At 39.9% G+C, this 98506-nt stretch carries 102 protein-coding genes; 37 read left to right on the top strand and 65 right to left on the bottom strand.

Annotated elements, in window-relative coordinates:
* Positions 1–458: 458 nt before the first annotated feature.
* The 8 genes from NXS00_RS25095 (at position 459) to NXS00_RS25060 (ending at position 8909) form a co-directional block, all read left to right on the top strand.
* Positions 459–1160: a glycosyltransferase family 2 protein gene (locus NXS00_RS25095; RefSeq protein WP_258102043.1), complete on the top strand. Its 702-nt coding sequence runs from the start codon at positions 459–461 to the stop codon at positions 1158–1160.
* 2 nt (positions 1161–1162) lie between these two features.
* On the top strand, positions 1163–2623 hold the full coding sequence (locus tag NXS00_RS25090) for a cellulose synthase family protein (protein WP_258102042.1): 1461 nt from the start codon (positions 1163–1165) through the stop codon (positions 2621–2623).
* On the top strand, positions 2607–3920 hold the full coding sequence (locus tag NXS00_RS25085) for an MptA/MptB family glycosyltransferase (protein ID WP_258102041.1): 1314 nt from the start codon (positions 2607–2609) through the stop codon (positions 3918–3920). The genes NXS00_RS25090 and NXS00_RS25085 overlap by 17 nt, the downstream gene beginning before the upstream one ends.
* Positions 3904–4407 (top strand): rhodanese-like domain-containing protein, encoded by a 504-nt coding sequence (locus NXS00_RS25080; protein WP_258102040.1) that lies wholly within the window; start codon positions 3904–3906, stop codon positions 4405–4407. The genes NXS00_RS25085 and NXS00_RS25080 overlap by 17 nt, the downstream gene beginning before the upstream one ends.
* Complete coding sequence (locus tag NXS00_RS25075; protein ID WP_258102039.1) at positions 4400–5029, top strand: TIGR04282 family arsenosugar biosynthesis glycosyltransferase; 630 nt, start codon at positions 4400–4402, stop codon at positions 5027–5029. Before NXS00_RS25080 ends, NXS00_RS25075 begins: the two co-directional genes overlap by 8 nt.
* A complete protein-coding gene (locus NXS00_RS25070; RefSeq protein WP_258102038.1) occupies positions 5016–5879 on the top strand; it encodes a hypothetical protein in 864 nt (287 codons plus the stop codon). The genes NXS00_RS25075 and NXS00_RS25070 overlap by 14 nt, the downstream gene beginning before the upstream one ends.
* Before the next feature lie 128 nt (positions 5880–6007).
* On the top strand, positions 6008–7426 hold the full coding sequence (locus NXS00_RS25065; protein WP_258102037.1) for an aminotransferase-like domain-containing protein: 1419 nt from the start codon (positions 6008–6010) through the stop codon (positions 7424–7426).
* Positions 7427–7505: 79 nt separating this feature from the next.
* A complete protein-coding gene (locus NXS00_RS25060; RefSeq protein WP_258102036.1) occupies positions 7506–8909 on the top strand; it encodes a pyridoxal phosphate-dependent decarboxylase family protein in 1404 nt (467 codons plus the stop codon).
* 325 nt (positions 8910–9234) lie between these two features.
* Here NXS00_RS25060 and NXS00_RS25055 read toward each other — a convergent pair whose 3' ends face one another.
* From NXS00_RS25055 to NXS00_RS25045, 3 genes are all read right to left on the bottom strand, one after another.
* Complete coding sequence (locus NXS00_RS25055) at positions 9235–10050, bottom strand: hypothetical protein (protein ID WP_258102035.1); 816 nt, start codon at positions 10048–10050, stop codon at positions 9235–9237.
* Positions 10051–10186: 136 nt separating this feature from the next.
* Positions 10187–11590, bottom strand: coding sequence for a sugar porter family MFS transporter (locus NXS00_RS25050; protein ID WP_258102034.1), 1404 nt, complete (start codon positions 11588–11590; stop codon positions 10187–10189).
* 119 nt (positions 11591–11709) lie between these two features.
* Positions 11710–12390 (bottom strand): Crp/Fnr family transcriptional regulator, encoded by a 681-nt coding sequence (locus NXS00_RS25045; RefSeq protein WP_258102033.1) that lies wholly within the window; start codon positions 12388–12390, stop codon positions 11710–11712.
* Positions 12391–12513: 123 nt separating this feature from the next.
* Between NXS00_RS25045 and NXS00_RS25040 the strand changes: the two genes are divergently transcribed.
* Genes NXS00_RS25040 through NXS00_RS25030 form a run of 3 tightly spaced genes read left to right on the top strand, consistent with a single transcriptional unit; the run spans position 12514 to position 14140 of the window.
* Positions 12514–13053: a CopD family protein gene (locus NXS00_RS25040; protein ID WP_258102032.1), complete on the top strand. Its 540-nt coding sequence runs from the start codon at positions 12514–12516 to the stop codon at positions 13051–13053.
* Positions 13053–13691 carry an SCO family protein gene (locus NXS00_RS25035; RefSeq protein WP_258102045.1) on the top strand — a complete coding sequence of 213 codons (639 nt, stop codon included), beginning with the start codon at positions 13053–13055 and terminating at the stop codon, positions 13689–13691. The genes NXS00_RS25040 and NXS00_RS25035 overlap by 1 nt, the downstream gene beginning before the upstream one ends.
* Positions 13688–14140, top strand: coding sequence for a c-type cytochrome (locus NXS00_RS25030; protein ID WP_258102031.1), 453 nt, complete (start codon positions 13688–13690; stop codon positions 14138–14140). Before NXS00_RS25035 ends, NXS00_RS25030 begins: the two co-directional genes overlap by 4 nt.
* A 1-nt stretch (position 14141) precedes the next feature.
* On the opposite strand, the gene NXS00_RS25025 is transcribed toward NXS00_RS25030, so the two are convergent.
* From NXS00_RS25025 to NXS00_RS25005, 5 genes are all read right to left on the bottom strand, one after another.
* Complete coding sequence (locus tag NXS00_RS25025) at positions 14142–14552, bottom strand: hypothetical protein (protein ID WP_258102030.1); 411 nt, start codon at positions 14550–14552, stop codon at positions 14142–14144.
* An 11-nt stretch (positions 14553–14563) separates the two neighbouring features.
* Positions 14564–14992 carry a hypothetical protein gene (locus NXS00_RS25020; RefSeq protein WP_258102029.1) on the bottom strand — a complete coding sequence of 143 codons (429 nt, stop codon included), beginning with the start codon at positions 14990–14992 and terminating at the stop codon, positions 14564–14566.
* Between the two features lie 3 nt (positions 14993–14995).
* Entirely contained in the window at positions 14996–16237 is a 1242-nt protein-coding gene (locus NXS00_RS25015; RefSeq protein ID WP_258102028.1) for an ABC transporter permease, read from the bottom strand.
* Positions 16234–16860 carry an ABC transporter ATP-binding protein gene (locus NXS00_RS25010; protein WP_258102027.1) on the bottom strand — a complete coding sequence of 209 codons (627 nt, stop codon included), beginning with the start codon at positions 16858–16860 and terminating at the stop codon, positions 16234–16236. The genes NXS00_RS25015 and NXS00_RS25010 overlap by 4 nt, the downstream gene beginning before the upstream one ends.
* A 134-nt stretch (positions 16861–16994) precedes the next feature.
* Positions 16995–17534, bottom strand: coding sequence for a DinB family protein (locus tag NXS00_RS25005; protein WP_258102026.1), 540 nt, complete (start codon positions 17532–17534; stop codon positions 16995–16997).
* Positions 17535–17777: 243 nt separating this feature from the next.
* On the opposite strand from NXS00_RS25005, the gene NXS00_RS25000 reads away from it, so the two are divergent.
* Positions 17778–19025 (top strand): cation:proton antiporter, encoded by a 1248-nt coding sequence (locus NXS00_RS25000; protein ID WP_258102025.1) that lies wholly within the window; start codon positions 17778–17780, stop codon positions 19023–19025.
* Here NXS00_RS25000 and NXS00_RS24995 read toward each other — a convergent pair.
* Positions 19015–19788, bottom strand: coding sequence for a universal stress protein (locus NXS00_RS24995; RefSeq protein WP_258102024.1), 774 nt, complete (start codon positions 19786–19788; stop codon positions 19015–19017). The genes NXS00_RS25000 and NXS00_RS24995 overlap by 11 nt on opposite strands.
* 67 nt (positions 19789–19855) lie before the next feature.
* On the opposite strand from NXS00_RS24995, the gene NXS00_RS24990 reads away from it, so the two are divergent.
* From NXS00_RS24990 to NXS00_RS24980, 3 genes are all read left to right on the top strand, one after another.
* The gene (locus NXS00_RS24990) at positions 19856–20914 is read left to right on the top strand and encodes a glutaminyl-peptide cyclotransferase (RefSeq protein WP_258102023.1); all 1059 of its coding nucleotides are present in this window, start codon (positions 19856–19858) and stop codon (positions 20912–20914) included.
* A 17-nt stretch (positions 20915–20931) separates the two neighbouring features.
* On the top strand, positions 20932–21228 hold the full coding sequence (locus NXS00_RS24985; RefSeq protein WP_258102022.1) for an SCP2 sterol-binding domain-containing protein: 297 nt from the start codon (positions 20932–20934) through the stop codon (positions 21226–21228).
* A gap of 248 nt (positions 21229–21476) precedes the next feature.
* Complete coding sequence (locus tag NXS00_RS24980; protein WP_258102021.1) at positions 21477–22577, top strand: DUF5686 family protein; 1101 nt, start codon at positions 21477–21479, stop codon at positions 22575–22577.
* Here NXS00_RS24980 and porU2 read toward each other — a convergent pair.
* Positions 22566–27587 (bottom strand): putative type IX secretion system sortase PorU2, encoded by a 5022-nt coding sequence (porU2, locus tag NXS00_RS24975; RefSeq protein ID WP_258102020.1) that lies wholly within the window; start codon positions 27585–27587, stop codon positions 22566–22568. The two genes, NXS00_RS24980 and porU2, sit on opposite strands and share 12 nt — an antisense overlap.
* Positions 27574–28650, bottom strand: coding sequence for a putative type IX sorting system protein PorV2 (locus tag NXS00_RS24970; protein WP_258102019.1), 1077 nt, complete (start codon positions 28648–28650; stop codon positions 27574–27576). Before NXS00_RS24970 ends, porU2 begins: the two co-directional genes overlap by 14 nt.
* 235 nt (positions 28651–28885) lie before the next feature.
* Between NXS00_RS24970 and NXS00_RS24965 the strand changes: the two genes are divergently transcribed.
* The 6 genes from NXS00_RS24965 to NXS00_RS24940 all read left to right on the top strand — a co-directional run bounded on the left by NXS00_RS24965 (position 28886) and on the right by NXS00_RS24940 (position 37464).
* Positions 28886–29236: a PadR family transcriptional regulator gene (locus tag NXS00_RS24965; RefSeq protein WP_258102018.1), complete on the top strand. Its 351-nt coding sequence runs from the start codon at positions 28886–28888 to the stop codon at positions 29234–29236.
* Positions 29233–31731: a PspC domain-containing protein gene (locus NXS00_RS24960; protein ID WP_258102017.1), complete on the top strand. Its 2499-nt coding sequence runs from the start codon at positions 29233–29235 to the stop codon at positions 31729–31731. Before NXS00_RS24965 ends, NXS00_RS24960 begins: the two co-directional genes overlap by 4 nt.
* A gap of 190 nt (positions 31732–31921) precedes the next feature.
* Entirely contained in the window at positions 31922–33745 is a 1824-nt protein-coding gene (locus NXS00_RS24955) for a DUF1800 domain-containing protein (protein ID WP_258102016.1), read from the top strand.
* A 1-nt stretch (position 33746) separates the two neighbouring features.
* Positions 33747–35444 carry a DUF1501 domain-containing protein gene (locus NXS00_RS24950; RefSeq protein ID WP_258102015.1) on the top strand — a complete coding sequence of 566 codons (1698 nt, stop codon included), beginning with the start codon at positions 33747–33749 and terminating at the stop codon, positions 35442–35444.
* Positions 35413–36285 (top strand): outer membrane beta-barrel protein, encoded by an 873-nt coding sequence (locus tag NXS00_RS24945; RefSeq protein ID WP_258102014.1) that lies wholly within the window; start codon positions 35413–35415, stop codon positions 36283–36285. Before NXS00_RS24950 ends, NXS00_RS24945 begins: the two co-directional genes overlap by 32 nt.
* Before the next feature lie 3 nt (positions 36286–36288).
* On the top strand, positions 36289–37464 hold the full coding sequence (locus tag NXS00_RS24940; RefSeq protein WP_258102013.1) for a hypothetical protein: 1176 nt from the start codon (positions 36289–36291) through the stop codon (positions 37462–37464).
* On the opposite strand, the gene NXS00_RS24935 is transcribed toward NXS00_RS24940, so the two are convergent.
* Positions 37461–38954 (bottom strand): ATP-binding protein, encoded by a 1494-nt coding sequence (locus NXS00_RS24935; RefSeq protein ID WP_258102012.1) that lies wholly within the window; start codon positions 38952–38954, stop codon positions 37461–37463. The genes NXS00_RS24940 and NXS00_RS24935 overlap by 4 nt on opposite strands.
* A gap of 167 nt (positions 38955–39121) precedes the next feature.
* On the opposite strand from NXS00_RS24935, the gene NXS00_RS24930 reads away from it, so the two are divergent.
* Positions 39122–39745: a hypothetical protein gene (locus tag NXS00_RS24930; protein ID WP_258102011.1), complete on the top strand. Its 624-nt coding sequence runs from the start codon at positions 39122–39124 to the stop codon at positions 39743–39745.
* Between the two features lie 35 nt (positions 39746–39780).
* The gene (locus tag NXS00_RS24925) at positions 39781–40176 is read left to right on the top strand and encodes a hypothetical protein (RefSeq protein ID WP_258102010.1); all 396 of its coding nucleotides are present in this window, start codon (positions 39781–39783) and stop codon (positions 40174–40176) included.
* Here the strand turns inward: NXS00_RS24925 and NXS00_RS24920 are convergent.
* Positions 40173–41060 carry a dienelactone hydrolase family protein gene (locus NXS00_RS24920; RefSeq protein WP_258102009.1) on the bottom strand — a complete coding sequence of 296 codons (888 nt, stop codon included), beginning with the start codon at positions 41058–41060 and terminating at the stop codon, positions 40173–40175. The genes NXS00_RS24925 and NXS00_RS24920 overlap by 4 nt on opposite strands.
* Before the next feature lie 187 nt (positions 41061–41247).
* Here NXS00_RS24920 and NXS00_RS24915 point away from each other — a divergent pair, with 187 nt between their 5' ends.
* Entirely contained in the window at positions 41248–42459 is a 1212-nt protein-coding gene (locus tag NXS00_RS24915) for a multidrug effflux MFS transporter (RefSeq protein ID WP_258102008.1), read from the top strand.
* A 3-nt stretch (positions 42460–42462) separates the two neighbouring features.
* Here the strand turns inward: NXS00_RS24915 and NXS00_RS24910 are convergent, their stop codons facing one another.
* Positions 42463–45090, bottom strand: a complete 2628-nt coding sequence (locus NXS00_RS24910; protein ID WP_258102007.1) for an ABC transporter permease — start codon at positions 45088–45090, stop codon at positions 42463–42465.
* A complete protein-coding gene (locus tag NXS00_RS24905; RefSeq protein ID WP_258102006.1) occupies positions 45087–45425 on the bottom strand; it encodes a PadR family transcriptional regulator in 339 nt (112 codons plus the stop codon). Before NXS00_RS24905 ends, NXS00_RS24910 begins: the two co-directional genes overlap by 4 nt.
* A 136-nt stretch (positions 45426–45561) precedes the next feature.
* On the opposite strand from NXS00_RS24905, the gene NXS00_RS24900 reads away from it, so the two are divergent.
* Complete coding sequence (locus NXS00_RS24900) at positions 45562–46320, top strand: phosphatidylinositol-specific phospholipase C/glycerophosphodiester phosphodiesterase family protein (RefSeq protein ID WP_258102005.1); 759 nt, start codon at positions 45562–45564, stop codon at positions 46318–46320.
* Positions 46321–46400: 80 nt separating this feature from the next.
* Here the strand turns inward: NXS00_RS24900 and NXS00_RS24895 are convergent, their stop codons facing one another.
* From NXS00_RS24895 to NXS00_RS24870, 6 genes are all read right to left on the bottom strand, one after another.
* Complete coding sequence (locus NXS00_RS24895) at positions 46401–47627, bottom strand: purple acid phosphatase family protein (protein WP_258102004.1); 1227 nt, start codon at positions 47625–47627, stop codon at positions 46401–46403.
* A 62-nt stretch (positions 47628–47689) separates the two neighbouring features.
* Positions 47690–48958 (bottom strand): beta/gamma crystallin family protein, encoded by a 1269-nt coding sequence (locus tag NXS00_RS24890; protein WP_258102003.1) that lies wholly within the window; start codon positions 48956–48958, stop codon positions 47690–47692.
* 79 nt (positions 48959–49037) lie between these two features.
* Positions 49038–50807, bottom strand: coding sequence for a RagB/SusD family nutrient uptake outer membrane protein (locus NXS00_RS24885; protein WP_258102002.1), 1770 nt, complete (start codon positions 50805–50807; stop codon positions 49038–49040).
* 36 nt (positions 50808–50843) lie between these two features.
* A complete protein-coding gene (locus tag NXS00_RS24880) occupies positions 50844–54158 on the bottom strand; it encodes a SusC/RagA family TonB-linked outer membrane protein (RefSeq protein WP_258102001.1) in 3315 nt (1104 codons plus the stop codon).
* A gap of 165 nt (positions 54159–54323) precedes the next feature.
* Entirely contained in the window at positions 54324–55358 is a 1035-nt protein-coding gene (locus NXS00_RS24875) for a FecR family protein (protein ID WP_258102000.1), read from the bottom strand.
* 77 nt (positions 55359–55435) lie between these two features.
* The gene (locus NXS00_RS24870) at positions 55436–56014 is read right to left on the bottom strand and encodes an RNA polymerase sigma factor (RefSeq protein ID WP_258101999.1); all 579 of its coding nucleotides are present in this window, start codon (positions 56012–56014) and stop codon (positions 55436–55438) included.
* Positions 56015–56212: 198 nt separating this feature from the next.
* Here NXS00_RS24870 and NXS00_RS24865 point away from each other — a divergent pair, with 198 nt between their 5' ends.
* Positions 56213–58432 carry a PAS domain-containing protein gene (locus NXS00_RS24865; protein WP_258101998.1) on the top strand — a complete coding sequence of 740 codons (2220 nt, stop codon included), beginning with the start codon at positions 56213–56215 and terminating at the stop codon, positions 58430–58432.
* Here the strand turns inward: NXS00_RS24865 and NXS00_RS24860 are convergent.
* Positions 58429–59196: a LytR/AlgR family response regulator transcription factor gene (locus NXS00_RS24860; protein WP_258101997.1), complete on the bottom strand. Its 768-nt coding sequence runs from the start codon at positions 59194–59196 to the stop codon at positions 58429–58431. The two genes, NXS00_RS24865 and NXS00_RS24860, sit on opposite strands and share 4 nt — an antisense overlap.
* A 5-nt stretch (positions 59197–59201) precedes the next feature.
* Positions 59202–60224, bottom strand: coding sequence for a sensor histidine kinase (locus NXS00_RS24855; protein WP_258101996.1), 1023 nt, complete (start codon positions 60222–60224; stop codon positions 59202–59204).
* A 240-nt stretch (positions 60225–60464) separates the two neighbouring features.
* Here NXS00_RS24855 and NXS00_RS24850 point away from each other — a divergent pair, with 240 nt between their 5' ends.
* Positions 60465–62888, top strand: coding sequence for a TonB-dependent receptor (locus tag NXS00_RS24850; RefSeq protein WP_258101995.1), 2424 nt, complete (start codon positions 60465–60467; stop codon positions 62886–62888).
* 8 nt (positions 62889–62896) lie between these two features.
* On the opposite strand, the gene NXS00_RS24845 is transcribed toward NXS00_RS24850, so the two are convergent.
* Positions 62897–63295 carry a response regulator gene (locus tag NXS00_RS24845; protein ID WP_258101994.1) on the bottom strand — a complete coding sequence of 133 codons (399 nt, stop codon included), beginning with the start codon at positions 63293–63295 and terminating at the stop codon, positions 62897–62899.
* 221 nt (positions 63296–63516) lie between these two features.
* On the opposite strand from NXS00_RS24845, the gene NXS00_RS24840 reads away from it, so the two are divergent.
* The 7 genes from NXS00_RS24840 to NXS00_RS24810 all read left to right on the top strand — a co-directional run bounded on the left by NXS00_RS24840 (position 63517) and on the right by NXS00_RS24810 (position 67925).
* Positions 63517–64098 carry a hypothetical protein gene (locus tag NXS00_RS24840; protein ID WP_258101993.1) on the top strand — a complete coding sequence of 194 codons (582 nt, stop codon included), beginning with the start codon at positions 63517–63519 and terminating at the stop codon, positions 64096–64098.
* A 153-nt stretch (positions 64099–64251) separates the two neighbouring features.
* A complete protein-coding gene (locus NXS00_RS24835) occupies positions 64252–64764 on the top strand; it encodes a GFO_1088 family ECF-type sigma factor (protein ID WP_258101992.1) in 513 nt (170 codons plus the stop codon).
* Positions 64748–65173 carry a PG0215 family putative anti-sigma factor gene (locus NXS00_RS24830; protein ID WP_258101991.1) on the top strand — a complete coding sequence of 142 codons (426 nt, stop codon included), beginning with the start codon at positions 64748–64750 and terminating at the stop codon, positions 65171–65173. The genes NXS00_RS24835 and NXS00_RS24830 overlap by 17 nt, the downstream gene beginning before the upstream one ends.
* Positions 65174–65193: 20 nt before the next feature.
* The gene (locus NXS00_RS24825) at positions 65194–65715 is read left to right on the top strand and encodes a DUF4252 domain-containing protein (protein WP_258101990.1); all 522 of its coding nucleotides are present in this window, start codon (positions 65194–65196) and stop codon (positions 65713–65715) included.
* Positions 65702–66208 (top strand): DUF4252 domain-containing protein, encoded by a 507-nt coding sequence (locus tag NXS00_RS24820; RefSeq protein ID WP_258101989.1) that lies wholly within the window; start codon positions 65702–65704, stop codon positions 66206–66208. The genes NXS00_RS24825 and NXS00_RS24820 overlap by 14 nt, the downstream gene beginning before the upstream one ends.
* Positions 66205–67098 (top strand): ABC transporter ATP-binding protein, encoded by an 894-nt coding sequence (locus NXS00_RS24815; RefSeq protein WP_258101988.1) that lies wholly within the window; start codon positions 66205–66207, stop codon positions 67096–67098. Before NXS00_RS24820 ends, NXS00_RS24815 begins: the two co-directional genes overlap by 4 nt.
* Complete coding sequence (locus NXS00_RS24810) at positions 67095–67925, top strand: ABC transporter permease subunit (RefSeq protein WP_258101987.1); 831 nt, start codon at positions 67095–67097, stop codon at positions 67923–67925. The genes NXS00_RS24815 and NXS00_RS24810 overlap by 4 nt, the downstream gene beginning before the upstream one ends.
* Positions 67926–68061: 136 nt before the next feature.
* On the opposite strand, the gene NXS00_RS24805 is transcribed toward NXS00_RS24810, so the two are convergent.
* From NXS00_RS24805 to NXS00_RS24795, 3 genes are read right to left on the bottom strand one after another with little or no spacing between them, the layout of a single operon-like run.
* Complete coding sequence (locus NXS00_RS24805) at positions 68062–68826, bottom strand: ABC transporter substrate-binding protein (protein ID WP_258101986.1); 765 nt, start codon at positions 68824–68826, stop codon at positions 68062–68064.
* Positions 68823–69893 (bottom strand): M42 family metallopeptidase, encoded by a 1071-nt coding sequence (locus NXS00_RS24800; RefSeq protein ID WP_258101985.1) that lies wholly within the window; start codon positions 69891–69893, stop codon positions 68823–68825. The genes NXS00_RS24805 and NXS00_RS24800 overlap by 4 nt, the downstream gene beginning before the upstream one ends.
* Before the next feature lie 22 nt (positions 69894–69915).
* Positions 69916–71430, bottom strand: a complete 1515-nt coding sequence (locus NXS00_RS24795; RefSeq protein ID WP_373418681.1) for an acyl-CoA carboxylase subunit beta — start codon at positions 71428–71430, stop codon at positions 69916–69918.
* 246 nt (positions 71431–71676) lie between these two features.
* Between NXS00_RS24795 and NXS00_RS24790 the strand changes: the two genes are divergently transcribed.
* The 3 genes from NXS00_RS24790 (at position 71677) to NXS00_RS24780 (ending at position 75537) form a co-directional block, all read left to right on the top strand.
* Positions 71677–72618 (top strand): Ppx/GppA phosphatase family protein, encoded by a 942-nt coding sequence (locus NXS00_RS24790; protein ID WP_258101983.1) that lies wholly within the window; start codon positions 71677–71679, stop codon positions 72616–72618.
* 114 nt (positions 72619–72732) lie between these two features.
* Entirely contained in the window at positions 72733–73809 is a 1077-nt protein-coding gene (locus NXS00_RS24785) for an Ldh family oxidoreductase (protein ID WP_258101982.1), read from the top strand.
* A gap of 9 nt (positions 73810–73818) precedes the next feature.
* Positions 73819–75537: a DEAD/DEAH box helicase gene (locus tag NXS00_RS24780; RefSeq protein WP_258101981.1), complete on the top strand. Its 1719-nt coding sequence runs from the start codon at positions 73819–73821 to the stop codon at positions 75535–75537.
* Here the strand turns inward: NXS00_RS24780 and NXS00_RS24775 are convergent.
* The 38 genes from NXS00_RS24775 to NXS00_RS24590 form a co-directional block, all read right to left on the bottom strand.
* Positions 75534–76088, bottom strand: a complete 555-nt coding sequence (locus NXS00_RS24775) for a hypothetical protein (RefSeq protein ID WP_258101980.1) — start codon at positions 76086–76088, stop codon at positions 75534–75536. The two genes, NXS00_RS24780 and NXS00_RS24775, sit on opposite strands and share 4 nt — an antisense overlap.
* Entirely contained in the window at positions 76085–76384 is a 300-nt protein-coding gene (locus tag NXS00_RS24770) for an FtsB family cell division protein (RefSeq protein ID WP_258101979.1), read from the bottom strand. The genes NXS00_RS24775 and NXS00_RS24770 overlap by 4 nt, the downstream gene beginning before the upstream one ends.
* A 111-nt stretch (positions 76385–76495) precedes the next feature.
* Positions 76496–77776 (bottom strand): phosphopyruvate hydratase, encoded by a 1281-nt coding sequence (gene eno, locus NXS00_RS24765; protein WP_258101978.1) that lies wholly within the window; start codon positions 77774–77776, stop codon positions 76496–76498.
* Complete coding sequence (gene carA, locus NXS00_RS24760) at positions 77773–78882, bottom strand: glutamine-hydrolyzing carbamoyl-phosphate synthase small subunit (RefSeq protein WP_258101977.1); 1110 nt, start codon at positions 78880–78882, stop codon at positions 77773–77775. Before carA ends, eno begins: the two co-directional genes overlap by 4 nt.
* Before the next feature lie 99 nt (positions 78883–78981).
* A complete protein-coding gene (gene rplQ, locus NXS00_RS24755) occupies positions 78982–79548 on the bottom strand; it encodes a 50S ribosomal protein L17 (protein WP_258101976.1) in 567 nt (188 codons plus the stop codon).
* Positions 79548–80537 carry a DNA-directed RNA polymerase subunit alpha gene (locus tag NXS00_RS24750; protein ID WP_258101975.1) on the bottom strand — a complete coding sequence of 330 codons (990 nt, stop codon included), beginning with the start codon at positions 80535–80537 and terminating at the stop codon, positions 79548–79550. The genes rplQ and NXS00_RS24750 overlap by 1 nt, the downstream gene beginning before the upstream one ends.
* A gap of 30 nt (positions 80538–80567) precedes the next feature.
* Positions 80568–81173 carry a 30S ribosomal protein S4 gene (gene rpsD, locus NXS00_RS24745; RefSeq protein WP_258101974.1) on the bottom strand — a complete coding sequence of 202 codons (606 nt, stop codon included), beginning with the start codon at positions 81171–81173 and terminating at the stop codon, positions 80568–80570.
* A gap of 21 nt (positions 81174–81194) precedes the next feature.
* On the bottom strand, positions 81195–81587 hold the full coding sequence (gene rpsK, locus NXS00_RS24740) for a 30S ribosomal protein S11 (protein WP_258101973.1): 393 nt from the start codon (positions 81585–81587) through the stop codon (positions 81195–81197).
* A gap of 9 nt (positions 81588–81596) precedes the next feature.
* Entirely contained in the window at positions 81597–81974 is a 378-nt protein-coding gene (gene rpsM, locus NXS00_RS24735; protein WP_258101972.1) for a 30S ribosomal protein S13, read from the bottom strand.
* A gap of 3 nt (positions 81975–81977) precedes the next feature.
* Positions 81978–82094 (bottom strand): type B 50S ribosomal protein L36, encoded by a 117-nt coding sequence (gene ykgO / locus NXS00_RS24730; RefSeq protein WP_009053196.1) that lies wholly within the window; start codon positions 82092–82094, stop codon positions 81978–81980.
* Positions 82095–82100: 6 nt separating this feature from the next.
* A complete protein-coding gene (gene infA / locus NXS00_RS24725) occupies positions 82101–82319 on the bottom strand; it encodes a translation initiation factor IF-1 (RefSeq protein WP_115868006.1) in 219 nt (72 codons plus the stop codon).
* Entirely contained in the window at positions 82319–83638 is a 1320-nt protein-coding gene (gene secY / locus NXS00_RS24720) for a preprotein translocase subunit SecY (RefSeq protein ID WP_258101971.1), read from the bottom strand. Before secY ends, infA begins: the two co-directional genes overlap by 1 nt.
* A 3-nt stretch (positions 83639–83641) precedes the next feature.
* Entirely contained in the window at positions 83642–84091 is a 450-nt protein-coding gene (gene rplO, locus NXS00_RS24715) for a 50S ribosomal protein L15 (RefSeq protein WP_258101970.1), read from the bottom strand.
* Between the two features lies 1 nt (position 84092).
* Positions 84093–84281, bottom strand: coding sequence for a 50S ribosomal protein L30 (rpmD, locus tag NXS00_RS24710; protein WP_258101969.1), 189 nt, complete (start codon positions 84279–84281; stop codon positions 84093–84095).
* Positions 84282–84285: 4 nt separating this feature from the next.
* A complete protein-coding gene (gene rpsE, locus NXS00_RS24705; protein WP_258101968.1) occupies positions 84286–84804 on the bottom strand; it encodes a 30S ribosomal protein S5 in 519 nt (172 codons plus the stop codon).
* Between the two features lie 9 nt (positions 84805–84813).
* Positions 84814–85161 (bottom strand): 50S ribosomal protein L18, encoded by a 348-nt coding sequence (gene rplR / locus NXS00_RS24700; protein WP_258101967.1) that lies wholly within the window; start codon positions 85159–85161, stop codon positions 84814–84816.
* Positions 85162–85168: 7 nt separating this feature from the next.
* Entirely contained in the window at positions 85169–85720 is a 552-nt protein-coding gene (gene rplF / locus NXS00_RS24695; protein WP_258101966.1) for a 50S ribosomal protein L6, read from the bottom strand.
* A gap of 15 nt (positions 85721–85735) precedes the next feature.
* Entirely contained in the window at positions 85736–86134 is a 399-nt protein-coding gene (gene rpsH / locus NXS00_RS24690; RefSeq protein WP_258101965.1) for a 30S ribosomal protein S8, read from the bottom strand.
* 84 nt (positions 86135–86218) lie between these two features.
* Entirely contained in the window at positions 86219–86488 is a 270-nt protein-coding gene (rpsN, locus tag NXS00_RS24685; protein WP_258101964.1) for a 30S ribosomal protein S14, read from the bottom strand.
* Positions 86489–86493: 5 nt separating this feature from the next.
* On the bottom strand, positions 86494–87048 hold the full coding sequence (rplE, locus tag NXS00_RS24680; protein ID WP_258101963.1) for a 50S ribosomal protein L5: 555 nt from the start codon (positions 87046–87048) through the stop codon (positions 86494–86496).
* Complete coding sequence (gene rplX, locus NXS00_RS24675) at positions 87041–87382, bottom strand: 50S ribosomal protein L24 (protein WP_258101962.1); 342 nt, start codon at positions 87380–87382, stop codon at positions 87041–87043. The genes rplE and rplX overlap by 8 nt, the downstream gene beginning before the upstream one ends.
* A gap of 4 nt (positions 87383–87386) precedes the next feature.
* Complete coding sequence (rplN, locus tag NXS00_RS24670) at positions 87387–87755, bottom strand: 50S ribosomal protein L14 (protein WP_258101961.1); 369 nt, start codon at positions 87753–87755, stop codon at positions 87387–87389.
* 1 nt (position 87756) lies between these two features.
* Positions 87757–88011: a 30S ribosomal protein S17 gene (gene rpsQ, locus NXS00_RS24665; RefSeq protein ID WP_258101960.1), complete on the bottom strand. Its 255-nt coding sequence runs from the start codon at positions 88009–88011 to the stop codon at positions 87757–87759.
* Positions 88012–88015: 4 nt separating this feature from the next.
* Positions 88016–88210: a 50S ribosomal protein L29 gene (rpmC, locus tag NXS00_RS24660; RefSeq protein ID WP_258101959.1), complete on the bottom strand. Its 195-nt coding sequence runs from the start codon at positions 88208–88210 to the stop codon at positions 88016–88018.
* Positions 88207–88629 carry a 50S ribosomal protein L16 gene (gene rplP, locus NXS00_RS24655; RefSeq protein ID WP_258101958.1) on the bottom strand — a complete coding sequence of 141 codons (423 nt, stop codon included), beginning with the start codon at positions 88627–88629 and terminating at the stop codon, positions 88207–88209. The genes rpmC and rplP overlap by 4 nt, the downstream gene beginning before the upstream one ends.
* Before the next feature lie 21 nt (positions 88630–88650).
* On the bottom strand, positions 88651–89403 hold the full coding sequence (rpsC, locus tag NXS00_RS24650) for a 30S ribosomal protein S3 (protein ID WP_258101957.1): 753 nt from the start codon (positions 89401–89403) through the stop codon (positions 88651–88653).
* Positions 89403–89879, bottom strand: a complete 477-nt coding sequence (gene rplV / locus NXS00_RS24645; RefSeq protein WP_308709819.1) for a 50S ribosomal protein L22 — start codon at positions 89877–89879, stop codon at positions 89403–89405. Before rplV ends, rpsC begins: the two co-directional genes overlap by 1 nt.
* 5 nt (positions 89880–89884) lie before the next feature.
* Positions 89885–90163: a 30S ribosomal protein S19 gene (gene rpsS, locus NXS00_RS24640; RefSeq protein ID WP_258101956.1), complete on the bottom strand. Its 279-nt coding sequence runs from the start codon at positions 90161–90163 to the stop codon at positions 89885–89887.
* Positions 90163–90984 carry a 50S ribosomal protein L2 gene (rplB, locus tag NXS00_RS24635; RefSeq protein ID WP_258101955.1) on the bottom strand — a complete coding sequence of 274 codons (822 nt, stop codon included), beginning with the start codon at positions 90982–90984 and terminating at the stop codon, positions 90163–90165. The genes rpsS and rplB overlap by 1 nt, the downstream gene beginning before the upstream one ends.
* 13 nt (positions 90985–90997) lie before the next feature.
* The gene (gene rplW / locus NXS00_RS24630) at positions 90998–91285 is read right to left on the bottom strand and encodes a 50S ribosomal protein L23 (protein ID WP_258101954.1); all 288 of its coding nucleotides are present in this window, start codon (positions 91283–91285) and stop codon (positions 90998–91000) included.
* A gap of 1 nt (position 91286) precedes the next feature.
* The gene (gene rplD / locus NXS00_RS24625; RefSeq protein WP_258101953.1) at positions 91287–91913 is read right to left on the bottom strand and encodes a 50S ribosomal protein L4; all 627 of its coding nucleotides are present in this window, start codon (positions 91911–91913) and stop codon (positions 91287–91289) included.
* A 2-nt stretch (positions 91914–91915) separates the two neighbouring features.
* On the bottom strand, positions 91916–92548 hold the full coding sequence (gene rplC, locus NXS00_RS24620; protein ID WP_258101952.1) for a 50S ribosomal protein L3: 633 nt from the start codon (positions 92546–92548) through the stop codon (positions 91916–91918).
* Between the two features lie 165 nt (positions 92549–92713).
* Positions 92714–93019 (bottom strand): 30S ribosomal protein S10, encoded by a 306-nt coding sequence (gene rpsJ / locus NXS00_RS24615; protein WP_115868028.1) that lies wholly within the window; start codon positions 93017–93019, stop codon positions 92714–92716.
* A gap of 9 nt (positions 93020–93028) precedes the next feature.
* Positions 93029–95137, bottom strand: coding sequence for an elongation factor G (gene fusA / locus NXS00_RS24610; RefSeq protein WP_258101951.1), 2109 nt, complete (start codon positions 95135–95137; stop codon positions 93029–93031).
* A gap of 12 nt (positions 95138–95149) precedes the next feature.
* The gene (rpsG, locus tag NXS00_RS24605) at positions 95150–95617 is read right to left on the bottom strand and encodes a 30S ribosomal protein S7 (protein ID WP_258101950.1); all 468 of its coding nucleotides are present in this window, start codon (positions 95615–95617) and stop codon (positions 95150–95152) included.
* Positions 95618–95625: 8 nt separating this feature from the next.
* Complete coding sequence (rpsL, locus tag NXS00_RS24600; RefSeq protein WP_068221218.1) at positions 95626–96006, bottom strand: 30S ribosomal protein S12; 381 nt, start codon at positions 96004–96006, stop codon at positions 95626–95628.
* Between the two features lie 111 nt (positions 96007–96117).
* Positions 96118–96450 (bottom strand): DUF3467 domain-containing protein, encoded by a 333-nt coding sequence (locus tag NXS00_RS24595; protein ID WP_258101949.1) that lies wholly within the window; start codon positions 96448–96450, stop codon positions 96118–96120.
* Between the two features lie 2 nt (positions 96451–96452).
* Positions 96453–98506, bottom strand: a 2054-nt coding sequence (locus tag NXS00_RS24590) for a DNA-directed RNA polymerase subunit beta' (protein WP_506530940.1), incomplete at its 5' end; no start/stop codon positions are given.

Below are 98506 nucleotides of genomic sequence, written 5' to 3'. Positions count from 1 at the left end.
CAAAACCACATGATGTTTGAAAGACGCTCGATAACCTGAGCCTGATTTGTATTTTACCAAGTCATTTGACTTTTCTTGTTTATCCATTTTTGACACTGTTTGTGTCAACCTATTTCAGGACCTGACCACCCCGAAGCTCTACCACTCCCCAATCTACTACAACTAGATGCGGAGGTGCGCCAGACCCGCCAGCGCCGGTCTGGTGCAATGGAGTTGAGCGGAGGGGCGTCCTAAATCCAAATGATGGCTAAAGGCATCATTACCTTTTCAAAGAGATTGCCTCAGCTTGCTTCCCTCTATCCGCCCTTAAGCTTCGCAATGACGATTTCCTTATCTAGGCAAATTCATCTTATAAACACGATCACCATAGAAGTTGCCAGGTAAATACAGCAAATGTCTGGTATGGGACAAGGGATTAGCACTTCGAAAAGGTAACTTTGCCCGCGAAATTAAAAGGTGTGGCGAACCAAAAGAGACCAGATGTACGTGTGATTATTCCGGCATTCAATGAGCAAAATGCTGTTGGGATGGTCATAGATGAGATTCCTCAGGATTGGGTCAGTGAGATCATCGTGGTGGACAATGGCTCGTTTGATGACACGTACCACAAAGCCCAATCGCACGGAGCTACGGCGCTCAAAGAAGAACGGCGAGGATATGGTCAGGCATGCTTGAAAGGCATGGATCATATAGCGCAATCTGCAACTCATCCGGACATTGTGGTGTTCTTAGATGGGGACCATTCGGACTATCCGGAGCAGTTACCAGAACTGGTCAAACCCATCCTGGAAGATGGAATGGACATGGTCATTGGCTCACGTGCTTTGGGGCGAAAAGAACGCGGTTCTATGACTCCACAGCAGGTTTTTGGCAACTGGCTGGCAACCAGTTTGATTAAGTGGTTCTACAAACATGAGTACACTGATTTGGGACCATTCAGAGCGGTAAAATATTCGTCGCTGCTTGCGATGAAAATGGCGGACACAAATTACGGCTGGACGGTAGAAATGCAACTCAAAGCTGCTAAATTGAAAATGAAAACCACGGAAGTTGCTGTAAACTATCGACAGAGAATTGGTGTTAGCAAAGTTTCAGGAACAGTGAAGGGAACCATCATGGCAGGCTACAAAATCATTCTAACCATTTTCAGATACCTCTAAACATGAGTTGGATTGTTGTCATCGGATACATCGTTGCGCTATTGGTCATCAGCATCTTTAGTTTGGAACAACTCTATCTGGCCATTCTGTATAAGAAAACCAAAAGAAAGGCCAATGCTACTCTGGAGCTTACCTCCTACCCGAAAGTGACCGTACAGCTGCCGGTATACAATGAAAAATATGTGGTAAAGCGCCTCATCGATGCGGTCTGCCGACTAGACTATCCCTTGGATCAACTGGAAATACAGATACTGGATGACTCCACAGACGAAACTGTGGAGATCATTGCTAACAAAACGGCTGAATGGCAACAAAAAGGCATCAATGTGCAGCACATCCAGCGACCAGAGCGTGTGGGATTTAAAGCCGGAGCATTGGCTTATGGAACTCAGAAAGCCACTGGTGAATTCATCGCCATCTTTGATGCGGACTTCTTACCGGAACCGGACTTTTTATTAAAAACTCTGGCACACTTCTCAGATGAAATCGGGATGGTGCAAACTCGCTGGGGCCACATCAATGAAGATTACAGCATCCTGACCAAAATGCAGGCCTTTGGGCTGAATGCACACTTCTCTGTGGAGCAATTGGGTCGAAATAGCTCTGGTAAGTTTATGAACTTCAATGGTACGGCTGGCGTATGGAGAAAGACATGCATCGAAGATGCTGGCGGTTGGCAACATGATACGCTTACTGAAGATTTGGATTTGAGTTACCGAGCTCAGCTGAAAGGTTGGAAGTTCAAATACCTGGAGGATGTCACTTCCCCGGCGGAGCTGCCAGTATTAGTGCCGGCCATCAAGTCACAGCAATACCGATGGAATAAAGGTGCGGCAGAAACTGCTCGCAAGAACCTGGGCAAAGTGATCCTATCCAAGCTAAGTGCACCCGTCAAATGGCATGCGGTTTTGCACTTGCTTAACAGTTCGGTTTTTCTTTTTCTAGTCATTGGAGCGGTATTGTCTATACCGATGCTCTACATCAAAAAAGGTAATCCAGATTTCAACTTACTATTCAATCTGGCGAGTGTCTTCATCATCGGTTTTGTAGGAATGACGGTCTTTTACTGGATCGCCACTAAAGCCACGGCGAAGAACTTTTCACTGACGTATTACATTAAGAATTTCCCGCTCTTCCTAACCTTTTCGATGGGAATGTCCTTGCATAACGCCATTGCGGTTACGGAAGGCTATTTGGGCATCAAAACGCCGTTTATCAGAACACCAAAGTTCAACATTGTGAACAAGTCCGACAGCTGGAAAGGAAATACTTACCTGAAACAAAAGATCTCCTTCCTGACGATTTTGGAAGGCTTCATGGCTGCTTATTTTGCTTTTGGGGTGATGTCCGCATTTGTGCTCAAAGATTTTGGATTGATCTTATTCCACCTGATGCTCTGCCTTGGGTTTGCATCCGTTTTTTACCTGTCTTTGAAAAAAGTCCCTAATGCAACAGCAGAATAATACTGCACAATACACAAGCATTTTTATTCTGATTGCTGGAATATCAACCGTGGGCTTGATTGTCCCCAGACATGAAACGTTGCCTTTAGGGTTGGCCTACTTTTCAGCTTTCTTTGGATATTTCTGGCTGTGCAAGTTTCCGCCTGCCCAATCCGCAACTTTCACCGTAGGCCTGGCTAGTCGACTGCTGTTATTCGTAGGTCTACCGATGCTATCAGATGACATCTATCGATTTATCTGGGATGGAGCGCTTATTCAAAATGGCATGAGCCCATTTGAAGAGCTTCCATCAACCATTGCAACTAAAGATGCTATGCCTGACGGGTTGAGTTATGAGCTGTATGAAAAACTCAACTCCAAGGAATACTTTGCCATTTATCCTCCGCTGAATCAATTCATCTTTTGGCTTAGTTCCTGGATAGGCAATGACAATTGGCTGGTTTCAGCCAATGTGATTCGCTTCTTTTTGCTGGCAGGTGATCTGACCACTTATTATTTCATCAGAAAAATACTAAAAAGCTCAGGCCATGACCTGGTCAGAGCCAACTGGTATTGGCTGAATCCTTTGGTGATTCTGGAAGGAGTTGGCAATCTGCACTTCGAACTACTGGTGGTCACTTTTATGGTGATCGGGATTTACTATTTCAAGCAATCCAGTTACTGGAAATCAGGAATTGGATTTGGATTGGCCATCGCCACCAAACTGCTTCCACTGATTTATTTGCCGGCACTACTTTTCCGAAAAGACTTCAAATCAGGCGTAACCACCACATTGATCGCAGGAATATTGGGAGTGGTTTCCTTCTTACCCATGATCGATGCAGCACTTATTGAGTCCATGTCATCGAGCTTAGGCTTGTATTTTCAGAAATTTGAATTCAACGCCAGCATCTATTACCTCATTCGAGAAATCGGATTTTGGGTAAAAGGATACAACATCATAGGCACTTTAGGACCAGCCTTATCTATAGTCACTTTATTAGCCATTCTTCTCATTGCCTGGATTGGGAAGAAAAGGCAGTGGAGCATTGAAGAGATCATGCTTTGGTCATTGACCATCTATTTGGCATTGGCCACCACCGTGCATCCATGGTACATCATTCCATTGATTATGCTCGGCGTGCTAACAAAATATTGGTTTCCTATCATCTGGTCATTGCTAATCTTCGTAACTTATTTTGGCTACACCAGCACCGGATTCGAACTATCTGCGGGTTGGTTGGTTTTGGAATATACCGTGGTACTTAGTGTTTTAATCATTGAAACTGTTAAAAAAAGCAATGCGAAAAATTCATAGCCTTTTGGCCTTCATCATCGGGATGATCTGGCTCCCCGCTTGCGGACAGCAGTCGTTTGATGAGAAAATGAAAAGCTTGTACAAAAACACCGTTCCCATTGTGAATTCGGATCAATTGGAAAACCTGAAAAAACAAGGTGATGTGTTCATTCTGGATGCAAGAGAGCCCGAAGAATTTCGTGTAAGCCATATACCTGGCGCTCGATTAATTGGCTATGATGATTTTGACAAAAATCTAATCGGTGATATTCCCAAAGACGCCAAAGTGGTGGTGTATTGCTCCGTTGGCTACAGAAGTGAACGCATCGGAGAAAAGATGCAAAAAATGGGTTTTGAAAACGTGAGCAACCTATATGGCGGTATCTTTGACTGGAAAAATCAAGGTAACACAGTATTCAACATCAATCAAGAACCCACTGATAGTGTACATACGTACAACAAGAACTGGTCTCAGTGGCTATATAAAGGCGTAAAAGTGTATGACTAAAAAAGATCTATTAATCGTATTTGTAAAGAACCTTATCCCAGGTCAGGTAAAAACCAGACTGGCTGCTGACATAGGTATTGACGGTGCGCTGGACGTGTACAAATACCTGGTAGAACATACGTATGAAGTTACTAAAGAGTTGGATTGCTCAAAAGTCGTTTTTTACTCGGAGTATGTAGAAATCGAAGACATCTGGGATACGGACGAATACAAATTGCAAGTTCAAAAAGGTCCAGATCTTGGAGACCGAATGCAAAATGCATTTGAATTTGCTTTTGACAAAGGATATGAGCGAGTAGTGATCATTGGTACAGACTGTTGGCAACTTAGTGAAGAAGTCATCGAAGAAGCATTTGACAAACTGGATGAAAACGATGTGGTAATCGGACCGGCAACAGATGGTGGTTATTACCTAATCGGAATGAACAAACTCTATCCAGCTCTTTTCCATGACAAGAAATACAGTCATGATAAGGTACTCAGTGACGTACTGACTGAAATTGGTCAAATGGATGCAGAATTCCATTTGCTTCCAGAACTGAGTGACATAGACACCTTCCAGGATTTGAAGGATTCGGATATTGAATTTGAATTTGTTGATCCAGACGATGACGGTAAATAAGAATTTAAGTTTAGGGCTGCTTTGTGCAGCCCTTTTTGCTTGTAGTCCAGCTACTCAGCCAGCTCCAGATTACATCAATGAGCAATGGGCCAAGGACCAACTTTGGGATGATGGCCAAGCTGAAGTAGCGATCTATGATGCCGAACGAGTGGTTTATGGCAAGACGAGAAAGTTTGAGTATGTCTACGTGCTGGTCAAAGAGGAATTCAATCAAGAGTTCCGCGTCAAAACAGACGATTACAATCGATCAGACTTGTATCCCGTCATGAAGGTGAACAAGTTTTGCCGAATTGAAACCCTGAAATATCCATATCATTACCTCACCTCGGTTTTCTACAAGCGAGAATCACCACATCAGGTACATAAGCTCACCAACACCAGTCAGGAGTGGTGTGGCAATACGGCCAAATCTTTCCTGGAAAATGGAAATCAATATGACTTCCAGTACATGAGTTACTGGGATGGTCAGGGCAACGGAACAACCACCATCGAGAAAGGTCCATGGTTTGAAGATCAGCTGAGCTACACTCTCAGAACATTGGATTTCGAAGAGGGGCTACAGTTTGAAGTTGATCTGTACCCTATGCAAGTTTCAAGTAAAGCAAGTGTTCCTGTTTCTGAAAAAGCTACCATTGCTATTGAAAAAGCATCTATGAACGAGCTTACCGAAATTGATAGCGACCTAATAAATGAACCCTGGAAAGTTTCCGTTACCAGAACCGAAGGATCCAATCTTACCTATTGGATCAATGATGTGTATCCCAATATCCTGTTGAAAATGGAAGCGACTGATGGCAGAAAACTTTCACTAAAATCTCTAACCAGAGATGCTTACTGGAATCATGAGTAGGCAAAACAGATTCAGTTTTCACTTTTTAGTGCATAGCAGATCAAGAATTTGATCATTGGTTTTTGTGATTCATAAATCTTTTCGTACTTCGATCTGAACTGCTTGATTTATTAAAAACCGAATCTGCTATGCAAGTACAATTCCGATACGAACAGATTGCTGACACTATTCGAACAGCTATTATTTCAGGAGCTATTAAGCCTGGTGATAAACTACGATCTGTCAGAGGTATGAGCAGCGATTTGGGAGTAAGTCAGGCCACGATCTTCCGTGCATATTTTGATTTAGAAGCTTCCGGCCTCATAGAATCAAAACCCAAATCGGGGTATTATGTGTGCTACCATCCCATAACACCAGACCTTCCTTCCAAAACGCCATTTGAAAACCAAGAAAAAACAGTAAAAAACGCCGATCTGGTCAAGGAGTTTTTGTCTTCACTAAATCATCCTGACGTACAATTAGATTTTGGTTTAGCAGTTCCTGCTCCGGAACTACTCCCTCTCGCCAAAATCAAAAAAAGCATTCAGAAGTGCTATTTGAATGACCCTGTTGCCGCCATTGGATATGAGTCAGTCGCTGGCAACAACCAACTCAGACGGCAATTGGCTCAGCTTTCACTTTCCTGGGACAAATCGTTCACCGAAGATGAAGTGATCATCACCAATGGATGCATGGAAGCTGTTGCTCTTACCCTTTCTGCCCTCACTCAGCCAGGAGACATCATCGCAGTAGAGAGCCCTGCTTTTTATGGTTTACTCCAGCTAATGGAATCGCTGAACTTGTCAGTTATTGAAATCCCAGGCGATCCTGTTGCTGGCATTTCTATTGAAGACCTGAAAGAAACACTGCAACAAAAACCAGTCAAGGCCATTTTACTCACGCCAAACTTCAATAACCCGAATGGCACCGCCATTCCTGATCAGCATAAAAAAGAACTAGCTGAGATGGCCGCAGCTTATCAGGTTCCCATCATAGAAGATGATATTAATGGAGAACTCTACTTTGGAGATAAACGACCTAAAACCATAAAAACCTTTGATCAGGAAGGATGGGTGATTTACTGTTCATCCCTCTCCAAAACACTCATGCCAGGCTATAGAATTGGGTGGTGCATACCCGGTCGATTTCATGCTGAAATTCTAAGAAAGAAAAGCATCACCAATATCAGCACGTCTTCGATTGTACAAGCGATCACCGCTCACTTTTTAGAATTTGGCAGGTATGAGTTTCACCTCAAAAAATTACGAAATGCTTTAAAAACTCAGCATCTACAATACAAACGTGCCATTTATGATTGCTTTCCAAACAAGATAGCCAGTTCCAATCCACAAGGAGGATTTGTGTTATGGCTGGAACTGACGAAATCCAAGGATGCCCTGACACTCTACAGAAATGCATTGCAAAAAGGAATCCGTATCGCCCCCGGTCAGGTGTTTTTCACTCACTCCAATTTCAAAAACTATTTCCGAATCAGTTTTGGAGCACCATTTACTTCAGAAATTGATGATGCAATCAAAACGCTGGGACAACTAGCGAAAAACCTATAATCATTTACAAAACGAACATTTCACTGATACTGAAAAGTACCAGTACAGGACTTTTATATCCATTAAATCCACGCTTCACATGAATCAAGCACTACACAACGATCTGCAAAACCTGGAGCAACTGCTACAGAATACTCTTTCGCAAGGCGTCGACTACCTTCAGCAACTAAATGAACTTCCCACTTCGGTCAACCAATCCATCACGGATCAACTACCTCTGCCCTTAACCGGTTCTGGGGGAACGTCAACACTAGCAGAATTCACATCGAGGTATGAAAAGCTGATGGTGGCATCCGCTGGCCCAAGGTATTGGGGATTTGTTACCGGAGGAACTACTCCGGCAGCTATTATGGGCGACATCCTCGCCACTATCTATGACCAAAACACACAAACAGCCAAAGGGCATGGTGACCTCTCTGGAGCGATAGAATTGGAAACCATCAACATGCTTCTGGAACTATTTGAGCTACCATCTAACACCTTTCTGGGAGGCTTTGTGACTGGAGCAACCATGTCCAATTTTACTTGTCTGGGTGTAGCCAGGCAGTGGATAGGAAAAGAGCTAGGATTTGATGCCGCAAAAGAAGGCATCCAACAACCTATAAAAGTATTGGCAGCAGTTCCGCATTCTTCATCCATCAAAGCCATCGCCATGCTGGGTCTGGGTAGTAGCAATATTTCATTCGTGAACACCATAGACCCTTCGCGAGAATCCATGGATGTAGCGGCTTTGGAAAGTCAAATTGAACAATTAAATGGTGCTCCATTTATCCTAATATCTAGTGGAGGTACGGTCAATACGGTAGATTATGATGATATGCAGGCTATTGCTCAACTGAAGAAAAAACACAACTTCTGGTGGCACATTGATGCTGCGTTTGGTGGATTTGCTGTACTTAGTGAGCAACACAAGCACCTATTGAAAGGCTGGGAGTTGGCTGACAGCATTACCATAGACGGACACAAATGGCTCAATGTACCTTATGAAAGCGCCTTCTTTTTTACTCGGAAAGAACATGCGAAGCTGCAGATAGAAACCTTTCAAAACTCCAATGCGCCATATCTCGGTGATCCATTAGAAAATTTCAACTTCCTGAATTTCCTTCCGGAGAATTCTCGCCGATTCAAAGCCCTGGCAACATGGTTCACCCTCAAAGCTTATGGTAAATCAGGATACGAAGAAATTGTTACTCGCAACATTGCACAGGCTCAGCGGCTTGGAAACTTCATTGACTCAACAGACGAATTTCGACTGTTAGCGCCAACCCGACTAAACACCGTCTGTTTTACATTGAATGAAACCTTATCTGACAAATTGGATACTTTTCTGGATGTGCTGAACGGTCGCGGCAAAGTGTTTATGACTCCTACGGTATTCAATAAAACCAAAGGAATCAGAGCTGCCTTGGTGAATTGGAGAACTACGGACGAGGATGTAGAGCTCGTAGAAAAAGAGCTTCTGGAGGTTATCAACTTGATATGAGGTAACTATTAGAAGCTGTCTTAAATCGTTTAGATTGTCATTCTTAGAAAATAAAAAATCCATCTTCAAAAGAAAGTATATCCTTCAAATGTGAAGATGGATTTCTCCCTACCTAACCGGTAGGCAGGCTACGTCGAAATGACAGCTTCTATTTACTTTTTAACCCAAATTATGCTTTAAAGCATAATTTGCCCTAAGGGCTGACGAAAGCTTTGCTTTGTCAGGGTTACCCTGACAAATAATTCTTGAGTAAAGAATTATTTCGTCAATATTCAATAGAATATTTGGATTGCCATCTTCTAATATTCTATTGAATAATCCGGGTTTAACAATCTGTATCTTCCAAAGTATCATCCCAACATCTCCAGTTGTCATCACCGAAATATGCATTGGATTTTACTTTACCAACTTTCGTTTCTTCATTAAAGTAGATGTATAGGTCATAATCATCATCTTCCGTATCAGTAATGGATACATCGTAGAAGTGTGTAAATCCCGCTTCAGTAGTCAAACCATATTCGATATAGCTACTTGATTTTGAGTTATCAGCATCCACCAAAGTGAAAAGCGAGTTTACTGCATCACCTTCTACTCGATCCCAGTCGATCGTCAAAACTTCAACAGGTCTATCTGGACTTGCATACAGCACCCATTCTCCACCTGAATTATCTACTCTTGATTCACCTGAGAACCATAGGAATCGATCAAATTGGCCATTAACAGAAAGATACATTTCCCAGATCACTGTTTCACCAGTAACCTCAGCCAACAGTTCTGCATCGATTGCCTGACCGCCAGCATTCACTGAGTATTCAGAGATCCACTTGCCTTCCGCTTCAGAATACTGAAACGATTGATCAGTAGCAGCTTCAAATGCCGCCGCAGGAATAATGATGCTCGCACCAATTATCGTTTGCCAGATGCCTACATTCAAAGCAGCAAAAGCGTAATTGCCGCTACCATCTGTAGCATCAACACGTCCCCCGCCATTTTGAGGAAAATTTCCCAAATTGACAGACATAGAAGAAGATGGTGGCAACTCCGGCGGTGTTCCATGATCTTCAGAATCGTCACTACAACTGCTCAAAATTGCTGTTAGCGCTATTATAGCACCTAAAAATATAGCTCCAGTACGTTTCATAAGTTTTTAATGTTTTTGATTCTGCTGTATCTAAGACAAAGGTTGTGCCGAAATGGTTGAAACTTCATCAACAAAAAAGGAGATACCTAAACAGGCATCTCCCTCTCATTAAAAAGCCATTTATCGAAAATGGATTTTATCCTTCCATTTCCTCCAATTCTTTACCTTTCGTTTCGTAGACATACTTCACCACGAAGAAGATGGAGATAAACGCGAATGCTGTATAAATACCATAGGCAAAAGCTAATCCTGCTCCTACCAATAAAATAGGGAATGTTAAAGTCACAAGGAAGTTGGAAATCCACTGTGCTAATCCAGAAATGGCCAACCCAGAACCTCTTAACTGATTCGGGAACATTTCTCCGAGCATCACCCACATCACAGGTCCCCAGGAGAAATTGAAGAACACTACGTAGGCATTGGCTGCAACAAGTGCCAATATTCCCATACTGTCAGACAAAGCCAAATTACCATCGGCTCCTAAGCTTCCTGAAGCAAAAGCAACGACCACAAGTGCCAGAGCAACTGCCATTCCAACAGAGCCTATCACCAGGATCGGTTTACGTCCCAACTTATCAACCAATAAAAGAGAAACAACCACCGCGAGAATACTCAATGCTCCAGACAGTACGTTGATCAATAATGCATCACTTTCACCAAAGCCAACTGCTTGCCAAAGCACCGCACCGTAGTAAAACACCACGTTGATACCAACCAACTGCTGAAAAGTGGCTAATCCTATTCCAATCCAAACGATTGGTCTGATTCTACCTTTTACCTTATCAAACAAGTCAGACATCTTGGGCTGATGATCAGTAGATAGAGATTTTTGTATCTCACCAATCTTTTTCTCAGCAGAAACGGCTCCATAGAGTCTTGTCAATACTTTCATTGCCTGGTCTTTCTTTTGACCCGCCATCAAATACCTTGGGCTATATGGTATGAAGAATAACGAAATCATGAACGTGAAAGCAGGAATCAATTCCATCCAAAACATCCATCTCCAGGTTTCATAACCCAGCCAAAGGACATTCTCAGCAGAACCAGAAACACCTGCCAAAAGGTAATTACTTAAAAAGGAGAAGAACAGACCTGAGATAATCGCAATCTGCTGTACCGTAGCCAAGGCACCACGATATTTTGCTGGAGCTATCTCACTGATATACGCCGGTGCCATTACTGAAGCCGCACCTACTGCAAGACCGCCCAAAATTCTGTAAATGATAAATTCGCCAGAAGAAGTGGCGATTCCTGATCCCCATGCCGATATGATGAATAAAATAGAGGCTACCAAAAGCATGGTCTTACGACCATATTTGTCTGCCAAGTTTCCAGCAAAAAAGGCACCTACTGCGCATCCAAGTAGCATACTCGCCACATTGAATCCACTGGCTACATCTTCCGAGTTGAAGGCTGCTTCCAGCCCCTTTACGGTGCCATTGATCACCCCACTGTCAAATCCGAACAAAAAGCCGCCAAGGGTAGCAACCAGGGAAATGAGAATGATATAAAAGTTGTTGGTTGTTTGTTGTGTTTCCAAATCATTTAAAGGTTAAAGACATCAATCTTTTGTTTCCCAAATAACGACGATACCACCGAAAAACAGGGGTATCTATTGTCTTTAATCAGGTATGATTTGGCAATATAGTCAATTTGACTTTAAGTCAATTTAGCCATATCTCTTATTAGAATTCTGCGTCTATCAAAGGTGATGACATTCTCTTCTCGTAGTTCATTCATCACAGTAGTAACCGTTTGACGAGAAGTACCAGTTAGGCTAGCAATATCTTTATGAGTCAAATGATTTTTGATCATCATTTCAAAGCCCACTTTCTGACCTTTCTCTTCCGCCATTTCTTTCAGAAACTCGACAATACGAGTCCTGGCATCTTTAAAAACCAGTGATTCTATTCTTCGCTCCATCTTACGCAGACGGAAACCTAGAATTTTGAAGATCTTCAGGTTGAGCGCCTGGTTATCTTTCATCAGGTCCTGAAGGTTGTCTACAGTCATCGGACAAACTCTGGTATTGGTATTCATCGCTTGTGCGAAATCGGTACGCTTCTCCTCTCCTGCTAAAGCCAGTTCTCCAAAAATTTCCCCTTTCGTCAAAATAGCCTTTACGATCTCCTTACCATCATCACTGTAAGTACCAATTTTCACACGACCATCAGCGATCATGTAAATATTCATGGATTGCTCATCCGGGAAATAAATGAACTCATCTTTGGCAAAAACATTCGGTTCATGCTTTTCTTCCAGACCAGGGGTCTTTCTAGGACATAGAATTTCGAACAGATCTACGTTTTCAAAGTACCATAGCTTAGTTGCTTCACTCATAATGACTAGCTTCAGTTTGGCTAATGACTAAAATGTTTGATTAATCCCCTTTTGAGATGCACTTTTGCATCGCCAAAAGGCGAATGTAAGTCTAACAAGATTTCTCCTTAAAATGTCTCACTCATGGACTATTTAAACGTCAAAGCACTTCATATCATCTTTGTAGTCACCTGGTTTGCGGGGCTTTTTTACATCGTTAGACTGTTTATCTATCAAACGGAAGCACTAGAAAAAGACGAGCCTGAACGTTCCATATTGAGTAATCAGCTGGCCATCATGTCCAAGCGCTTATGGTTCGCAATTACCTGGCCCTCAGCTATTTTGACATTGATTTTTGGCCCGTGGCTATTGATTATTCAACCGAGCTGGCTGAGCATGCCGTTCATGCACATAAAATTGGGATTTGTCGGGCTATTGGTCATATACCATATCATTTGTCATATTCTTTACAAAAAACTCCAAAAAGGAGAAACCAAATGGTCGTCGAATCAATTGAGACTATGGAATGAAGTGGCAACATTGATTTTAGTGGCAGTAGTATACCTCGTTGTTCTTAAAAACACCTTGAGTTGGGTTTGGGGAACAATCGGGATCTTTGCCTTTGCGATCTTGCTGATGTTAGCAATAAAAATTTACAAACGATTAAGAGAAAAAGCATCATGATGCGATTATCAACCCTAGCAGTAATTATCACACTATTTGCATTTGGTTGCAATGAAGTAAAGTCATCTTATGAACTACCCATCTATGGTCAAAAAGAATATGTAGACCGGGAAGTGAATGGCAAAACGGTGACTGACACCTTGTATCATACCATTGCTCCTTTCGAATTTGTAGATCAGGATAGCTCGATCATCACGAATGCAACATTCAATAACCAAGTCTATGTGGCTGATTTCTTCTTTACTTCCTGCCCAACAATTTGTCCTGTAATGAAACAGCAAATGCTCAGAGTATATGAAGAATATAAAAACGATCCTGAAGTAGCTATCCTAAGCCACTCGATAGATCCTACCCACGATACCGTAGCTGTACTTCATGATTTTGCAGAGAAGCTTGGTGTAGAGTCTTCCAAATGGCATTTCGTTACTGGTGACAAAGATGAAATTTATGATATCGGCGAGACCAGTTACATGGTGGTAGCAAATGAGGATGAAGAAGCTGCTGGAGGATACATCCACAGTGGAGCTTTCCTATTGGTTGACAAGAAAGGCCGTATCAGAGGAGTTTATGATGGAACAGTCCCAGAGCAAGTGGACGTATTGATTAACGACATCAAACGACTGACCAAGAGAAAATGAGGTATTTCTACATTCTGATAGTAGCCGGATTGCTTGCTGCATGTGGATCTGGGAAAGAGTCTACCGACGGTTCTGATCAGGAAATGGATCACAGAACAGAAGTACGTCTTCGTCAATACATGGTACAGGGAAAACGACTGTACCTCACGCATTGCGCGAATTGCCACCAAAAGAATGGAGAAGGGTTAGCTCAGTTATATCCGCCTTTAGCCAAGTCTGATTATTTGATGTCCGACTTAAAGCGTGCTGCATGTATCATCAAGAATGGAGTAGAAGGAGAAATTACGGTCAGTGGAAGAGTTTTTAGTCAGCCAATGCCTGGTTTAGAAACTTTAACACCTATCGAAGTAGCTGAAATTCTGACTTATGTGAGTAACTCCTGGGGAAATGAAGCAGGAATTTCTTCAACCAGAGACGTAAGCATCTGGCTGAAGAAATGCAATGATTGAATTATTCGGTAAGCGCCTTTTTACCTTCTTCCAGTGATTTCAGCATGTCTGATTTCACTGTTTCTATTTTTTCAAGTTCACCTTGTAGATATTCCTCTTCTTCTTCAGGAGTACCTGCAAAATCCGGCTCGAAGTTTCTCATCCAATTCATCATAGACTCATTGGCAACTTCAATCTCACGAGCAAGCTCCTGGTATTTGGCTGCAACTACAGAATCTGCAGCTGATGAATCCACCAAAACAAGTAACTCTTTCTGAGTCTTTCTCAACTCTCCCATTTTGGGCATTACTTCATCATGAACCATCATCACCTTTTCTTTCAAGGTTGGCTCCTGAGCTTCCTCAGTCTTTTTCTGAGGTGACGAACAGCTGATCATAACTGCTACTAAAGCGATAATTGATAAATATTTCATAGGTCAAAAAATTATTCTGATTCCAATTTTGCTTCCTTCAGGATGTACATCAATTGATCCACATCTGAGTCATTGAGAGTAAGCTTTCCAGTAAAAGTCACTTTTTTAGCAGTGTACTTCACTGGCTCATCCAAATAGATTTCAGCTACCGACTCTGGACCAGCTCCTCCACAGAAGAAACAAGAGGCTACCGGTACGGAAGACACGATCAAGTGATCCGGCTCGAACATCCCTTCGAAAGGAATGATGTAACCCGAAAGGGTAATTTCTTTACCTTCTAGTGCTTTGATGGTTGGACCAAATTTGGGCACAAATATCTCACCGTATTCATCTTTCGTCTTCTCATATTCCAGCCCACTGAGAGTCTTCCAGTTTTCAGCAGACGTCTGTGCCATCACCGAAAAACTCATTAATGTGAATACAAATGCTAATATCTTCATAGGTTATCCTTTTGATAATGTTTTTGAAATATCCGTTTTGAATGCCATGATCGCAGGGACTACTGAAGCCAACGCGCCAATCACAAAACACCCTAAAATCACAAACCATTCCTCATTTAGGAAATTAAATGCTTGTGGGTTTACACCTTCCAAGGATGATGCCAACACATAGACCAATCCATGTGAGATGATCAATCCAGAAATTCCGCCCACAAAGGTAATCAGAAGACCTTCTATCAGTATGTGATTAAATATTTGTGAACGAGTAGCTCCCATCGATCGCATGATGGCAATGTCATATTTCCTGTCTTTCAATGAATTTAGAAGCGCAATAAACACACTTATGGCAGAAATGGATATGATCAATATTCCCAATAGGTTAAGTATCTGCACCCCTACTCCAATAATATTGAACAGCCTGGCAGTTTCAAATGCTGGACTTGCCGCTTGAAAACTACTTTCCGAATTAATCGCTCGAGGCAACATCACAGCTCCCATCGGAGATCGATATTTGACGAGCATGGCGGTAATTTCTTCTTCATCAAATTGTTCCTGAGTAACAGCTATTTCCAAATGACTAATCTCTACCAATGAATCTGCTTCTTCATGATGATGCTCTTCTTCCTCTTCATGACCATGAACCTCCCAAATGCTTTGTATGCTGGTCAGAATGAGCTTGTCCAAAACCGTATTGGTTGTGGTTAGTACACCCACCACTTTAAATGGATGAGCATCGTGGCTATCTCCATCATCAGACAAGCCATGCTGACTTTGGAATTCATCTCCTATTTTTAATTGCAATTTCCTAGCGGCTTCCGCTCCTAAAACCACTTGCATTGGCCCTTCGAACCATACACCATCCGAAATTTCACCACCATATAGATCAGCATAGGCTTTGGTAGTTCCTACAATTCTTGCATTTTGATAACTATCACCCAACGACAAAGGAATAGCCGATTCGATGTATCTGCTTCTGGTAACTTTAGCTGCTTCCTTTAGCCCAATATTCCCAGTAGGAAAATCCACATGAAAGACATTCGCAAGAATCAACTGTAGCGGACTCCCCTTGGCTCCGATCACTAGATCAATCCCTTGAGAGTTCTTACTAATCTCATTTTTCAGTTGATTAGAAATCAACAAGATCAGTACCACTATTGTCACTCCAAAAGTGAGCAATAACCAACTCAATAAACTGCTAAGTGGCTTTGCTAATATGCTTCGATAGCTTAAGTAGATAATATTCATAAGGTCAGCTGGTTTTTAAATTCCGACTTTACTCTACTATCATGAGTAGCAATAATTAAGGTAGCATTGCATCGATTGGCTTGTTTCCGCAATAAGTCCACTACCGCATGACAACTTTCATCATCCAGACTCGCCGTAGGCTCATCTCCAAAGATTACGTCCGGTTCATTTATAACCGCTCTGGCGATAGCCACTCGTTGCGCCTGTCCCTGACTGATTTCGTTTATCTTTTTATTTCGGATTGCTTCAATGCCCAGCTCCTTTAAAACTTCATCAATCTTGCTTTTACGCTCAGGCTTCTTACCAAAAAAAGGAGCCAAAAGCACATTTTCATGGACCGACAACCCTTTCACCAGATGTGGCTTTTGGAAAACAAAGCCAATATGCTGACCTCTGAAATGATCTAATTCAGATGATTTCATTGCGGCGATATTCTCACCTTCTATCCGAATTTCTCCATCCTGAGACTTTAATAACCCTGATAGCAAATGAAGAAACGTGGTTTTTCCTCCTCCAGATGGACCAAGAATCAAGGAATGATCTCCTTTTTGGACTTGCCAGTCAGGAAAGGTAAGTTTCGTGCCATCAGAAAATGTATGTGAGAGGTTTTTTACTGATATCAACTATATAATTATTTAAATATTATTTTACATATTTATTATACCCAATTATTGACATTAACCCAATCAGCTTATGCCTTTCATTCTATTCAATCTCCTCATTGTCCTGTTCATTTATTGGCAATTTAAGTCACGAATTAAGAAGCCTTATCGAAGGAATCAATGGTCCGAGTGACCTGAAACTGGTGATGGATTATATGGGTGTTTAAAAATCTGAGCATCTCAGAAAGCATAATTCTACCCGCAAGTGGATGTCTAAAAACTGCTTTGTTCAAATATTTATCTGGATAACTATCCAGAAAACTAACATATGCTTCCCTTGTTTGATTCCAATACTGCCTCATTTCATCCAAAGACTTGTCATTATTGGGATTACTAATTGGTTTGGGCGCTTTGAATTTCAGTTTGGTCTGAAGAGCCCAAAAGTACAATCTGATTTTCAGCGTATTGAAAAGTGTTGCATTTGGCATGTCATCTCCCGCAAGCATTTTTTTCTGACAATAAGCTAAGGCACTCGCTTCTGAAAAAATCACATGATCCAGTATTTGTGCCAATGACCAGGTGTGTTCATCCTTCTTCCAATGAAACATGGCTTCATCCACATTGCCCAACATTTGCCAAGTGAGCGCCTTGTTTTTCTCTAGCTGATCAAAGTACGTTTGAAACTGTGAATTCATAAGCATCTTTTGATATGGTAAATTTGGGTATTGTTCGTTGACTTACCAAAACCTTTGCACATTGCAATAAATCATAAAAAAAGGTATATTGAGGTGACTTTCTTAGAATGTCGATAAACCACCAAAGCCGTAGCCTGATACAATTTCAGGTTGGGTCAAGCCATAGACAAGCTGATCCTATTTATTTAAGTTATTTTGAAATAATTTTGCGGTGAAAGCCACAACCAAAATCGGCAGATATTTATGCATGTTTTCGACATTATTGCCCTGTTTATTTTCCTAGCTGGGTTATTTATATTCGTCAATACCTATTTTCTAAAGCTTCCGTCTTCTATAGGACTGATGATCATGGCCATCGTGCTGTCTTTGATCTTGTATCTGGCTGGATTCCTATTTCCTGGATTACAGATTGGAGCCGCCGAATTAGAAGAATATGACTATGCAGAAGTGCTCTATCATGTAGTACTCTCCTTCATGCTCTTTGCCGGGGCATTGCAAATTGACTTTAAGAAACTCTCTAAACAACGTACTCCAGTACTGGTATTAGCGACTACAGGTGTGTTGATCTCAACATTCGTTATCGGAACGTTGATCTATTACATGCTGCATTGGATAGGAATAGACCTTCATTACCTGTACTGTTTGGTATTTGGAGCTTTGATCTCTCCTACTGATCCAATAGCAGTAACTAAAACAATCAAGCAGTTTAATCTGGCCAAAGAATTAGAAATCAAAATACAAGGAGAATCCCTCTTTAACGATGGAGTAGCTGTAGTATTAGCTCTTACGCTACTAGATATTGCTCATGCTGGAGAAGATCATCCTCTATCTGTATTTGAAACAGTATACATCATTGGTGCCGACATTGGTGGCGGGATTTTCATCGGTTTAATGCTTGGCTATCTGGGTTATCGTTTGTTGAAGTATGTGGACAATGATCAAGTGGAAGTAGAGATTCTCATTACACTCGCTGTAGTGATGGTAGGTTCTTTCCTTGCGGATTTTGTACACGTATCTGCGAAACAAGCCGCTGTAGTCATGGGACTGGTGATTGGAAATGAAGGTAAAGGCGAATACGTGAGTAGCGCTGCAGGTGACTATGTATTTAAGTTTTGGAACCTGATGGAAGAATCTCTGGCAGCTATGCTATTCGTATTGATAGGTTTGGAAATGTTGGTGATTCCGTGGCGACTTGACTATTTCTCAGCAGGATTCTTTGCTGTCATCATCGTCTTGTTCGGAAGATGGACGAGCGTTTTCGTACCAATCAAATTGATGTCTGTCAAGCGGAGTTTCAAACCGAATACGATCCCTATTTTAACATGGGGAGCACTCCGTGGAGGTCTTCCGATTGCGCTATCGCTATCACTTTCAGAGTTTCATGGTAAGGATATTATTATCACCATGACCTACATTGTAGTAGTTTGTTCCGTTTTGTATCAGGGATTAACCGTACCATTGCTTATGAGAAGCTTTGGCTCTAAAGACTAGGTAACTCAATAGATCGAGTCCAAATAGGGATATTTGATTCATTGATTACTTCACTGGAGATGTGTCCGGCAAATATCTTTTCCAAACCATGATGATGGTGAGTGGCTAATAGAATGATATCTGCCCCTTCTTTCTCTGCATAATCGATGATTACTTCACCCTCATCAATTCCAGGGATGGCGGTAACTACATAGTCCGGTATTTTATGAAACTCCGCAAAATCAGTTAGTCGTTTTTCTACCTCAAGTTGACTTGTGAGTGTATCATCAAAAGCTTTAACAATGTGCACTTTTGAGTCAAAATGCTGCTGAAGAAACTTGAGCTGATCAATCATGTCATCATCCTCTCGTTTCATATTTGTTGGAAAGACTATTTTCTTCAAATCTACTAACGTCGTATTTGCCTTAACTACTAAAACTGGACACTCCGCTCGCTTAGCTACCTTTTCCGCATTGGTGCCTACGAAGAAACTTTCTAACCCATGAGCTCCCTCAGAACCCATCACAATTAAATCTGAGGGCTGACTAACTATGGTTTCTATCAAATCACCTGTTATTTGTTGATAGTGATAATTCAGATTATGTAACTCTGCCATTTTCATGATAGTGTCGACCTTTTCCGCCAGTACATCACTTTTCTCGGGCTCATCCACCACATGAAGTAATAATAACTCTGAATGAAATTTCTCCACCAATTCAGCAGCGGTACGAATGGCAAAAATGGAGCAATCAGCAAAATCTGTTGGCACTAGAATTCGTTTCATTATATTCAGGTAATAGATCGGTAGATTAAGTTAGGCTTAATTCTACTAATTTTGTTGACATATGATCATGAATTACACATACAGGACAATAATCATACTTTCTCTGATTTTTCTCATCTCATGTAGTGGTGACAAGGAAACAACAGAAACTTCTGAATCTCCCAGAATCAAGAATTTCAGTAAAATCATCTTGCCTGAATCCAATCAGGAAGTGATTTATGGAGAAGCTATTTCTTTCGAAATTGGATCTTCTGAGACTGCAGATTCTATCGTTTTAGAATATGGTGATGAGCATATGGTTTATACTAACCTTACATTCGATTGGACTCCAAAAGCTTTCAAAACGGGAAAGCAAAAGGTGAGAATAAAGGTTTTCTCAGGTGATCAATCCGAAACTCACTATGCCAGGTTAGTAGTGCTTTCTGACATCACTCCTACTGCCATGTCTTACGAATTATTAGGAGAATATCCTCATGCGGAAGATGCGTACAGTCAAGGTTTATTCTTTATTGGCGACACCTTAGTAGAAAGTACCGGTCAACGTGGAGAGTCCAGAATATCGAAGCAAAATCTTAAAACTGGAGAAATCTATCAATCAGCAGCGCTCGAAAACAGCTACTTTGGAGAAGGAAGTACTTACTGGAACAACCATATTTATTACCTCACCTGGACCACAAACGTTGGGTTTATTTATGATCAAAACCTTCAACCAACTGGTCAGTTCAATTACACGCATGAAGGATGGGGAATGACCACTATGGGAGACACCTTAGTTGTGAGCGATGGGCAAGAAACTCTTCACCTGCTTGATCCAAGAGACATGTCAGAAATCGGCAAACTGGAAGTGTATGACAATGAAGGAAAAGTCGTTTACATCAATGAATTGGAATATTTCAATGGATTAATTTATGCCAATATTTGGCAAACAGAGTTGATTGTAACTATTGAGCCTTCCACAGGAAGAGTCTTGGATTTAATTGATCTATCTGGATTAAGACAAAACTTCCAATCAAGTGAAGCAGAAGTATTGAATGGAATTGCCTATAAGTCAAATTCGGATCAAATTTTTGTTACTGGCAAGAACTGGCCTAAATTGTTCGAAGTAAAATTTAAACAAACCAATTAAACATAAAACCCACAAAAATGACGCTAGAAGAAGCAACTCAGAAAGTGAGCAAGTTGGCAGAAAACAACGGCGGTAAAGTAAATGCTGTGATCAATTTCAAATTTGATGAAGGCATGATCCACCTTGACGACACTGTCTCACCAACTGTAGTCAGCAATGAAGACAAAAATGCTGCTTGTACCATCAAAATGTCTTTATCTAATTTTGAAAAACTAATGTCAGGAAGTCTGAATCCGATGATGGCATTTATGGCTGGAAAGATGAAGATAGACGGTGACAAAGGAGTGGCCATGAAATTAGCATCGCTTTTCTGATCTTCACCAAGTGCATCAATGAGGACAATATAACATTCGTAGAACTCTTGCTTTTAAAGTATTCGGAAAATAGACGTTCATCTAAAGTATTGTCCTCTAATAGTGCATCATTTGAAGCTAGCAACATCTACTAGCTCTGATAATTCTAATCACACCTTAACTATATCAACCTTTTTATTATTAGAAACTGCAAAGTTCAATTTTTGGATTGAAACGAGCATAACGTTTATTTACAACTATAGCATACCATGAAAAACGTGATTAGTATTTGGGCGCTAAGCTTACTAATTAGTCATTTTGTTTACAGCCAAAGCTCTATTGAGATTCGTGTATTGGATGAAGAAACAAACAATCCTATTGCATTTGCACATGTAGTGAGTGGTCGAACTACCACGATCTCCAATGCTGATGGGTATTTTGTCATTACTCCCAACTCCAGTACGATTCAAATTTCGCATGTAGGGTATGAGGTATATAAACTTAGAATGAGCCGAGATCTACCAGATCAGATTTTCTTAACCCCCAGCGTGATAGAACGAGATAATGAATCAATAAACACAGGAAACTCTATAATGAGAGAATTCTGGAATAGGAAAATCACCAATTATGATCTCAACGCCTACTGGACCACTAGCTACTACAAAGAAAAACTTTTGAATGAAGACAAACTGATTTACCTGGCAGAAGGAATACTTGACATTCTAAAACCTGCTAATGTGAATGAAGAAGGCGTAAAAATTTCACCCATCAAAACACGGAAAATGGTTGAAGGTAATTTCACGTTAGACCCTGTTTATATTCAAGGAAATGCTTTTGACATGGTAGTCTCTTCTATTTGGAGAGAGAATTCCTTTCTATCTCCAAAAGCAGTCAAGCACTATGAGTTCACTTATGAAGGCAAGCAATCATTTGGAGATAAAAAAGTCTTCATCATTAAGTTTGAACCAGCCACGGGAAAGGGGTATGTATCAGGCACACTATACATTAACGAAGGGGACTATGCCATTATAAAAATGGAATATTCTCCAGATTCTTCACTTAGTGAGTTTTGGGAATCCGTGAAATGGGAAGAAGAATATGAGCTCAATAATGGGTCATACGTATTATCCAGTGTAAGATACAATGGCACTTACCACGACCTTGGCGATGAGTGCCATTTTGAATCCATTTTATTGAACAATGAAATATCTACGAAGGACATTTCCCAATTCCCTGAATCAGAACTGCAAGAAAAGGACATATTTCTAAAAGAAGCATCATCGGATTTTAATGACTCTTTCTGGGGAGATTTCAATTACCTAAAGTTAACTAACAGCGAAACGCTCGAAGGGCATCAATTATCTAAGTAAATAAATTTTTCCAAACCCATTTTTGAACCCTCGATCTCCAGATGTTATACGGTGATCGATTGTTTGTCCGTTCTGCTGAATAAAAACTTTATACAAATAAACTCCATTAGCTAGCTGATCTCCATATTCATCTCTTCCGTCCCAAGCATATTTAGTGATATTATTACCAATCTTGATCGGGCCTATTTCATCTTGCGTAATCTCCCTGACCACTCGCCCACTTACCGTCATGATCTGAATTTTGATCTGCTCTGGAATTACACTTCCTGTCAGCGTAAATACAAATCTTGTTGAGGTAGAAAATGGGTTCGGATAAGGATAGAAATGTGTAATCGTGGATTCATTAATAACTTCGAATGAAACCTCATAAGGCTCCACTCCAGACTTGTTTCCTGACTCATCCGCTACCTGCACTCGGAGGGTATACACTCCATCTTCAAGGGAAGTAGGCTGATAGACAACTTCAAAATCTTGGTCATCCGATGCCATAGAATAAGTCACCTCTGCACTAGAAAGACTAATTCGCTCAAAAACACATTCTTCACAAGTACGTCGCATCTCAATACTAACTCCCGAGGTATCATCTTTCATCAGGTATTCGTTTTCATCCTTCATGGTAATTCGGATTTGTGGAGAAGGTGAAACGATATCTCCATCAAGTATGTAATTACCATCTATCGTCACATCCAATACCGGATTGACCAAATCCTCCTCTACAGTGAAAGCATCTGTAAGCAGTAAGGAATTATTAGAATAGTAGTTCTCCTTATCCGGAGTGGAAACCACTACTGAAAGATTATTCTCGCCTACTTTTCCTCTGGTGGTGGTCGTCAAACCAAAAGAGGTTGTATCTCCAGGCACCGGAGCGACTAACCGTAACTGTTGTGATTCTATGTCTCCAGAACCGATATTGGTCAGATTGATATTAACATCAATAGAATCTGTAAATGTAAGGTCGGAGATATTGGTAAAATAAAACTCTTTGGCAAACTCCTGCCCTTCTTTCAGCACTTCAGTTGCTATGGATGGTGTGGAAATAATGCCTTCAGGAACTCCTGTATAGCTAACTCCCCACGCATCTAAAGTTGGAGGTGTTTGATTAGCCGCATCAGTAAATAACAATTGAAACTGCAAGTACGGATAAGCATTTGCATCTACATTGTTCAGATCAATTTCTGAAGCTGCGGCAACACGACTTCCAGACTCCAGACCAGTTACATTTCCAGACTCATCTAAACCAAATACATTCACCAACCAATTATCGCCATCTCCAGCTTTCACATTGTAATGAAATGAATTCCAATTACTCGCAGGACCTACCCTAACAGATGACATGCTACCTGAACTGTACTTTCCAGTAACAGTATTAATCATCTCCAATGCCTGATCTTGAGGCGGAATTGTCGATCCATTTGAGGTCAATTCTATTGCTGAACCCGGAGCGTCACCTTTTCTACCAACAAATACCACTGGCTGCCCATCAACTAACGAGCTGATTGTCGAAGATTGTATTCCAATACTATTTAAAGAACTAACCAACTGTTCATCCCATTTGGAGTAAGCCACCGTTCCAAAACTAAAAAGCACTACCATATCTCGATCATCCATTATTTTGATCAGACTATCCAAATACCTGTTAGCACCCAATACATTATTTTCATTTAGGTTATGGATCATTTGAGGCAATCGCCCACAAACCAGATCGTTAAACACATCATCCACACCACTAATACCCAATGGCCTGAAAGGCTGTGCAGTTTCACGATCAAAGAAAACAGCATTGATCGCATCAAGGCGTTTGCATCTTGGGTCAGCGGCATTGTCTGTGAGTAATAGATTGAGCCCCTCTACTACAACTTGATAATCTTCGTATGTGAGTGTACTATTAGGCCCATGTGTATTGATTTGAATCTCAGTAGTTGTCTGTTCAAATTCTAATTCCTTAGTATCTGGATTCAATGTTACCCCATTGACTGAGTTACTAGTAAGTTGTCCTCCAGCAACTTGAGCCCACCCTGTAGGCTGATCTTGCACGAGCGTAAAGGACGAAACAACCCAATTGGTATCTTCATTTGCGATTGCTTCTGCAAATCGGGTACGCCAAAAGACTGTGGTGCTATCTTCCAGCGTGGACATATCCAGCGTATAGGCATTCAAAAGTTGCCCCGAATAATTTATTTCGCTGGCAAATGGACTGTTAAAAGATGTCGTGGTATCTATAGCCAGGGTATAATTTCGTTCCTGCTCTAGCATATTAGCAGATTGCCAAACCAAATCTACAGCCGAGGTACTGACTGTAGCAAAGGCTCTCGGATAAATAGAAATAGTATTACCTCGTGGAATAAACAGGTCGAAGTTCCCTGAATTGTTTGACTCATTCAACTCCTCTATGTCATTTTCATAATCCACGTTGATGACAAAATTATTCACTCCTTCTACCGCATCTCCCTGCTCATTAGTAATGGTAAAACCAATTGTATCCTGGCGCAATACACTTTCAAAATGTCTTACATATTCTCTTTGAGAACCATCAGCGAAGGTTCTGGTCAACCTAATTGCTAACGAATCATCTGTTGTTTTTCCATAATTTCTGATGACAAGATTCACCATAAATGAATCCACATTGGCAACTACACGCTCCAAATTGAACCCTTCAGCAAATGTTTGTTCAGGTAGTAAATGAAAGTCAGGTGATTTTGCTCCAAAAACTGTAATAGCAGGATCTCCTTGAAGGACCGTCTGATAAACCTGCGTTTGGCTAAGTTCGTTGGCCCCATACAAGCTGAAATAAGCATCAGCAACTCGTTTCATAATCTGACCAACTGATGCCCCAAAAAATTCATCCGAGCCAAAAGCGTTGGAATAAAACAAATCAGTGTAGCGCTTCAAGTTTGAAGACAATGCCAGATCTGAGCTTGCGATAAAACCCAAAGCTCCTGCATTTGGTGTACGAATCCAATCTTCTCCAAAAGTCAAACTAGAAGGCGGGTTATTTGGGTTAGAGCTACCAAAGATTCCTCCAGCATTACATCCATTGACGAGGATAATGGGATATTTACCTTGATTGACATATCCTACATCTGGATCAGATGCACGACCTATTTCCATATCTGTCACCACACCGCTTGAGTGACCAAAAAAAGTAATCAGACTAACTCCTGAATTTACTTCATCAGCGACATTGATCACTTTCACTTCATCTGTACTGTTCTTGTTGATCGTAGAAACCTGACCTCCCAAAAAATTGCCGGTTGCTACAGATCTGAAGTTGTTCACATAATTAGAAAAAGCACTCAATTCTGATGGTGACTGTCCTCCACTCAAATGAATAAGATTTTTTCTCCACAACTGATCATAACCTATCACCTCCATTTCTTGCACCTTCGATAAATAAACCTGAACATCCGAGGCTGTGAAGGCGTTGATTCGACCAATAGGCAAAGTATAGCCTGCCTGACCAGAACTTACAGAAAATAATGCGTCGCTTCCCGGGTATCCAAAGGTTGGTACGTGATGAATGAGGGTTGTTGATTCTTGCCGATGGTAATTCAAATTTGGAGATGTGGCCTTACCTATTAAGAAAACGTGCTGTGGATCACCAACACTCTGAGCATATCTTAGGTAATTACGGATGGCTATAGGAGAAGTGATACCATAACCAAATTGATCATATAGCTGATCCATATAGACTATCTGAACATTGTGCCCACCCCCAGCAGCACTTGCACGATAATTTCCGTATGCTGTCACTGGATTTACGCCATTCACGGGAGAATTCAATACGCGATTTGATATGATCAGATAATCAGCAGCACCTGTATTCAAAGAAGAAATTGTTGATTCTACAATATTCGCAACAGATTTCACTTCAGAGGTCACCAGAAATGAACGTTTGTTTGCAGTGCTATCTTGAAAGACGAATTCTAATCGGTCGGAATAAGTAATTCTAGCAACTCGAGCTACATTAGTTGGATTTGACACATCAAACACTCGGAACGACGTAGCATTAGCTGTTGATACGGTCACATACTGTCTGGCATTATCAGAATCTTCAATGTTAAATTTCTTTGACCCAGACTCGATAGTCATCTCCTGGGCATAGCTAACCTTGACATAAGCCATAGCTATGACATCAGTAACTCCTTCTACTCCCACTGAAGAAACTCTTACAACCAAATCCCCGGTTGCACTTAGGTCTGACCACTCAATATCACTACTAAAATATTGATGCCTACGCTCGGAAAAGCTTAACTCTCCAACAACTCTCAAGCTTGTTGTTGTTGGGCCTACGCTGACCTGAGTAACATGACTTAGATTACTGATCCCATGTACCACCATCTCCACCTTGGGCTTAGTACCATTGACATCAAAATCATCGAAATTAAATTCATAGGTACGATTATTCCCTTTGGAAATATTTCCGCTTACCCAACCTTCTCCATAGTCGTACACCCCTGACTGAATATCAAACCCAGATCCATAACGTAAGCCAGAGGTATAATTTCCAGTATTCAGCACAAGTTCTTCGTCCATATGATAGGTAGTCGGAGACACTCCCCCAGGATCATTAATAGAAGAAAAAGACATTCGTTTACCTGTAGAACTGGTCAAATGCCAGGTAAGGAAATAGCTAGAAGTATCGTTGAATAAACTATAATAGGTATGTGGTTGGGCTTCAGGTTCTTTGTACAAATCAGTATCTGCCTGACCATCATTTTTCTGACCATAAAAGTCAAAATAATCCAAACGACCATCACTATTATCATCAAATACCTGAATGGCCACTTCCTTACCTTTGTGAAATAGTTGATATCGCCCAGCAACTATATTGGCGACAGGGACACCTGCATTAGATAATTCCGTAGCTGTCACTCGATACAGACCATCCTCCACTACTTGTAGCTTGTAGTATGATTTATCTGACTCTACCCATTCATTCCCGAAAGACTGTGAATAGGCGAGATTTCCCAGCAAAATGAAAACGAGTATCTGAACTTTAATCTTCCACATTGAAATCAACTTTTACTGAGAACACATGAGAATACAAACCTGCTGACTGATCTGCGATATCTGTGAATGCATAATCAATGCTCACTTCCTGTATTTTAAAACCTACTCCCACATTGGGCTGAAACGACCAGGAGGTAGATCCATCAAAATCTTTGATCTGCTGAAACTGCCCAATTCCTCCTCTCAAAAATGCTAAATGTTTATAGCCAAACTCCAATCCAAAAACTGGATCTAACGACACTAAATCCGTTTTCACAAGGGTATTTCTTTTACCATCAGTGGTCGCTATCAAATCAAGAGACGTCAGCAATCCAAACTTCTCTCCAAAGGTAAATTCTCGGCTTGCTCCTATTATGACTCGTGGTAAAGTAATCTCAACAGATCTTGTATACAGCTCGTTTCCCGTTTGAGTAAAAATATCAGCTAGCTCCGCTTCATTCATCGACCAGCTATTAAACGTGCCAAAAATGTCTTTTCCCATAAATCCGAATTTCCAACCACTCAACTCTTTTTGAACACCAAAATCCAAACCAAACCCCCAGGAATCAGCAAAATCACCTACCACTCGGCGAATGATTTTCATATTTCCACCAATGCTGACTCCTCCTAAAACACTTAGATTTCTAGCATAAGAGAACAATACTGCGTAATCAGCAGCACTGAAGAATTGGATATTGTCATAATTGATTCCTCCATTGGCATCAAAAAGTAATCGGGTATCGGCAATATCATCCACGGCAAACCTCAAAACAGAAACGCCAAGCACTGACTCTTCATTGAGACGGGCGGCGAATGTTCCAAAATCATAATTAGCTACTCCACCAAAATAGGCTGAGTGCATCAACTCCAATTGATAATCTGATTGCAAATGATTGAGTCCGGCAGGATTCCAATAACCAGCAGAAACATCCTGCACATGAGAAGTCATACTCATGCCCATTCCAAAGGCTCGAGCATCCACCCCGAGATTCAAAAATTCATTGCTGTATTTAGGTGTATTATCCTGAGCATGTAACCCCGTTAGACAGAACACCCCAGCTATTACGAGTATTAATTTAGCCATCGACCGTGAATTGTAACTGTAATTTAGACCAGCAGAGCTCATCTAAAAAATCAAATTCGACCAAGACTTAAAGAAGGCTGATTACCATCTGTAAATATAATATAATTTATAAATCATATAACTATTTAAAGTATTTACACTGCATAGTAATATTTTTTGCTAGGTACTCGGCCATGCATAGTACCTTTCCGTATATACAAGCACTGACCAGATTAAACATTAAACTCATGGACTAATGAATATAGAGAACACACAAGTACAAATGCGGAAGGGCATCCTTGAGTTTTGCATCCTTCATATTATATCCAGAGGTGAAGTCTATGCTTCAGATATGATAGAAGAGTTGACAGCTGCCAGGATCATGGTAGTGGAAGGAACCCTTTACCCCCTACTGACTCGACTTAGAAAGGCGGGATTGGTAGATTATAAGTGGGTGGAATCCAGTTCAGGACCACCACGCAAGTATTACACACTCACCGAGGATGGAAAGGCCTTTCTATCCGGACTTGATGAAACATGGGACGAATTGGTCTCATCCACTCAGAAAATCATTTCTGTAAAAACCAACTCAAAATCAAAATCATGAAAAAGACTGTTAGCATAAATATCGGAGGCATCATCTTCCATATAGAAGAAGATGGCTATGATAAACTCAAAAATTACCTCGATTCAGTCAATAAGTATTTTTCCACTTTTGAAGATAGTGGCGAAATCATCGCTGACATTGAGAGCAGAATTGCAGAAATCTTTTTAGACAAGCTTTCTGATGGCAGGCAAACAGTGACCATAGAAGATGTAGAAAGTCTGATCGCTACCATGGGTACTACTCAAGACTTTGATGCAGCTATTGAAACCGAACCTGTAACTGAAGAAAAGAAATCTGAACCTAAAGAAGAAAAAGAAGAGCCAAGACCTGAGGCTGAGGCCGAACCAAGTACCGAGCAACCGAAGAAACTGGTTCGTGACATGAAGCGCAGAATCCTCGGTGGAGTTGCGGCCGGTGTTGCACATTACTTTAGCATTGATCCGCTTTGGGTTCGGTTATTGCTATTATTGATGTTCATCAACGTATTCTTTGGAGGCCTAAGTGCTGCAGTATTCTTAGCATATATCATTATGTGGATTGTATTACCACAAAGTGAAACACTAGAGGAAGACAAAAAAGTCAAAAAACTATTTAGAAATAGCGACGAACGTGTTTTAGGAGGCGTTGCCAGTGGTATTGCTGCGTATTTCGGTACGGACATTTCAGTCATCCGTTTACTATTTGTACTATCAATATTCCTTGGAGGTGCAGGCATAGTATTGTACATCATCCTTTGGATCATTACCCCTGAAGCTCGCACCATCACTGAAAAAATGCAGATGCAGGGGGAGCCAGTTACCCTCTCCAATATTGAAACAAATGTTAAGAAAGGCCTAAACGTTAGAGAGGGTGAAGAGAATGCTTTGGTCAAAATATTGCTATTCCCATTCAGACTGATAGCACTGATCATTACTGGGCTTGGCAAAGCTTTGGGACCAATCTTGAAGTTCTTAGTTCAGGCAATTAGAATTCTATTCGGACTAGTATTGGTAGCCATCGGATTCGGGATCATGGTGAGTTTGATCATCGCCACTTTTGCAACACTGGGTGTAGGTGCCTGGGAAGGATATGTACACTTTGGTGATTTCCCAATAGACATGATCAGAAGATCCATCAGCAGTTGGGCACTGTTCTCTACATTCCTTGTAGCATTTATCCCAGCTCTATCTATCGCGTTAGTTGGATTAGTGGTCATACTTAAAAGAAGAGTTGGAAATGCCTACATCGGCTGGTCTTTGTTTGGAGTTTGGATCATTGCATTGTTTATATCAATGTTCTCCATTCCAAGATTTGCAAGAGAATTTGCAACTGAAGACGATATCCGTATTGACAAGCAATTTGAGATGACTCAGGTGACTCCAACGCTCAGGTTGAATGATGAAGGATTCGACACGTTTGATGCAGTTGACTTAAGAATCAGAGGTCATGAGGATAGTACCTATCAGGTGATCATCAATGTAGAGAGCCGTGGAGCAACCAGAGATCAGGCAAAAGACAATGCCCGCAAAGTGATCTACGAAGTGACTGAGCGAAGTGGAGACTTCTATTTCGATTCGAAGCTGAGATTTGAAGATGATGCTGAGTACCGATTCCAAAATGTGAGCGTCACGTTCTATGTTCCATATGGCAAAACGTTCCGAATGGATCAGGATTTGGATGAAATCCTTGTGAACACCCTGCATATAAATGGATATCGTGGATACCAAATGGGTGGAAACGACTGGGTTTTTGATCAGGATGGAATCCAATGTGTAACCTGCGCGCCAAGATCAAGTAAGTCTTATGGACGAAGCTATCCATCAAGAGAAGATGATCGCGATGCTCTAGACAGAGATTCTAAAACACGAAGAAAATACGAAGACTCTGAAAGCATGACCTTCCCAATGGAGGACTTTGATGAAGTGGTTATTGCGTCATACTTCGATGTGGATATCAGAAAAGGAAACGAATACAGCATCTCAGTAAGAGGAAAAGATCGCTTCCTGGATGAAGTATACGTGAACCAGGTAGGTGATAAACTGGAAGTGAAATATCGTGAGGACAACTGGAGATGGTGGAAAGACAGAGAAGAAGAGAAAGTGGCTTTGATCATCACCATGCCAGAACTTGAATACCTGGAAATGGCAGGAGACTGTGACGGAGAAATAGTTGGATTTGACAATGACGAAATCACGATAAAAGTAACGGGAGAATCAGAGCTGTTTGTAGATGTTTATCCAAGAGAATTAGAAATGGAACTTACCGGAGCTGCGGAAGTAGAAGTGAGAGGGTCTGCAGATGAAGCAACCATCGAACTGCTAGGTGCATCTAATTTTAAAGGATTCGCATTTTTTTCTAAGCGTATCAGCCTGGATGCCGTTGGAGCTTCTAAAGCAGAAGTGTATGGCAAAGAGGAAATTGATATTGATGCTGCCGGAGTAAGTAAAGTACGTTATAGAGGAACGAATAATGTAAGAGTAAGCAAAGCTGGAGTGACATCAGTCTCTAGAGATTAAACAAACCACCATAATTTTTGTAACAGTCTTTCGGTTTGTTTTTTGAGCCCGACTTTCCCATAAAGTCGGGCTCTTTTGTTTTAAACAAACCCAAGTACAAGTACCTACATTTAATTATTCAAAGAATATGTATCACTATTTATCAGTAACTGATTAAATTAGCTAGACCAGCTTTAAAATACATAAGGGAATGCCACTAGGAAAACTCACCGAATCACTCGGTAAGAAACGTGCTGCTCATTTACTCAGACGAGCCTGCTTTGGAGCTTCCATTGCTGAAATAGATCAATTTTCAAACCTCACTCCGCAGGAGGCTTTTGAAAGATTGTATATAGAACTACCAGATCCAGCACCTCCTGTCGATCTTTCTGGTCAGGAATGGATATCAAGCGTTCCTAATGAGGATGAGGATGAAAATGAATTAATGAGTTATCTCCGTGCATGGATGGTAGATCAAGCAGTCGGAAGTACACTCACCGATCCTGCAATTAAGCCCTCTTATGCTTTCAGAGAAAGACTAATTTTCTTCTTTCATACTCTTTTCACTACTAAAATATCTGAAGTTAATAGTTCAAGAGCAATCTATTTTCAAAGGGAATTATTTAGGAAATATGCTTTTGACAGAGACAACAGAAGCAGGCCTGACATAGAAAGTACTTCTGATAATCCACTACCCGATGTAGAAATAGAGGTCAACATCAAGGAATTGACCAAAAAAGTCAGTGTAGACAATGCGATGTTAATATTTCTTGATGGCCGACAAAATGTAAAGGGAAGTCCTAATGAGAATTATGCCCGTGAGCTCCTAGAATTATACTCTATTGGAAGAGGATTGGAGGGCCATGTTCCTGAACCAGAGTTTGACGGAGATTATGTTTATTTCACGGAACAAGATGTACAAGCTGGTGCTAAAGTATTATCTGGATTTACCAATGATCCTTATTTTCTGTACAGACAAGAAGCTAGTGATCTAGTCAAATATGGAGACCCTGATACGGGTTTACCTCGTGGAATCTTAAAAGGTAATTCCACACAAGCTACACAACATGATAATAGCACCAAACAGTTTAGCTCGCGATTTGGAAATTCCACGATTACTCCAAACCCTGAATTATATTTGAATGGTTACCCTTCTGAAAAAAGCTTATTAGATGAAATCAGTCAATTAGTTGATCTGATTTATGCTCAAGATCAAACTCCAATCCATATATGTAGAAGATTGTACCGATATTTCGTTTATCATACTATTTCAGAGGAATTAGAGAATGATGTCATTAAAGAAATGGCTGATATACTTGTAGCTAATAACTATAAGATATATTATGTCCTTGAGGCACTATTTACAAGTTCACATTTCTACGATGGAGAACCCGGTTATGATAATGACAATTTTGGTGGAATTATCAAGTCTCCGTTTGATTTAGTAGTGGGTTTTCATAAGAACTTCAACCTTGCCCCTCCTATCTATTCTGATGCTGCTGAAGACTATTTTAAATATTATGGTGAAGTAATGATCCCTGAACTTGGCAAACAGGGAATGGATTTCTATGAACCGTATGAAGTGGCTGGTTATTCAGCATATCACCAATTTCCCATTTATAATAGAAGCTGGATTACTACAAACTACTTAACAAATCGATATAGCTTTATTTCAGATAGAATCGCAACAAATGACAATCCAAATGGAGGAGAAATTGACATCTTAAACTTCACTAGGAGTAATATTCCTAATTCAGTAGCTCGAGATGCGAAGGCTCTGATAAAGTACCTGGCTGAATATTTCCTGCCGATGCATGAAGAACTCTCTTTTGAAAGCACCGACACTTCCGAACTCACAGCTGCAAGATTAAATTATTTTTTGAATGCTTTTCTATTTGAGTATCAACTGAATACTGAGCCAGAAATCACCTGGACTACAGAGTGGGACAATGAACCAGACACTGAAAAACTCGCCAACTCGCTGATGAGCCTTTACAATGCAATGTTGCAATCACCCGAATATCAATTGATGTGATATGAAGCGAAGAAAATTCATCCATAAACTAGGATTTGCAGCGGGTGTACCGATTGCGTTTCAAGGTGTACCGATTCAGGTACTTGCTAATAATAAACCATTGCAGCGTTTGGCGGCACAGAGTACCAATGACAATGTACTCATCATCTTGCAAATGCATGGTGGCAATGATGGTTTGAACACTTTCATTCCACTAGGAAATTACGACGAATACTACAGTCGTCGTGCCAATATTGCCATTCCATATAAATCTGGTAACAGGACTCTGATCCCATTGGATAGCACAGTGGCTGATGCCGATCAGGTAGGACTTCACCCTGACATGCAAGCTTTTAAAGATTTATATGATGGTGGGAAAGCTGCCGTTTTCCAGGGAGTTTCTTATGAACGAAACAATGGATCGCATTTCCGTGGACGTGATATCTGGTTCATGGGAGGAGACTATGACGATTATTATTCTTCAGGATGGATTGGTAGATACCTGAATCAGGAATATGCACCTCTTCAATACCCTGAGGAATTTCCAACTGAAAATATGCCTGACCCATTGGCCTTGGAAATGGGACAAGATGTTTCATTACTGTTTCATCAAACGGGCAATATACCTACTTCTATTTCTTTACCGAGCGATCCTCAATCAATTCAAAATCTAATCAATGGACTTTCGGGGTTTTCCGATGAAGGTATAGACCCTAGAGGGTTCCCTCCTGAGTTTTTAAACAACAGTCCATATGGAAAAGAGATGGACTGGATATTAGGCCTAGAAGACAAATCAGAAGACTACATTGCACAGTTGGTAAAAGTTTACAATAAAGGAAATGAAACACAGGTAGATTACCCTGAAAAGTATCCATTTCAAAACCGTGCCTCATCAAATCCACTTAGTAACCAGTTAAGACTAATAGCCAGACTACTAGACGGTGGTCTCAAAACCAAGGTATTTTTAGTGAAGATTGGAGGGTTTGATACACATGCTGAACAAACAGAGTCCTACGATCCAACTTATGGAAGTCATGCAAAACTTCTTTATTATATCAGTGAGGCTATGAAAGCTTTCAATACTGACTTGATTAATCGTGGTTTACATACTCGTGTGTTGACGGTGTCTATGTCTGAATTTGGAAGACGAATAGCATCCAATGGCAGTTATGGTACAGACCATGGCACCGGTGGCCCTGTGATGATGTTTGGAGCGGGAGTAAATCCTGGAATCTATGGTACGAACCCTGATATGAGTCAGGGAAATGTGCAAATGCAATTTGACTATCGACAGCTCTACGCAGGAATTCTTAAGGACTGGTTGGGAGTAGATCAATCAGTCATCACCAATGACATTTTTTTCAGAGATTTTATCAGTGGACCTAATCCAAACGGAGGCAATTATGAGCCTTTGGATCTGATTAAGTCAACCATCACCGGAACCGATGAATTTTTAAAGTCTAAGTTCAACATACAATCCGTTTACCCGAATCCGGCAAGCAAATATGCTCAAGCTCAGATACTGGTAAACGACTATCAAAACGTGCGAGTAGAGTTGATTGACCTGAATGGTCGAGTGGTTCAACAAATCACTCGCTCAGTGAAACCTGGCAAACATTTATTCACCTTCCAACTAGACCAAACACCTCCTGGAATTTATTTTGTTAAAGCGAAATCAGAAAAACTGGATGATACCAAACGCCTTATCATTAGGAAGTAGAGTACTGGCAATGGCCGCTTTACTTCTTCTAACTCATTTATCAGTAGCTCAAAGGCGTCAACCACCGCCATCACCTGTCAAGAACTTTTTAAGTACACAATGGTGGCTTGGTTTACGTTTTGGAGTAAACTTCACTCAACCAGACGTACTAGAAGATTACTATGCTTTTAGTCCGATTAACTACAGTCCTGACAACCTGGAAAAGGAATATGGAATTTTCAACCTCCCTGGAGGGCAAGCTGGATTAGACATTTCCTTTTACCACAAAGGTTTCACTGTCGGGCTACAGCCAACCTTCAAGATCATGCGATATAACTACACCAACTACATGGAATGGGTAGGGTCTGGTGAAGCTGATCAGCTGGAATCTCAGATTGATGTAGAGCAGGTTTTACAAGTAGTAGAAGTACCTCTTATTTTCAAGTACGACCTAATTCAGCGCGGAAAAATCCGTCCATTTGCATTAATCGGTGGGCAATATTCGATGATTGTCAACACTCAGAAAAAGGTAGAAATAGAGTACACGGATTACCTTGGATCTGTACCTCAAACCTATTCTGGAGGGAGCTTCAATATTGGTAACACCGACAGAATGAGAAACTTTGCCGGAGTACTTGGAGGTATTGGCACAAGTCTGGACTATGCCAACATCAGAACAGTAGTTGAAATCACCTATCTCTATGGTCTAACTTCTTTCTCATCTAATGAAAGTCCTTATTCAGAAAATGAATTGGTCAGTATAGGAGATGTCAACGACAAGCTCAAAATCAATAATATCAACGCAGCTGTAAGTTTTATTTTTCCACTACGCTACATCGACAAAACTTTCCAGCCTTACTAAATCATGAAAAAACTCGCTTATATATTCATACTCTTCATATTGACCACTGCTTGTCAGCAGGAAGAGTTTGACCCAACCACCGCTTTCACTAAAATCTACGACTCTTATCGAGGTAGTGAAGGATACTACCCGATTGACTTTATGCAAACAAGTACTGGATACATTATCCTGACTGGCCAAACGCTAGATGAATCAGATTATTTAGGGGTGAAGTTGATTAGAGTAGATGAAGAAGGTAATTTTTTATCAGAAGATGATTTATCCGCTGATTATGTAGCTCCTGTTGGAGACATGGTCACGATTGATTCAGTAGGCTATTTCTTTGCTATGAACCCGACAACTCTGAATCCGGTACTTTTTAGCGTTACAGATGAGGGTTATGAAGCAACAGATATCGCTGGCCTGGATTACCCTTTGGCTGCCAATGTTACTTCAGCCAACGAACTCTTATTGTTAGGATGTGATTTATCTAGCTCTCAAATGACATTAGCTACAGTAGGAACAGATGGCAGTGCTAACATTTCTAGATATGAATTTGGTGCTGGAAGTGACATGGAGAGTCAAATAATAAACCACTTAGTAGATCCAGAAAAAGGCTCATTGCCATTCTTTTGTGGTGAATGGACTAATGGCTCTTATTATTTCAATGGTATTTACGATTACACTATGTCTTTAGTGTTTACCCAAGGAATTGGTGAGGTAACTGGAAGAATTATGGGACAAAACTTGAACGGGGGTATTACGTCTGCTCTGGTCAATCAAGGTAGTGAATTCGCTTTGTTTGGATTTCAGTTCAATGACAATTTTATTTTACCAAACGCCACGGTAAATACGAATAACCATATTTCTATTTCAAACTATATCGAGACTCCAATCTCCGAATTCAAATCAAGATCCAATGCTGATATTGTGAAGTGGGAAAACGCTGAGCAATCATACACCATCATCGCGGCTGAGACCGAAAGCAGACAGATTGCACTGTACATTTATCAATCCGCAACTGGTGAATTGGCAGGAATTCACAAAATTGGTTACATCAATCCTTATACACTTGGATCAATAAAAGTGGATGAAAATGGAGATGTATTGATTTTGGGAACTACTTACTTGTCAGGAAGATTTAAGCGCGTATTCTTTTCGAAGATCCCTGCAAGTGACCTTGAGAAGTCTCTTAACTAACTAACAAGTCGCATAATTTTCTGAAAGAGCTCTTCCGGTTGGTAGGGCTTTGGAATGTAATCATCCATGCCGGCTTCCATGCAAATGTCAATTTCTCGTTTGAGAACTGATGCCGTCATGGCCATGATTTTCACATTGCATTTTGGCTCCTCAAAATTAGAACGGATATAACGAGTAGCCTCCAAACCGTTCATTTCAGGCATCTGTACATCCATTAATATAATGTCGTAATCTTTGTCTTTTACTTTTTCAATCGCTTCTCTTCCATGATTGGCAATATCTAATTGGAAGCCATATTTGACTAATAAATTTTGAGCTACCATCTGATTGATTTGGTTATCCTCTACCAACAGAATCTTTACTTTGGATCGATTCTCAGGAGTCATAAACACCAAATCTCCTTCACTTCGTTTTGGCTCCTCAACAATTGGGCTATTCAGCTTTAACGTAAAACTAAAGGTACTTCCCTGGCCAATTTTGCTCTCCACCTTGATATCGCCGTGATGCAACTCTATCAGTTTTTTTGAAATTGGCAATCCGAGTCCTGTACCACCAAACTTGGCTGCTGAGTTATTTCCAGCCTGAGTGAAACTTTCGAATATTTTGTCAATATCTACCTGAGAGATACCTACCCCAGTGTCTTCTACCGTTACTTCTATCTGATATGAGGATGGCTCTTCTTTTTTCAATAAACAATTGGTAACCACCTTCCCTTTCTCTGTAAACTTTACGGCATTGCCAATGATGTTCAAAAGAATTTGACCAAATCGAACAGGATCACCAGCTACCGTAATTGGTAAATTTTGATCCATGTATATATCAAATCCAATTCCTTTTTCCTGTGCCTTAAAACGAAGCGTGTGCTCAACAGATTTAAATACATCATGAATCTTAAAATTGGTAAGATCTAGTTGAAGCTTTTCGGCATTAATTTTAGAGAGATCCAATATATCATTGATAATCACCAAAAGGTTCTTGGCTGAATAATCGATAGCTGCCAGATATTTAGACTGATTTTCTGAGAGTTCAGTATTAAGCAGAATATTGGTCATTCCCAGAATACCATTCATAGGCGTCCTGATTTCATGACTCATGTTACTCAGAAATTGATCTTTGATGCGAACACCTTCTTCAGCTGCCTCTCGAGCGTCAATGAGTTCTTGCTCTCGCCTGATTCTTTCAGCGATTTCTTCCTTCAAAATCAGGTTCGTTTCTGTAAGGTCTTTGGTTTGCTCCGCTACCAGTTCATGAAGTCCCTCATTGATTTCATTGATACTTTCTTGCTTCTTACCAACGAAAAAAGCGAAAACTCCCAAAAAGAATGGTGCCGTATCAATTACCCAAAGAAGTGAGTTTGCGGATTGTACTGAAATGAAACAAGAAATGGACAACTCACCAAAATCCTGTATACATAGCAGAATTGAAGAGAAAAATGGAAAGATCAATCCAAAGACTGCCCCGTATACTAAATACCTTATGGATAACTTCATTCTATAGCTGACTGATCTAAAGCTACTACAAAATAAGCCTATATTATTCAAAAATTAGACTTTTCGATGAATAAGTATGAATATCTAATACAACTGATTACTAAAAGAATTTCATATGGTTTATATTAGTTATTGATGTGAAACTCAACACTCCAAATTCCCAACTAATGAAACAACTAATATATTCTGTACTGATAGTCTTTCTTATAACTAAATGCACTCCCAAAAAGCCAATTGAAACTGAAGCCAAAATCAAAGGTTTAACAGAATCTGAAAAAAAAGCTAATATAGACGAGGCGGTTACCTATGACTTAATAAGTGTTGAAATTGGGGCAACACAAGAACAATTAAATGTGAGCCAACAGCATCTGTATGGCAAATTCTTTGATGATCGAGCAGAGTTTTACATAGTTGAGAACCCTGATCTGTATGTTTCTGAAGCACTGGTCAATCGTCTCACGCTATACTTTATCGACGGTACTCTTTGTAAAAAGAAATACGAATTGGACACTGATATCAGTCAGGAGCTAATGAAAGCCTATGGAGGCTTCCGCTTCAAAGCACTCAATGACACCACCTACAAACTCTCCCGAGAAGAAAACATTGTTGTAAAAAGCGATACGGGAAACTTCATCAATGATTCCTTTAACCGGTATCAAATGAAGTGGGAAGATGAAGGAGTAGCTATCAAATATCTTGTGTTTAAAGACACCACTGCAGGTCAGCTTGAACTTGTAGAAGAACTGATTTCTTATAAAGATCTGCTCAGAGCCGCTGAATTAGAAATATAAACCAACCTATTCTTTTCCTGGTGTGTCATAGGTATATGCAACGAATCACTTATACCTTATTTTTATTCGCACTATTGGCATCTTGTGATGAAAATAGCTGCAACGATGTGGAGTTCTGCACAGAACAGCTGGAAACAATTTTTGTCAATGTGCAGGATGAGAACGGAACCGTAATTGCCCTGGATAGTACAGGCACCTTCAAAAATGAGCAATTAATCTTCATAAGTTCTGAAACGGAGCCTAATTCTCCTTTGTATACTGTACTCACAGATCTAGATAAATCAGAAGTAGACCGTTCTGGTACCGAACTGACTTTCAAAGGATGGAAAGGTGGAGAGACATATGTCGAGGAATCTTACATCATAGGACACGACTGTTGTCACATCTTGAAGGTTGAAGGTCCAGAAACAATAACTGTAACGCTCGATTAACCTAAATTTTGCTTAAAGAACTCAATGGTTCTGCTCCAAGCTAACTTAGCATTCGTTTCGTCATAGCGCGAAGTGGAATCGTTATGAAAACCATGATTAGCGTTGGAATAGATATAAGCTTCATAGCTTTTATCATTAGCTTTCAGTGCTTCTTCATACGCTGGCCATCCTGCATTTACTCGCTCATCCAGCTCTCCAAAGTGTAATAACAATGGTGCACTGATCTGGGGCACATCTTCAGCAGATGGCTGCCCTCCATAAAACGGCACAGCTGCTTTCAACTCTGGAACCTGTACAGCCATCATGTTAGATACCCAGCCTCCAAAACAGAACCCGACAACACCTACATTTCCGGTACATTCTGGATGTGATTGGAGGTAATCAAATGCCGCAATAAAATCGTTGAGCATTTCACCTCGATCACGCTGACGCTGCAATACTCTCCCATCATCATCATTACCTGGATATCCACCCAATGGAGTTAATGCGTCTGGAGAAATGCTAATGAAGCCTTCTTTAGCCGCCCTTCTTCCTACATCTGCAATGTGGGGGTTCAATCCTCTATTTTCATGCACTACTACAATTCCAGGCAACTTGCCTTTTGCATCTTTTGGCCGAGAAAGTTGAGCTTTAATGATCCCACCTCCATCTGGGGAATTGTATTCGATCATTTCAGTAATTAACTCCTTATCATTCTGAGCAACTTTGATGGTATCCTGATAATTAGGCATAATGAAACTCATCAAAGAACTCAATGTCAAGCCCCCGACAGCATATACACTCAGCTTTTCCAAAAACTCTCTGCGCTCCATCCGATTGTGCGCATAATCATCATATAATTTGAATACTTCAGGATTTACAGAGTCTTTAGTAGGATTTTTCATAATGAATATAAGGTTTGAGTGCAATTAAAGATAAATGATAAAAAGCTGAATATTCTCGAACCACACCTTCATTATTCTTGTTTACTGATACTTAACACGGTAAGGATTCCCCAATTTGTACCTTTGCCTTACCCAATACAACTTTCCCACAGATGATCTTTAATTAGTTGAGAGATCAATAGCATTTATGCAAATTAAAAAAACACCACTTCTTTTTGTTTTAGGTTCGATTATGGCTCTGGGCCCATTCTCCATAGATATGTACTTACCAGCATTTCAAAGCATGGCGACAGATCTAGGAACTGACACAGCAAAAGTGGGATATTCATTAACCAGTTTCTTTGCTGGACTTTTCATTGGTCAAATGTTCTACGGCATTCTGATCGATCGATTTGGGCGAAAAAAACCGCTTATCGCTGGATACATCATCTACATATTAGCCAGCCTCGGGTGTGCATTTGCACCATCTCTTGATTCTCTTGTCACCATGAGGTTTTTAATGGCCTTAGGTGGATGTTCAGGAATGGTCATCAGCCGGGCAGTAGTTCGAGACGTCTTTTCTGGAAATGAAATTGCTAAAACCTTTTCACAATTAGTGTTGGTAATGGGCGTTGCGCCAATCATCGCTCCTACTATTGGTGGATTTGTCAATAGCTGGCTAGGTTGGAGATGGTTATTTGGAACCATGGTACTGATTGCGATAGCCAATCTTCTATTAATCATATTCGTGTTGCCAGAAACCAAAGGTCCAGACAACAGCATTTCTCTCAAACCAAAAAGTATCTGGTCTGAATACCACAAGGTACTTCGTCACAAAAGCTTCATTTTGTATGCAGTAGCAGGGAGTTTTGCTTATGCTGGACTTTTCGCATACCTCACAGCATCACCATCTGAATTTATGGAGCGCCTTGGCCTCACAGACACACAATATGGGTGGGCTTTCGCATTCAACGCATCCGGATTTATACTTGGCAGTCAGGTGAATCGCTTGATCCTAATGAGACATAGTGAATTATCTGCCTCACTCCGATCTCTATGGACACAACTTGGCGTTGCTATTGCGTTGATGGCATTCAGTTATTTCCACATGGCAGGAATTACTCTTACGCTCATCAGCACATTCCTTTACTTGTTTATGCTGGGTATTCTGAACCCAAACACACAAGCATTGGCATTACGTCCATTCATTAAAGAAGCTGGACGAAGTGCAGCTTTGATGGGCAGTATTCAGATGATAGCTGGAGTTTTGACTTCAGGACTTGTGAGTTTTCTTCATGGTGATGACACACCAACCATGGCTATTGCCATGCTGGTATGTACATCAATTTCATTAGTCCTTTTACTTATTAGCAGATTCGGGAACATTGCAGAAGCAAACCCAGAATTGCAGCAAGCATAAAATTTATTCGTATTTCAGAGTCTTTGCTGGGTTCAGTACAGCCACTCGCCATACTTGATATCCGACTGTTAAAAAGGCAGAGACAAGTAACACTACTATAGCCAGCACAAGAACGATCCATGGGAAATCTATGCGATAGGCATAGTTGGATAACCATCCGCTCATGGTGAAGAAGACTGTTGGCAAACCTATCAAGGCAGCTACTCCAATTAGAATCAAAAACTCTTTGTAGAAGATAGAAACAATGTGGGGAATAGAAGCTCCCAGTACTTTTCTGACTCCTACTTCCTTGGTTCGCTGTGATGCCATAAAAGAACTTAACCCAAACAAACCTAAGATAGCCACCAACAGCGCAAATCCTGAAAAAGCGCCGAACACGGCTCCAAATCGCTTATCATTGGCATACAATTGATCAAATCGATCATCCAGGAAAGCATAATCCAAAGCCGAATTTGGAAAGAATTCTTTCCATGTGTTCTCTACAAATGCTACCGTTTCCCTAACGTTATTCCCGGAAAGTTTGACCATTGACCTACTAAGAAAAGGTTGAAAGAAATACGCTGTAGGCTCTACACCCATTTGGAGACTGCTTCTATTCGCATCTTTTATGACACCTATAATGGTATATTTTTCATTCTCTGGATCATCACCAAACATGAGCTTCTGATTAATAATTTCGTCTCCTAACTTCAACCCTGCACGTTTCACAAAAGTCTCGTTCAATATGACAGCACTAGAGTCAGAAGCCATTTTGGCGTTGAAATTTCTACCTTCCAATATTTCAATATCTAGCAAGCTGAAATATGCATCATCTACATTATGAATATAGGTTGTTGATTGAACAGGCTCTGTCAATCCAACAATTCTCGAATCGCCACTAGTGGATCCAATTTCATTGCTTTTGCCTCCGGGTAAACTATTCGTTGTGGCAATTCCCAGGATGTTTGGGTTGGATCTTAACTGATTATGAAAAGATTTCAATCGATCTTGCACCACTTCAAAACTCACATTTCCGAAACGCGGATTTCTAAAGCCTACAACCTGTTCAGTATTCATTCCGATATCGGCAGTTCTCATGTAATCTACCTGCTGAATGACGATAAAGGTCCCTGCAATTAGTATTAGTGATGCTGCAAACTGACCGACAACCAAAGCCTTCCGTAAGAAGATGCCATTTTTTGAAGTTCTGAATTTGCCTTTCAGTACCGTAACGATACCGAAGTTTGATAGGAATAAGGCTGGATAAAATCCTGAAACCAAAGTACCAATCAGAGCGAAAATCCCAAGCTTGATCAGAAACGAATGATTCAATATTAGATTCCCTAATATTTCTTCGCCAATTAGCTGATTGAAAAACGGAACAGCCAATTCTGCAGCAATCAAAGCTAGCAACGCTCCCATAAAATTGATCAGGAAGGACTCTAATAAGAATTGACCTCTGATCTGTACTTTTCTGGCACCAATCACTTTTCTCAGACCAACTTCCTTGGCCCGATCTACCGCTTTCGCTGTAGATAAGTTCACATAGTTTACCCAGGCTATGGCCAAAATGAATATAGATATGATCTCAAGAAAGTTCACTGATTTGGCACTTCCAGGAGTCTCCGGTTCATAGGTCATTTCTGACTTTAGATGGATCTCCTGAATTGGTTGTAGATTAAAAAAAAGTGGGTTCTTACCCAAATGTGTTTCCTTGACTGGAATCATTCGTTCCTGCAAATCGGCAACATTCGTTCCTGGCTTCAAACGCAGATACGTATAGTAATTGAATGCTCTCCAACCTTCAGCATCCAACCGATCCTGAATAGATGAAATGGACATCAACACAGTAAACTTGTAATGCGTATTTCGAGGAATTTCATCGATGATTCCTGTCACTTTGAACGGTCTATCAAAGCCAGAAAAAACATGAATGGTTTTACCAATGGGATCTTCGTCTCCAAAATAGAACTTAGCCTTTTCCTTTGTCAGCACCAATGAAAATGGGTCTTTCAGCATGGTTTCAGAATGACCTGCCAACACATCAAAACCAAAGAAGTCAACGAAATGCTCATCCACCATTTTGACCTCAGTCTCACGAACTAGCTCTTCGTCTTTTCGGGTATTTAGTCCCCCATTGTTGTAGGTAAGCGTATATTCTTGTATCTCCTCAAAACCCTCTGTCAATACTTTTCCAGACGGATTGTATGACATAGCATCTCTTGTTCCTAACACTCCATCAACTATCATATCAGTTGTTAATCGATAGATCTGATCAGCATCTCTATGATGGCTATCATAACTCCGCTCATAAGTAACGTATTGATTGATTAGCAAAAAAGCCGCTAAACCTACAGCCAATCCGATCACGTTGATCGCCGTGTATGTTTTGTGGCGCATGAGATTGCGCACACTTATTTTAAAATAGTTTTTTAACATTCCAGTGTCCTTTAAAATTGAGTCTTGTCCAAAATCTTTGAGTAATGAAGGCCTGAAGAGAAGTATCACCTGAATAAAATGCCTCCAACCAGCATAACTGATTTCATCATCCAAATTCCTGAGATAAATTTCTTCCAGATCACCCGAGATGTCTGAGTAATAATCCGGGTGACAATACCACTTGAGCAGCCGATCTGCAAATCGCTTGATCATACGATTTTCATATCTAAAGCCACATCAGGAATAGCATTCCAAAGATCCGTACGTACATCTTTGGAGTATTCCAATGCTTTCTTTCCAAATGCGGTGATTCTAAAAAATCGCTTAGGCTTCCCTCCTCGTTGCTCGGTAGGGTCACCTTCTCGACTATCCAGAAAACCTTTCTTTTCCATTCTTCGGAGAGCTGACTGCAATGCACCTACACTCACCTTACGCTCGAGTCGCTTTTCTATTTCGTCCTTAATAGCAACTCCGTAAGCCTCATCATAGAGCACTCCCACCGTCAGCAAGACTATTTCTTCAAATTCTCCGAGTTGGAACTTCTTCATTTTCTCAATATCCTATTTGTAGTATTGACGAAGGTAAGCCAAAAAAAGTTACAATCTCCTATATGTAGTATTGAATTTAATTATTCGTTAACAGCGAAAACAGAGTGATGATCAATTTCAGAACGATTTTTACACTATGAAAAAATTGATCCTATTTCAGGTGGCAATACTGTTTCAAATTGCAGCGTTTGGTCAAAAACCATTACCCAATGCGCATGCCCACAATGACTATGAGCATGAAAGACCACTGCAAGATGCTTTGGACAATGGGTTTACTTCCGTAGAAGCGGATGTTTGGCTGATTGGTGCAGAACTCTATGTCTATCATGACAAACCAATAAACCCACAATCCGACAGAACACTTCAAAAGCTATATCTAGAGCCGCTAACTAAAATCATTGAAGAGAAAGGCAAGGTGTACCCCGAGTATGATCGTCCAGTCTACTTAATGATCGATTTCAAAAGTGATGCTGACCCTACCTACCAGAAACTCCGGTCAGTATTAATGAGCTATGAGAACCTGTTGAATGGTGGAGTGGTGATTTTCGTTTCTGGAAATCGACCAATAGGATTGATTACTAGAGATGAAGCCAAATGGGCAGCATTAGATGGACGACCAGATGATTTGGGTAAAGGGATTTCTCCGAAATTGATGCCTGTAGTTAGTACCAGTTTCAGAAAAGTATCTAAATGGAATGGAAAAGAGGAAATTTCTGAGTCCGATCAACAGGCAATTCTGGCTCTGGTAGAACAAACTCATGCTGAAGGAAAATTGGTAAGATTTTGGGCTACTCCCGACAATCCAAATGCCTGGAAACAATTGCAAGCACTTGGTGTAGACTTGATTAATACAGATGACTTGAAAGGGCTAAGTGAGTTCTTAAATGCTCAATAACCTGTTATAAACATCAATTTGGCACCCTTTAGGGATGGGGTTAACCAAATTGATGGTCTTTTGTAATCTAAAAAATGGGGTTACTTAACCACCTCAAACTCATCTAATACAGATTGATCTTCGGTGGCAATGGCTTTCCCTTTCAAAGTTTTGCCTTCTATTGCCACTTGAAGATAGGCCCAATCATGCACAGCATTAGCAACGAGATTCTCATGGCGACAATTCTCAGGATCTGGAGTATACACTTTTGGATCACTTCCTACTCCTCTCAGTTTTCCTCCACTACCAACAGTGATGCTAATGAATCCTTCTGGCGCGTTATAATGCACTTTGTCACCGATTTCAGATTCCAAAACAACACCTTCCGCACCCATTGGGTTTAGTCTCTCGTAAGTATGAGCGTGTCCGTTCAGCACCAAATCCACATCATACGTTTCAAATATTGGATACAAGGAAACAACTGCTTCATAATCCTCTTTGTAAGTACACGAATTGCCATTGTGATGCAGATAAACAATCTTCCAATCTTTGTCAGACACCGATTTAAGATCATTCTCCAACCAGGCCAACTGCTCGTCATAGAGATGCATTTCTCCATTTTTAGTATCGAGCGCTGTGAAATGCACATTGGCATAATCGAAACTATACCAATGCTCGTTGCCTGGCAATTTCCATTCTTGTGTATAATTACTATCTGGCTCATGCCAATCGTGATTTCCTAAAACCGGGTAAACGGGAATGAAAGGAAATACTTTATCAAAGTGCGTAAACAAATTCTTGTCGTAATCTTCACTCTTACCATCCGGATAAATGATATCTCCGAGTAGTAAACCAAAATCCATTTGATCCAACGCGGGCTTCAAGGCATGCGCTAATAAATCTGGAGTTCCTCCAGTTTCGATGGGCTCCCCGATATCGCCAACGGCAAAAAAGGTAAATACAGAATCAGATGAAGTTTTCTGAGATTGAAAAGTGTATTCATCTTTGAACTTCCATTCATGGTCTCCATTGAATATCTGGTAGGTAAATAATGAGTTATGAGGCAAATCTTTGAGAACTACTTCATGCTCCATATTTCCAACATTTGTAGATCGTGAGATTCCTTTTACTGTTTTCCAATCATGTTCGTTGCTCTTGTATTTCACATAAGCATCTTCCCCTTGATCCGTTCTCCAAAGGATGGTCAAACTGTCTCCGAAAGCACTTTGCTGATAAGGTTTGCGAATTAATGTTAATTCTGTCGTTTCAGGCTTGCTACAGGCTAAAGTCAAACCAATGAGTACGATCGCAAAAAGATGATTTTTCATAAGAACAAATTAAAAAAGGAGGCGGCACTGACACCACCTCCAAACGCAATTGATTGAGAGAATTATTGAATTTTTATTGAGCTAACCTCATCATTGAATCCATTCAGACAGCTTGTGCTTGATGTTTTCACCACAGAAGTACCTCCGAAATTGTCGTGCTGATAAAGTGTCACCGTATGACTTCCTTCTATTATCAACGAAGAAATATCATCGTTGCTAATTCCATAAGACTGTAATTGGCCTAAGGTATAACTACCCGGCTTTAAGCTTACGGCATAGCCCCCATAGCTACAATGCTGATAGAATGTTGCCACTCCTCCAGTTGAGCCGGAATAATCATTGTCTGTATAGATATGTGAGAAATTCCCTAATCCATCGAAGTAGTTATCCATAAGTTTGGCTGGATCTGTTGCCATTTCGCCACCTTGAACGATTCCATCATTTCCATCATTCCACGCCCATGGAGCATTGGCACCTCCGGTTTTGAAATCATCTCCTTTGAATCCACCATTCGCATCAAAAAATAAATCGGTGTTGAATCGCTGATCCCAAAGTCCACCAGCCTCGAAAATATCTACCAATTTGTATTCCACATAGGTGTCGTAATTATCTGCAGGCACTTCAGCATTTCCGGTCATCGATGGATAATAGATTACACCATCTCCATTGATATCGTTTTGTGGCCATGCCTTCAACCCATGTCCTTTTGCTTCCTGCGCTGTAACAGGTCTCATTAGGCCATTGAAATTTTGAAGCTGAAGTTTACCATCAATGTCTTGACTACCGTTAGACAAACCACTTCCAGAAACTGCATAAGAATAAAAATCAGAGTGACTTACCGTAACTGCTCCAAGTAATGAACCGTACTGCGAGCCATCTTTTTTAACAGTTAACAAAACACCTTCCAAATCATTTTCGTGTTGATCCAACGAATATAGGAATGGATTATCCGTCCAGTCTCTTGGATGGAAAAACGCATAGATGAGGAAGTAATGAGTACTGGTTTCTACAACTGAATAGAAAACATGCGCAGATAAAGCGTAATTATTGGTGTTATTCCAGTTATTAATTGCATTCCAGTCTCCATCATAATTGATAGCTGAAATGTAATCCGATTTACCACCTAACGCATAGGTACCTGTAGCATCTACATCCATGTAGTGAATTGGTGCCCATCGCTTAGCAATGTTTATTTGGGTGGAATTGGCAGCCATAGGCGCCGATGGTTCACTAGCCTCTAGCAATAGAGCCTCCTCACAAGAGAAAGTGGCCAATAGAGTCAAGACAATAAGCGTCCTACCCAAAAACGAGAGTTTTTTGAGATTTTTCATAAGTATAGTGAGTATAAAATTGGTTACTTAATGAGAGAGAAAGCCGCTCCCTGGAAGGAGCGGCTTAATTGTTGAACTATCAATTGTAATCTTTATTTTGAGTGAAGGCATCGCTCACATCCAACGTCTGCTGTGGAATCGGGAATACTCTTCTGTATGGCTCAGATGCTGGTTTAGCAGTATAAGCCAGATCAAATTTTCCAAAACGGATCATCTGAGGTCTTCTGTGCATTTCCCAGTACAACTCGTAACCTATTTCTTTGAAAAGAACCTCCTCGTCAAGAGAGGTAATAGCAGTACCTGGAACACTTCCGTAAAGTTCTTCACGAGTTCTGCTTGTCCTTAAGGTATTGATATCAGCCAAAGCCAAAGCTGTTTGTCCTTTTCTGAAATAAGCCTCAGCTCTCAAGGTATAAATACCGCCAAGTCTGTATAGCGGAATATCTACTTTAGAAGCACCATTTCCACTTTCTGGATCAAACTCGAATTTGAAAATTCTTACACCTTCATTGATCTGGTTTTGCTTGAAGATTGCTTCTGATGGATTGTCAAAATTCAACTCCGGAGTAAAATCCATCGGAGTGTCTGCGCTCTTTTCCATGAACAATGGCGATACTTCGATTCTGCCATCAGCTGTCATGATAAATCCTCCAGCTCCATCCAATATTGGACCGTACTGTTGTCCATGAAGGAATCCTCTATTGAAATGGAACCAAGCGTTTTCTGTACCTGGAACGAACTCATCTACAGGAACACTTCCAGTAGTACCATCATTCATGAACCATGTGCCGTCAGAATATTGATACTTTCTGCTGAAACGTGGATCATCCTGATTGCCGTCCCATGAGTGGAAAAACTCTGGAGTAGTACATGCTGCGTTAGTTCCTCTATTTCCTGGTGAAGGTCTTTGATTTCTAGCCTGACATACATACCCTAAATCATTGTCACCATTTCTGATTTGGTCTACCATTTGAACCACCGCAAAAATGTGCTCTGATCCACCTGCATTGCCAATGTTGAAATTTTGGAAATAGTTACTCTCCAAACTGAAAGTTCCCGAGTTGATCAACAAAGAGGTGTATTCAATTACCTTATCCATATCTGATTTACCAGCATCTAGAGAAGCTTCATTGAAATCAAATGCAGAAGAAGCATTGTAGCGATCTTTATATACTGCTCTGTTCAAGTACATTTCAGACAAGAGTGCATAAGCAGCTTCTTTCGTAAACCGCCCTGTATGTGTAGACTGTGTATTTAGGCTTGCCAAATCAGGAATCAATGACTCTACATTTGCAATGAGAATATCAATGGCCTCAGCAGCTTGTAAAACTTCCAATTCTGCATTCAAATCGAGTGGATCTCTATAAGGTGCCTGACCATACAGATCTAGCATTTGATACAAATAGAAATTTAATAAACCTCTTGATTCTGCTAAAAATAAAGCAGCTTCTGAATCATCACTATTTGAACTTGCATTGATTGCAGTTAAAGCCCTTGTCACTCCATTGGACAATCTATTCCAGTTATCCACAACTGCAGGTGTACTGGAAGTCCAGGTGAACTCATGCATAGCTCTCCATTTACCTCCATCACCCCAGTCACTTCCTCTTGTAGGCAAAAGCGCCACATCTGTAGTATATTCTTGCATCGCATGCATGCCACCATTATCTACAAAGGTGCCATCACCTAATCTGTCATAAGCAGCAGCCAACGTACTTGCAGGAGTCAAAGACTCTCCACCAAGTACTTCATCCAACACTTCTTCTTCCAGGTCAGTACACTGTGTGAAAACAAGTCCCGATACAAGCGTAAGCATCAGAACAATTCTATTTTTACTATTGAATTTCATATGAATAATGCTTTTATATCTTTTGAAGAGTTGTGATTATAATTTGATAGAAACACCCAACAAGAAAGTTCTTGACGTAGGATATCTTGGATAATCAATACCCAAAGACTGGTTTCCTCCAGAAGACTTAGGACTGTTGATCAAAGGATCGTAACCTGTGTAATCAGTGATGGTAAACAAATTTTGACCAGTCACATAAACACTTGCGCTACCTAACCAGGAGATTCCCTCAGTAGGAATGGTGTAACCCAACCTTGCACTGTTCAATCTTAAGAAGTTTGAGCTCTCCAGGTAATAAGTAGAAAGTTGTGGCGAGTTTGCTGCGTTAGCGCCAGACTCATAATAAGATGAAGCAACGTTTCTATCAGACTCAAGATTGTTGATGTTTAGTGCATTCAAACCAGTGTTGTTGATCAAATAACCACCACTCTGACCGATCAAAGAGAAAGTCAAATCAAAAGCACCATAAGTCATGCTACTATTGATACCATAAGAGAAAGTTGGCAAGGCACCTTCGATAATCACTCGGTCGTCATTAGAGATTACTCCATCGTCATTAGTGTCTTCAAATGTGTCAAACCCACTCTCATCAAAACCCGTATGCTTCAACAAGTAGAATGAACCTGCCGCATAACCACTCTTGTAAACGTTAGCCATTACACCAGACTGGCCTGGTCCTGAAATCACACCTGAGTAGATTTCTGATACCGGAAGGTTTTTGATTTCATTGTCCAGAGTAGCTCCGTTTACATCCAGATTCCACTTGAATTTGCCCTGGTTCACTACTTCAGAACCCAACATAAATTCGATACCCTGGTTTACGATTTCTCCATCAATATTCACCCACACATCCGCAGTAGGGCTCAATGGCTGAGAAGGAATATTCAGAATCGCATCGGTAGTCGTTTTGTTGTAATAATCTAACGTACCGTAAAGTTTTCCACTCCATAAGTTGAAGTCAATACCAAAGTCCAACTGAGTAGAAACTTCCCACTTCAAATCAGGGTTTGGAGTTCTGGTAACCGATAAACCATTGACCAATGCTAAATCATCGTACAAATAATAACCATCACCACCTGATAGTGAATAACTCGCCTGAGTAATTTTGTTCTGAACTTCCTGGTTACCAGTTTGTCCCCAGCTAGCACGCAATTTCAAGTTCTCCAAAGCAGGAATACTTTGCATAAATGCCTCATCAGAAATAGTCCATCCTGCCGCGAATGAAGGGAAATAACCGTATTTATTGTTTTCACCGAATCGTGTAGAACCATCAGCTCTCATAGAAGCTGTGAACAAGTAACGATCCTTAAATCCATAGTTCAAACGTCCGAAATAAGACTGCAACTCATTGACCTGAGCATAACCAGAAACACCTGACTGAAGACCTGCATAACCTGGATTGTACATTGGAGGAACGCCATCTTCCTGATCAGCGATATCCACTAATGCAAATGAAGTACCTGAACGGTCAAATTTCTGATAAGAGAATCCACCCAACAATGTGAAACCATGTCTTCCGAATAACTTATTGTAAGTCAAATAGTGCTCTAGCAAAGAGTTTTGAGACTCCAAATTGCTCTGAACGTATCTTCCAGTAGCATTCAAATCAGTTAGGTTCGGATAGATCGTTGTATTTCTCTCAGATACAGATCTGTCGATACCCACATTCAATTTGTATTCTAATCCTTCAATGATTCTAAAAGAGGCCTCCAGGTTGCTCAATACTCTGGTCGTACGTGTTTCATCTTCAAAAATGCTCAACAAATACGCTGGGTTGTAGTGAGCATTCATGTTGAAGTTAGTGTACTCCCCATCAGCATCTCGAAGCGGCCACGTTGGGTTGGCCATCAATGTATGGATGATCAACTGACCATTAGAACCTCCATCATCGCTGGTTGGCACACCTTTGTCCGTAATTTCACTAGCCGTTAAATGAAGCTTAACTTTCAATCTTTCATCATCCAGGAATGACTCAGATGCGTTAATACGACCTGTAGTTCTTGTCAGGCTACTGTTGTTCACAATACCTTCCTGATCCATTCTGCCTATCGAAACATAATAGCTTCCAGAGTTGGTACTCTTAGAGAATGACAAAGCATTGTTGTAAGTAATCGCTTGACGATAAATCTCATCTTGCCAATCAGTGTTTCCTCCATGGTCGTATACAGGATTATTGATCGCTTCTCTGTATTCGCTTGCAGATAACACATCAAGTTTCTTAGACAAGTTAGAAACACCCATGTAGCTATCCAGTGAAAGTGTTCCTTCACCTTTTTGTCCTTTTTTAGTGGTGATAATTACCACACCGTTTGAGCCTCTTGCTCCATAAATCGCTGTGGCAGAAGCATCTTTCAATACGTTGATCGACTCAATGTCACTTGTATTTAAGAAGTTCAATGGATTCTTAGCAGCAGACGAACCAAAACCAACATTGGATCCAGATGGACTGACGTCATCGTTAGTCAACGGCACACCATCCACTACGAAAAGAGGAGTACTTCCACTACGAATAGATCCAACACCTCTGATAGTCACATTCATTCCAGCACCTGGCTCTCCACTGGTAGCTACTACACGTACCCCGGCTACTTTACCTTGAATCAAGTTATCCGCAGATGTATTGATCCCTTGACGAAAATTCTCCTCAGATACCTGAGTCATGGAACCAGTCACATCCTCTACTGACTGATCACCATATCCGATTACAACCACCTCTTGAAGCGATTTAGTATCAGGCTTCATGGAAACAGAAACAGATGTTTGGCCAGCAGAAACAGATACTTCTTGTCTTTCATAGCCTACGAATGAGAAAACTAATGACTTAGCTCCATCAGGCATAACCAGTTTAAAACCTCCATCATAGTCGGTAATAGTTCCGTAAGATGTTCCTGGAACTACTACGGTTACTCCAATTAGAGCCTCTCCAGTTTCAGCATCCACTACTTTACCTGAGATTGGTTGCTCCTCTTCATCTTTCACCTCATCAATTACCTGGGGCTGAGCTGGAGCCTTTTTCACAACTATCAATCCATTGATTCTTCTGAATTCGAGACGTTGTGAATTAGCTATTTCCTGAAGAACTTCTTTCAAGTTTTCCGAGCTCTGGATTCTAACTCTTGCTTTTTCGTTTACCTCGCCTTTCACATAGAAAAACTTAAGCTCAGTTTGTGATTCAATAAGCGTAAATGCTTCTTTAACTGTTACTGCGCTGGACATTTCGTCCATTTTAATTTCTTCGAGTCCTTGACTCTTTAGCGTAGTGCTGGCAAACACCATGGTGATGCAGCAAAACTGAAGTATAATTCCGTACAACGCTTTTAATATTATTGAGTTGTATTGATTCTTTTTCATATATTTAAAAGTGTGTTTTAACATTTTTCGAGATTGTTGAGACATAAACTTATGACCTGAGACAAGTACCAGTTGTCTTTGGTCAAAACCTATTGGAAGCGCCTATATCCGGGCGCTTTCTTTTTTAAAAGCACTTTTGCATATCTGTCAGTTAGTTTGGTTCAATCAATTGCATCCTTTTCCGATTAGCTGTACTACTCGTCCATCGCCAAGTTGGTAGCTTAGTCCGGTAGCATAATTAATAGCTTCCAGTATGGTCCAGACAGATTCGTCATCAAACGAAGCAGTCAATACACACTTAGAAACCTGTTCTTTCTTATAGTCAAAAGCCACCCCGTATCTGCGTTCCAGTTTCTGCAATACGGAAGTCAATGGCTCCTCTTCAAATACATACAGTTTATCCTTCCAGCCCATGACTTCTGCTGGATCAAATGGCTCTATCACCACTCGTTTATTAATTCGATCAAATGCTGCCTGTTCTCCAGGGTTGAGAGCGACTTTATCCTCTGCCGTATCTTCTCCTACTAACACCTTACCTTCTAGCAAGGCCACCTCAAAAGCATTGGGATCTGAGTGATTGATATTGAATACCGTCCCAACCACTTTTACTGCATAACCGTCCATGTGAACAATAAATGGATGCTGTGGATCAGTAGATATATCAAAGTACCCTTCCCCGTTGAAGTATACTTCACGGTATTGCTCGTCAAATTTTTCTGGATACCTGATGGAAGAATTACCATTTAATACAATGGTGCTTCCTTCATGAAATGTGATCGTAGATGTTTGTCCAGGCTGTGTAGTTTTCTCTGTCCATACTACAGCCACAGCTTCATCTGTTTGTTGCTGGGAACTAAAGTTCAGCAACACTATTCCTGAAAGAATCAATAAAGTAATGACCGCTGCTATTCTGAGAAATTGACGTGGTTGAAAAGTATTTGATGATTTGGTAGATACACCCATATCAAAATCAGGTTCTACTTCTTGAATACCTGATATGATTTTTTGCCTGACCGAATGAATATTATATGTACTAGCTCCTACTTCGGATAACTGCTCGTCCCAATTATCTTTAATACTCTGATATTCCTGCTGCAAATTAGAATTGGCGACTATTTTCCATAGCTGCTCCAGCTCTTGATCAGTTGCAACTCCACACAGCTCCTTAGTTACCAGTTCGTAAAATTCTTTCTTCTTCATGATGCCTTCTAGCCTCCACTACTAAGACATCATTGGATGGGCCCGATTCCCAGTCGAACCTGTTACGGGTTTGTTATTTATATATTAACCAGTATAATCAGGAGGTAGGAAATATCTCGAATGTGAGAATTAATGAATTTCGAAGCTTGAGTTAAGTGATTACTGACCGTTTTAGAACTAATATTCAAGATGTCTGAAATTTCCTCCAAACTATAACCATGAATTCGCCTCATCCTAAACACATCTCTTTGCTGATCAGGCAGTTGATCCACTAGTTTATTTAATTCTTTCTCAGTTTCAGAATAGGAGATTTCAAGATCAGCATCCCATTGCTTATCAGATATCTCTTCACTCAAATCATCAATAGGAAAATGAGGTTGATAAGATTTCTTGATGAAATTCAGAGCTGTATTTCTAGTTGATTGAAACAAATAAGGCTTAATGTGTTGAATTTTGAGTTCTTTTCTTTTTAACCAAAGATTAACAAATACATCAGCCACTACTTCTTCCACCATACTACTGGACAAATTATACTTCCCAGCATATTGGCAAAGCCCTTGAAAATAGCGAGTAAATAATAGATCGAAAGCCCTCTGATCATCGTCTACACAAGATTGCCATAGCGATTCATCACTGGATAGGTTGATAGGATTCATAGTCATAGTAAGGTCTACCCGAATGTATCTCCAACTAGTATCCAGACCAACCAATTAGTATTAATCCTCTGTTATGATAACTTAACTATTAATTAGTACCGTTAAACGCTGTATTCCGGCAACTAGCAGGAATTCCCAGTTTTTGTCAATTTGTTCGGTAATATTTACTATTTTAATATTTAACTCTGAACGCAAGCTATGCCGTCAAGAAAATCTAGTTTGATTGATTCCAGCAGGTCTATGTCTCTTAGTATAGAGGCGCTTGCAAATATTGGAAGTTTTCAATGGGATGCTGAAACCGATCAATTAGAATGGTCTGAGCACCTCTATGAGATTTATGGATATGAGCCTTATTCAGTTCCATTATCATTTGATTTCTTCCTTAGTCATTTAGAAGGAGAAAATAGACAACAGTTCTTGAATGCACTTTATGCCAATACTGCAACAGGAACCGAATATCAATTTGAAGAATACATCACTAGAAAAGATGGAAGTAAGGCAATCCTACTTAGTTCAATCAAACCTGTATTAAACACACAAAACAAATTAATAAAGGTTTTAGGTGTTTGCAGAGATGTTACTGAGCTTAGAAAAAAAGACCAACAATTAATCAATCAAAAGGCTTTCTTTAGAAAGATTCTTGATGAATTGCCCGTTCATGTAACAGTAAAAGACCCAAACTTTAAATTCAAACTTCTAAATAAATCCTTCATCAAATCGTTGATCTCACCGGATATTGAGCTAAATGGTGATCAAGAATTGGATGGCCATAATATCCTTAGTGCTCCAATGGAAATTCAGGATCAAATGGAGCTGAAGGATCAAGAGGCGTTGAAGTCAGGAACAGAAGTCAAGTTTAATGCCTGGATACCTAATACCGATGGTGAAGACCGATTATATACCATTATAAAAAAAACGCTCGTTGATGAAAACAACGATGGACGGGATTTATTAACCGTAGGTTGGGACAGAACTGATGAATACAAACTAGAACAAGCTCTACGAGACAATGAAGAACGCTTATCTGTAGCCACAAATGGTGGTAAACTAGCCATTATAGATTGGGAATTAAAATCTGGAAAAGTTAAGGCCAATGATATCTATTTTGATATGATAGGAAAAAATAGAGCCAACTATGTTCCAAGTTTTGATGCTTTCAGTAATACCATTGTTTACCCAGATGATCGTGACTTGGTCATTGAAACAATGCAATGTATTTTCAAGGACAAACCAGAAACATACGAAGTAGAATATAGAGTCAACCACCCTGAGAAAGACTTTATTTGGCTATCTCATAAAGGGACTTTGATTCTAAAAGATGATGAGCCCTATCGCATAGTGGCTGTCCTGCAAGACATTACCTACCGAAAAAAGTACGAAGATGAAATAACCCGTTCTAATGAACGCTTAAACAATATCATCCAAACTGCACCTGGAGTGGTGTTTAGGTTCACTCCAGAAATCGGTATGCCTGCTCTCAGTTTAAGTCATCAAATCACCAAATTGACTGAATATACATCGGAAGACTTTTACCCTCATGGTGCGATAAAATTTGAAGAGTTAATCAATGAACATGATCGGTACATGAACCGTGAAATCATGATGAAGTCTATCAATCAAGACAAATCTGAATTCCAAAATAGTTTTAGAATTAAGACTAAATCCGGCACGGAAAAATGGATTTGGATGAAAGCTCAAATCACTAAAAGAGAAATTGATAATTTAGTTCTTGAAGGATTTCTTGTAGATATCACTGATCAGGTAAATGCAGAGGATCGAGTGATCTCCGCTGCACTGCAAGCAGAAGACAATCAGCGTCAACGCATTTCAGAAGAAATTCATGACGGTGTTCAACAAACACTTATATCTGCTTTGATGGGACTACAGCACCTGAGTGAAACAATCAAAGAAAAAGCGCCAGAAATAATGGGTCAATACCAAATGGCATTGAATACCCTAAAATCAGGTGTTGAAGAAACTCGTGGCATAGCACACTCTATTATGCCAAAGTCTATTGAGGACTTTGGACTTATCGAAACCATTGAGCAGGTAATAGATCAGTTGAACACCAATACCATTACCAACTTTACTTTTTATGAAAATTTAGGTGAAGAACGACTGAGCAGAAGCATTGAAATTTCATTATATCGAATATTTCAAGAAGCTATCACCAACATCAATAAACATGCAAATGCTAGTGAAGTAATAGTTCAAATCTCAAAATCTAAACATGTCATTCAAATGAACATCGAGGATAATGGAGACGGCTTTGATTATGGAAATATTGATCAGTTAAAAGTAGGTTTTGGTCTCGCTAGTATGAAAAGTAGAGCTGGTTCACTTTCAGGAATTGTAGAAATCTCATCTTCTCCAAATCAGGGTACTACCATTTGGGTAGAAGTACCTGTAAGCAATTAACTATCTAGCCACTGTTTGAATTTGGTGGCTTTTTCCGCGGATACCACTACCTCATCTTTACTTTTTGGTGTTACCTCGACCAGAAGTTTCCCTTTGTGGTACTTATGCACTGTATGAATCGCATCAAATGACACAATGAATTGGCGGTTAGCTCTATAAAATTTTGATGGATTCAGAACCGTCTCTAATTCATCCAAAGTCTGATCCATAAAATAGTTCCTACTCCCTTTGGTAGTCATGTGCACTACGCCGTTTCTGGTTTGAAAATAACTGATCTGATTCGTTTCAACAGCAATCATTTTATCTCCCAACTTAATAAGAAACCTACTTTTATACTCAACTGTATCCATGCGAATTTGCTTGACTACTTCATGCAAATCGGTAGAAGAACTAGTGAAGTGAGTTTTAAGGCCATTTAGTTTGACAAGGCTGTTTTTCAGGTCTTCAGATTTGATAGGCTTTAATAAATAATCCACAGAATTGACCTTAAAAGCCTTCAGCATATACTCATCAAATGCTGTAGTGAATATAACTGGACTCATTATTCTGACTTTTTCGAAAATCTCGAAACTGATGCCATCACTCAATTGGATATCCATAAAATAGAGATCCGGAGCTTCATGTTTACTAATCCAATTAACAGCCTCCTCAACACTGTCGAGGACCTCTACAATTTCTACATCGGGCTCCGCCTCTTCCAATATCTTCTGGAGTCGCCTGAATGCTGGTGCCTCATCTTCTATAATGACTACTTTTAGACCCATCTCAATTAATTCTCTTCGTTTTTCACGACTATTAAAGGCACAGAAACAATGAAGCTATTTGATGTCTCTATTACCTCAATGGTGGAATCACTGAGGTACTCGTACCGCTTCCTTATATTATCCAGACCTGTTTTGGTCGACTTATCCAGAACTTGCTTCAGCTTAAGGTTATTTCTTACCACTATACAGCCATCAGTAATATACACATCTACACTCAAGGGATGCGCCTTAGAAATGACATTATGCTTAATACTGTTCTCTATTAACATTTGTAAAGTCAGTGGAGCGATATGCATTTTCAAACATTTTTCTGGAATACTAAAATCCACATTTAAGTTTTCCGGAAAGCGGATTTTCAATAAATAGAGATAATCTTTAACAAATTGAAGTTCTTCATTAAGTGTTACCAACTCCCGCTGCTTGTTCTGTAAAATGTATCTGTATACATCCGAAAGCTTCTCAGTAAATTCCAGAGCTAAGTCTTGATTTTCTGCAATTAGAGTCGTCAACGTATTCAGGCTGTTAAACAGAAAGTGAGGGCTCATTTGATTCTGTAATACTTCAAACTGTGTTCGTATCTGCTGATTTTTCAACTCTTCATTTTGCCTTATTGCATCTTTCCACTTTTCAAAAAAGAACACAGTCTCATACATGGTCCCAACCATAATGGCAATGACCAGATTCAAGACCAAATATTCTGTATAAATACCCAAGGTGCATACTGCCTTCAGATCAATAACACCCAGTAGAAGTTTAATGGGCACACCACCTACTGTCATCCAAATAAACAAAACGACATAAGTAATTATCAACCGGAGAAAGGTTTTTGAGATCTCAGGATAAAGCTTTCTGAACATCATGAAAATCAAGTAGGCTCCATTCCAATAGACAGCAGTAAACAACCACGAAACTCCATACCTATACCAATACGGAATATCTCCCTCGTGGCCCTCATCAAAAAATGTAACGATAAAAGCAACTATGAAAATACCTACCCAACGAACGTATCGCTCCTTTAAAAATCTCATTGAGATAAAACTAATCGAATTTTTTATGCTGTATGATGAAAGTATAGTCAAACCCATAATTCGAAGCCTGAAGTAGGAAAATCACTCCTCGAAACCCATAATCTCGCATTAAAGTGGATTCATCCGCTTCAAGCATTAAGATTCAACTTTGAACTCGACTATTACTCAGTTCACCTTTTTAAGTATTTCGGCTCGCTCACACTCCTCGTAATTTCATTGCAGTAATCAATCTCAATGACCATGACTAAACATTCTAAGAACCAAACATTGAAAATTTTATTAGGAATATTTCTGGCATTCATTTCACTAATTAGCAGTGCACAAACCCAGGTAATAAAAGGACGGATAATTGATGCTCAATCAGAATATCCGCTCATTGGAGCCACCATTCTTATTATTGATAGCGACCCTGTAATTGGAGCTGTTACTGATTTAGAAGGAAGGTTCAGAATAGAAAATGTACCCGTTGGAAGACAAAACTTTGGAGCGCAATACATTGGTTACAAAAGCATTTCGTTACCCAACATTCTAGTAACCTCAGGGAAGGAAGTAGTTCTTGAGGTCAAACTGGAAGAATCAGTTGAAAATCTGGAAGCTGTGGTCATAACGGCCGACGCTAATAAAGATATGCCTATCAACGAAATGGCCAAAGTGAGCGCTCGAACCTTCAGTTTAGAAGAAACAACCAGATTCTCAGGAGGCAGAAATGATGTTGCTCGACTAGCAACTTCTTTCGCTGGAGTAAGTGCACCTAATGATAGCAGAAATGATATTGTTGTGCGGGGCAATAGTCCAACCGGCTTATTATGGAGAATTGAAGGCATTCCTGTGGCAACTACCAATCACTTCGCTACACTTGGAGTGACAGGCGGACCGGTCAATGCGCTAAACACAAATCTGCTACGCACTTCTGATTTTCTAACTGGCGCATTTCCTGCTGAATATGGCAATGCGAATGCCGCAGTTTTCGACATCAATTTCAGAAATGGTAATACGGATAAATATGAATTTACCGGGCAAATGAGCGCCTACTCTGGAGTGGAATTTTTAGCTGAAGGACCTATTAGTAGAAAGAACAACTCTTCTTTTGTAGCCTCTTACAGATACGGCATTGCAAGTCTTGCCGCTACCGGAACAAGTGCTATCCCCTATTATCAAGACTTTTCATTCAAAGTCAACCTTGGAAACTCCAAAATCGGAAAGTTCGAATTATTCGGATTGGCTGGATTAAGTAGCATCAATTTTAAAGGTGAAGATGTTGATGAAGGAGACTTATTCGCCAACCCAGCAACAGACTCCTATATAGACAACAGATTGGGTGTTCTCGGCCTGACACATCTAGTTAGAATCAATCCATCCACATTCATTAAGTCATCCATTGGGTGGTCCACAACTCAAAACGATTACCAACAAGACAACTTAATAAGAGATGAAAACGAAGTAATCATCAATAAATACCTGGCAACAAGTGTAGATAATAAGGAGTTTCGATACACACTCAACTCAGCCGTCACTAAAAAATTCAATGCTAAATGGAATATGAAAGCTGGATATTTAGGAGAACTGTACAATGCTAAATTCAACACAGAGGATCGTAACAACCGAACTGACATTCCTGACGCCAACCAAGACAGCATTCCAGATTATTTCCTAACTGTTACAGACGTCAATGACACCTACATGTTACACCAGCTATATGGTCAGGTGGAAAACAACATCACAGACAAACTAAGCATGACTGCCGGGTTACACGGCCAATATTTTGACCTAAATGATCATGCAAGCATTGAGCCAAGAGCTGGTATTAGCTACCAAATCACTTCAAATCAAAGAATAAGCTTTGCTTACGGTCTCCATTCTCAAATGATCCCTGCTCCAATTCTCTTTTTAGAAACTCCATTAGATAATGGGAGTTACCGTCGAACCAATGAAAATCTTGATTTCATGAAAAGCCATCACTTTATTGCTGGGTATGACAAAAGCTTCGGAACAGACTGGAGAATAAAAGCTGAGGTGTATTACCAAAGCCTATTCAACTTACCTGTAGAAAACACATCAAGTTCCTATTCCATAATCAACGAGGGTGCAGATTTTGTCTACAACGAACGCTCTAACCTTGTCAATGAAGGTACTGGAACCAATTACGGAATAGAATTAACCCTGGAAAAATTCTTTAGCCACGACTATTATCTGTTGTTTACCTCCTCAATTTATAATTCAAAATATGAAGGAAGTGATGGAGTAACTAGAAGTACTGCTTTTGACAACAATTATGTGATCAATGTATTGGCGGGTAAAGAATGGAAATTTGGAAAAGACTCTCAGCATGCCTGGACCTTTGATACCAAATTCACTACAAGTGGAGGAAAACCGTACACACCTGTTGATATTGCCGCAACCAGGGCCAATGGAGGTAGAGAAGTTAGGTTTGAAGAAATAGCTTTCAGCGAAAACTACGAGGACTATATACGATGGGATCTTAAATTTGGAATTCGATTGAACAGTTCTAGGAAGAACATTTCGCATCAATTCTTTGTAGATCTACAAAATGTAACTAACCGTAAAAACGAATTTGTAAGAAGGTACAATGAAGTCACCGATGAAATCAATTCTGTAAAACAAATCGGTTTTTTTCCAGACGTGATGTACAGAATACAGTTTTAAAAATGTTCCTATAGTGCCTCTCCAGTAGGCACTATACCATTCCACCACTTATTTAGGAGTTCAGCAAGTTGATCTTTAGATATAGGCTTAGACATAAAATCATTCATTCCTGCCTGAATACATTCATCTTGATCTTGCTGCATTACACTAGCAGTAAGAGCAATGATTACTGGTTTATCTCCATGCGCAGCGCGAATATCCCTAGTGACCTCCAGACCATCTTTACCAGGCATATTCACATCCATCAGTACTAAGTCAAAAGCAGTCTCCTGGCCCTTAAGCGAGGCTTCAGCTCCATCCTTGGCCAATGCTATCTCAAAACCAAGCTTTTTAAATATTTTGCCCATGACCATTTGGTTCACCAAATTGTCTTCAGCAACTAAAATCTTTAATTCTGATGGAGTCATTCTCTAAGGTTGTGGCACATAAAATCGGTGGAAGTGCCTGCGTTGATGTGACACAAAGGTACTACATGAATACAGAATTCAAAACCCGCTCATCAAACTCTCTGTATTCCAGATCATTACAAATTATTCCCGTTCATGGAGTTATTTAAATATTAAGGGTACATTGTTTTAATAAAAACATTCTATTTATTTCTTTTGCAAGTCCATCAGCCTATGACATCATGAAAAAAATAATAGTTGCAGCATTTTTAATGTTTGTAACAGGATTTTCAGTTAGTGCACAAGAGGACAATAGTCCAGTATTACGAGTATATAGTAACGATCTCGAAAAAATCTACACCGTGTTTTTCGGTGATGTAATCGACAGAGAAGTCACAGTTACCCTTGAAGACAAAAGAGGAACCAAACTAATTAAAGAGACTATTTCTGGCAAAGGATTCTCTAAACCTTACGGCTTATCAAGCTTGGCTCTAGGAGATTATGTATTCACTGTCAAATATGATAATGAAGAATATGAATTTCCAATCACGCTGAAATCTGAAAAAGAAATTTTAGCGGGAAATGTAACCATAGAAGCAGATTATCCTACACTACGGGTAAATGTGACCAAATACAACATGGTTCCTACCAACATTATGATATTTGATATGAAAGACATTCTATTGAAAATCTTTTATTGGGAACCAAGTGAATCTATGATGACCAGAGAAGTAGATCTTGCTCAATTTGATGGATACGAGGTACGGGTTCACATCGAACAGAACAAAGAAACAATGCTGGAACAACTAGTTCCTCTATATTAAGATCAGTGGGAAAAACATCAGTAACCCCAATCAGCAAGCCGCTTCCATCAGGGAAGTGGCTTTTTTTATATCCCAGACCAACAAGAGAATTTTTTTCAACTATTTTTAATACCGGTTGTAACTTTTGAATAACCCGGTCGTCTCCCTGTTGAAATGTCATCAAACAACCTATTTGAATCACACATCATACCGGTGTCGGATAAAATGTACCGGTTTGCACTCTCCATCTTGAAAGAGACGGAAAGCGCGCATGATGTAGTACAAGAGTGTTTGGTGAAAATCTGGAAAAACAGAGGTAAACTCTCTGAGATCCAGAGTCCAGAAGCATGGGCTATGCGCATAACCCGAAACCAGTGTTATGACTGGGTGAAAACGAACCGGTTTACGGTTTTATCAGAGTACGAAAGCGATACACCTAATAATGATCAAACAGATTACGAGTTAATTTTATCAGATCATACCAGGTGGCTGGAAAAGGTTTTGAAAACACTTCCCGAAAAGCAAAGGGAGGTGTATCACCTTCGAGAAGTGGAAGAACTACCTTACCAGGATATTGCAGATGTACTTTCCTTAAGTTTAAGTGAAGTGAAGGTCTACCTTCATCGAGCAAGAACAAAAATTAGATCCTCTATTGAGCAAATTGAAGCTTATGGAATCGCGAATTAAAGAGCTACAGGAGAAATATTGGGCTGGAGAAACTTCTCTGGCAGAGGAAGCAGAGCTCAAAGCTTATTTCAAAAAGAACCCATCCTTAACTATGGAAGGGCGCTATTGGAATGCATTGAAAGCAAAGCAAACCCAAACTCCTCCAAAGGCCTTTAAGCATCCATCTGCCAACTGGAGATCCAGATGGTCAGTGGCTGCGGCTATCACCGTAGGACTAATCGCAGCGGTGCTAGTCATTCAGGATGCGAGATCCCAGAGAGAGTTTGTAGTAGAAGACCCTAAGGAAGCATACGAGATCACCCGCAAAGCACTTTTGATGGTTTCTTCTGGCTTAAATGAAGGTAAAACCTACTCCAAGGAGATAGGTAATATCAACAAAGCAAAAGAGATTATTTCAGAAGAAAAGTAAAGAGTTAAGATTTAAAGATCATGAAAAAGTTATTCGTTACAATCACCATATTGGTGGCTTCAGTAGTCACATATGCCCAAGGAACTGTAGTTAACAAATACTTCAACCAACTGGCTGGAGATGATAAGTTCACCAAAGTTTCCATCAGCAGCAAAATGTTTTCTCTTTTCACCGAGCTAGAAGCTGGAAGTGAGGCCGAAGAAGAATTCCTAAAAGCAATTAGTAAATTGAAAGGCTTGAAAATCATTGCTTCAGACTCAATTGGCAACGCTGCCAAGATGTATACGCAAGCACTGAAAGATGTAGACGCTGCTGGATATGATGAGTTGATGTCCGTTCAGGATGCAGAGGAAAACATGAGATTTTCTATTAAAGAGTCAGGAGGCAAAATAGAAGAACTACTTATGGTAGTAGGTGGTAAGAAAAGATTCGTATTGCTAAGCCTATACGGAGAAATTGATCTGAAAAATATTTCTAAAATCGCCAAAGGAATGAACGTTGGTGGATTGGAGAACTTAAGTAAGATCGATGCAGGCAACTAAGTATCTAACCATACTAATCCTTTTCATGGGGCTGAGCTATCAGCCCCTTTTTGCGCAGGAATCCATCTTAAAAGAACATGTAGAACATAAAAGAGACAAAAAGTACTGCTTTTATCCTTCTACTCTTCGCATGGTCAATCTAAAGCAAAACCAGGATTACAACGCACTGGTAAATGGAGTAGACAAACTCTTGATTTACACATTAGACAGTGCAACCAGAGCAGATAAATCCTATCGCTTACTCACCGATAGTTATCTCGCTGAGGGATTTGATGAATACGCTACCATCTTCGGAGGCTCAATGAATTTGAGCATTCTGGGCAAAGAGGGCAAAACCCAACAATATGTGGGTTACTTCGACCAGGATGGTGAAGTTGTTGTCGCTTTTTATCTCAAGGGTGATATTCCCTGGCAGAAAATCCCTACACTCCTCCAAAACATGAACGATATGGACATGTTGGATTTGTTTGACTTTAAGGACTTATCATTTTGACGAACATACTCGAAATAAAAGGACTCTCTAAAAACTACGGCAAACTCAAAGCCGTTCAGAACCTGAACCTAACCATCCAAAAAGGTCAGGTTTATGGTATTTTAGGTCCAAATGGCAGTGGCAAAACCACTACGCTAGGAATGATTTTAGATGTGGTGGCTCCTTCTGGAGGCACTTACAGTTGGTTTGAAGGAATGGCTCCAATAGCTGCAAGAAAACAGATTGGTGCCATTTTGGAAACTCCGTGTTTCTACCCATACCTCACAGCTGTCCAAAACCTACGCATTACTGCTCATATTAAAGAAACGCCGTTTTCACGAATTGACACGGTAATCGAGCAAGTAGGACTAACGGAGCGTAAGAATGACAAATTCAAAACCTATAGTTTGGGGATGAAGCAACGTCTTTCTATCGCAGCTGCATTGTTAGCAGATCCTCCCGTATTGATTTTAGATGAACCCACGAATGGCTTAGATCCGCAGGGAATTGCAGAAATCAGAACACTTATTCGAGAAATCGCTGCCAATGGTAAAACCATTTTACTGGCCAGTCATCTTCTGGATGAAGTTCAAAAAGTATGCAACTACTTCTGCGTCCTTCGAAAAGGAGTAAAACTTCATGAAGGCTCTGTTGATGATATCCTTGGAGATACAAACGAGATCGAAATCAGCGCTTCTAACATGGATGAATTAAAGGAGCACCTTTCTGCTTTTGAAGGCATCGACAGCATACAGACTGAGGTGAACCAATTGGTGTTGAAAGCTAAAGATGGCGTGACCAGTGAGCAAGTCAACAAGTATTGCTTCGACAAAGGGATCACGCTCAAAAAAGTAGTGACAAGAACAAAATCATTAGAACAGGAATTCCTAAAAATACTAGAAGAGAAATGATCAGAGCACTCAAACTAGAATGGCTTAAAATAAGAAACTACCGAACTTTTTGGATCCTGGTAGGCATGTATTCCATCGCATTGATCATTATATGCTTTGGAGGTACATTTTTTCTGGAATACCTCAAAAACCAGGGAGCAGACTTTGATGGAATTGACCCAACTATCTTACCGATTTACGATTTTCCAGATATCTGGCAAAATATTACATATCTAGCCACCTTCCTAAAGGTTCTAATAGCTTTCATTGTGATCATATCAATTACCAATGATCAGACCTACAATACCCTCCGTCAAAATATCATTGATGGGATCAGCAAGCGAGAGTTTATACTAGGAAAATTATTATTGATTGGTAGTTTGGCACTAATTAGCACCTTTTTCTTGTTCGTATCAGGACTAATCAATGGTGCACTTTATTCACATGTATGGGGAGCATCCTTCATATTTGACGAATTGGAATTCATTTTTGCTTATTGGTATGATATTGTGGTTTTCTGCACATTAGCAATGTTGCTTTCGCTCATTATCAAAAAAGCAGGCTTTGTCATTATTGCATTAACACTGTATACATTGATGTTTGAACCAATTGCGAGTGTGACGATGACAGAGGCTCCTTTCATGAAAGAGGGAATCTGGCCTCATATAGTCCCATTCCTACCTATTCATGCTTTGAATGACTTAATCCCTGTGCCTTTTCCAAAGTACATTTTCAGAGAAATCGAAGACAATATTCCTGTTAGTTCTTTGATAATCAGTACCGCTTGGCTAGGAATATACCTCATTGGCATCCAATTTATACTCACTCGTCGAGATTTGAAGGCCTAATTTCTAAGGTTATATATCTTTACTCAAAACAATTACCACCAACTATATGAGCAAGAGAACTTTACGTCTGATAACAGCCTTAACTTTGACAGCAGTAGCAGCAGTAGTTGCGGCATTTTTGGCAAGTGGAGAACACTTAGAAATTATAGCCAATCTGTAAATCACAGTTTAACAAACGCGTACCATACCAGCTGTAGATTTCACCATCTACAAGCCTAATAGTGGCGTTCGGCAATAGTTGCTGCAGTTCTTCTACATGCTCTTTCTTAAACGGAAAGGGCTCTGAACTTAGCAGCACATGCTGAGGATTCAAAATCTGCAATTTCTTAGGAGTAGCCAGCGTTGGATAACGCTCATCCAGAATGACATTCTTGTATCCAAGATGTGTCATAAAATCATGGATATAGGTATTAGTTCCTGCAGCCATCCAAGGATTTTTCCAAATAAGATAGATCGCTCTGCCTTCATAGGCATCTTTCAATCCATGCAATCTCATTCTAAGTCTGGTGATAAAGTGCTCGGATCTATGTGCCTCACCAAATAAGTGCCCAAGCATTTTCATCATGCGCTCCGCATCAGCCAGGCTGTTGATATCCGACATCCAAACAGGGTAGTCTTTTTCAAGTTGAAGAATACCTTCTTCGTAGTTTTCTTCTTTGTTTCCAATGATGAGATCCGGCTTAAGAGCTTCGATATCCTCAAAACGAAAATTTTTCGTTCCACCAATCACAGCTGCACGACCAATATGTTCTTTAGGATGAACACAAAACTTGGTTCGTCCTACAACATTTACTCCTAAATCAATAAGAAACTCGGTAATGGAAGGAACTAATGAAATAACCCGATCGACAGGAAAGTCTATTTCAACTTTCCTGCCCATCTGATCTATAAACTTTTTCATTTAATGTATCTGAAATCCTGCCCGTCTTGAACTTGAACAACAGTCTCATAAATCAACTGTATGGTCTTTTCCAGGTCATCTTTTGCACACATCTCTACGGTAGTATGCATGTATTTTAATGGAATAGAAATCAATGCGGATGCTACACCTTCGTTACTGTAAGCAAAAGCATCAGTATCGGTACCTGTAGATCTGGATGCTGCTCGTCTTTGGAATGGAATTCCTTTAGCTTCAGCAACACCTAAAATCATTTCTAATACATTGTTTTGAACTGCTGGGCCGTAGCAAACTGCTGGACCATCACCTAAACTGATATCACCACTAGTGATTTTGTCATACATAGGTGAGTTGGTATCGTGAGTTACATCCGTTACAATAGCTAAATCAGGTTTAATTCGATGAGCTATCATTTCTGCCCCCCTCAAACCGATTTCCTCTTGTACAGCATTCACCACATAGAGACCAAATGGCAACTTGATATTATTCTCCTTGATTCTTCTTGCAACTTCAGCAATCATGAATCCTCCAATTCTGTTATCAAGAGCTCTACCAACAAGATATTTCTCGTTAAGCTCCATCAACTCATCGTCGAAAGTAATCACGGTTCCAACATGGATCCCCATCTCCTCTACTTCCTTTCTTGAGCTTGCTCCCACATCAATAAAGATGTTTTTCAATGTTGGAGTTTCTTCCTTGCTTTTATCACGTACGTGAATAGCTGGCCATCCAAAGATTCCTTTCACCACACCTTTTTTAGTGTGAATGTTCACACGCTTCGATGGTGCAATCTGATGATCTGACCCTCCATTTCTGATTACATAGATGTACCCTTGTTCAGAAACATAGTTCACAAACCAGCTAATTTCATCAGCATGTGCTTCGATCACCACCTTGTATTTTGCTTCAGGGTTAATGACAGCTACTGCAGAACCATAGGTATCTGTAAAATAGGTATCCGTATAAGGCTTTATGTAATCAAGCCATATCTGCTGACCACTGGATTCAAATCCAGTTGGAGAAGCATTGTTCAAATATTTAAAAAGAAAATCTCTACTCTTCGTATCCATATATCTATCTCAATTCTTTTTGTTACAATGGAATATTGCCATGCTTACGTCTCGGCATTTTATCCACTTTATTCTCTAGCATTTTAAATGCTCTAATCAGTTTTGCTCTCGTATTATGTGGCAGCATTACCTCGTCAATAAATCCTCTTTCTGCTGCTTTGTAAGGATTTGCAAACTTAACGGTGTATTCATCAATTTTCTCCTGCAGCTTTTGATTTGGATCCTCTGCTTTCGAGATTTCTTTCTTAAAGATAATCTCAGAAGCACCTTGAGCCCCCATTACCGCAATTTCCGCTGTTGGCCAGGCAAAATTCATATCCGAACCAATATGCTTGGAGTTCATCACATCATATGCTCCACCATAAGCCTTTCTGGTAATGACGGAAATTCTTGGAACCGTAGCCTCACTAAATGCATAAAGAAGCTTAGCACCATTAGAAATAATCCCATGCCACTCCTGGTCGGTACCTGGTAAGAATCCCGGCACATCCACTAGTACTAAAAGCGGGATATTGTATGCATCACAGAAACGAACAAATCGTGCTCCTTTCTTACTGCTTTCATTATCTAAACATCCTGCAAGGCTCATTGGCTGATTTGCTACCACCCCAACAGGTCGGCCGGCAATTCTACTGAACCCAACAACAATGTTGTCCGCATAGTTTTCATGAACTTCAAAGAATGATCCTTTGTCAACAATTCCATTGATCACATCCTTAATGTCATATGGCTGGTTAGGATTATCCGGAAGAATTTTGTCCAATTCCATTCGAATCTCATCACCGTTGATTTCATATGGCAACATTGGTGGCTCTTCCTCGCAATTACTTGGTAGGTAACTAAGCAATCTCTTAATATCAAGAATGCATGCCGCCTCATTCTTTGAGGTAAAGTGAGTAACACCACTCTTGGTGCTATGCGCACTTGCACCACCAAGTTCTTCAGCAGTAACTTCCTCTTGTGTCACTGTTTTCACCACATTTGGACCAGTTACAAACATGTAGCTGGTCTTTTCAACCATAAAGATGAAATCGGTAATTGCCGGAGAATAAACTGCTCCACCAGCACATGGTCCCATGATTGCAGAAATTTGGGGTACTACACCAGACGCTCTGGTATTTCTGTAGAATATATCTGCATATCCACCTAGTGACACTACGCCTTCTTGAATTCGGGCACCTCCTGAATCATTCAATCCAATAATTGGAGCTCCATTTTTCATGGCCATATCCATAATCTTGACAATCTTTTCAGCCATTGTTTCAGACAATGATCCGCCATACACGGTAAAATCCTGACTGAATACATAAACCAGACGTCCGTCTACGGTCCCATATCCAGTTACTACTCCATCTCCTAGTATCCGTTGTTTGTCAAGTCCAAAGTCTTTACCTCGCTGCACCACAAACTTTCCAATCTCTTGGAAAGATCCTGGATCCACTAAAAGATCTACTCTTTCTCGTGCAGTGAGTTTTCCTTTTTCATGTTGTTTATCTATTCGAGCTTGGCCACCTCCTACAAGTGCTTCCGCATTCATTTGCTCCAGTTCCTGAATTTTTTCTTGGGTTGTCTTCACAAACGAAGCAGTTTTTGGCTTTTCTGAACTCATAATTTTGGGTATTTCGGGTCGATTTTTGAACAGGTCGGTAAGTTAAAAAGGGCCGGCTGCATTAAAAAATGTTTTTAATCATGAGATGATATTGACTCTCACGGTGTTATATCATAAATAACACCGTGAGTATTTGGACTTTATGTTATCTTGCGCCCTGAAATTTGATACGCCATGAAGGTTGCAGTTATTGATATGGGAACGAATACCTTCCACCTAATCATTGTGGAGGTAGAAAAGGACGATTTCAAAATCGTTTACAGGGAAAAGACTGCCGTAAAAATCGGTGAAAAAGGCATCAATCATGGCATGATTACAGATGATGCTATTGACCGTGCCTTAAAAACGCTATCAAAATTCAAAGAAGTAATTGACGAGGAAGAGGTAGAACAAGTCTTTGCAACAGCTACCAGTGCCATTCGAAATGCTAAAAACGGTAAAGGATTAGTTGCCCTAATTAAGGAAGAAACTGGAATTGAAACCCGCATCATTTCAGGCATTCAAGAAGCAGAGTACATTTATTATGGCGTAAACAAGGCAGTGGAGATAGGTGATAAAGCTTCTCTAATTATGGACATTGGTGGTGGTAGTATTGAATTCATCATCGGTACCTCTAAAGAAATCATCTGGAGACAAAGCTTCGAAATAGGTGGTCAGCGAATGGTAGAAAAATTCCAGAAGCACGACCCAATGTTACCAACGGACAAGGAAGCATTGATTGAGTACTTAGATTCAAATCTTGAGGAGCTGTTTGATGCTTGTGCCGAACATCAACCAAAAACACTTATTGGTTCATCCGGAACATTCGACACCTTGAGTGATATCTACTCCCTCACATCAAATGTTGAGCGAGCAAAAGACGCCACAGAATACCCGTTGACTTTAGAGTCGTTTAACGAAATATATCAAGAGCTCATCGTTAAAAATAGAGAAGAGCGACTTGCAATTCCAGGAATGATTCCTTTACGTGTAGACATGATCGTTGTGGCTTGTGAACTAGTCAACTTCATCATCAACAAATTAGAATTGATAGACATTAGAGTTTCAGGATATGCTTTAAAAGAAGGTGTCCTATTAAACACTCTTCACTCGTTGGAGAAGGAAGAAACTTTATAAGCTCTTATCAAAAAACTTTAAAAAAGGAAGACCCTCAAAGTCATAATTTCTTTACTTATTTGCCGTAGTAGACTTTGAGGCTAAAAAATAGCTTTGGACTAAATCATAGGCAGAATGACAGTAGCGCACGATCAACTATTCCAATTCACTAAATCAATTTTACAGGCAGCCGGATGTTCTGAAAAGGATGCAAGATTAGCAGCCGAAGTACTAATTAGTGCTGACTTGAGAGGCGTTGACTCTCATGGCGTGGCTAGATTAGTTGGATATGTGAGATTGATTGATAAGGAACGTGTCAACACCAAACCTGAAACCAAAATCATTCACGAAACTCCAAGCACAGCAGTAATGGATGGTGATAGCGGGTTGGGTCTGGTCGTAGGTCCACAAGCTATGAAATTAGCCATTGATAAAGCGAAAAAAGTTGGGTCTGGATGGGTTTCGGTTAGAAACTCTAATCACTTTGGTATAGCTGGCTACCACTCCATGTTAGCTTTACAAGATGACTGTATTGGTATCTCCATGACAAACGCCAGCCCATTAGTTGCTCCAACATTTAGTAAAGAGCGTTTATTGGGCACAAACCCAATAGCTGTTGCAATCCCTGCAGATAAAGAGCCTCCATTTGTATTAGACATGGCTACAACAACTGCAGCAAATGGTAAACTTGAAATTCTTCAAAGAAAAAATGCCACTGCACCAACTGGCTGGGTTCAGGATAAAGATGGTGAAGGAACTACCGATCCTAATGGAGTTAAAAATGGTGGCGCACTACTTCCTCTAGGTGGTGATAGAGAACATGGCTCACATAAGGGTTATGGTTTATCATCAGTCGTAGATATTTTCTCTGCAGTGCTTTCAGGTGCAAATTATGGACCTTGGGTACCTCCATTCGTTGCTTTCATGGAACCAGCTGCTGATCCTGTAGGAAAAGGAATAGGCCACTTCTTTGGAGCAATGAGAATTGATGCTTTCCGACCAGCTGGAGAATTTAAATCGCACATGGATAACTGGATAGGCAGGTTTAGAAATGCTGAGCCTGTAATGGAAGGTCATGATGTTTTAATTCCTGGAGATCCGGAAAGAAAATTGGAATTGCAACGCAAAAAAGATGGCATTCCACTTCTTGATCCTGTAGTTGAGGACTTAAAATCGCTAGCAGATCGCTATCAAGTAGAGTTTCCTTCTTAATTTTCTTGTATGGATCAAGAAACGGCACTTTCTATACTGAAGGCTGGTCAGAACATATATCTGACCGGATCTGCCGGTACAGGTAAAACTTATCTACTTAATCAATACATAGAATACCTCCGGCAGCGTGAAGTTCCAGTAGCCATTACGGCTTCTACAGGTATTGCTGCAACACACATTGGTGGTCAAACCATACATTCCTGGTCTGGCATTGGCATTCGAGAACATATCGGTCCTAAGGAATTAGAGCAGATTGGCAACAATCGTCAGACAGTTTCGCGAATTAGAAATACCCATGTACTGATTATTGATGAGGTTTCTATGCTTTCAGGCAAAGTGTTAATGGGTATTAATGCCATCATGAAGCACTTCCGCAATAGCCAGGAAGCTTTTGGTGGTGCTCAAGTAATCTTTTCAGGAGATTTCTATCAGTTGCCGCCAGTGTCTAAGGAGGCCATGTCAAACCGAGAAAAGTTTGCGTTCATGGCACCGGTATGGGTGGAAGCTAAACTTAAAATATGCTACCTCACACAGCAATTCCGTCAAGGTAGAGATACACTAAGCTTTATTCTATCAGAAATTCGTTCACAGGATGTTTCTGATGATAGTTTGGAACGAATTCGTGAAAAACTGGAAGAAGATGAGAAGCATGATGATGCTATCAAACTCTACACGCACAATGCCGATGTAGATCAAATGAACAGCAAAAAGCTAAAAGAAAACACCTATCCTCTTCGAACCTTCTACGCTGAAACCAAAGGAAAAACCAACATTCTGGAAGGACTTAAATCATCAGTTCTTGCTTCTCCTGCATTAGAATTGAAAAAAGAAGCTCGAGTAATGTTTGTCAAAAACAATCCTGAGAAAGGATTCTTCAATGGCTCACTCGGAACGGTGGTCAGTTTTGATGACAATGAGAATTTTCCAATAGTTGAGTTGGATGAAGGTAAAAAAGTAATAGCCAAACCGGAAGAATGGACAGTTACAGATGAGAAAGAAACCATCCTTGCCTCATACAAACAAATTCCACTTCGATTAGCCTGGGCAATCACAGTTCACAAAAGCCAGGGTATGACCCTGGATGCGGCAGAAATGGACCTCTCAAAGACTTTTGAAGCTGGGCAGGGTTATGTGGCATTATCTCGATTAAAGAGCTGGGAAGGCCTTAATTTGACCGGAATTAACAGAGTATCATTGATGCTCGATCCATTAGCTGTAAAAGCTGACAAAAGATTTCAGGAATTATCGGAAGAAAGTGAAGATTGGATCAACATCCATCAAGGTAAAGATTTAACAAATCTCTTTGAGAAGTTCATCGTACGATGTGGTGGAACGAATGACCCAGTAATTATTGAGGGCAACAAAGAACGCATTCAAGAATATTACGAGAAACCCAAAAAGGCCAGTACCTATCAAAAGACTCTTGAAATGGTTAAGGCAGGCAAAGGGCTTGATGAAATTGCTTTTGATCGTGATTTAGGACTAGGAACGATTGTCAACCATCTCGAAGAGTTGAAAAAACAAGATCCTGACCTTGACTTAAGTAAATATGAGCCAGACCGCAAAAGCCTTGAAAAGGTTAGCAAAGTCATTGCTCGACTCAAAGCACAAGCTAATGAAGAGTTCTATGACAAAGACGGTAATATAAAATTAGGATTTATACACGGAGCACTTAATGGTCAGGTCGATTACGAAACTATTCGACTAGCCAGACTATTCGCAGATTAAAATCCAGCAACAATACCCATTCTGAACTGCCATGGTTGGCTATATGGGGAATTCTCCCCTGTCCCGTAGATTAAATCATAAAGTGCCAGTACTTGAAAAGACACGTGATCATTAAGTGGCGAATTCCATCCTATACCTGCAAACCAGCTTCGTCCATTGAATCTAAACTTCTCTCCGAATCCATTGTAGAGTTCATAGCTCATGTACTCATACTGTGAGTAAATCATAAACTTCTTTGCGATAACATAATTAGCAAAAGGACCTCCACCAAAATTGTTTGCTGAAGCATTTGCAAACTTCACGTATTGATAGGTTAACTGAAGCCCAGAAGAGAATGATTCTGTAAACTTGTATCCAACAAGTGGAGAAACAGATACATTGAGGTATTGATTTCCACCACTCAATCCACCTCCACCACCAAAATACAATCGGTCGGCAAAACTGGAATTTTGCTTACTATAGCTATTGTTTTTAGGAGCTCTGTATTGAGCTTGAACTGCGGTTACACCTACTATAAGAAGTAGGCCCATGATCACAGATCTGATTTTCATTCTTCTTCAATTATGTAAATATCCTCTGATTCTTTTTTCATTAGATACTTCTCACGAGCCACCTTCTCCAACAACTGATCATTGTTAAGAAGTGCCTCACGATCATTTTTCACTTCGATGATTTTACTTTCATAAAACTCTTTAGCACTTTCAAGTTCTTCCTGCTTATTGCTCAGTCGAACCTGTGAAATCAAATCATTGGAGTCAAAAAATAGCATCCAAACCAAAAAGAATAACGAAGACAAGAAATAGAAGTTCTTGAAAATAGGAGGTACTTTTTGAAAGAATTGCTTCATAATGGACTTAAAGATACAAAATATAATTATTCAAAGATCGAAGACCTTCTATAAAACAAAAACCATCCGTCAGTTGACGGATGGTTTTTAAACGTTGACTATTCGTCAATATTATTTTGCTGATGGGTAAACAGCTGACTCACCTAGTTCCTCTTCGATTCTAAGTAACTGGTTGTATTTAGCCATTCTATCAGATCTTGACATAGAACCTGTCTTGATTTGACCAGTATTCAATGCTACAGCGATATCAGCGATAGTGCTATCTTCTGTCTCTCCAGATCTGTGTGAAACTACAGCAGTCCATCCTGCTTTATGAGCCATTTCAATAGCAGCAAATGTCTCAGACAATGAACCAATTTGGTTTACTTTGATCAAAATAGAGTTAGCAGATTTTTCTTTGATACCACGCTCCAAGAATTTCACGTTAGTTACCAAAAGATCATCACCTACTAATTGACACTTATCTCCGATTTTCTCGGTAAGCATTTTCCAGCCTTCCCAGTCGTTTTCATCACATCCATCCTCGATACTATCGATAGGATATTTCTCTACTAAAGATGCTAAGTAATCAACTTGCTCTTCTCTTGTTCTTACTTGACCACCTTCGCCTTCAAATTTCGCGTAGTTGTATTTACCGTTTTCGTAGAACTCAGATGAAGCACAATCCATAGCGATAGTAATCTCAGAACCAGCTTTGTAACCAGCTTTATCAATTGCTTTCAATACGCTATCTAACGCCTCTTCAGTACCACCAGAGAAGTTAGGAGCAAACCCTCCTTCATCTCCAACTGCTGTACTCAAACCTTTCTCTTTGATGATGCTTTTTAGGTTATGGAAAACCTCAGCACCCATTCTCAATGCTTCGCTAAATGTAGGAGCCCCTACTGGACGAATCATAAATTCCTGGAATGCGATAGGAGCATCAGAGTGAGAACCACCATTGATGATATTCATCATTGGAACTGGCAATACGTGAGCGTTAACTCCGCCTAAGTATCTAAATAGAGATTGTCCTGACTCCTGAGCAGCTGCTTTAGCTACTGCTAGAGAAACACCAAGAATTGCGTTTGCACCAAGCTTAGCTTTCGTTGGAGTTCCATCAAGATCAATCATGATTTCGTCAATCATTTTCTGCTCAAATACAGAAGCTCCTACGATTTCTGGAGCAATAATGTCATTTACGTTAGCAACCGCCTTTAGTACACCTTTACCCAGGTATTTAGACTTATCTCCATCTCTAAGCTCTACAGCTTCGTTTTCTCCTGTTGAAGCTCCGGAAGGAACTGCCGCACGACCAACAAAGCCGTTTTCAGTTACTACATCTACTTCAATAGTAGGGTTACCTCTTGAGTCTAAAATTTGTCTTGCGTGTACGCTTTCAATAATACTCATGATTTCTGATCATTAATTAGTTGTATAAAATCGTCAAATAGATAGGTGGAATCATGGGGTCCAGGAGATGATTCCGGGTGATACTGAACAGAAAAAGCTGGCTTCTTTGTTAATCGTAAGCCCTCAACAGTATCATCATTTAAATCGAGATGGGTTAATTCAGCAGATTCAGATGATTTCAGAGAATCCATCTTTACTGCAAATCCATGATTTTGAGAAGTTACTTCACTTCTTCCAGTGTTCAAATTTTTCACTGGGTGATTAAGTCCTCTATGCCCATGGTGCATTTTAAACGTATCAATATCCACTGCTCTAGCCAATAATTGGTTTCCTAGACAGATACCAAACAAAGGCTTATCTTTTGCAAGGATTTCCTTTACAGTACCAACTGCGTAATCCATTGCTGCAGGATCACCAGGTCCATTGGATAGGAAATATCCATCAGGTGACCATTTTTCCATTTCTTCAAAAGAAGTCTTCGCTGGAAAAACCTTACAGTGACAGTTACGCTTTTCAAAATTCTTTAGAATAGAGCGTTTGATTCCGAAATCAAGAACAGCGATCTTAACACCGTCATTGTCAGCACCTACTTCGTAAACTTCCTTTGTAGTTACTACACTAGACAGCTCCAGTGATTCCATACTTGGAACCTTCGCTAGTTCTTTCTTAAGTTCATCAACATCGAAAATCTCTGAAGAGATAATCGCATTCATTGCACCAGCTTTACGAATATATCGCACTAGTTTACGAGTATCTAAACCAGCAATACCTACTGTATTGTACCTGTCCAAATATTCATGTAAACCTTCAGTTGCTGTATTGCGACTGTACTGATGGGTAAAATCATTAACAACCAATCCTTTGATCATTGGATGCCCTGATTCATCTTCATCAGTATGCACACCATAGTTACCAATGTGAGCTGTGGTATTTACGATGATCTGACCATAGTACGAAGGATCCGTATAAATCTCCTGATATCCAGTCATACCAGTGTTAAAACAAATCTCTCCGCCAGAGGTACCAGATTTACCAATTGAGTACCCTTCGTATACGGTACCATCCTCTAGTAATAAAATTGCTTTTGTTCTTTCAGGTTGCTTCATTGAAGGCAAAAATAAGAAATTATCTATCAGAATTAAGACATAAAAAAAGGGATTGAGTCGTCACTCAATCCCTTTTTCAAATAATATTATATTAATTGGTTATTCACCTTTTTTAGAATCGTCTTCAGTTTCACCAGTTTCCTCTGCTTTTGGAGCTTCTTCCTTAGCAGACTCTTCTACAACTTTAGCTTCTTCAACAGCAGCCTCTGCTTTAGGAGCAGCTTCAGCAGTTACTTCTTGCTTCTTACCACCTCTTCTAGATCTTCTAGTTTTAGCTTTAGAAGCATCAGAATCTTGAAGTAATAATTCGTTGAAATCAACTAGCTCAACCATACACATTTCTGCGTTATCACCTAATCTGATTCCAGTTTTGATAATTCTAGTGTATCCACCTGGTCTTGCAGCTACTTTCTCTGCGATTGGACCGAATAACTCAGTCACAGATTCTTTATCTTGAAGATAAGAGAATGCCATTCTTCTAGAATGAGTAGTGTCGTCTTTTGCTCTAGTGATCAAAGGCTCAACATACTTTCTCAATGCTTTTGCTTTAGCTACTGTAGTATTGATTCTTTTGTGAAGAATCAAAGAAGAAGCCATATTTGAAAGCATCGCGTTTCTGTGAGATGCCGTTCTTCCAAGATGATTAAATTTCTTTCCGTGTCTCATTATTCTTCCTCCAATTTATATTTTGAAAGATCCATTCCAAATGTCAAACCTTTATCAGCAACAAGTTGCTCTAACTCAGCAAGTGATTTCTTACCGAAGTTTCTGAATTTCATCATATCTGAAATCTCAAGAGTTACTAGATCACCTAGCGTTCTCACGTCAGCAGCTTTAAGACAGTTGTAAGCTCTCACTGAAAGATCTAGATCGTTCAATGATGTCTTAAGAAGCTTTCTCATGTGAAGTAGCTCTTCGTCTACCTGCTCTGGCTCACCTTGCTCTTGTGACTCAAGAATCATATTTTGATCAGAGAACAACATGAAGTGCTTAATCAAAATATTAGCAGCACCTTTCAAAGCGTTCTCAGGGTGGATAGATCCGTCAGTCTCGATATCAATGATCAACTGCTCATAGTCAGTCTTTTGCTCTACCCTTGTGTTTTCTACACTGTATTTCACGTTTTTGATTGGCGTGAAAATAGAGTCAATAGCAATGTATCCGAAACTTTGGTCTGCTGGCTTATTCTCCTCAGCAGTAACATATCCTCTACCTTTTTCAACGTTCAATTCAATTTCGAATTGAGCATTGTCATCAAGGTTACAGATTACTAGATCTGGATTAAGAACCTCGAATGAATTAGTAGCTTTACCAATATCACCAGCAGTGAATACTTTACTGTTAGAAACTGAAACAGTAATTGTATTGTCCACTACATCTGCTATCTTCTTGAATCTAACCATTTTCAGGTTAAGGATGATTTCGCTAACATCCTCAAGTACTCCTTCAATAGTAGAGAACTCATGTAATACCCCTGGTATTTTGATAGCGGTGATAGCATATCCTTCTAGCGAAGAAAGTAAGATTCTTCTTAAAGCGTTACCTACAGTAACTCCGTAGCCTTTTTCAAGCGGTTTGAATGTAAACAGACCGTGAAAATCGTCTGCCTTCTCCATCACCACTTTCTCAGGCATCTGAAATGCTAGAATTGACATATTATATTCTTTAAAAGTTAATTTAAACTATTACTTAGAGTACAATTCGACGATAAGTTGCTCCTTGATGTTTTCAGGAATCTCCTCTCTTGAAGGGGAATTAAGGAACTTACCTACCATGTCAGTTGAATCCCACTCTAACCATGAGAATTTCTTAGAAGCATTAGCACCTAGGCTATCAGTAATAGCTTCTAAGGATTTTGATTTTTCTCTTACTCCAACAACATCGTTTTCTTTCAAAGTGAATGAAGGAATGTTAACGATTTCGCCGTTTACAGTGATATGCTTGTGACCTACCAACTGTCTAGCAGCTCTTCTTGTTGGGGCAATACCTAATCTAAATACTGTATTGTCCAATCTAGCTTCCAACAATTGTAAAAGGATCTCACCTGTGATACCACTCTTACGAGAAGCTTTATCGAAGATGTTAGCGAATTGCTTTTCCAAAACACCATAGGTGTATTTTGCTTTTTGCTTTTCAGCAAGCTGGATAGCGTATTCAGACTGCTTTCTTCTTCTACCTCTACCATGTTGACCAGGAGGGTAGTTTTTCTTTTGCAGTGCTTTACTAGCCCCGAAGATAGGTTCTCCGAACTTTCTAGATATCTTAGTTTTAGGCCCTGTATATCTTGCCATCTTATTCTACAGTATTATGTATTAAACTCTTCTTCTTTTTGGAGGACGACATCCGTTGTGTGGTAGTGGAGTCACGTCTTTGATAACAGTAACTTCGATACCAGAATTCTGGATAGTTCTGATAGCAGATTCTCTACCAGCTCCAGGTCCTTTTACGAATACTTCGACCTTTCTTAATCCTTGCTCGTAAGCTTTGCCTGCACAATCTTGTGCTGCAACCTGAGCCGCATATGGAGTGTTCTTTTTAGAACCTTTGAAGCCCATTTTACCAGCAGATGCCCAAGAGATCACCTGACCTTGACCATTAGTCAAAGAAATGATGATATTGTTGAAAGTAGCCTGGATGTGAGCTTGTCCGTTAGCATCTACAGCTACAACTCTCTTTTTTGCTTTATCTTTTCTCTTCTGCGCCATCTCTATTTATTACTTAGTCGCTTTCTTCTTATTTGCTACAGTCTTACGCTTACCTTTACGAGTTCTAGCGTTGTTTTTAGTCTTTTGACCTCTAACTGGAAGACCTTTTCTATGTCTTAGTCCTCTATAACATCCGATATCCAACAAACGCTTGATACTAAGCTGAATCTCTGATTTAAGAACACCCTCTACTTTAAACTGTTCGCTGATGATCGCTCTGATTGTACCAGACTGATCTTCTGTCCAATCCTGAACTTTTGTGTTTACATCTACACCAGCTTCAGCCAAAATCTTCTGTGCTGAACTTTTACCAATTCCAAAAATGTAAGTAAGAGCTATTTCACCTCTCTTATTGTCTGGAATATCAACTCCTGCAATTCTAGCCATTTCTTATCCTTGTCTTTGTTTAAACTTAGGGTTCTTCTTGTTGATCACATAAAGCTTTCCTTTTCTTCGGATTACTTTACAGTCAGCACTTCGCTTTTTTATGGATGCTTTAACTTTCATAATTTCTTATTTGTAGCGATATACTATTCTTCCTTTTGTTAGATCGTATGGAGACATCTCCAACTTCACTTTGTCTCCAGGTAAGATTTTGATGTAGTTCATTCTCATCTTTCCTGAAATATGTGCAACTACTTGATGTCCATTTTCTAATTCTACTCTGAACATCGCATTAGATAATGCTTCTACAATTGTTCCGTCTTGTTCTATGGATGATTGCTTCGCCATTATGCTACTGCTGTATTTTGAGTTCTACCTTTTACTCTACCTGATTTCATCATACCTTCATAATGTCTCATTAATAGGTAGCTTTCAATTTGTTGTAGAGTATCTAGAATTACACCAACCATAATTAAAAGTGATGTACCACCGTAGAATTGTGCGAATCCAGAACTAACACCAGCCATCATTGCAAAAGCAGGTAAGATTGCTATAAGTGCTAGGAAGAAAGATCCAGGTAATGTAATTCTTGTTAAAACACTGTCTATGAATTCAGATGTTTGCTTACCTGGCTTGATACCTGGTACGAAACCTCCGTTTCTCTTCATATCATCAGCAATCTGATTAGGGTTAATCGTAATCGCTGTATAAAAGAATGTGAATAAGATAATCAACACTGCAAATACAAGGTTGTATTGCCACGATTGAATATCTGAGAATGTAGTAGAAATGTATTGAGCCGTATCGCTCTGATCTACCCATATTCCAGCGATAAGAGCTGGCAAAAACATAAGTGACTGAGCGAAGATGATCGGCATTACTCCTGAAGAATTAACCTTCAAAGGAATGTATTGACGCTGACCGCCATATACTTTATTACCTACTACTTGTTTTGCATATTGTACTGGTATTCTTCTTACTGCCTGAACAAGAGCTACAGTAGCCATAACTACCAAGAACAAAGCAACTAATTCAAGGATGAAGATAAGTGCCTGACTCATTCCTCTAGAAAGAGCTTCAGCGACAATGCTACCAGGGAATCTAGAAATGATTCCAATCATGATTAGCATTGAAATACCGTTACCAATACCTTTATCAGTAATCTTCTCACCTAACCACATACAGAAGATTGTACCAGCTGTCAGGATTACGATAGAAGATGTTTGGAACAAAAATTGATTTTGCAATAAAATCGCTTCTGAAGGAATGGTTGCGTTTATATACCCTATTGATTGGGCTAAACATATAAAGATGGTAAGTACTCTTGTGATTTGGTTAATCTTCTTTCTTCCACTGTCTCCTTCTTTTTGAAGTTTCTGGAAGTAAGGAACCGCCACTGTCATCAACTGCAACACGATCGAAGCAGAGATATATGGCATAATACCTAAACCAAACACAGAAGCCCTACTAAAAGCACCTCCTAAGAAAGTGTTTAGTAGACCAAAAATTCCCGATGCATCACCAGTTAGCTGATTTGCATCAACTCCTGGTAAAACGATGTATGAGCCCAATCTGAAAATGATAAGAAATCCTATGGTGTTTAGGATTCTTGTTCTAAGCTCCTCAATCGAGAAAATATTCTTTATAGTTTCAATAAACTTTTTCATGGATTATTCCTCTACAGATGCAGTACCACCAGCCTTTTCAATGGCCTCTTGAGCGGTCTTTGAAAATTTATGAGCCTTTACAGTCAATTTAGCTTTTAGCTCTCCTCGACCCAAAACTTTGATAGTATCTCCTTTTCCAGCTAAACCGTTCTCTCTTAGAACCTCTGGAGTAATCTCTGTAAGATTTTTAGCCTCACTCAATTTTTGAAGATCATCTAGGTTGATTGGCTTAGAAACAATTTTATTATTGTTCTTAAATCCGAATTTAGGAATTCGTCTTTGAAGAGGCATTTGTCCACCTTCAAAACCTATCTTTCTTGAATAACCAGATCTAGATTGAGCACCTTTATGTCCTCTTGTCGCTGTTCCGCCTTTACCAGAACCAGCACCTCTAGCTATTCTTTTCTTATTTTTAGTAGAACCGGAAGCCGGTCTTAATGATTCTAATTTCATCTTAAAGCTCTTTTACGTCAATTAAATGTTGAACTTTATTGATCATACCAGCAACTTGAGGAGTAAGCTCCTTCTCTACGCTTCTGTTGATCTTACCAAGACCCAAAGCCTCAATAGTCTTCTTTTGTCTTTGAGTACGTTTAATAGTACTTCTGGTCTGTGTAATTAAAACTTTTGCTGTCTTAGCCATTTTCTTAACCGTTAAAAACTTTATCTAACGCTACTCCTCTTTGTTTTGCTACCGCAAATGGATCTCTCATTCTGTGTAGAGCATCAAATGTTGCTTTCACCACGTTGTGAGGGTTTGATGATCCTTTAGATTTAGCAAGTACATCATGAATACCAGCACTTTCCAATACAGCACGCATTGCACCACCAGCGATTACACCAGTACCAGGAGCTGCAGGCTTTAGTAGTACCAATCCTCCACCGAATTTTCCGATAGATTCGTGTGGTACAGTAGTTTTGAAAAGAGGAACTCTTACAAGATTCTTCTTAGCATCATCTACTCCTTTAGTGATAGCGTCAGTTACCTCGTTAGCTTTACCTAGACCGTAACCTACAACACCATTACCATCACCAACTACTACGATTGCCGAGAAACTAAATCTACGACCACCTTTTACAACCTTAGCAACACGCTTGATCGCAACAACCTTTTCTTTAAGGTCAATTTCGCTGGCTTTTACTGCTTTAATATTGCTTTGTGACATGATATTCTTTTAAAATTTTAAGCCTCCTTCACGTGCTCCTTCAGCAAAAGCTTTCACTTTACCGTGGTAAGGATATCCGTTTCTGTCGAAAACTACTGATTCAATTCCTGCAGACTTTGCCTTCTCAGCGAGTTTAGCACCGGTCTCTTTAGAAACTTCAATGTTGTTACGCTCTTTACCTAACTCTCTTGAAGAAACAGCAGCCAAAGTTACACCTTTCTCATCATCGATAAGTTGAGCATAAATCGCTTTATTGCTTCTAAAAACTGAAACTCTTGGTCTTGCTCCAGTACCTGTGATCTTTCTTCTGATCCCAAGTTTTATTCTCTTTCTTCTCTGTAATTTAGTAACAGCCATCTCTTAATTATTTAGCAGCAGTTTTACCAGCTTTTCTTCTTACTATCTCACCAACGAATCTGATACCTTTTCCTTTATAAGGCTCTACTTTTCTTAGTGATTTGATTTTTGCAGCCACTTGACCGATCAATTGTTTGTCAGTGCTCTCCAAAGTAATCTTTGGGTTTTGTCCTTTAGCTGTTTCGGTTACAACCTTAACATCTTCAGGTACTGCAAAGAAAATACTATGTGAGTATCCAAGGTTAAGCTCTAGCACATTACCCTGGTTAGCGGCCTTATATCCAACCCCTACCAACTCTAGCTCTTTTTTGAACCCTTCACTAACTCCAACTACAGCATTGTTTACAAGAGATCTATACAAACCATGCATAGCTTTGTGTCTCTTTTGCTCAGTTGGTCGCTCAAGAGTTACAGTCTCACCCTCTACCTTTACAGTAATATCTGGGTGGATCTCCTGAACTAATTCACCTTTTGGTCCTTTTACAGCTACGCTAGACTTTTCTACTTTTAGCGTAACGCCAGAAGGTAATGTAATTGGTGCTTTGCCTATCCTTGACATTTCTCAATCAATATTTTAATATACGTAACACAGCACTTCGCCTCCGACATGCTCTTTTCTTGCTTCCTTATCAGAGATAACTCCTTTGGAAGTTGACAAAATAGCAATACCGAGTCCGTTCAATACTCTTGGAAGATTTTCAGCATCAGCGTACTTTCTCAAACCTGGCTTACTAACCCTTTCCAAACTAGTAATAGCAGACTGCTTAGTTTGAGGGTTGTATTTCAAAGCTATTTTGATAATACCCTGCTTGTCATCATCCACAAATTTGTAATTCTGGATGAATCCTTTATCATGCAACACTTTGGTCATTGCCTTCTTCAAATTAGAAGCAGGTACCTCTAAAATACGATGATTTGCTTTTATCGCATTTCTAACCCTAGTCAAGTAATCTGCAATCGGATCTGTTACCATTCTATTATACAATTAAATACCCCGAAAACGGGGTGCAAAATTAATTAAAATTTTTAAATATCAAATGCTTAGATGAAAGAAAGATTACCAGCTAGCCTTTGTTACTCCTGGGATCTTGCCCTCGTTCGCCATTTCTCGGAATGTAACCCTTGAAATACCAAACTTTCTCATGTAACCTTTAGGTCTACCTGTAAGCTTACATCTGTTGTGTAATCTTACTTTTGAAGAGTTTCTTGGAAGTTTGTCAAGCGCCTCGTAATCACCAGCTTCTTTCAAAGCAGCTCTTTTCTCAGCGTAACGTGCTACCATTTTTTCTCTTTTTCTTTCTCTAGCTTTTATCGATTCTCTAGCCATGATTCTTATTTTTTACCTGAAACAAACGGCATACCGAATGCTTTCAATAGTGCTAAACTTTCTTCGTCTGTTTTTGCTGTAGTAACGAAAGTGATATCCATACCGGTTATCTTATTAATCTTATCGATACTGATTTCAGGGAAAATGATTTGCTCTTCGATACCTAAGCTATAGTTACCTCTTCCGTCAAATCCTTTTTCTTTGATTCCTCTAAAGTCTCTAACTCGTGGAAGAGCTACAGTCATTAATCTATCAAGGAATTCGTACATTCTATCACCTCTAAGAGTTACTCTAGCTCCGATTGGCATGTCTTCTCTCAATTTGAAGTTTGAGATAGATACTCTTGCCTTAGTAGCTACAGCTTTTTGACCTGTAATAGTAGTCAATTCGTCTACTCCTACATCAATCAATTTCTTATCTGCAACAGCCGCTCCAATACCTTTATTGATACTGATCTTAACCAACTTAGGTACTTCCATCACCGACTTGTACTGAAATTTCTCTCTTAAAGCCGGAGCGATCTCCTTGATGTACGTTTCTTTTAATCTAGGTCTAGCCATTAGTGATAAATTCTCCAGTTTTTTTAGAATATCTCTGTAGTTTACCGTCATCATTGAGTTTTCTACCTACTCTAGTTGGGTTTCCAGATGCTGGATCAACCAATGCAAGGTTACTCATATGAATAGGAGCTTCTGTTTCTTCACGGCCTCCTTCTGGATTAGCAGCAGAAGGTTTAACGTGCTTAGTTACGATATTAGCACCTTCTACAATTGCTCTGTATTTTTCTGGAATAATTTCCAGAACTTTTCCAGTTTTACCTTTATCATTACCAGCAGCTACTAATACAGTATCGCCTTTTCTGATATGGAATTTATTTGTCTTGTGATTGCTCATTGTCTTAAAGAACTTCTGGTGCTAATGAAACAATTTTCATGAACTGCTTTTCTCTTAGCTCTCTAGCAACAGGACCGAAGATACGAGTACCTCTAGGTTCGCCATTGGTGTTCAAAAGAACAGCAGCATTATCTTCAAAACGAATATAAGATCCGTCTTTTCTTCTTACTTCTTTCTTAGTACGAACGATAACAGCCTTTGAAACCGTACCTTTCTTCAAGTTGCTAGAAGATAGAGCTGACTTTACAGTCACAACGATCTGATCTCCAACTGAAGCGTAACGCTTTTTCGTACCGCCCAAAACTCTGATACAAAGTACTTCCTTTGCACCGCTATTGTCTGCTACATTTAGCCTTGATTCCTGCTGTATCATCTTACTTAGCTCGTTCGATTATTTCAACTAATCTCCATCTTTTGTTTTTACTCAGCGGACGAGTTTCCATGATTCTAACAGTGTCGCCAATGTTACAATCGTTGTTTTCATCATGAGCTGTAAACTTTGTCGTTTTTCGGATAAACTTACCGTACATAGCGTGCTTCATTCTTCGATCCACAGCTACGGTAATGGTTTTTTGCATTTTATTGCTAACCACCTGTCCGATACGCTCTTTTCGCAAATTTCTTTCCATCGCGTTATTTACTTAATTCTTTTGCTCTAATTTCAGTTTGAATCCTAGCTATCAGTCTTCTTGATTCTCTGATTTTCATAGGATTCTCGATAGGAGTAATGCTATGAGCAGACTTAAGCTTACTGTAATTATCTTGCTCTGCAGACAACTTACCTTTCAGTTCGTCTGCACTTAGGCCTCTTAGTTCTGAATTTTTCATTCTCCTGTATAATCTCTTCTTACAACGAATTTAGTTTTGATCGGAAGCTTTTGTGCCGCAAGTCTCAATGCCTCTTTAGCAGTTTCGCTAGATACACCAGATGCTTCGAATAAGATAGTTCCAGGCTTAACAACTGCTACCCAATACTCAGGAGCACCTTTACCTTTACCCATCCTTACCTCTGCAGGCTTCTTCGTTACAGGCTTATCAGGGAATATTCTGATCCAAACCTGACCTTCTCTCTTCATCGCTCTTGTTACAGCGATACGAGAAGCTTCGATTTGTCTAGAAGTGATCCATCCTGGTTCCATGGCTTTGATTCCAAAGTTCCCGAATGCTAATCTATGTCCTCTCTGAGCTAAACCTTTAACTCTTCCTTTTTGTCTCTTTCTAAATTTTGTTCTCTTTGGCTGTAACATCTTTACTAAGCGTTAATGAGATTATTTTCTATCACGTCTTCTTTTTGGAGCACCTTCGCCGCCTCTGCGTCTTCTTGGTCCACCACCTTGGTTAGAATTGTTTCCACCAGAGTTACTAGTCAATCCAACGTTTGGAGACAAATCTCTCTTACCGAAAACTTCACCTTTAAAGATCCACACTTTAATACCGATCTTACCGTAAACAGTGTTCGCCTCAGAAATAGCGTAATCTATATCAGCTCTAAGTGTGTGCAAAGGAATTCTTCCTTCTTTATATTGTTCAGAACGAGCCATTTCAGCTCCTCCAAGTCTTCCTGAAACTTTAACCTTGATACCTTGAGCTCCTACTCTCATAGCAGATGCAATTGCTTGCTTCATTGCTCTTCTGTAAGAGATTCGTGCTTGTAACTGCTGAGCGATAGACTCACCAACCAATTTCGCATCTAGCTCAGGTCTTTTGATTTCAAAAATGTTAATCTGAAGATCCTTTCCAGTAAGTTTCTTCAACTCTTCTTTGATCTTATCAACCTCGGAACCACCTTTTCCAATTACCACTCCTGGGCGAGCAGTATGGACTGTAAGAGTAATTCTTTTAAGTGTTCTCTCAATGATAACCTTAGAGATACCACCTTTAGGGATACGAGCCTGGATGTATTTTCTGATTTTGTGATCTTCTACGATCTTGTCAGAAAAATCCTTTCCTCCGAACCATGCAGAATCCCATCCTTTAACGATTCCTAGTCTAAGACCAACTGGATTTACCTTCTGTCCCATTACTTATTATCTTTTTCTTCAGACTGTACATTGTTTTCATTGGCATCAGCCACAGTGATCGTAACGTGGTTAGATCTTTTTCTAATTCTGTGAGCTCTACCTTGAGGAGCAGGTCTTAATCTCTTAAGTTGTCTACCACCATCAACGAACACCTCTTTTACCACAAGATCAGCATCTTCGATGTTCACATCTTCGTTTTGAGCTTGCCAATCAGCGATAGCTGTCATCAACAATTTCTCAAGTGTGTTAGAAGCATGTTTCGCATCAAATTTCAAAACATTCAATGCCAAGTTTACTCTTTGTCCACGGATCATATCAGCTACAAGCCTCATTTTACGTGGAGCAGTAGGGATATTTCTCAAAGAAGCAGTCACAGCGCCAAGCTTACCAGCATTGTCTTCTTTATGCTTTTTGATCGCTTCTTTTTGAAGACGAATCCTGACTGATTTTTTTAATTTCTTTTCTGCAGTTTCCATCTTTATTATCTCTTACCTTTATCTTTTTTAGCAATATGGCCTCTGAAGTTTCTAGTAGGAGCAAATTCACCAAGCTTGTGGCCTACCATATTTTCAGTTACAAAAACAGGGATGAATTTATTTCCATTGTGCACAGCGAATGTGTGTCCTACGAAATCCGGAGAGATCATTGATCTTCTAGACCACGTTTTAATTACAGACTTCTTACCAGACTCGTTCATTACGTCTACCTTGTTCTCAAGTCTGAAGTCAATGTAAGGTCCTTTTTTAAGTGATCTTGCCATTATTTTCTCTTAGTTATAATCAGCTTATCAGAATATTTATTAGGCTTTCTGGTTTTCTCGCCTTTAGCGTATCTACCATTTCTAGATCGTGGATGGCCTCCAGAGGATCTACCTTCACCACCACCCATTGGGTGATCAACAGGGTTCATTACAACACCTCTTACTCTTGGTCTTCTACCCTTCCATCTGTTACGTCCAGCCTTACCAAGTCTCACGTTCATGTGATCATTGTTAGACACTGTTCCGATAGTTGCGTAGCAAGTATTCAATACCAATCTCATTTCGCCAGATGGCAATTTGATTGTAGAGTACTTTCCTTCTCTTGCTACAAGCTGAGCATAAGATCCAGCACTTCTTGTCATAGCGCCACCTTTACCAGGCTTAAGCTCTATGTTATGAATAATAGTACCTAGTGGAATATCAGATAGTGGCAATGCGTTTCCTACTTCTGGTGCTATACCCGGTCCTGAAACAATTACAGTTCCTACCTCAAGGTTAGCTGGAGCGATGATATATCTCTTTTCTCCATCAGCGTAGTGAAGCAATGCAATACGAGCAGTTCTTCCTGGATCGTATTCGATAGCAGCAACTGTAGCAGGAACTACATGCTTATCTCTTTTGAAGTCAATGATTCTTAACTTCTGCTTGTGACCACCACCAACATTTCTGATCGTCATACGACCCTGGTTGTTCCTACCTCCTCTTTTACCCTTTGAAGTAAGTAGAGATTTCTCAGGAGTATCCTTCGTAATCTTGTCGAATACAGGAGCTACTCTAAATCTCTGTCCTGGGGTAACGGGTCTAAGTTTTTTAACAGCCATCTATCTGTTTATTTTATATTCCGCTATAAAAATCAATGATATCACCATCCGCTACTTTAACAATAGCTTTCTTGTATGATGGTGTTCTTCCTTCAATAATTCCAGATTTTGTATATCTAGACTTTGACTTACCAGGCTGAACCATAGTGTTGATACTCTCAACTGTCACACCGTAAGTCTTTTCAACTTCTTTCTTAATCTGAACCTTGTTAGCTTTTTTGCTAACAATGAATCCATATTTACCATGCTCATTAAGAGCAGAAGCTTTCTCAGTTACTAATGGTTTTACTATTACTCCCATCTTAGTTTAATCTTTTTTGGATTAGATCTACAGAACTTTCAACTAAGATCAACTGATCAGCATTTACTAGATCGTAAGTACTCAATTCGTCAGCTGTAGAAACCTTAGTATTCTTGATATTTCTAGAAGACAAGTAAACGTTATCGTTATAAGAAGCAAGGATTACTAAAGACTTCTTATCGTTTACTGAAAGACTTGAAAGCATGCTAGTGAAGTCCTTCGTTTTTGGAGCCTCGAAATTGAAATCTTCCAAAACTTTGATTTGCTTCTCTGCAGCCATTGATGACAATGCAGACTTCTTAGCAAGCTTCTTAACTTTCTTATTAAGCTTGAAGCTGTAGTCTCTTGGAGAAGGACCGAATACTGTTCCTCCACCCCTGAACACAGGAGACTTGATACTACCAGCTCTCGCCGTACCAGTACCCTTCTGCTTCTTTATTTTTTTAGTCGAGCCAGAAACCTCATTTCTGGTTTTAACCTTGTGAGTACCTTGTCTCTGATTAGCCAAGTATTGCTTCACCTCAAGATAAACCGCATGCTCGTTTGGCTCGATACCGAAAACTTTCTCGTCAAGGCTTACCTCTCTACCGGTTTCTTCTCCTTTAATATTGAAAACTGAAAGTTTCATTTTTATTTCTCTAGAATTACGTAAGAATTTTTAGCACCTGGTACTGGTCCACTTACCAATACTAGATTCTTCTCAGGATACATTTTCACAACCTTAAGGTTGATTACTTTAACTCTATCACCACCCATTCTTCCAGCCATTTTCAGACCTTTGAATACTCTTGATGGGAAAGAACAAGCACCGATAGAACCAGGAGCTCTTAACCTGTTATGTTGACCGTGAGTAGACTGACCTACTCCACCAAATCCATGTCTTTTAACAACACCCTGGAAACCTTTACCTTTAGATTGACCGATTACATCCACGAAATCTTTTTCAGTGAATACATCTTCTAAAGTGATTGTATTTCCAAGCTTTATTTTGTCCTCAAACTCAGCTCTGAAATCTCTGAATTCAACAACTTTTTTCTTAGGTGTAGTCTTAGCCTTCGCAAAATGTCCTTTCAAGGCTTTAGGCGTATTTTTATCTTTACGCTCACCGTAAGCCAACTGGACTGCACGATATCCATCAGACTCTTTGTCCTTAACTTGTGTAACTACACAAGGACCGGCTTCAATGAGTGTACAGGCCATACTTTTGCCGTTCTCATTATATACGCTGGTCATCCCTATTTTTCTACCAATTATTCCAGGCATTTTGCTTAATATTTATTCTTTCACCGTTTCCGGATAAACTTTTCGTAAAAAGGACTGCAAAGATAGCAATTCCTTGATTCGAACAAAAGATTTGATTCAATTTTTGACATAAAAAAAGAACCAATAAGCCATTTATTGGTTCTTTTTAATCAATATGTGTTTTTACTATACTTTAATCTCTACATCAACTCCACTAGGAAGCTCAAGTTTCATCAAAGCATCAACCGTTTTTGCACTATTAGAATAGATATCTACTAGTCTTTTGTAAGTACAAAGTTGGAATTGTTCTCTTGACTTCTTGTTTACGTGCGGAGATCTCAACACAGTAAATTTTTCTTTAACAGTAGGTAGCGGAATTGGACCACTAACCACAGCACCGGTAGTTTTTACCGCTCTCACGATCTTCTCAGAAGACTTGTCAACCAAGTTATGATCGTATGACTTTAATTTGATTCTTATTTTTTGGTTCATGATCTATGATTATTTAACCGCTTCACCTTTAGTCTTAGCAATTACTGTTTCAGCAATGTTCTGAGGAACCTGATCATAATGAGAGAACGTCAATGAAGCAGTTGCTCTACCGGAAGACATAGTTCTTAAGTCAGTAACATAACCAAATAGCTCAGAAAGGGGCACATTAGCTTTAATAACTGATGATGTACCTTTCGTATCCATTCCTTTCATGATACCTCTTCTTCTATTAAGGTCACCAGTGATAGATCCTGTGTACTCGTCAGGAGTAACTACGTCTACTGACATTACAGGCTCTAGAAGAACTGGCTTCGCTTTAGAAGCAGCGGTCTTGAATCCCATTTTAGCAGCCAATTCGAAAGATAGTGCATCGGAATCCACATCGTGGAAAGAACCGTGGTACAATCTTACTTTCATTGTATCTACTGGGAATCCTGCTAGAGGACCATTTTTCATAGCCTCTTTGAAACCTTTCTCAATTGCAGGGATGAATTCTTTAGGAATAACACCACCTACAATCTGATTTACGAATTGTAAACCTTCTCCTTCAAAGTCTTCATCTACCGGGCTAAGCTCGAATACAATGTCCGCAAACTTACCACGACCACCTGATTGCTTTTTGTAAACCTCTTTGCACTCGTAAGCGCCATTGATAGCTTCTTTGTAAGCAACCTGAGGAGCACCCTGGTTGATTTCAACTTTAAATTCTCTCTTTAATCGATCGATGATGATATCTAAGTGAAGCTCACCCATACCACGAAGGATCGTTTGTCCTGTATCGTGATCAGTCTCCACTTGTAGAGTTGGATCCTCTTCAACAAGTTTAGAGATAGCCATACCTAATTTATCAACGTCAGCTTGAGCTTTAGGCTCGATAGCGTAACCGATAACTGGATCTGGGAATACCATTGACTCTAGAACGATTTGACCGTTCTCATCACAAAGTGTATCTCCAGTTTTAATATCTTTAAATCCTACTACCGCTCCAATATCTCCACAGTGCAGTGAATCAATTTGGTTTTGTTTGTTAGCGTGCATTTGGAAGATTCTAGAGATACGCTCTTTCTTCTCTGTTCTCATGTTGTACACATAAGAACCTGATTCAAGCATACCTGAGTATGATCTTACGAAACACAATCTACCTACAAATGGGTCAGTAGCAATTTTGAAAGCTAATGCAGAAAATGGTTCATCAGCAGAAGGCTTTCTTGTAATTTTTTCTTCAGTATTAGGATCAGTACCTACAATATTATCTCTATCTAGAGGTGAAGGAAGAAGCTCCATCACGTAGTTAAGCATTGTTTGTACTCCCTTGTTTTTGAAAGCAGTACCACAAGTCATTGGAACGAACGCCAAATCAATTGTAGCAGCTCTCAAAGCTTTAATTATTTCTTCTTCAGTAATGGACTCTGGATCTTCGAAATATTTCTCCATTAGAGACTCATCGTATTCAGCGACTGCCTCTAACAACTCTTCTCTATACTGAGTAACCTCTTCCTGCATGTCTTCAGGAATTGGAATCTCTTCCCATGTCATTCCGAAATCTTCATCATTCCATGTCATCCCTATGTTAGAAACAAGGTCAACAACACCTCTGAAGTTTTCTTCAGCACCAATCGGCAATTGAAGAGGTACTGCCTTGGTACCTAACATTTCTTTCACCTGCTTACACACGTTTAAGAAATCAGCACCTTGACGGTCCATTTTATTTACGAACCCGATTCTTGCTACTTTGTAGTTGTCAGCAAGTCTCCAGTTAGTTTCAGATTGAGGCTCAACACCATCAACAGCACTAAATAGGAACACAAGTCCATCAAGAACACGCAATGATCTATTTACCTCTACAGTAAAGTCAACGTGACCTGGAGTATCAATAATGTTGATGTGATACTTTTCTTCTTTGTAATTCCAGAATACAGTTGTAGCAGCTGATGTGATAGTAATACCACGCTCTTGCTCCTGCTCCATCCAGTCCATGGTAGCTCCACCATCGTGAACCTCACCAATCTTATGGTTTACTCCAGAATAAAATAGAATACGCTCAGTTGTTGTTGTTTTACCAGCATCAATGTGAGCAGCAATTCCAATATTACGAGTAAGTCTTAAATCTCTAGCCATTACAGGTTATTTTTAGAATCTAAAGTGAGAAAATGCTTTGTTAGCTTCAGCCATTCTGTGAGTATCATCCTTCTTCTTAATAGAAGCTCCCTCACCTTTGGATGCAGCAATAATCTCAGCAGCTAGACGTTCCATCATCGTCTTCTCTCCTCTTAGTCTAGCGTATTTGATCATCCATTTCATACCAAGAGCTAGCTTTCTTTCCGGTCTAACCTCTACTGGTACCTGGAAAGTCGCTCCACCTACTCTTCTACTTTTCACCTCTACCGCAGGACAAACATTACTAATAGCAGTTTTCCATGTTTCAAGACCGTTTTCCTTAGTCTTACTTTCGACTAATTTAACAGCATCATAGAAGATACCGTAGGCAACACTTTTCTTACCACTTAACATCAAGTTGTTAACGAACTTGGTTACCATAGTATCCTGATAAATAGGATCAGGAAGAATGTATCTCTTCTTTGGCTTAGCTTTTCTCATTTTTCAGATTACTTTTTATCTTTTGGCCTTTTAGCGCCGTACTTAGATCTTCTCTGTAGTCTACCATTAACACCAGCTGTATCCAAGGCACCACGAATAATGTGATATCTTACACCCGGTAAATCTTTCACTCTACCACCCCTGATCAATACGATAGAGTGTTCTTGTAGATTGTGACCTTCACCAGGAATATAGGCATTCACCTCTTTACCATTTGTCAATCTTACCCTGGCTACTTTTCTCATGGCAGAGTTAGGCTTCTTAGGAGTAGTAGTATACACCCTTGTACATACACCACGTCTCTGTGGACATGAGTCCAAAGCCGGTGACTTTGACTTAGAAGTCAACTTCTTTCTGCCTTTTCTTACTAATTGCTGAATAGTTGGCATTATATATTAATTCTTATTGTCCAAATATATTGGTCCCTAAATTATGGGGACGCAAAGATAGGAATATTGATTTTATATCACAATGATATAAACAAAATAAAATGGGAGAATTTATGCTTCCCCCATTGTACCTCCGAAATTCATAGGAAATTTTGGCGCTTCTTCTACACTTTTTATATCTCCATAAGTTTTTTCAAACTTGTTAACATTGTCTTCAAGAGCCTTTAAAAGCCTCTTTGCATGTTCAGGAGTTATAACAATTCTTGATTTTACCTTAGCTTTTGGAACACCTGGCATCAATCTGATAAAGTCGATTACAAACTCACTACTAGAGTGTGCAATCATCGCCAAATTAGAATAGATGCCCTCGGCAGTTTCCTCCGAGAGCTCTATGTTTAATTGATTTCCTTGCTTGTTAGCTTTCTTATCGTCTTTAGGATCCATGATTAAGATTCGTATTCTTTGGATCTTGCGAACTCTTCCTTAGCTGCCACTAGATTATCCAAATCTTCGTTTGAAGTAACGATGTGATTTTGGAAGTTTCTATTTCCAGTACCAGCAGGAATTAAGTGACCAACAATTACATTTTCTTTAAGACCCATTAGGTAATCCGCTTTACCTCTGATAGAAGCCTCAGAAAGTACTTTCGTAGTTTCCTGGAATGAAGCAGCTGAGATGAAACTTTCTGTACCTAGGGAAGCCTGAGTAATACCTTGAAGAATTGGCTTAGAAACTGCAGCCTCAGCACTACGTACCTCAACAAGTTTCATATCTCTTCTCTTCAAGTTACTGTTCTCGTCTCTTAGTCTACGACTAGTGATGATCTGACCAGCTTTTAACGACTCAGAGTCTCCTGGATCAGTTACAACTTTCTTATCTAGGATATTATCGTTTTCTTCCATGAAAGCGAATCTATCAACAGATTGATTCGTCAAGAAGCTAGTATCACCAGCATCGATGATAATAACCTTCTGCATCATCTGTCTTACGATTACTTCGATGTGCTTATCATTGATTTTCACACCTTGAAGACGATATACTTCCTGAATTTCATTTACCAAGTACTCTTGTACTGCTGTAGGACCTTTGATCGCAAGAATATCTGCTGGAGTAATAGCTCCATCAGACAATGGATTACCAGCTCTTACGAAATCATTATCCTGTACAAGGATGTGTTTAGAAAGAGGAACCAGGTATCTCTTCTTCACTCCGTCTTTGGACTCGATGAAGATCTCTCTGTTACCTCTCTTAATTCCACCGTAAGTAACTACACCATCAATTTCACTAACCACTGCAGGGTTAGATGGGTTACGAGCTTCAAATAGCTCAGTTACTCTTGGAAGACCCCCTGTAATATCTCTCGACTTACCAGCAGATCTTGGAATCTTAGCAAGTACTTGTCCTGCTTTAATGTCATCACCTTCATCAACTGCAAGGTGAGCTCCTACCGGAATGTTATAGCCTTTAGAATCTTCTTTACCAGCTACAACTACTGCAGGGTTTTTCGTTTTATCTTTTGTATCGATGATTACCTTTTCTCTGTGACCAGTTTGCTCATCTGACTCCTCTTTGTAAGTAATACCTTCAATGATTGAGTCAAATTCTGCTTTACCATCAAACTCGGCCATGATAACCGCGTTGTATGGATCCCAGTTACAGATCTCATCTCCTTTAGAGATCTTGTCACCATCGCTAAATTTCAATATTGCACCGTAAGGGATATGGTTTGTAATTAAAACTCTTTCCTTTTTAGCGTCAAGAATTCTAAGTTCCCCAGATCTACCCATTACTTTCTTGATCTTGTTGCCTTCTTCGTCAACAGTATCAAGCGTTCTTAGCTCATCAAATTCAACAATACCGTCGAATTTAGCTTTGATGTTTGCATCAACAGCAATGTTTGAAGCAGTACCCCCTACGTGGAATGTTCTCAACGTAAGCTGCGTACCTGGCTCTCCAATAGATTGTGCAGCAATTACACCAACTGATTCGCCCATGTGAGCCATGTTACCTGATGCAAGGTTACGTCCGTAACACTTGGAACAAGCTCCTTGCTTCGCTTCACATGTCAATACTGATCTGATTTCTACCTCTTCGATGCTCGTCTCTTCAATGATCTCAGCAATCTCTTCAGTAATTTCAATACCAGCTTCTACGATTAGTTCATCAGTTAATGGATCTACGATATCATGAACCGAAACTCTACCTAGAATTCTCTCAGATAAAGATTCTACGATTTCTTCATTATCCTTAAGTGCCTGAACTCTTAAACCTCTCAATGTTCCACAGTCCACTTCATTGATTACCATGTCCTGAGCAACGTCCACAAGACGTCTTGTCAAGTAACCAGCATCCGCAGTTTTCAAAGCAGTATCCGCAAGACCCTTACGTGCACCGTGTGTAGAGATAAAGTACTCAATTACATCAAGTCCTTCTTTAAAGTTTGAAAGTATTGGGTTTTCAATGATTTCACCAACAGAACCTTGAAGGTTTTTCTGTGGTT

Origin of the sequence: Marinoscillum pacificum, assembly GCF_024714495.1 — a bacterium.
In the GTDB taxonomy this organism is placed as follows: Bacteria; Bacteroidota; Bacteroidia; order Cytophagales; family Cyclobacteriaceae; genus Marinoscillum; species Marinoscillum pacificum.
The sequence above is the reverse complement of the archived record's forward strand: the minus strand, read 5'-3'. Positions and strand labels throughout refer to the sequence as shown.

Excerpts from the sequence above, each read along its gene's own strand:
- NXS00_RS25090 (WP_258102042.1), top strand. The coding sequence starts at position 1,163 with ATGAGTTGGATTGTTGTCATCGGATACATCGTTGCGCTATTGGTCATC.
- NXS00_RS25085 (WP_258102041.1), top strand. The coding sequence starts at position 2,607 with ATGCAACAGCAGAATAATACTGCACAATACACAAGCATTTTTATTCTG.
- NXS00_RS25080 (WP_258102040.1), top strand. The coding sequence starts at position 3,904 with ATGCGAAAAATTCATAGCCTTTTGGCCTTCATCATCGGGATGATCTGG.
- NXS00_RS25075 (WP_258102039.1), top strand. The coding sequence starts at position 4,400 with ATGACTAAAAAAGATCTATTAATCGTATTTGTAAAGAACCTTATCCCA.
- NXS00_RS25070 (WP_258102038.1), top strand. The coding sequence starts at position 5,016 with ATGACGGTAAATAAGAATTTAAGTTTAGGGCTGCTTTGTGCAGCCCTT.
- NXS00_RS25065 (WP_258102037.1), top strand. The coding sequence starts at position 6,008 with ATGCAAGTACAATTCCGATACGAACAGATTGCTGACACTATTCGAACA.
- NXS00_RS25060 (WP_258102036.1), top strand. The coding sequence starts at position 7,506 with ATGAATCAAGCACTACACAACGATCTGCAAAACCTGGAGCAACTGCTA.
- NXS00_RS25055 (WP_258102035.1), bottom strand. The coding sequence starts at position 10,050 with ATGAAACGTACTGGAGCTATATTTTTAGGTGCTATAATAGCGCTAACA.
- NXS00_RS25045 (WP_258102033.1), bottom strand. The coding sequence starts at position 12,390 with ATGAGTGAAGCAACTAAGCTATGGTACTTTGAAAACGTAGATCTGTTC.
- NXS00_RS25040 (WP_258102032.1), top strand. The coding sequence starts at position 12,514 with ATGGACTATTTAAACGTCAAAGCACTTCATATCATCTTTGTAGTCACC.
- NXS00_RS25035 (WP_258102045.1), top strand. The coding sequence starts at position 13,053 with ATGCGATTATCAACCCTAGCAGTAATTATCACACTATTTGCATTTGGT.
- NXS00_RS25030 (WP_258102031.1), top strand. The coding sequence starts at position 13,688 with ATGAGGTATTTCTACATTCTGATAGTAGCCGGATTGCTTGCTGCATGT.
- NXS00_RS25025 (WP_258102030.1), bottom strand. The coding sequence starts at position 14,552 with ATGAAATATTTATCAATTATCGCTTTAGTAGCAGTTATGATCAGCTGT.
- NXS00_RS25020 (WP_258102029.1), bottom strand. The coding sequence starts at position 14,992 with ATGAAGATATTAGCATTTGTATTCACATTAATGAGTTTTTCGGTGATG.
- NXS00_RS25015 (WP_258102028.1), bottom strand. The coding sequence starts at position 16,237 with ATGAATATTATCTACTTAAGCTATCGAAGCATATTAGCAAAGCCACTT.
- NXS00_RS25005 (WP_258102026.1), bottom strand. The coding sequence starts at position 17,534 with ATGAATTCACAGTTTCAAACGTACTTTGATCAGCTAGAGAAAAACAAG.
- NXS00_RS25000 (WP_258102025.1), top strand. The coding sequence starts at position 17,778 with ATGCATGTTTTCGACATTATTGCCCTGTTTATTTTCCTAGCTGGGTTA.
- NXS00_RS24995 (WP_258102024.1), bottom strand. The coding sequence starts at position 19,788 with ATGAAACGAATTCTAGTGCCAACAGATTTTGCTGATTGCTCCATTTTT.
- NXS00_RS24990 (WP_258102023.1), top strand. The coding sequence starts at position 19,856 with ATGAATTACACATACAGGACAATAATCATACTTTCTCTGATTTTTCTC.
- NXS00_RS24985 (WP_258102022.1), top strand. The coding sequence starts at position 20,932 with ATGACGCTAGAAGAAGCAACTCAGAAAGTGAGCAAGTTGGCAGAAAAC.
- NXS00_RS24980 (WP_258102021.1), top strand. The coding sequence starts at position 21,477 with ATGAAAAACGTGATTAGTATTTGGGCGCTAAGCTTACTAATTAGTCAT.
- porU2 (WP_258102020.1), bottom strand. The coding sequence starts at position 27,587 with ATGTGGAAGATTAAAGTTCAGATACTCGTTTTCATTTTGCTGGGAAAT.
- NXS00_RS24970 (WP_258102019.1), bottom strand. The coding sequence starts at position 28,650 with ATGGCTAAATTAATACTCGTAATAGCTGGGGTGTTCTGTCTAACGGGG.
- NXS00_RS24965 (WP_258102018.1), top strand. The coding sequence starts at position 28,886 with ATGAATATAGAGAACACACAAGTACAAATGCGGAAGGGCATCCTTGAG.
- NXS00_RS24960 (WP_258102017.1), top strand. The coding sequence starts at position 29,233 with ATGAAAAAGACTGTTAGCATAAATATCGGAGGCATCATCTTCCATATA.
- NXS00_RS24955 (WP_258102016.1), top strand. The coding sequence starts at position 31,922 with ATGCCACTAGGAAAACTCACCGAATCACTCGGTAAGAAACGTGCTGCT.
- NXS00_RS24950 (WP_258102015.1), top strand. The coding sequence starts at position 33,747 with ATGAAGCGAAGAAAATTCATCCATAAACTAGGATTTGCAGCGGGTGTA.
- NXS00_RS24945 (WP_258102014.1), top strand. The coding sequence starts at position 35,413 with ATGATACCAAACGCCTTATCATTAGGAAGTAGAGTACTGGCAATGGCC.
- NXS00_RS24940 (WP_258102013.1), top strand. The coding sequence starts at position 36,289 with ATGAAAAAACTCGCTTATATATTCATACTCTTCATATTGACCACTGCT.
- NXS00_RS24935 (WP_258102012.1), bottom strand. The coding sequence starts at position 38,954 with ATGAAGTTATCCATAAGGTATTTAGTATACGGGGCAGTCTTTGGATTG.
- NXS00_RS24930 (WP_258102011.1), top strand. The coding sequence starts at position 39,122 with ATGAAACAACTAATATATTCTGTACTGATAGTCTTTCTTATAACTAAA.
- NXS00_RS24925 (WP_258102010.1), top strand. The coding sequence starts at position 39,781 with ATGCAACGAATCACTTATACCTTATTTTTATTCGCACTATTGGCATCT.
- NXS00_RS24920 (WP_258102009.1), bottom strand. The coding sequence starts at position 41,060 with ATGAAAAATCCTACTAAAGACTCTGTAAATCCTGAAGTATTCAAATTA.
- NXS00_RS24915 (WP_258102008.1), top strand. The coding sequence starts at position 41,248 with ATGCAAATTAAAAAAACACCACTTCTTTTTGTTTTAGGTTCGATTATG.
- NXS00_RS24910 (WP_258102007.1), bottom strand. The coding sequence starts at position 45,090 with ATGATCAAGCGATTTGCAGATCGGCTGCTCAAGTGGTATTGTCACCCG.
- NXS00_RS24905 (WP_258102006.1), bottom strand. The coding sequence starts at position 45,425 with ATGAAGAAGTTCCAACTCGGAGAATTTGAAGAAATAGTCTTGCTGACG.
- NXS00_RS24900 (WP_258102005.1), top strand. The coding sequence starts at position 45,562 with ATGAAAAAATTGATCCTATTTCAGGTGGCAATACTGTTTCAAATTGCA.
- NXS00_RS24895 (WP_258102004.1), bottom strand. The coding sequence starts at position 47,627 with ATGAAAAATCATCTTTTTGCGATCGTACTCATTGGTTTGACTTTAGCC.
- NXS00_RS24890 (WP_258102003.1), bottom strand. The coding sequence starts at position 48,958 with ATGAAAAATCTCAAAAAACTCTCGTTTTTGGGTAGGACGCTTATTGTC.
- NXS00_RS24885 (WP_258102002.1), bottom strand. The coding sequence starts at position 50,807 with ATGAAATTCAATAGTAAAAATAGAATTGTTCTGATGCTTACGCTTGTA.
- NXS00_RS24880 (WP_258102001.1), bottom strand. The coding sequence starts at position 54,158 with ATGAAAAAGAATCAATACAACTCAATAATATTAAAAGCGTTGTACGGA.
- NXS00_RS24875 (WP_258102000.1), bottom strand. The coding sequence starts at position 55,358 with ATGAAGAAGAAAGAATTTTACGAACTGGTAACTAAGGAGCTGTGTGGA.
- NXS00_RS24870 (WP_258101999.1), bottom strand. The coding sequence starts at position 56,014 with ATGAATCCTATCAACCTATCCAGTGATGAATCGCTATGGCAATCTTGT.
- NXS00_RS24865 (WP_258101998.1), top strand. The coding sequence starts at position 56,213 with ATGCCGTCAAGAAAATCTAGTTTGATTGATTCCAGCAGGTCTATGTCT.
- NXS00_RS24860 (WP_258101997.1), bottom strand. The coding sequence starts at position 59,196 with ATGGGTCTAAAAGTAGTCATTATAGAAGATGAGGCACCAGCATTCAGG.
- NXS00_RS24855 (WP_258101996.1), bottom strand. The coding sequence starts at position 60,224 with ATGAGATTTTTAAAGGAGCGATACGTTCGTTGGGTAGGTATTTTCATA.
- NXS00_RS24850 (WP_258101995.1), top strand. The coding sequence starts at position 60,465 with ATGACTAAACATTCTAAGAACCAAACATTGAAAATTTTATTAGGAATA.
- NXS00_RS24845 (WP_258101994.1), bottom strand. The coding sequence starts at position 63,295 with ATGACTCCATCAGAATTAAAGATTTTAGTTGCTGAAGACAATTTGGTG.
- NXS00_RS24840 (WP_258101993.1), top strand. The coding sequence starts at position 63,517 with ATGAAAAAAATAATAGTTGCAGCATTTTTAATGTTTGTAACAGGATTT.
- NXS00_RS24835 (WP_258101992.1), top strand. The coding sequence starts at position 64,252 with ATGTCATCAAACAACCTATTTGAATCACACATCATACCGGTGTCGGAT.
- NXS00_RS24830 (WP_258101991.1), top strand. The coding sequence starts at position 64,748 with ATGGAATCGCGAATTAAAGAGCTACAGGAGAAATATTGGGCTGGAGAA.
- NXS00_RS24825 (WP_258101990.1), top strand. The coding sequence starts at position 65,194 with ATGAAAAAGTTATTCGTTACAATCACCATATTGGTGGCTTCAGTAGTC.
- NXS00_RS24820 (WP_258101989.1), top strand. The coding sequence starts at position 65,702 with ATGCAGGCAACTAAGTATCTAACCATACTAATCCTTTTCATGGGGCTG.
- NXS00_RS24810 (WP_258101987.1), top strand. The coding sequence starts at position 67,095 with ATGATCAGAGCACTCAAACTAGAATGGCTTAAAATAAGAAACTACCGA.
- NXS00_RS24805 (WP_258101986.1), bottom strand. The coding sequence starts at position 68,826 with ATGAAAAAGTTTATAGATCAGATGGGCAGGAAAGTTGAAATAGACTTT.
- NXS00_RS24800 (WP_258101985.1), bottom strand. The coding sequence starts at position 69,893 with ATGGATACGAAGAGTAGAGATTTTCTTTTTAAATATTTGAACAATGCT.
- NXS00_RS24795 (WP_373418681.1), bottom strand. The coding sequence starts at position 71,430 with ATGAATGCGGAAGCACTTGTAGGAGGTGGCCAAGCTCGAATAGATAAA.
- NXS00_RS24790 (WP_258101983.1), top strand. The coding sequence starts at position 71,677 with ATGAAGGTTGCAGTTATTGATATGGGAACGAATACCTTCCACCTAATC.
- NXS00_RS24785 (WP_258101982.1), top strand. The coding sequence starts at position 72,733 with ATGACAGTAGCGCACGATCAACTATTCCAATTCACTAAATCAATTTTA.
- NXS00_RS24780 (WP_258101981.1), top strand. The coding sequence starts at position 73,819 with ATGGATCAAGAAACGGCACTTTCTATACTGAAGGCTGGTCAGAACATA.
- NXS00_RS24775 (WP_258101980.1), bottom strand. The coding sequence starts at position 76,088 with ATGAAAATCAGATCTGTGATCATGGGCCTACTTCTTATAGTAGGTGTA.
- NXS00_RS24770 (WP_258101979.1), bottom strand. The coding sequence starts at position 76,384 with ATGAAGCAATTCTTTCAAAAAGTACCTCCTATTTTCAAGAACTTCTAT.
- eno (WP_258101978.1), bottom strand. The coding sequence starts at position 77,776 with ATGAGTATTATTGAAAGCGTACACGCAAGACAAATTTTAGACTCAAGA.
- carA (WP_258101977.1), bottom strand. The coding sequence starts at position 78,882 with ATGAAGCAACCTGAAAGAACAAAAGCAATTTTATTACTAGAGGATGGT.
- rplQ (WP_258101976.1), bottom strand. The coding sequence starts at position 79,548 with ATGAGACACGGAAAGAAATTTAATCATCTTGGAAGAACGGCATCTCAC.
- NXS00_RS24750 (WP_258101975.1), bottom strand. The coding sequence starts at position 80,537 with ATGTCAATTCTAGCATTTCAGATGCCTGAGAAAGTGGTGATGGAGAAG.
- rpsD (WP_258101974.1), bottom strand. The coding sequence starts at position 81,173 with ATGGCAAGATATACAGGGCCTAAAACTAAGATATCTAGAAAGTTCGGA.
- rpsK (WP_258101973.1), bottom strand. The coding sequence starts at position 81,587 with ATGGCGCAGAAGAGAAAAGATAAAGCAAAAAAGAGAGTTGTAGCTGTA.
- rpsM (WP_258101972.1), bottom strand. The coding sequence starts at position 81,974 with ATGGCTAGAATTGCAGGAGTTGATATTCCAGACAATAAGAGAGGTGAA.
- ykgO (WP_009053196.1), bottom strand. The coding sequence starts at position 82,094 with ATGAAAGTTAAAGCATCCATAAAAAAGCGAAGTGCTGACTGTAAAGTA.
- infA (WP_115868006.1), bottom strand. The coding sequence starts at position 82,319 with ATGGCGAAGCAATCATCCATAGAACAAGACGGAACAATTGTAGAAGCA.
- secY (WP_258101971.1), bottom strand. The coding sequence starts at position 83,638 with ATGAAAAAGTTTATTGAAACTATAAAGAATATTTTCTCGATTGAGGAG.
- rplO (WP_258101970.1), bottom strand. The coding sequence starts at position 84,091 with ATGAAATTAGAATCATTAAGACCGGCTTCCGGTTCTACTAAAAATAAG.
- rpmD (WP_258101969.1), bottom strand. The coding sequence starts at position 84,281 with ATGGCTAAGACAGCAAAAGTTTTAATTACACAGACCAGAAGTACTATT.
- rpsE (WP_258101968.1), bottom strand. The coding sequence starts at position 84,804 with ATGTCACAAAGCAATATTAAAGCAGTAAAAGCCAGCGAAATTGACCTT.
- rplR (WP_258101967.1), bottom strand. The coding sequence starts at position 85,161 with ATGGCTGTTACTAAATTACAGAGAAGAAAGAGAATAAAACTTGGGATC.
- rplF (WP_258101966.1), bottom strand. The coding sequence starts at position 85,720 with ATGTCAAGGATAGGCAAAGCACCAATTACATTACCTTCTGGCGTTACG.
- rpsH (WP_258101965.1), bottom strand. The coding sequence starts at position 86,134 with ATGGTAACAGATCCGATTGCAGATTACTTGACTAGGGTTAGAAATGCG.
- rpsN (WP_258101964.1), bottom strand. The coding sequence starts at position 86,488 with ATGGCTAGAGAATCGATAAAAGCTAGAGAAAGAAAAAGAGAAAAAATG.
- rplE (WP_258101963.1), bottom strand. The coding sequence starts at position 87,048 with ATGGCTAGACCTAGATTAAAAGAAACGTACATCAAGGAGATCGCTCCG.
- rplX (WP_258101962.1), bottom strand. The coding sequence starts at position 87,382 with ATGAGCAATCACAAGACAAATAAATTCCATATCAGAAAAGGCGATACT.
- rplN (WP_258101961.1), bottom strand. The coding sequence starts at position 87,755 with ATGATACAGCAGGAATCAAGGCTAAATGTAGCAGACAATAGCGGTGCA.
- rpsQ (WP_258101960.1), bottom strand. The coding sequence starts at position 88,011 with ATGGAAAGAAATTTGCGAAAAGAGCGTATCGGACAGGTGGTTAGCAAT.
- rpmC (WP_258101959.1), bottom strand. The coding sequence starts at position 88,210 with ATGAAAAATTCAGAACTAAGAGGCCTAAGTGCAGACGAACTGAAAGGT.
- rplP (WP_258101958.1), bottom strand. The coding sequence starts at position 88,629 with ATGTTACAGCCAAAGAGAACAAAATTTAGAAAGAGACAAAAAGGAAGA.
- rpsC (WP_258101957.1), bottom strand. The coding sequence starts at position 89,403 with ATGGGACAGAAGGTAAATCCAGTTGGTCTTAGACTAGGAATCGTTAAA.
- rplV (WP_308709819.1), bottom strand. The coding sequence starts at position 89,879 with ATGGAAACTGCAGAAAAGAAATTAAAAAAATCAGTCAGGATTCGTCTT.
- rpsS (WP_258101956.1), bottom strand. The coding sequence starts at position 90,163 with ATGGCAAGATCACTTAAAAAAGGACCTTACATTGACTTCAGACTTGAG.
- rplB (WP_258101955.1), bottom strand. The coding sequence starts at position 90,984 with ATGGCTGTTAAAAAACTTAGACCCGTTACCCCAGGACAGAGATTTAGA.
- rplW (WP_258101954.1), bottom strand. The coding sequence starts at position 91,285 with ATGGGAGTAATAGTAAAACCATTAGTAACTGAGAAAGCTTCTGCTCTT.
- rplD (WP_258101953.1), bottom strand. The coding sequence starts at position 91,913 with ATGAAACTTTCAGTTTTCAATATTAAAGGAGAAGAAACCGGTAGAGAG.
- rplC (WP_258101952.1), bottom strand. The coding sequence starts at position 92,548 with ATGCCTGGAATAATTGGTAGAAAAATAGGGATGACCAGCGTATATAAT.
- rpsJ (WP_115868028.1), bottom strand. The coding sequence starts at position 93,019 with ATGAACCAAAAAATAAGAATCAAATTAAAGTCATACGATCATAACTTG.
- fusA (WP_258101951.1), bottom strand. The coding sequence starts at position 95,137 with ATGGCTAGAGATTTAAGACTTACTCGTAATATTGGAATTGCTGCTCAC.
- rpsG (WP_258101950.1), bottom strand. The coding sequence starts at position 95,617 with ATGAGAAAAGCTAAGCCAAAGAAGAGATACATTCTTCCTGATCCTATT.
- rpsL (WP_068221218.1), bottom strand. The coding sequence starts at position 96,006 with ATGCCAACTATTCAGCAATTAGTAAGAAAAGGCAGAAAGAAGTTGACT.
- NXS00_RS24595 (WP_258101949.1), bottom strand. The coding sequence starts at position 96,450 with ATGGATCCTAAAGACGATAAGAAAGCTAACAAGCAAGGAAATCAATTA.